The organism is Microbacterium sp. NPDC091676, from assembly GCF_044756645.1.
Taxonomy (GTDB): Bacteria; Actinomycetota; Actinomycetes; order Actinomycetales; family Microbacteriaceae; genus Microbacterium; species Microbacterium paraoxydans_D.
Window position 1 is genome coordinate 669682 of record NZ_JBIVTI010000001.1, and the last position, 110839, is coordinate 780520.

General features: G+C 70.8%; 108 protein-coding genes, 3 tRNA genes and 1 other RNA gene (2 of these 112 running past the window's edge). 46 read left to right on the forward strand and 66 right to left on the reverse strand.

Annotation, left to right across the window (positions count from 1 at the left end; all coding sequences use genetic code 11):
- Positions 1 to 1604, reverse strand: partial view of a chromosome segregation protein SMC gene (smc, locus tag ACIQID_RS03450; RefSeq protein ID WP_400282000.1) — the 5' portion only. 1942 nt of this gene lie to the left of the window's left edge; only the first 1604 of its 3546 coding nucleotides appear in the window; the start codon lies at positions 1602 to 1604; its stop codon lies beyond the left edge, outside the window.
- 522 nt (positions 1605 to 2126) lie between these two features.
- Between smc and ACIQID_RS03455 the strand changes: the two genes are divergently transcribed.
- The 4 genes from ACIQID_RS03455 to ACIQID_RS03470 all read left to right on the forward strand — a co-directional run bounded on the left by ACIQID_RS03455 (position 2127) and on the right by ACIQID_RS03470 (position 5710).
- A complete protein-coding gene (locus ACIQID_RS03455) occupies positions 2127 to 2411 on the forward strand; it encodes a hypothetical protein (RefSeq protein WP_312672683.1) in 285 nt (94 codons plus the stop codon).
- Between the two features lie 109 nt (positions 2412 to 2520).
- Complete coding sequence (locus tag ACIQID_RS03460) at positions 2521 to 3600, forward strand: GNAT family N-acetyltransferase (RefSeq protein WP_312672685.1); 1080 nt, start codon at positions 2521 to 2523, stop codon at positions 3598 to 3600.
- A 98-nt stretch (positions 3601 to 3698) separates the two neighbouring features.
- A complete protein-coding gene (locus ACIQID_RS03465) occupies positions 3699 to 4394 on the forward strand; it encodes an ABC transporter ATP-binding protein (RefSeq protein WP_312672686.1) in 696 nt (231 codons plus the stop codon).
- Positions 4391 to 5710, forward strand: a complete 1320-nt coding sequence (locus tag ACIQID_RS03470) for an FtsX-like permease family protein (protein WP_312672687.1) — start codon at positions 4391 to 4393, stop codon at positions 5708 to 5710. Before ACIQID_RS03465 ends, ACIQID_RS03470 begins: the two co-directional genes overlap by 4 nt.
- Positions 5711 to 5754: 44 nt before the next feature.
- On the opposite strand, the gene ACIQID_RS03475 is transcribed toward ACIQID_RS03470, so the two are convergent.
- Positions 5755 to 6798 (reverse strand): zinc-binding dehydrogenase, encoded by a 1044-nt coding sequence (locus ACIQID_RS03475; RefSeq protein ID WP_400282005.1) that lies wholly within the window; start codon positions 6796 to 6798, stop codon positions 5755 to 5757.
- A 131-nt stretch (positions 6799 to 6929) separates the two neighbouring features.
- Here ACIQID_RS03475 and ACIQID_RS03480 point away from each other — a divergent pair, with 131 nt between their 5' ends.
- The gene (locus ACIQID_RS03480; RefSeq protein WP_400282008.1) at positions 6930 to 7823 is read left to right on the forward strand and encodes a helix-turn-helix domain-containing protein; all 894 of its coding nucleotides are present in this window, start codon (positions 6930 to 6932) and stop codon (positions 7821 to 7823) included.
- A 4-nt stretch (positions 7824 to 7827) separates the two neighbouring features.
- Here the strand turns inward: ACIQID_RS03480 and mutM are convergent, their stop codons facing one another.
- The 6 genes from mutM to ACIQID_RS03510 form a co-directional block, all read right to left on the reverse strand.
- The gene (gene mutM, locus ACIQID_RS03485; RefSeq protein WP_312672690.1) at positions 7828 to 8691 is read right to left on the reverse strand and encodes a bifunctional DNA-formamidopyrimidine glycosylase/DNA-(apurinic or apyrimidinic site) lyase; all 864 of its coding nucleotides are present in this window, start codon (positions 8689 to 8691) and stop codon (positions 7828 to 7830) included.
- Positions 8684 to 9376 (reverse strand): ribonuclease III, encoded by a 693-nt coding sequence (gene rnc / locus ACIQID_RS03490; RefSeq protein ID WP_136052173.1) that lies wholly within the window; start codon positions 9374 to 9376, stop codon positions 8684 to 8686. The genes mutM and rnc overlap by 8 nt, the downstream gene beginning before the upstream one ends.
- 10 nt (positions 9377 to 9386) lie before the next feature.
- Positions 9387 to 9596, reverse strand: a complete 210-nt coding sequence (gene rpmF, locus ACIQID_RS03495) for a 50S ribosomal protein L32 (RefSeq protein ID WP_013586329.1) — start codon at positions 9594 to 9596, stop codon at positions 9387 to 9389.
- A gap of 2 nt (positions 9597 to 9598) precedes the next feature.
- Positions 9599 to 10093, reverse strand: coding sequence for a DUF177 domain-containing protein (locus tag ACIQID_RS03500; protein ID WP_025103319.1), 495 nt, complete (start codon positions 10091 to 10093; stop codon positions 9599 to 9601).
- Positions 10094 to 10229: 136 nt separating this feature from the next.
- A complete protein-coding gene (gene coaD, locus ACIQID_RS03505; RefSeq protein WP_400282017.1) occupies positions 10230 to 10727 on the reverse strand; it encodes a pantetheine-phosphate adenylyltransferase in 498 nt (165 codons plus the stop codon).
- A gap of 31 nt (positions 10728 to 10758) precedes the next feature.
- Entirely contained in the window at positions 10759 to 12933 is a 2175-nt protein-coding gene (locus tag ACIQID_RS03510) for an ATP-dependent DNA helicase RecG (protein WP_331202777.1), read from the reverse strand.
- A 60-nt stretch (positions 12934 to 12993) separates the two neighbouring features.
- Between ACIQID_RS03510 and rsmD the strand changes: the two genes are divergently transcribed.
- Positions 12994 to 13608 (forward strand): 16S rRNA (guanine(966)-N(2))-methyltransferase RsmD, encoded by a 615-nt coding sequence (rsmD, locus tag ACIQID_RS03515; protein ID WP_400282021.1) that lies wholly within the window; start codon positions 12994 to 12996, stop codon positions 13606 to 13608.
- On the opposite strand, the gene thiL is transcribed toward rsmD, so the two are convergent.
- On the reverse strand, positions 13578 to 14573 hold the full coding sequence (gene thiL, locus ACIQID_RS03520; RefSeq protein WP_400282024.1) for a thiamine-phosphate kinase: 996 nt from the start codon (positions 14571 to 14573) through the stop codon (positions 13578 to 13580). The two genes, rsmD and thiL, sit on opposite strands and share 31 nt — an antisense overlap.
- A gap of 23 nt (positions 14574 to 14596) precedes the next feature.
- Here thiL and ACIQID_RS03525 point away from each other — a divergent pair, with 23 nt between their 5' ends.
- Complete coding sequence (locus ACIQID_RS03525; RefSeq protein ID WP_312672696.1) at positions 14597 to 15079, forward strand: DUF3515 domain-containing protein; 483 nt, start codon at positions 14597 to 14599, stop codon at positions 15077 to 15079.
- A gap of 22 nt (positions 15080 to 15101) precedes the next feature.
- Here ACIQID_RS03525 and ACIQID_RS03530 read toward each other — a convergent pair whose 3' ends face one another.
- The 6 genes from ACIQID_RS03530 to leuC all read right to left on the reverse strand — a co-directional run bounded on the left by ACIQID_RS03530 (position 15102) and on the right by leuC (position 21462).
- Positions 15102 to 16184, reverse strand: a complete 1083-nt coding sequence (locus tag ACIQID_RS03530) for a D-alanine--D-alanine ligase family protein (RefSeq protein WP_312672697.1) — start codon at positions 16182 to 16184, stop codon at positions 15102 to 15104.
- Positions 16084 to 17223, reverse strand: a complete 1140-nt coding sequence (locus ACIQID_RS03535) for an NAD(P)H-dependent glycerol-3-phosphate dehydrogenase (RefSeq protein ID WP_136052179.1) — start codon at positions 17221 to 17223, stop codon at positions 16084 to 16086. The genes ACIQID_RS03530 and ACIQID_RS03535 overlap by 101 nt, the downstream gene beginning before the upstream one ends.
- Complete coding sequence (locus ACIQID_RS03540; RefSeq protein WP_312672700.1) at positions 17213 to 17968, reverse strand: lysophospholipid acyltransferase family protein; 756 nt, start codon at positions 17966 to 17968, stop codon at positions 17213 to 17215. The genes ACIQID_RS03535 and ACIQID_RS03540 overlap by 11 nt, the downstream gene beginning before the upstream one ends.
- A 5-nt stretch (positions 17969 to 17973) precedes the next feature.
- Positions 17974 to 19341, reverse strand: coding sequence for a UDP-N-acetylglucosamine 1-carboxyvinyltransferase (murA, locus tag ACIQID_RS03545; RefSeq protein WP_400282030.1), 1368 nt, complete (start codon positions 19339 to 19341; stop codon positions 17974 to 17976).
- Positions 19342 to 19402: 61 nt separating this feature from the next.
- Positions 19403 to 20023 carry a 3-isopropylmalate dehydratase small subunit gene (leuD, locus tag ACIQID_RS03550; protein ID WP_312672703.1) on the reverse strand — a complete coding sequence of 207 codons (621 nt, stop codon included), beginning with the start codon at positions 20021 to 20023 and terminating at the stop codon, positions 19403 to 19405.
- Between the two features lie 2 nt (positions 20024 to 20025).
- Complete coding sequence (gene leuC, locus ACIQID_RS03555; RefSeq protein WP_400282034.1) at positions 20026 to 21462, reverse strand: 3-isopropylmalate dehydratase large subunit; 1437 nt, start codon at positions 21460 to 21462, stop codon at positions 20026 to 20028.
- A 187-nt stretch (positions 21463 to 21649) separates the two neighbouring features.
- On the opposite strand from leuC, the gene ACIQID_RS03560 reads away from it, so the two are divergent.
- Together ACIQID_RS03560 and ACIQID_RS03565 are read left to right on the forward strand one after the other, a co-directional pair.
- Positions 21650 to 22945 carry an O-acetylhomoserine aminocarboxypropyltransferase/cysteine synthase family protein gene (locus tag ACIQID_RS03560; protein WP_400282037.1) on the forward strand — a complete coding sequence of 432 codons (1296 nt, stop codon included), beginning with the start codon at positions 21650 to 21652 and terminating at the stop codon, positions 22943 to 22945.
- Positions 22942 to 24255, forward strand: coding sequence for an LLM class flavin-dependent oxidoreductase (locus ACIQID_RS03565; RefSeq protein WP_400282040.1), 1314 nt, complete (start codon positions 22942 to 22944; stop codon positions 24253 to 24255). Before ACIQID_RS03560 ends, ACIQID_RS03565 begins: the two co-directional genes overlap by 4 nt.
- Before the next feature lie 16 nt (positions 24256 to 24271).
- Here the strand turns inward: ACIQID_RS03565 and ACIQID_RS03570 are convergent, their stop codons facing one another.
- Positions 24272 to 25279, reverse strand: coding sequence for a TerC/Alx family metal homeostasis membrane protein (locus tag ACIQID_RS03570; RefSeq protein ID WP_400282043.1), 1008 nt, complete (start codon positions 25277 to 25279; stop codon positions 24272 to 24274).
- A gap of 267 nt (positions 25280 to 25546) precedes the next feature.
- Here ACIQID_RS03570 and ACIQID_RS03575 point away from each other — a divergent pair, with 267 nt between their 5' ends.
- The 4 genes from ACIQID_RS03575 (at position 25547) to ACIQID_RS03590 (ending at position 29043) form a co-directional block, all read left to right on the forward strand.
- The gene (locus tag ACIQID_RS03575) at positions 25547 to 26104 is read left to right on the forward strand and encodes an RNA polymerase sigma factor (RefSeq protein WP_400282046.1); all 558 of its coding nucleotides are present in this window, start codon (positions 25547 to 25549) and stop codon (positions 26102 to 26104) included.
- A complete protein-coding gene (locus tag ACIQID_RS03580; RefSeq protein WP_400282049.1) occupies positions 26101 to 27189 on the forward strand; it encodes a DUF4349 domain-containing protein in 1089 nt (362 codons plus the stop codon). Before ACIQID_RS03575 ends, ACIQID_RS03580 begins: the two co-directional genes overlap by 4 nt.
- Before the next feature lie 64 nt (positions 27190 to 27253).
- Positions 27254 to 27802, forward strand: coding sequence for a helix-turn-helix domain-containing protein (locus ACIQID_RS03585; protein ID WP_400282052.1), 549 nt, complete (start codon positions 27254 to 27256; stop codon positions 27800 to 27802).
- A complete protein-coding gene (locus tag ACIQID_RS03590; RefSeq protein WP_400282055.1) occupies positions 27802 to 29043 on the forward strand; it encodes an MFS transporter in 1242 nt (413 codons plus the stop codon). The genes ACIQID_RS03585 and ACIQID_RS03590 overlap by 1 nt, the downstream gene beginning before the upstream one ends.
- 61 nt (positions 29044 to 29104) lie before the next feature.
- Here the strand turns inward: ACIQID_RS03590 and ACIQID_RS03595 are convergent.
- Positions 29105 to 29177 (reverse strand) — tRNA-Glu (locus ACIQID_RS03595).
- 151 nt (positions 29178 to 29328) lie between these two features.
- Between ACIQID_RS03595 and ACIQID_RS03600 the strand changes: the two genes are divergently transcribed.
- On the forward strand, positions 29329 to 29967 hold the full coding sequence (locus tag ACIQID_RS03600; protein WP_331202764.1) for an MBL fold metallo-hydrolase: 639 nt from the start codon (positions 29329 to 29331) through the stop codon (positions 29965 to 29967).
- Positions 29964 to 30494, forward strand: a complete 531-nt coding sequence (locus ACIQID_RS03605; protein ID WP_400282058.1) for a GNAT family N-acetyltransferase — start codon at positions 29964 to 29966, stop codon at positions 30492 to 30494. The genes ACIQID_RS03600 and ACIQID_RS03605 overlap by 4 nt, the downstream gene beginning before the upstream one ends.
- Here the strand turns inward: ACIQID_RS03605 and pepN are convergent.
- Positions 30491 to 32974 carry an aminopeptidase N gene (gene pepN, locus ACIQID_RS03610; RefSeq protein WP_400282061.1) on the reverse strand — a complete coding sequence of 828 codons (2484 nt, stop codon included), beginning with the start codon at positions 32972 to 32974 and terminating at the stop codon, positions 30491 to 30493. The genes ACIQID_RS03605 and pepN overlap by 4 nt on opposite strands.
- A 49-nt stretch (positions 32975 to 33023) precedes the next feature.
- Positions 33024 to 35465, reverse strand: coding sequence for a hypothetical protein (locus ACIQID_RS03615; protein WP_400282064.1), 2442 nt, complete (start codon positions 35463 to 35465; stop codon positions 33024 to 33026).
- A gap of 130 nt (positions 35466 to 35595) precedes the next feature.
- Here ACIQID_RS03615 and ACIQID_RS03620 point away from each other — a divergent pair, with 130 nt between their 5' ends.
- Together ACIQID_RS03620 and ACIQID_RS03625 are read left to right on the forward strand one after the other, a co-directional pair.
- Positions 35596 to 36093, forward strand: a complete 498-nt coding sequence (locus ACIQID_RS03620) for a hypothetical protein (protein ID WP_312672724.1) — start codon at positions 35596 to 35598, stop codon at positions 36091 to 36093.
- Positions 36094 to 36095: 2 nt separating this feature from the next.
- Entirely contained in the window at positions 36096 to 37100 is a 1005-nt protein-coding gene (locus ACIQID_RS03625) for a hypothetical protein (protein WP_400282067.1), read from the forward strand.
- On the opposite strand, the gene ACIQID_RS03630 is transcribed toward ACIQID_RS03625, so the two are convergent.
- The 3 genes from ACIQID_RS03630 to ACIQID_RS03640 all read right to left on the reverse strand — a co-directional run bounded on the left by ACIQID_RS03630 (position 37066) and on the right by ACIQID_RS03640 (position 40144).
- Positions 37066 to 38079: a DNA topoisomerase IB gene (locus tag ACIQID_RS03630; RefSeq protein WP_331202758.1), complete on the reverse strand. Its 1014-nt coding sequence runs from the start codon at positions 38077 to 38079 to the stop codon at positions 37066 to 37068. The two genes, ACIQID_RS03625 and ACIQID_RS03630, sit on opposite strands and share 35 nt — an antisense overlap.
- Positions 38080 to 38152: 73 nt before the next feature.
- On the reverse strand, positions 38153 to 38659 hold the full coding sequence (locus tag ACIQID_RS03635) for a hypothetical protein (RefSeq protein ID WP_331202757.1): 507 nt from the start codon (positions 38657 to 38659) through the stop codon (positions 38153 to 38155).
- A 9-nt stretch (positions 38660 to 38668) separates the two neighbouring features.
- Positions 38669 to 40144, reverse strand: coding sequence for an MFS transporter (locus ACIQID_RS03640; RefSeq protein ID WP_400285646.1), 1476 nt, complete (start codon positions 40142 to 40144; stop codon positions 38669 to 38671).
- Between ACIQID_RS03640 and ACIQID_RS03645 the strand changes: the two genes are divergently transcribed.
- Both ACIQID_RS03645 and ACIQID_RS03650 read left to right on the forward strand, forming a co-directional pair.
- Entirely contained in the window at positions 40031 to 40822 is a 792-nt protein-coding gene (locus ACIQID_RS03645; protein ID WP_400285767.1) for a hypothetical protein, read from the forward strand. The genes ACIQID_RS03640 and ACIQID_RS03645 overlap by 114 nt on opposite strands.
- 148 nt (positions 40823 to 40970) lie before the next feature.
- On the forward strand, positions 40971 to 41504 hold the full coding sequence (locus ACIQID_RS03650; protein WP_400282071.1) for a hypothetical protein: 534 nt from the start codon (positions 40971 to 40973) through the stop codon (positions 41502 to 41504).
- Between the two features lie 36 nt (positions 41505 to 41540).
- Here ACIQID_RS03650 and ACIQID_RS03655 read toward each other — a convergent pair whose 3' ends face one another.
- From ACIQID_RS03655 to ACIQID_RS03670, 4 genes are read right to left on the reverse strand one after another with little or no spacing between them, the layout of a single operon-like run.
- Positions 41541 to 43064, reverse strand: coding sequence for an MFS transporter (locus tag ACIQID_RS03655; protein WP_312672737.1), 1524 nt, complete (start codon positions 43062 to 43064; stop codon positions 41541 to 41543).
- 36 nt (positions 43065 to 43100) lie between these two features.
- The gene (locus tag ACIQID_RS03660) at positions 43101 to 44459 is read right to left on the reverse strand and encodes a dipeptidase (RefSeq protein WP_400282074.1); all 1359 of its coding nucleotides are present in this window, start codon (positions 44457 to 44459) and stop codon (positions 43101 to 43103) included.
- Between the two features lie 40 nt (positions 44460 to 44499).
- Positions 44500 to 44916, reverse strand: a complete 417-nt coding sequence (locus ACIQID_RS03665) for a hypothetical protein (RefSeq protein WP_400282077.1) — start codon at positions 44914 to 44916, stop codon at positions 44500 to 44502.
- Positions 44913 to 46382, reverse strand: a complete 1470-nt coding sequence (locus ACIQID_RS03670; protein ID WP_331202753.1) for an APC family permease — start codon at positions 46380 to 46382, stop codon at positions 44913 to 44915. The genes ACIQID_RS03665 and ACIQID_RS03670 overlap by 4 nt, the downstream gene beginning before the upstream one ends.
- A 196-nt stretch (positions 46383 to 46578) precedes the next feature.
- Here ACIQID_RS03670 and ACIQID_RS03675 point away from each other — a divergent pair, with 196 nt between their 5' ends.
- Positions 46579 to 46989 (forward strand): SHOCT domain-containing protein, encoded by a 411-nt coding sequence (locus ACIQID_RS03675; RefSeq protein ID WP_247640846.1) that lies wholly within the window; start codon positions 46579 to 46581, stop codon positions 46987 to 46989.
- A gap of 22 nt (positions 46990 to 47011) precedes the next feature.
- On the forward strand, positions 47012 to 48235 hold the full coding sequence (locus ACIQID_RS03680) for an AI-2E family transporter (protein ID WP_400282081.1): 1224 nt from the start codon (positions 47012 to 47014) through the stop codon (positions 48233 to 48235).
- Between the two features lie 3 nt (positions 48236 to 48238).
- Here ACIQID_RS03680 and ACIQID_RS03685 read toward each other — a convergent pair whose 3' ends face one another.
- Positions 48239 to 49651: an ATP-binding protein gene (locus tag ACIQID_RS03685; protein ID WP_400282084.1), complete on the reverse strand. Its 1413-nt coding sequence runs from the start codon at positions 49649 to 49651 to the stop codon at positions 48239 to 48241.
- Positions 49652 to 49899: 248 nt separating this feature from the next.
- Here ACIQID_RS03685 and ACIQID_RS03690 point away from each other — a divergent pair, with 248 nt between their 5' ends.
- Together ACIQID_RS03690 and ACIQID_RS03695 are read left to right on the forward strand one after the other, a co-directional pair.
- Positions 49900 to 50739 (forward strand): class II glutamine amidotransferase, encoded by an 840-nt coding sequence (locus ACIQID_RS03690; protein WP_400282087.1) that lies wholly within the window; start codon positions 49900 to 49902, stop codon positions 50737 to 50739.
- The gene (locus tag ACIQID_RS03695; protein WP_400282090.1) at positions 50714 to 51958 is read left to right on the forward strand and encodes a glutamate--cysteine ligase; all 1245 of its coding nucleotides are present in this window, start codon (positions 50714 to 50716) and stop codon (positions 51956 to 51958) included. Before ACIQID_RS03690 ends, ACIQID_RS03695 begins: the two co-directional genes overlap by 26 nt.
- On the opposite strand, the gene ACIQID_RS03700 is transcribed toward ACIQID_RS03695, so the two are convergent.
- The 3 genes from ACIQID_RS03700 to ACIQID_RS03710 form a co-directional block, all read right to left on the reverse strand.
- Positions 51955 to 52317: an SHOCT domain-containing protein gene (locus ACIQID_RS03700; protein WP_400282093.1), complete on the reverse strand. Its 363-nt coding sequence runs from the start codon at positions 52315 to 52317 to the stop codon at positions 51955 to 51957. The genes ACIQID_RS03695 and ACIQID_RS03700 overlap by 4 nt on opposite strands.
- Before the next feature lie 26 nt (positions 52318 to 52343).
- Complete coding sequence (locus ACIQID_RS03705) at positions 52344 to 52763, reverse strand: DUF6325 family protein (RefSeq protein ID WP_312672750.1); 420 nt, start codon at positions 52761 to 52763, stop codon at positions 52344 to 52346.
- Between the two features lie 77 nt (positions 52764 to 52840).
- On the reverse strand, positions 52841 to 55474 hold the full coding sequence (locus ACIQID_RS03710; protein ID WP_400282097.1) for a LuxR C-terminal-related transcriptional regulator: 2634 nt from the start codon (positions 55472 to 55474) through the stop codon (positions 52841 to 52843).
- Positions 55475 to 55724: 250 nt separating this feature from the next.
- On the opposite strand from ACIQID_RS03710, the gene ACIQID_RS03715 reads away from it, so the two are divergent.
- From ACIQID_RS03715 to ACIQID_RS03735, 5 genes are all read left to right on the forward strand, one after another.
- Positions 55725 to 56714 (forward strand): alpha/beta fold hydrolase, encoded by a 990-nt coding sequence (locus ACIQID_RS03715; RefSeq protein ID WP_400282100.1) that lies wholly within the window; start codon positions 55725 to 55727, stop codon positions 56712 to 56714.
- A gap of 106 nt (positions 56715 to 56820) precedes the next feature.
- Positions 56821 to 56949, forward strand: a complete 129-nt coding sequence (locus tag ACIQID_RS03720; protein WP_312672753.1) for a hypothetical protein — start codon at positions 56821 to 56823, stop codon at positions 56947 to 56949.
- Positions 56946 to 58790 (forward strand): glycoside hydrolase family 15 protein, encoded by a 1845-nt coding sequence (locus ACIQID_RS03725; RefSeq protein WP_400282104.1) that lies wholly within the window; start codon positions 56946 to 56948, stop codon positions 58788 to 58790. The genes ACIQID_RS03720 and ACIQID_RS03725 overlap by 4 nt, the downstream gene beginning before the upstream one ends.
- Before the next feature lie 4 nt (positions 58791 to 58794).
- On the forward strand, positions 58795 to 59493 hold the full coding sequence (locus tag ACIQID_RS03730) for an ion channel (RefSeq protein ID WP_400282107.1): 699 nt from the start codon (positions 58795 to 58797) through the stop codon (positions 59491 to 59493).
- Between the two features lie 112 nt (positions 59494 to 59605).
- Complete coding sequence (locus ACIQID_RS03735) at positions 59606 to 60145, forward strand: hypothetical protein (protein WP_144881004.1); 540 nt, start codon at positions 59606 to 59608, stop codon at positions 60143 to 60145.
- A 55-nt stretch (positions 60146 to 60200) separates the two neighbouring features.
- Here the strand turns inward: ACIQID_RS03735 and ACIQID_RS03740 are convergent.
- The 9 genes from ACIQID_RS03740 to ACIQID_RS03780 form a co-directional block, all read right to left on the reverse strand.
- Positions 60201 to 60272 (reverse strand) — tRNA-Gln (locus ACIQID_RS03740).
- A 100-nt stretch (positions 60273 to 60372) separates the two neighbouring features.
- The gene (gltX, locus tag ACIQID_RS03745) at positions 60373 to 61878 is read right to left on the reverse strand and encodes a glutamate--tRNA ligase (RefSeq protein ID WP_312672760.1); all 1506 of its coding nucleotides are present in this window, start codon (positions 61876 to 61878) and stop codon (positions 60373 to 60375) included.
- Between the two features lie 29 nt (positions 61879 to 61907).
- On the reverse strand, positions 61908 to 62672 hold the full coding sequence (locus ACIQID_RS03750) for a class I SAM-dependent methyltransferase (RefSeq protein WP_312672762.1): 765 nt from the start codon (positions 62670 to 62672) through the stop codon (positions 61908 to 61910).
- On the reverse strand, positions 62669 to 63928 hold the full coding sequence (locus ACIQID_RS03755; RefSeq protein WP_400282112.1) for an MFS transporter: 1260 nt from the start codon (positions 63926 to 63928) through the stop codon (positions 62669 to 62671). The genes ACIQID_RS03750 and ACIQID_RS03755 overlap by 4 nt, the downstream gene beginning before the upstream one ends.
- Positions 63925 to 64704, reverse strand: coding sequence for a fumarylacetoacetate hydrolase family protein (locus ACIQID_RS03760; protein ID WP_136052200.1), 780 nt, complete (start codon positions 64702 to 64704; stop codon positions 63925 to 63927). The genes ACIQID_RS03755 and ACIQID_RS03760 overlap by 4 nt, the downstream gene beginning before the upstream one ends.
- Positions 64705 to 64819: 115 nt before the next feature.
- Entirely contained in the window at positions 64820 to 65800 is a 981-nt protein-coding gene (locus ACIQID_RS03765) for a hypothetical protein (protein WP_400282114.1), read from the reverse strand.
- 189 nt (positions 65801 to 65989) lie between these two features.
- Entirely contained in the window at positions 65990 to 67090 is a 1101-nt protein-coding gene (locus ACIQID_RS03770; RefSeq protein ID WP_400282117.1) for a branched-chain amino acid aminotransferase, read from the reverse strand.
- A gap of 62 nt (positions 67091 to 67152) precedes the next feature.
- A complete protein-coding gene (locus ACIQID_RS03775; protein ID WP_400282120.1) occupies positions 67153 to 68196 on the reverse strand; it encodes a 3-isopropylmalate dehydrogenase in 1044 nt (347 codons plus the stop codon).
- Between the two features lie 82 nt (positions 68197 to 68278).
- Positions 68279 to 69814 carry an MFS transporter gene (locus tag ACIQID_RS03780; protein ID WP_331202737.1) on the reverse strand — a complete coding sequence of 512 codons (1536 nt, stop codon included), beginning with the start codon at positions 69812 to 69814 and terminating at the stop codon, positions 68279 to 68281.
- A gap of 96 nt (positions 69815 to 69910) precedes the next feature.
- Here ACIQID_RS03780 and ACIQID_RS03785 point away from each other — a divergent pair, with 96 nt between their 5' ends.
- A complete protein-coding gene (locus tag ACIQID_RS03785) occupies positions 69911 to 70453 on the forward strand; it encodes a TetR/AcrR family transcriptional regulator (protein ID WP_312672772.1) in 543 nt (180 codons plus the stop codon).
- Between the two features lie 73 nt (positions 70454 to 70526).
- Here ACIQID_RS03785 and serA read toward each other — a convergent pair whose 3' ends face one another.
- The 3 genes from serA to ACIQID_RS03800 form a co-directional block, all read right to left on the reverse strand.
- Positions 70527 to 72131, reverse strand: coding sequence for a phosphoglycerate dehydrogenase (serA, locus tag ACIQID_RS03790; RefSeq protein WP_105949735.1), 1605 nt, complete (start codon positions 72129 to 72131; stop codon positions 70527 to 70529).
- 131 nt (positions 72132 to 72262) lie between these two features.
- Positions 72263 to 72598, reverse strand: coding sequence for a hypothetical protein (locus ACIQID_RS03795; RefSeq protein ID WP_312672773.1), 336 nt, complete (start codon positions 72596 to 72598; stop codon positions 72263 to 72265).
- Positions 72595 to 73065, reverse strand: coding sequence for a hypothetical protein (locus ACIQID_RS03800; protein WP_400282125.1), 471 nt, complete (start codon positions 73063 to 73065; stop codon positions 72595 to 72597). Before ACIQID_RS03800 ends, ACIQID_RS03795 begins: the two co-directional genes overlap by 4 nt.
- 83 nt (positions 73066 to 73148) lie before the next feature.
- Between ACIQID_RS03800 and ACIQID_RS03805 the strand changes: the two genes are divergently transcribed.
- Entirely contained in the window at positions 73149 to 74099 is a 951-nt protein-coding gene (locus ACIQID_RS03805; protein ID WP_400282128.1) for a hypothetical protein, read from the forward strand.
- A 2-nt stretch (positions 74100 to 74101) separates the two neighbouring features.
- On the opposite strand, the gene ACIQID_RS03810 is transcribed toward ACIQID_RS03805, so the two are convergent.
- A complete protein-coding gene (locus tag ACIQID_RS03810) occupies positions 74102 to 74764 on the reverse strand; it encodes a GntR family transcriptional regulator (RefSeq protein WP_400282131.1) in 663 nt (220 codons plus the stop codon).
- Between the two features lie 74 nt (positions 74765 to 74838).
- Between ACIQID_RS03810 and ACIQID_RS03815 the strand changes: the two genes are divergently transcribed.
- Positions 74839 to 77673 carry an FAD-binding and (Fe-S)-binding domain-containing protein gene (locus ACIQID_RS03815; protein ID WP_400282133.1) on the forward strand — a complete coding sequence of 945 codons (2835 nt, stop codon included), beginning with the start codon at positions 74839 to 74841 and terminating at the stop codon, positions 77671 to 77673.
- A 56-nt stretch (positions 77674 to 77729) separates the two neighbouring features.
- Here ACIQID_RS03815 and ACIQID_RS03820 read toward each other — a convergent pair whose 3' ends face one another.
- From ACIQID_RS03820 to ACIQID_RS03845, 6 genes are all read right to left on the reverse strand, one after another.
- Positions 77730 to 79079 carry an alpha-L-fucosidase gene (locus ACIQID_RS03820; protein ID WP_331202735.1) on the reverse strand — a complete coding sequence of 450 codons (1350 nt, stop codon included), beginning with the start codon at positions 79077 to 79079 and terminating at the stop codon, positions 77730 to 77732.
- A complete protein-coding gene (locus tag ACIQID_RS03825) occupies positions 79076 to 80623 on the reverse strand; it encodes a M81 family metallopeptidase (RefSeq protein ID WP_400285649.1) in 1548 nt (515 codons plus the stop codon). The genes ACIQID_RS03820 and ACIQID_RS03825 overlap by 4 nt, the downstream gene beginning before the upstream one ends.
- Positions 80624 to 80688: 65 nt before the next feature.
- On the reverse strand, positions 80689 to 81663 hold the full coding sequence (locus tag ACIQID_RS03830) for an ROK family protein (protein ID WP_400282136.1): 975 nt from the start codon (positions 81661 to 81663) through the stop codon (positions 80689 to 80691).
- Positions 81660 to 82574: a carbohydrate ABC transporter permease gene (locus tag ACIQID_RS03835; protein ID WP_400282139.1), complete on the reverse strand. Its 915-nt coding sequence runs from the start codon at positions 82572 to 82574 to the stop codon at positions 81660 to 81662. The genes ACIQID_RS03830 and ACIQID_RS03835 overlap by 4 nt, the downstream gene beginning before the upstream one ends.
- Positions 82564 to 83469 carry a sugar ABC transporter permease gene (locus ACIQID_RS03840; protein ID WP_312672781.1) on the reverse strand — a complete coding sequence of 302 codons (906 nt, stop codon included), beginning with the start codon at positions 83467 to 83469 and terminating at the stop codon, positions 82564 to 82566. The genes ACIQID_RS03835 and ACIQID_RS03840 overlap by 11 nt, the downstream gene beginning before the upstream one ends.
- A gap of 43 nt (positions 83470 to 83512) precedes the next feature.
- Positions 83513 to 84772, reverse strand: a complete 1260-nt coding sequence (locus ACIQID_RS03845) for a sugar ABC transporter substrate-binding protein (protein ID WP_312672782.1) — start codon at positions 84770 to 84772, stop codon at positions 83513 to 83515.
- A gap of 199 nt (positions 84773 to 84971) precedes the next feature.
- Between ACIQID_RS03845 and ACIQID_RS03850 the strand changes: the two genes are divergently transcribed.
- The gene (locus ACIQID_RS03850) at positions 84972 to 86123 is read left to right on the forward strand and encodes an ROK family transcriptional regulator (RefSeq protein WP_312672783.1); all 1152 of its coding nucleotides are present in this window, start codon (positions 84972 to 84974) and stop codon (positions 86121 to 86123) included.
- A gap of 16 nt (positions 86124 to 86139) precedes the next feature.
- On the opposite strand, the gene ACIQID_RS03855 is transcribed toward ACIQID_RS03850, so the two are convergent.
- The 8 genes from ACIQID_RS03855 to ACIQID_RS03890 all read right to left on the reverse strand — a co-directional run bounded on the left by ACIQID_RS03855 (position 86140) and on the right by ACIQID_RS03890 (position 96277).
- Positions 86140 to 87405, reverse strand: a complete 1266-nt coding sequence (locus tag ACIQID_RS03855) for an alpha-L-fucosidase (protein ID WP_400282144.1) — start codon at positions 87403 to 87405, stop codon at positions 86140 to 86142.
- Positions 87406 to 87507: 102 nt separating this feature from the next.
- Positions 87508 to 88536 (reverse strand): ketol-acid reductoisomerase, encoded by a 1029-nt coding sequence (gene ilvC / locus ACIQID_RS03860; protein WP_025103269.1) that lies wholly within the window; start codon positions 88534 to 88536, stop codon positions 87508 to 87510.
- 59 nt (positions 88537 to 88595) lie between these two features.
- A complete protein-coding gene (ilvN, locus tag ACIQID_RS03865) occupies positions 88596 to 89105 on the reverse strand; it encodes an acetolactate synthase small subunit (RefSeq protein WP_025103268.1) in 510 nt (169 codons plus the stop codon).
- 3 nt (positions 89106 to 89108) lie between these two features.
- The gene (locus tag ACIQID_RS03870; protein ID WP_071328458.1) at positions 89109 to 90908 is read right to left on the reverse strand and encodes an acetolactate synthase large subunit; all 1800 of its coding nucleotides are present in this window, start codon (positions 90906 to 90908) and stop codon (positions 89109 to 89111) included.
- Positions 90909 to 90978: 70 nt separating this feature from the next.
- Positions 90979 to 92697, reverse strand: a complete 1719-nt coding sequence (gene ilvD / locus ACIQID_RS03875; protein ID WP_312672786.1) for a dihydroxy-acid dehydratase — start codon at positions 92695 to 92697, stop codon at positions 90979 to 90981.
- A gap of 9 nt (positions 92698 to 92706) precedes the next feature.
- Positions 92707 to 93504 carry a trehalose-phosphatase gene (otsB, locus tag ACIQID_RS03880; protein WP_400282151.1) on the reverse strand — a complete coding sequence of 266 codons (798 nt, stop codon included), beginning with the start codon at positions 93502 to 93504 and terminating at the stop codon, positions 92707 to 92709.
- A 44-nt stretch (positions 93505 to 93548) separates the two neighbouring features.
- On the reverse strand, positions 93549 to 94955 hold the full coding sequence (locus tag ACIQID_RS03885; RefSeq protein WP_312672787.1) for a trehalose-6-phosphate synthase: 1407 nt from the start codon (positions 94953 to 94955) through the stop codon (positions 93549 to 93551).
- 65 nt (positions 94956 to 95020) lie between these two features.
- On the reverse strand, positions 95021 to 96277 hold the full coding sequence (locus tag ACIQID_RS03890) for an MFS transporter (protein ID WP_331202730.1): 1257 nt from the start codon (positions 96275 to 96277) through the stop codon (positions 95021 to 95023).
- 207 nt (positions 96278 to 96484) lie between these two features.
- Here ACIQID_RS03890 and ACIQID_RS03895 point away from each other — a divergent pair, with 207 nt between their 5' ends.
- Positions 96485 to 96784: a hypothetical protein gene (locus ACIQID_RS03895; RefSeq protein WP_025103262.1), complete on the forward strand. Its 300-nt coding sequence runs from the start codon at positions 96485 to 96487 to the stop codon at positions 96782 to 96784.
- Positions 96785 to 96805: 21 nt separating this feature from the next.
- Here ACIQID_RS03895 and ACIQID_RS03900 read toward each other — a convergent pair whose 3' ends face one another.
- The 3 genes from ACIQID_RS03900 to ACIQID_RS03910 are packed head-to-tail and all read right to left on the reverse strand — an operon-like array spanning position 96806 to position 99426.
- The gene (locus ACIQID_RS03900; protein ID WP_400282156.1) at positions 96806 to 97990 is read right to left on the reverse strand and encodes an acetyl-CoA C-acetyltransferase; all 1185 of its coding nucleotides are present in this window, start codon (positions 97988 to 97990) and stop codon (positions 96806 to 96808) included.
- Positions 97983 to 98651, reverse strand: a complete 669-nt coding sequence (locus ACIQID_RS03905; RefSeq protein WP_331202728.1) for a CoA transferase subunit B — start codon at positions 98649 to 98651, stop codon at positions 97983 to 97985. The genes ACIQID_RS03900 and ACIQID_RS03905 overlap by 8 nt, the downstream gene beginning before the upstream one ends.
- A gap of 1 nt (position 98652) precedes the next feature.
- Complete coding sequence (locus tag ACIQID_RS03910) at positions 98653 to 99426, reverse strand: CoA transferase subunit A (protein ID WP_400282159.1); 774 nt, start codon at positions 99424 to 99426, stop codon at positions 98653 to 98655.
- Positions 99427 to 99541: 115 nt separating this feature from the next.
- Between ACIQID_RS03910 and ACIQID_RS03915 the strand changes: the two genes are divergently transcribed.
- From ACIQID_RS03915 to ACIQID_RS03950, 8 genes are all read left to right on the forward strand, one after another.
- Complete coding sequence (locus tag ACIQID_RS03915; protein WP_400285652.1) at positions 99542 to 100318, forward strand: IclR family transcriptional regulator; 777 nt, start codon at positions 99542 to 99544, stop codon at positions 100316 to 100318.
- A gap of 35 nt (positions 100319 to 100353) precedes the next feature.
- Complete coding sequence (locus ACIQID_RS03920; protein WP_331202725.1) at positions 100354 to 100791, forward strand: MarR family transcriptional regulator; 438 nt, start codon at positions 100354 to 100356, stop codon at positions 100789 to 100791.
- Positions 100788 to 102026 carry an MFS transporter gene (locus tag ACIQID_RS03925; RefSeq protein WP_312672796.1) on the forward strand — a complete coding sequence of 413 codons (1239 nt, stop codon included), beginning with the start codon at positions 100788 to 100790 and terminating at the stop codon, positions 102024 to 102026. The genes ACIQID_RS03920 and ACIQID_RS03925 overlap by 4 nt, the downstream gene beginning before the upstream one ends.
- Positions 102027 to 102048: 22 nt before the next feature.
- A complete protein-coding gene (locus ACIQID_RS03930) occupies positions 102049 to 102531 on the forward strand; it encodes a YbaK/EbsC family protein (RefSeq protein WP_400282164.1) in 483 nt (160 codons plus the stop codon).
- Positions 102532 to 102613: 82 nt separating this feature from the next.
- Positions 102614 to 103306 (forward strand): SOS response-associated peptidase, encoded by a 693-nt coding sequence (locus tag ACIQID_RS03935; protein ID WP_400282167.1) that lies wholly within the window; start codon positions 102614 to 102616, stop codon positions 103304 to 103306.
- 144 nt (positions 103307 to 103450) lie between these two features.
- A complete protein-coding gene (locus ACIQID_RS03940) occupies positions 103451 to 103792 on the forward strand; it encodes an ATP-dependent DNA ligase (RefSeq protein WP_187663908.1) in 342 nt (113 codons plus the stop codon).
- Positions 103793 to 103873: 81 nt separating this feature from the next.
- Positions 103874 to 104125 carry a hypothetical protein gene (locus ACIQID_RS03945; RefSeq protein WP_268776421.1) on the forward strand — a complete coding sequence of 84 codons (252 nt, stop codon included), beginning with the start codon at positions 103874 to 103876 and terminating at the stop codon, positions 104123 to 104125.
- 29 nt (positions 104126 to 104154) lie between these two features.
- Positions 104155 to 104430: a hypothetical protein gene (locus ACIQID_RS03950; protein WP_312672801.1), complete on the forward strand. Its 276-nt coding sequence runs from the start codon at positions 104155 to 104157 to the stop codon at positions 104428 to 104430.
- A gap of 192 nt (positions 104431 to 104622) precedes the next feature.
- Here the strand turns inward: ACIQID_RS03950 and ACIQID_RS03955 are convergent.
- A tRNA-Lys gene (locus ACIQID_RS03955) sits at positions 104623 to 104695 on the reverse strand.
- A gap of 155 nt (positions 104696 to 104850) precedes the next feature.
- Here ACIQID_RS03955 and ACIQID_RS03960 point away from each other — a divergent pair.
- The 3 genes from ACIQID_RS03960 (at position 104851) to ACIQID_RS03970 (ending at position 106482) form a co-directional block, all read left to right on the forward strand.
- Complete coding sequence (locus tag ACIQID_RS03960; protein ID WP_400282172.1) at positions 104851 to 105648, forward strand: inositol monophosphatase family protein; 798 nt, start codon at positions 104851 to 104853, stop codon at positions 105646 to 105648.
- 15 nt (positions 105649 to 105663) lie between these two features.
- Positions 105664 to 106215 (forward strand): hypothetical protein, encoded by a 552-nt coding sequence (locus ACIQID_RS03965; protein ID WP_400282175.1) that lies wholly within the window; start codon positions 105664 to 105666, stop codon positions 106213 to 106215.
- A 90-nt stretch (positions 106216 to 106305) separates the two neighbouring features.
- On the forward strand, positions 106306 to 106482 hold the full coding sequence (locus ACIQID_RS03970; protein WP_158698530.1) for a hypothetical protein: 177 nt from the start codon (positions 106306 to 106308) through the stop codon (positions 106480 to 106482).
- 57 nt (positions 106483 to 106539) lie between these two features.
- On the opposite strand, the gene ACIQID_RS03975 is transcribed toward ACIQID_RS03970, so the two are convergent.
- Both ACIQID_RS03975 and ACIQID_RS03980 read right to left on the reverse strand, forming a co-directional pair.
- Positions 106540 to 106854, reverse strand: coding sequence for a hypothetical protein (locus tag ACIQID_RS03975; protein WP_071328444.1), 315 nt, complete (start codon positions 106852 to 106854; stop codon positions 106540 to 106542).
- A 362-nt stretch (positions 106855 to 107216) separates the two neighbouring features.
- Positions 107217 to 107444 (reverse strand): DUF2188 domain-containing protein, encoded by a 228-nt coding sequence (locus tag ACIQID_RS03980; protein ID WP_312672813.1) that lies wholly within the window; start codon positions 107442 to 107444, stop codon positions 107217 to 107219.
- Positions 107445 to 107657: 213 nt separating this feature from the next.
- Here ACIQID_RS03980 and ACIQID_RS03985 point away from each other — a divergent pair, with 213 nt between their 5' ends.
- On the forward strand, positions 107658 to 108002 hold the full coding sequence (locus tag ACIQID_RS03985) for a hypothetical protein (RefSeq protein ID WP_312672815.1): 345 nt from the start codon (positions 107658 to 107660) through the stop codon (positions 108000 to 108002).
- Positions 108003 to 108029: 27 nt separating this feature from the next.
- Here ACIQID_RS03985 and ACIQID_RS03990 read toward each other — a convergent pair whose 3' ends face one another.
- Together ACIQID_RS03990 and ssrA are read right to left on the reverse strand one after the other, a co-directional pair.
- Positions 108030 to 108539, reverse strand: a complete 510-nt coding sequence (locus tag ACIQID_RS03990) for a hypothetical protein (protein ID WP_400282182.1) — start codon at positions 108537 to 108539, stop codon at positions 108030 to 108032.
- Between the two features lie 128 nt (positions 108540 to 108667).
- Positions 108668 to 109037, reverse strand: a transfer-messenger RNA (tmRNA) gene (gene ssrA / locus ACIQID_RS03995).
- Positions 109038 to 109176: 139 nt separating this feature from the next.
- On the opposite strand from ssrA, the gene ACIQID_RS04000 reads away from it, so the two are divergent.
- Positions 109177 to 109839 carry an SIMPL domain-containing protein gene (locus ACIQID_RS04000; protein ID WP_400282185.1) on the forward strand — a complete coding sequence of 221 codons (663 nt, stop codon included), beginning with the start codon at positions 109177 to 109179 and terminating at the stop codon, positions 109837 to 109839.
- 10 nt (positions 109840 to 109849) lie between these two features.
- Here the strand turns inward: ACIQID_RS04000 and hflX are convergent, their stop codons facing one another.
- Positions 109850 to 110839 carry the 3' portion of a GTPase HflX gene (gene hflX / locus ACIQID_RS04005; RefSeq protein WP_312672877.1) on the reverse strand. It continues 522 nt past the right edge of the window, so only the last 990 of its 1512 coding nucleotides appear in the window; its start codon lies off the right edge, out of view; its stop codon occupies positions 109850 to 109852.

Sequence of the window (110839 nt, forward strand, 5' to 3'; positions counted from 1 at the left end):
TCGGCCAGCGGCCCGAGGACGGCGGCGATGGCGGCTTCGTACCCCGCGCGCACCTGCACGGCATCGCCGACGAGGCCGCGGATCCCCGGACCGCCCTCCGCGACGATCTCGGCGGCGCCTCCCGACAGCGAGAGCGCGCTGCTCAGCGCGGCAGCCTTCGCCGTGAGAGCGTCGACTTCGCGCTCCGCGGCGTGCAGGCGCTCGCGCAGGCTCTCGCGTTCCGCCTCCGCCGCCGTCGCCGCACGCTGGGCGCTCTCGTAGGCGGCGGCGTACTCGACGGCCGTGCCCTCGGGAGCTTCCGCGTCGTCGATCGCCTCCAGGGCCTCCTCGGCGTCGCGCCGCCGGGCGTGCGCGGCCTCGAGCGCGTTCTCCTGACGCAGCACCGCGCCGCGGACCGCGGTCAACGCCGACGCGGCCGCATCGGCGTTCCCGCGGAGAGAGGAGAGCCGCATGTCATACGCGGAGACGAGGGCGCTCTGCTCCGCGATGTCCACGTCGAGCGTGTCGAGCTCGGCACGGGCGTTCACGACCTCGCGGCTGGCGGCGGCCGCGGCGTCCTGAGCGTCACCGAGGCCGGAGGAGATCGTCTCGATGTCCTCCTTCGCCTCGTCGATGGTCGCCTGCGTGACGGTCACCGCGGTCACGGCCGCGTCGTCCTCCTCGGAGCCGAGAAGCGCGAGGCGCTGGTTGGCGAGGGTGTAGAGCCCGCGCATCCGCTCCTGCACCTGTTCCAGTCCGAACGCGACGCTGCGCGCCTCGTCGACGGCGATCGAGTTCTGGTTCTTCTCCAGACGAGCGATCCCGGCGCGCACGGTCTCGGCCTGGTCGGACAGCACGAGACGCTCGGTGTGCCGCTCCTGCTCGGTCCGGGTGTGGTCTGCGAGAGCCGTGCGCAGCGCCACGACGTCGTCGGCGAACAGTCGTGCCTTGGCATCGCGCACGACGGCCGCGATGGTCTGCGCCTCGCGCGCGATCTCCGCCTGGCGTCCGAGGGGCTTGAGCTGGCGACGGATCTCCCCGGCGAGGTCGCTCAGACGGGTGAGGTTGGCCTCCATCGCGTCGAGCTTGCGCAGCGTCTTCTCCTTGCGCCGGCGGTGCTTCAGGATGCCGGCTGCCTCCTCGATGAAGCCGCGTCGATCCTCCGGCGAGGCCTGGAGCACGGTGTCGAGCCGCCCTTGACCCACGATGACGTGCATCTCCCGGCCCAGGCCGGAGTCGCTGAGCAGCTCCTGCACATCGAGCAGACGGCAGCTCTCGCCGTTGATGGCGTACTCGCTGGAGCCGTTGCGGAACAGGGTGCGGCTGATCGTCACCTCGGCGTACTCGATCGGGAGAGCGCCGTCGGCGTTGTCGATCGTGAGCTGCACCTCGGCGCGCCCGAGGGGCCCGCGGGTCGATGTGCCCGCGAAGATGACGTCCTCCATCTTCCCGCCGCGGAGCGTCTTCGCCCCCTGCTCCCCCATCACCCAGGCGAGGGCGTCGACGACGTTGGACTTGCCGGAGCCGTTCGGCCCGACGATGCACGTGACGCCGGGCTCGAACACGAAGGTCGTGGGCTGCGCGAACGACTTGAACCCCTTGAGCGTCAGGCTCTTCAGGTGCATGGGGCGACCGCTCGTCCGGGGAGATTCACGCCGCTACGCTACCGGAATCCCGCGGAACGGCCGGTATCCCGCGCGGTCATCGCGGACCCCGGTGCGACCGCGACACGCCGGTGCTACCACGAAATGCTTGACGATCTCCTGAGAGTTTCGCTACGGTGGCCTCCGGATCGCCACACGAAAGGAGGTTACCGATGATGATCACTCAGCACACCGCAGAGGTCTTTGGCCTCGCCGCGCCCGCGCACTTTGCGCCGCGCCACGCGGCATCGGTGACCGCCGGCGTCCGTCACGGCTCGCTCGGCTAGAACCGCAGCCTGGGAACGCAGGCCCGATCCGGGTCTTCTCCCGCCTGTTCTGTCGCGTCCCACCCTCTGATCCCCTCGGATCATGGATCCCCGCCGCCTCCGACCTCCGCATTCCGCGGCTCCGCAGGCGCTGCTCTCGTCCGCACCCGCCGCGGCCGACGACTCGGTCCTGACGTGGTGCTTCCGCACCCCATCCATCCCTTTCGAAGGAACCATCGTGAACATCACGCTGTCACGCAGCACCACCCATCCGCCCGATACCGAGGACCGCGAGGTCCTCCAGATCCCCCGCGACGACGAGCTGCGTCAGCTCGGCATCGCGGACCGCCTCTCGCTCCGGATCGGCCTCTGGCTGTTCCAGCGGGCGCAGCGGCCCCGACGTCCGCGCCGGTCGTGGACCGTCGATCCCGGAGACCTGTTCCTCGTCGGAGAACAGCGTCATCGTTCGGCCGCGGAATCGCACGCCCTCCTCATGCACGACATGCAGCGCGGAATGCGCTGACCGGGCGATGACGACCGCATCGACACCGACCCGGCGTCCGTCCGTGCACCTGCGGACGGACGCCGGGGCACCCGGCTCCTCCTCTTCCCTCCGACACGAAGGACCTGACATGACGACCGCCGCACTGACGATCACGCCGCTGATCGTCCCGGCCACCCTCACCGATGCGAACGCCGCGGACTTCCGCGCCTACGGTGCCCTCAACCGACAGATCTGCGACGAGCAGGTCGGTCTCCCCGACCTCGCGCCGGACGCCGCGCAGATGCTGCCGAACTGGCAGGACGACTCCGATGCGCTGGATCTCGGATTCGTCGCACGGGAGGGGGACGACATCATCGGCATGGTGACCATGTCCTTCGCACAGGAGGAGGACGCGCGCGCCGCGGAGATCGACCTCCTCGTTCCGGCCGCCCACAGCGGGCGCGGCGTCGAGGAGGCACTGCTCGACCGCGCCGAGAACGAGGCGAGGGAGCGCGGTCGGAGCGTCCTCCAGATCTGGACCCTGCACCGGCCCGAGGAGGCCGAGCGCATGCTCCAGCCCCGGACCGGCTGGGGACGGATCCCGGCGACCCCCCTGAGCGATGTCATCGGGGCTCACGGCTTCACCCTGGAGCAGGTCGAGCGCAACAGCGAGCTCGACCTGCGCGCCGATCCGGAGCCTCTGCACCGGGCGCTGGACGCCGCGCTCGCGGCCGCGGGACCGGACTATCGCGTGGTCGAGTGGCAGCTCCCCACCCCGCCCGAGTTCCGCGCGGGCTACGCCGACATCCTCGCCCGACTGTCGACCGACGCCCCCAGTGGAGACATGGACTTCGTCGCCGAGGTCTACGACGCGGAGCGGGTGGTCCGCCGCGATGCGCGTCTCACCGGAGCCGGGCAGACGGTCTCCGTGGTGGCGGTGGAGCACGTCCCCACCGGCACGCTGGTCGCGTACAACGAGCTGCTGATCAGCGCCGAGAAGACCGGGACCACCCACCAGTTCGGCACGCTGGTCGCGAAGGATCACCGCGGCCACCGCCTCGGCACGATCGTCAAGTGCGCGAACCTCCTCCGCTGGCGGGAGCTCGTCCCGGACTCCACCGTGGTCTCCACCTTCAACGCGGAGGAGAACCGGCCGATGCTCGACATCAACGAGGCGATCGGCTTCGTGCCCGTGTCGTACGCGGGGGCGTGGCAGAAGAAGATCTGACGACGAGCGACGGCCGTCATCCTCGCGGATGACGGCCGTCGCTCAGCTTCATCCGCCGGGCCGACGACACCCGCACGGCCCACAGCGAGGCTGGGAACATGAACACTCCCGTGATCGAAGCCCACGCCCTCGTGAAGACCTATGGCGTCACCCACGCCCTCGCCGGTGTCGACCTCGCTGTGCACCGCGGCGAGTCCGTCGCCATCATGGGCGCGTCGGGCTCGGGGAAGACGACGCTCCTGCACGTGCTGGCGGGCATCACCGCACCGGACTCCGGTCGCGTGGTCTTCCATCCCGCCACCGGCACGCCCATCGAGGTGACCGCGCTCGGGGAGGCAGCGCGCTCCCGGCTGCGTCGCGAGCGGTTCGGGTTCGTCTTCCAGCAGGGGCTGCTGATCCCGGAGCTGACCGCGGTGGAGAACGTCGCCCTCGCCTCGATGATCAACGGCGTCGCCAAGAAGGACGCCCTGCCGCACGCGGCTTCCTGGCTCGCGGCGCTGGGCCTCGGCGGCTTGGAGGAGCGACGCATCGGCGAGCTCTCCGGAGGCCAGGCGCAGCGCGTGGCCATCGCCAGAGCCCAGGCGACGGGTGCAGACCTCGTCTTCGCGGACGAGCCCACCGGCGCCCTGGACTCGCACACCTCCACCGAGGTCATGGACGCGCTCCTGTGGTCCACGACCGGGCAAGGCCGCACCCTCGTCGTCGTCACCCACGACGCCGACGTCGCCGCCCGCTGCACGCGCACCGTCGCCGTCCGGGACGGCCGCATCCTCGGCTCGGCGGTGAACGCGTGAACCTCTCCGTCCTCGGTCTGCTCCTGCGTCCGGCGCCCGGGCAGCGCAGCGTCCTCGCCCTGCCGATCGTCGCCTTCGGCGTGGTCACCACCCTCGTGCTCACCGTGATCGGCGGCGCGCAGGCCTTCTGGACCTGGACCGACGATGAAGCCGTGCTCTACCAGGCCCTCGCCGCCATCGCGCTCGTCCTCCTGGTCGTGCCGCTGACCTCCCTCGGCGGCGCCGCCGCCCGGTTGTCCGCCCGGCGCCGCGACGAACGGCTGTCCACGCTGCGGCTGCTCGGGGTGACCCCGGGTGGGGTGACGACGGCCACCGTCGTCGAGTCGGTCCTCGTCGCCGCCGCCGGTGCCGTGATCGGCATCGGCGGTCACCTGGCCCTGAGCCCGTTGATCGGTCTCATCCCGTTCCGGGGAGAACCGCTCGGCGCGCAGGCGGTCGTGCTTCCGCCGGCGATGATCGCCGCCGTCGTGGCCGGCGTCCTGCTGCTCGCCGCGGGAAGCGCCGTGGTGGGACTGCGTCGAGTGGTGATCTCGCCGCTCGGAGTCCGGACGCGCACGGCGCCCACGAACGTGCACGGGATCAGGGCCGTCATCGCGGTCGTGGGCATCGCCACCGCGTTCGTGCTCATCAAGGTCTTCCCCATGATCGGCGGGGTCGTGGCGACGATCGCCGTGCTCGCGGCGATGTTCGCCCTCGCGCTCACGGTGCTCAACCTGCTGGGCCCGTGGGTGCTGAAGGTGTCCGCCGGGCGACAGCTCCGCCGCGCCGAGCGACCGGAGCGGCTCCTGGCCGCGCGCCTCGTTCTCGACTCTCCGAAAGCGGCGTGGCGTCAGGTCGGCGGTATCGCGATGGCGAGCTTCATGGCCGTCTTCGCGGGGACCGGCGTCGCGCTCCTCGACACGTTGGGGGCCGGAGGGGATCCGTCCAGCATCGCGCTCGCGGAGGACATCCGGACCGGCCTCATCATCACCCTCGTCGGCTCCTTCCTCATGGTCGCCGCCTCCGTGGGAGTGAATCAGGCCTCGGACGTGCTCGACAAGAGCGACCTGCACGAGAGCCTGCATCACCTGGGCATGCCCGTCGAGACCGTGGACCGCGCGCGTCGTCGCGCGATCATGTCGCCGCTGCTGGTCACGGCGGTGGGGTCCGCGCTGTGCGCTGCGGTGCTCGTGTTCCCGCTGGTGGGCATCGCGCTGATCATCGCGCCCCTCTCGCTGATGACGATCGCGACGGTCGTCGCCGTCGGCATCGGCGTCGTGTGGGCGAGCACCTGGGCGACCCGCCCGCTGCTGGATCGCGCTTTCGCCCCGGCGTGAGACGGTGGCGGGCCGGGCGCATCCGGTCCGCCACGCGCGCTGCGTCACGGGCGGATGAGGACCTTCAGGCTCCGCCGCTCATCCATGTCCCGGTATCCGGCCGGTACGCCGTCGAGGTCGGTGACCGCATCGAACACCCGGCCGGGCTCGATCGTGCCGTCGAGGATGTCGGGCAGCAGCTCCTCGATGGAGGCACGGACAGGCGCCGGCCCTCCCGCGAGTCGGATGTTGTGCCGGAACAGACTGCCGAAGCCGATCGGAGCCTCCTCGTACTGGGGCACGCCGACGCGGCTGATCACCCCGCCCGGGCGGACGACGCCGAGCGCCTGGTGATAGGCGGGCATATGGCCGACCGCCTCGAGCACCGCGTGGGTGCCGAGTCCTCCGGTGAGGTCACGGACCCGGGCGATGCCCTCCTCCCCTCTCTCCGCGACCACGGCCGTGGCGCCGAAGTCGCGTCCGAGGTCCGTCCTGTCCTGATGACGACCCATGAGGATGATCTGCTCGGCGCCCAGGCGCTTCGCGGACAGCACCGCCATCAGGCCCACCGCACCGTCGCCGATCACGGTGACGGCCTGTCCCGGCCGGATCTCGGCCATCCGGGCGGCGTGATATCCCGTCCCCAGCACATCCGCCAGCGTGAGCAGCGAGGGCATCAGCGCCGAGTCCGCGGCCACGGGGAGCTTGACGAGCGTTCCATCGGCCAACGGCACGCGCACGGCTTCGGCCTGTCCGCCCTCGTCAGGGATCCCGTCCCAGAATGCCGCCTCGTGATGGAGGCATGACGTCTGGAGGCTCTCCCGGCAGAGGACGCAGACGTTGTCCGAGATGGCGAACGGCGAGACGACGAGGTCGCCCTTCCGAAGTGTGGCGACCTCTGCACCGACCTCCTCGACGACGCCGATGAGCTCGTGCCCCATACGGGCCGGGCCGTCGGCCGCGGACATCGAGTGATACGGGTGGAGGTCGGAGCCGCAGATGCACGCGGCCGTGATCCGGACGAGGGCGTCCGTCGGATGCCGGAGGGTCGAGTCCGGCACGGTCTCGACGCGGACGTCGCCCGCCTGGTACATGACAGTGGCACGCATGATGGTTCTCCTCGGATCGATGATGCGGGACGGATCCATTCCATCGCCGAAGCTGCAGCCGACGAAGGTCTCATCTCTCCGGGTACAAACTCCACCCCCTTCCGGTGCCGCACCGCTCGTAGGGTGGAGCCATGGACAACCGCGCCGACATCCGGGATTTCCTCGCCACCCGGCGGGCGAAGCTGACGCCGGCGCAGGTGGGCCTGCCGACCAGCGCCCGACGCCGTGTCCCGGGTCTCCGTCGGGAAGAGGTCGCCGTGCTCGCCGGAGTGAGCACGGAGTGGTACACCCGTCTGGAGAAGGGGCACATCGCCGGCGTCTCCTCCGATGTGCTCGACGCGGTCGCCGAGGCCCTCCGCCTGGACGACGACGAGCGCACCTACCTCCTCGACCTCGCTCAGGCCGCCAAGCCGGCGCACCGGCGGCCCGCCCGCCGTCGGGAGGCCCCTCTTCCCCCGCACGTCCTGTGGATGCTGGACTCCATCACCCTGTCCGCGGCGTTCGTACGCAACGGCCGCCTGGACGTGATCGGCTCGAACACGTTGGGGCGCGCGTTGCATGCGCCGATGTTCGAGAGCGCGACGTCCACGGACGGAGTGCCGAACTTCGCCCGTTTCCACTTCCTCGACGAGGCCTCGAGGGACTTCTACGTGGACTGGGAATCCGGGGCCGCCGCGACCGTCGCCCTGCTGCGCGCGGAGGCCGGACGAGACCCGCAGGACAAGGCTCTCCGGGAGCTCATCGGCGAGCTGTCCACAGCCAGTCCCGAGTTCAGCGGCTTCTGGGCCGCTCACGACATCCGCATCCGCCATGAGGGCACGAAGCGGCTGCAGCACCCGCAGGTGGGTCTGGTCGAACTGACCTATCAGTCCGTCTTCCTCCCGGCCGGCACGCGGACGCGCAACGACCTCTCCTTCTACACGGCCGAACCGGGCAGCGCCGATGAGGAGAGGATGCGGCTGCTCAGCAGCTGGGCGGCGTCCGCGCGCGAGGGCACGCCGCAGGAGCACTCCGACCGTTCCTGACGGGTCAGCGCCTCCGCTGGCAGCGCGGGCAGAAGTGCGAGGAGCGGTTCATGAATGCGGCACGGGTGATCGGCGTGCCGCAGCGCGGGCAGGGCTTCCCCCCGCGACCGTAGGCGTTCAGCGAGTGCGCGAAGTACCCGGCCTGCCCGTTGACGTTGACGTACTGGGCGTCGAAGCTCGTGCCGCCCTCGGCGAGAGCCTTCTGCAGCACCGATCGCACTTCGGCGAGCAGGCGATTCACCGCTCGGGTCGGCAGGGCGTCGGCCGGCGTCTCCGGATGGATGCGGGCCGCCCACAGCGACTCGTCGGCGTAGATGTTGCCGATGCCGCTCACGACACCCTGGTCTAGCAGCACCCGCTTGATCGCGCTGTGCCGCCGGGCGAGCGCGATCCGGAAGAGCGCGTCGTCGAAGAAGGGGTCGAGCGGGTCGCGCGCGATGTGCGCCACCTGCGTCGGGACCTGCGAGGGCCCATCGGCGACGAGAGCATCGACGGCGAGCGATCCGAACGTGCGCTGATCCGCGAACACGATCGCGAGCTCCCCGTGTCGCGGGTGCTCGATGCCCAGACGGATGCGCTCGTGGCGCTCGGACGGCGCGTCCGGTGCGCGGAGCAGCATCTGACCGCTCATTCCCAGATGCGCGATCAGCGCGGAGTCATCGGAATCGAGAGGCAGCCAGAGGAACTTGCCGCGCCGTGCCGCCGCCGTGAAACGGCGACCCTCCAAGCGCTGCACGAAGTCCGCGGCTCCGGCGGTGTGCCGGGTGAGGGCGCGTTCGTCGAAGACGCTGACGCCCGTGATGACCGCGTCGATCGCGGCAGGGGCGAGGCCAGAGCGGACGACCTCGACCTCGGGAAGCTCAGGCACGCTCGCTGAGCGTGCGCCAGGCGCTGAGCGCGGCCGCCATCTCCGCGGTCTTCTTGCTGCTGCCGGTGCCCGTCATCCGGACATCGCCGACCGCCACGGTCGCCGTGAAGCGCCGGTCGTGGTCGGGACCGCTGGCCTCGACCGCGTACTGCGGCGGCGTGGCCCCGAGGCGTGCCGCAAGCTCCTGCAGGCTCGTCTTCGGGTCCATCGCCGCGCCGTACCGCTCGGGGTCGGCCAGCAGCGGCTCGGTCAGACGCAGGACGAGCGCCGTGGCGGCGTCGGGTCCCGCGGACAGATAGGTGGCGCCGATGACGGCCTCCATGGTGTCCGCGAGGATCGAGTCCTTGTCCCGACCACCGGTCTGCTCCTCACCGCGTCCGAGCAGCAGATGACTGCCGAGGTCGATGCCCCGGGCGACCTCCGCCAGCGCGACCGTCGACACGACGCTCGCACGACGCTTCGCCAGCTCCCCCTCGTCGAGCTCGGGGTGCCGCGTGAACAGCATGACGGTCACGGCCTGACCCAGCACCGAGTCGCCGAGGAACTCGAGACGCTCGTTGTGCGGGATGCCGCCGTGCTCGTACGCGTAGGAGCGGTGGGTGAGGGCCAACTCCAGAAGCTCCGCGTCGATATCGACGCGGAGCTTGTCTGGGAGAGGCCTCGTCCCCCCGGGGACCTCCGTCACGGTTCGCGACTCAGACGTCGGCGACCTTGCGGCCCTTGTACTCGAGGAAGAGCTCGGTGCCCTGCGAGTCGGTGACGACCTTCGCCTGGTGCGGACGGCTGTAGACGACCTTGCCGTTCTCGATGGTCTTGACGAGCGCGGGGGCCTCCGCCTTCCACTGCGCGCGGCGCGAGCGGGTGTTCGAACGGGAGACCTTGCGCTTCGGGGGGTTACCAGCCATGACTAGCTCTCTTCTTTCTCGGCGGCACCGCGTTCTGCCGTGCCGTCCTGGTCTGTGATCTGCTGGAGCGCGCTCCACCGAGGATCGATGGGAGCGGCCTGCTCCGTTCCGGTGCTCTCGGTCAGCCTCTCGCCTGTGACCGGGTCGAGCCCGAGGCAATCCGGCTGACACACCGGCTGAAAAGGAAGGGCCAGTACGGCCGCATCCCTGACGAGAGTTTCAAGATCCACGTGGTCGTCTTGAACCTCGAAGTCAGTTTCTTCCTCACCAGGATACGCGAAAAGCTCCTGGAACTCGACTTCGACGGGCCGAGCGATGTCGGTGAGGCATCGACCGCACACGCCGACGTACTCGCCCTCCGCCTCTCCGGTGACGAGGATGCCTTCGTGGACGGACTCCAGCCGCACGTCGAGATCGAGTTCCGACCCCGCCTCGAAGGAGACGATGCCCTCCCCCCACTGCTCCGTCAGGGGCACCGAGAAGGAGTGCTCGCGCATCTCCCCCGGGCGCCGGACGATGTCACGGACGGGGAGGACGAAAGGGCTGTTGAGTCGGGAACGCACCCCGCCATGCTACCCGGGTCACCGGAGAGGAGGGCCGGGAGACCGCCGGGAACGGGACAGCGATCGCCGATCAGATCCCGCGCGCGCCGGTGTCGAGGAACGAGGCCACGGCCGGCGGGACGAACGGCGAGACATCGCCTCCGAGACCGGCGACCTGGCGCACCAGCGAGCTGGAGACCATCGCGTGCGCGGGGTCGGGCAGCAGGAAGACGGTCTCGATGTCGGCCAGGTGACGGTTGACGATCGCCATCGGCGATTCGTAGGCCACGTCGACCTGCGAGCGGATGCCCTTCACGAGCACGCCGGCGTTCACATCCCTCGCATAGTCGACGAGCAGTCCCATGCTCCAGGAGCCGATGACGATGTTGCCGGACATGCCGTCCTCGACGATCGAACGCTCCAGGAGGGCGAGCCGCTGCGCGATCGGCAGCATCGCCTCTTTGCCCGGGTTGTGCACGACGAGCACGTGCAGCTCGTCGTAGAGGGCGGCCGCGCGCCGGATCACGTCGAGGTGACCCAGGGTCGGCGGATCGAAGGAACCCGGGACGACGGCGATCCGGCTGCTCATGGAATCCAGCCTAGGGCACCCGGAACGGCGATCAGTTCTTCGCCAGCGCCGCGCGATCCTCGTCGGTGACGCGCCGTCCGATGGCCTCCCGGAGCCCGGGGTGCGCCGTCAGCTCGGGGTCGGCGGCGAGGATGTCCTCCGCGAGCTCACGGGCCCGGGTGATGAGAGCGGCATCCTTGACGACGCGCAGCAGCTTGAGGGACGACCGCACACCGGCCTGTGCCGCGCCGAGCACGTCGCCCTCGCCGCGCAGTTCGAGGTCGACCTCGGCCAGCGCGAAGCCGTCGAGGGTGGCGGCGACCGCATCGACGCGTTCGCGGGCCACCGATCCGGCCTCGGCCTCGGTCACGAGCAGGCAGAGTCCCGGGACGCCGCCTCGCCCCACCCGACCGCGGAGCTGGTGCAGCTGGGAGACGCCGAAGCGGTCGGCGTCCAGCACGATCATCGTCGAGGCGTTGGGGACGTCCACGCCCACCTCGATCACGGTCGTCGCGAGGAGGAGGTCGATCTCCCCGCGGGCGAAGGCCTGCATGACGGCGTCCTTCTCCTCGGAGGGCATCTTCCCGTGGAGGACCGCCCGCCGGAGTCCGCCGAGGACGGGATGGGTGGCCAGGGCCTCGTCGAGCTGGACGACGCCCCAGCGGGGGCCCTTGCCGCCCTCCGGGGCGAGCAGCGCCTGCTCCCCCGCCTCGGCCGTCTTCGCCGCGGTGTCGATGGCCGCGCAGACGGCGAACACCTGCCGGCCCTGCGCGATCTCCTCCGCCGCCCGCTCCCACACCCGGTTGAACCAGCCCGGGTGCTCGGCCAACGGCGCGACGTACGACTCGATGCCGGCACGACCGGCGGGCATCGTGCGGATGACCGAGGTGTCGAGGTCGCCGAAGACCGTCATCGCGACCGTCCGCGGGATCGGCGTCGCGGTGAGGACGAGCGCGTGCGGGCTGGATCCCTTCGCCCGCAGCGCCTCCCGCTGCTCGACCCCGAAGCGGTGCTGCTCGTCGACCACGACCAGACCGAGATCGGCGAACGTGGTCTTCTCCCCGAGGAGCGCGTGGGTGCCAACCACGATCAGCGCCTGACCGGAGGCGACGCGCAGCGCCGCCTTGCGGCGATCCGCCGCCGGCATCTGCCCGGTGAGCAGCGTCGGCATCAGCAGCGGGGCGAGCTGCGGGCCGAGCATCTTCGTGATCGAACGCAGATGCTGCCCCGCGAGGACCTCCGTCGGGGCGATCAGGGCCGCCTGTCCGCCGCTCTCGGCGACCTGCAGCATCGCCCGCAGCGCGACCAGGGTCTTGCCCGAACCGACCTCGCCCTGCACGAGCCGGTTCATCGGCCAGGAGCCGACGAGGTCGTCTGCGATCTGGGCGCCGACCGTCTCCTGGTCCGGCGTGAGCGTGTAGGGCAGAGCAGCGTCGAAGCGCTCCAGGAGCCCGCCGGGTGCGGCCGGCCGCGAGGTGGCGGCCAGGGCACGCACGGCGTCGCGCTGCTGGAGCAGGGCCGTCTGCAGCGTCAGCGCCTCGTGCATGCGCAATGTGCGGACGGCGGGGTCGATGTCGTTGCGGGAGCGCGGGCGGTGGATCGCCTCCAGCGCCTCCCGCGCCGTCAGCAGCTCCTCGCGGGTGCGGATCTCCGATGTCAGCGGGTCGGGGACCGATGAGAGGTCGTCGAGGACGCGCCCGACGAGCCGGGCGATCTGCCACGTCTGGATCGCGGAGGTGGCCGGGTAGATCGGGATCGGCACCGCCGCCCTGGCGTCGGCACGCCGGCGTGCCGCGTCCTCGTCGTCGAACAGCTCGTATTCCGGGTGCGCGAACTGCGTCATCCCGTTGAACTCGCCGACCTTGCCGGAGAACACCCCTCGGCGCCCGACGGCCAGATCCTTGGAGCGCCACTCCGCCGCGCCGACGTTCTTCGCGAAGAAGGTCAGCGACATGCGACCGACGCCGTCGCCGATGACGACGTCGACCATGGCCCCCGGACGGTTGCGCATCCGGCGGAAGCTCGAGGAGAGGACCTCGGCGACGATCGTGACGGTCTCCCCGATCGGGAGGTCGCGGATGGGGGTGAGCTCCCCCGGGTCGGCGTACCGGCGCGGATAGTGCGCGAGCAGGTCGCCGACGGTCTTCATGCCGAAGGCCCGGTCGAGCGTCTTGGCCGACGCCGCGCCGAGGGCCTCCTCCAGCGAGGATTCGAGCGTGAGCGACATGCTCCGAGTCTAGGGAACCGCACGGACACGGCCGTCCGCGGCCTGTCGTATCGTGAACGGGTGACGAGGATCATCGCCGGAACGGCACGCGGCACCCGGCTCGACGTCCCCGGCGCCGGGACCAGGCCCACGAGCGACCGCGTGCGCGAGTCGCTGTTCGGCGCTCTGGAGTCGCTCGACGCGATCGCGGACGCCCGGGTGCTCGACCTCTACGCGGGCTCGGGGGCACTCGGGCTCGAAGCCCTGAGCCGCGGGGCCCGGAGCGCCGACCTCGTCGAGCGCGGGCGGCAGGCCGCCGCCGTCGTGCGGCGCAACGTCGCGGCCGTCGCGAAGGCCTCCGGCACCGCGACCGCACGGGTGCAGGAGGCGACCGTGCGGGCGTTCCTCGGGCGGACGACCGGCCCGTACGACCTCGTGTTCACCGATCCGCCGTACGACATCGATGATGAGGCGATGGACGGCGACCTCGCCGCGCTCGCCCCGCTGCTCAGCGACGACGCCGTCGTGGTCGTCGAGCGCGCCCGGCGTTCGTCCACACCCGCCTTCGCCGCGGCCGGGCTCCGCGTGTTCCGGGAGAAGACCTACGGCGACACCACTCTCTGGTGGGCGGAGCCCGACCGCGAGGACACCGCCTCCGCGACCGCTCAGCCGGCGACGGAGTCCCAGTCCCGGTAGGGATCCCAGCCGCTGACGTCCACGGGAAGCTCGTCGCAGAGCAGATCGTCCTCTCCGCGCGAGCGCACGACACCGATCACGCGGAAGCCGGGGGGCAGCACGCCGTCCGGGAACGTGGCGAGCAGGGCGTGGTCCTCTCCGCCTGCGAGTGCGCGCTGCGGGTTCGCGCCGAGCGCGGCGCCGCCGAGCGCGAGGGTGACGCCGGAGGCCTCGGCGAGGCGACGCGCGTCGAGGGCGAGCCCGTCCGAGACGTCCATCATCGCGGTCGCCCCGGCCGCCGCCGCGACCACGCCGAGGCCGATGGGCGGCGAGGGCCGCAGCTGCGCGGCGACCGCGGCACTCTCTCCGGGTGCGAGAGCCGCGGGATCGACCGGCACCGGCGTCTCGCCGTCCCGGAAGCGCCCGAAGAGCACCGCCAGTCCGTGCGCGGCGTGACCCAGCTCTCCGGCGACGGCGACGACGTCGCCCGGCCGCGCCCCCGCCCTGGTCACCGGCGGGCGCCCTGCGAGGTCGCCGAGCGCCGTCACGGCCACCGTGAGCACCTCGGACACCGTGAGGTCACCCCCGACCACCGCGCACCCGGGGGCCAGCGCCGCGCAGGCCTCGCGGAAGCCGTCGGCCAGGCGCTCCACGAAGGACAGCCGGAGGTCGCGCGGGACGGCCAGAGCCACGAGCAGCGCGGTCGGGCGTGCGCCCATCGCGGCGATGTCGGCGAGATTGACCGCCGCCGCCTTCCAGCCGAGGTCGTAGCCGCTCGTCCAGGCGAGCCGGAAGTCCGGTCCGTGCACCAGCGTGTCCGTCGTCGCGACGACCGATGCCGAGGGTGCGGCGACCACGGCGGCATCGTCGCCGGGACCGAGAAGCGTGTGTGCGCCGGGCGCGGTGCGCTGGAGGATGGCGCGGAGGATGCGGCCCTCCGAGAGGTCTCCCAGGCGCGGATCGTCGGAGTCGGGTCGGGAGGGCATGTCGTCAAAGGTAGCCTGGATGCATGCTTCGTTCCCGCCGCCTCGCTGCCGTCGCGGGGGCGATCGCCCTCGCCGCCGCACTCGCCGGATGCTCCACGACCGTGCACCTCGAGCCGGCGGCCGATGCGAACGATCCGGCCTGCGCGAACGTCTCCGTGCTCCTGCCGGACACCGTCGGCGGCTACGAGCGCGTGTGGACCGACGCGCAGGCGACGGGCGCCTGGGGAGACCCCACGGTCGTCCTGCGCTGCGGTGTGGAGCCGCCCGCCCCGTCCGACCTCGTCTGCACCACCCTCGGCGGCGTCGACTGGCTGGTCCTGGAGCAGGAGGAGGAGCGCCAGCGCCTCGTGACCTACGGTCGGGAGCCAGCCATCGAGGTCATCATCCGACGAGGAGAGCAGGTCGACTTCCAGACCATCGTGGACAGCCTCTCGTCGAACATCCAGTCCGGGCTCGCCCCGGCCACCGCGCAGTGCACGGACCGGGTGGAGTTCCCCGCGAGCTGAAGGCCCGCGGGGAACCACGGCGTCAGCGGCGCAGACCCGCCTCGACGAGCTCGGTGATGAGTTCGCCGTAGCTCAGTCCGGAGGCGACCCAGCACTTCGGGAACATCGAGATGGGCGTGAACCCGGGCATGGTGTTGAGCTCGTTGACGATCAGCTCGCCGTCCGGGGTGAGGAACATGTCGACCCGGGCGAGGCCGCGGCCGTCCACCGCGTCGAAGGCCCGGAGACCGGCGTCCTGGATGGCGGCCACCTCCGCGTCGGTCAGCTCCGCGGGGCACACCACGTCGACGCCGTCGCCGCCGAGGTACTTGCCCTCGAAGTCGTAGAAGCCCCGCTCGGTCAGCACGATCTCACCGGGGAGGGAGGCGCGGACGCCCTCGGCCGTCTCCAGGACGGCGACCTCGATCTCCCGACCGGTGACGCCGGCCTCGATGAGCACCTTGTCGTCCTCGGCGAACGCGATGGCGAGGGCGGCGTCGAGCTCCTCCGGCACCGTCACCTTCGAGACGCCGACGCTCGATCCGGCGCGCGCCGGCTTGACGAAGACCGGCAGGCCGAGGCCAGCAGCGTCACGGCGGACGGCCGCGGGATCGGTGTCCCAGTCGCGGCGGCGCACGGTCACGCCCGGTGCCACCGAGATCCCGGCGGCTCGCAGGGCGATCTTCATGAAGTGCTTGTCCATGCACAGCGCCGAGTCGAGCACGCCTCCCCCGGCGTACGGCACCTCGAGCGTGTCGAAGTAGCCCTGGATCGTGCCGTCCTCGCCGTGCGGTCCGTGCAGGATCGGCAGGACCACGTCGATCTCGCCCAGCCCCTCGGTCTCGCCGCCCGGGTGCACGACCCGCAGAGTGCGGTCTCCGCCCGGCTCCGGCCAGAGCACCCGGGTGCCGTTGTCGACCACCTCGGGCAGGTGCGCGGCGTCCAGCGGGAACTTCGCCGGATCGTCGTCCTCGAGGACGAAGGCGCCCTCGCGGGTGATCCCTACCGGGATCACGGCATACCGGTCACGATCGATCGCGCCCAGCACTCCCCCCGCCGTTGCGGAACTGATCGAATGCTCGCTGGAGCGCCCTCCGAAGAGCACCACCACCGTCTGCTTGTCCATGGTTGGTCCTCTCCCCCTGCGGGGTGTCGTCGTCCGTCGTGAGATGCGGGGCGATGTCCCGGGGATCCATCTTGCCGTCGAGCACCATCTTCACCTGCTCCACGATCGGCATGTGCACATCGGCCTCGCGAGCGAGCTGCAGCACCGGCGCGACCGAGGCGAGCCCCTCGGCCGTCTGCTGCATCTGCTTCACGACGTCCTGGAAGCTGTAGCCCTGCCCGAGCAGCCGCCCGGCGGTGTTGTTGCGGCTCAGCGGCGACTGACACGTCGCGATGAGGTCGCCGAGGCCCGCCAGCCCCTGCAGGGTCTCCGGCTGGGCACCGTTCGCGACCGCGAAGTCGGTCATCTCGACGAGGCCGCGGGTGATGATCGACGCCTTCGTGTTCTCGCCGTAGCCGACGCCGTCGACGATCCCGATGGCGACGGCGATGAGGTTCTTGAGCACCCCGCCGAACTCCGTGCCGATGACGTCCGTGTTCACGAAGGTCCGGAAATAGGAGTTGCGCGCGGCCCGGGCCACGACGTCGGCCGTCTCCTGGCTGCGCGAAGAGATCACGGCCGCGGTCGGCTGCTCCCGCGCGATCTCCAGCGCGAGGTTCGGGCCGGAGGCCACGGCGATCCGGTCCGGATCGCACTGGAGCTCCTGCTGGATGACCTGGCTCATGCGCAGGCCGGTGCCCCGCTCGACGCCCTTCATGAGGCTGACGATCTTCGCGTCGCCCGAAGCGATCAGCGGCCGCAGCGCCTTGAGGTTCTCCCGCAGCGACTGGCTCGGCACGGACAGATACACCTGGTCGACGCCGTCGAGCGCCGTCGCCAGCTCGTGCGTGGCCGCCATCGTCCGGGGCAGGTTGATGCCCGGCAGGTAGCGCGAGTTGCGCTTCGCCTCGTCGATCTCGTGCGCCAGCTCCGCACGGCGCGCCCACATCGTGACCTGGGCGCCGCCGTCGGCGAGGATCTTGCCGAACGTCGTTCCCCAGCTGCCGGCGCCGATCACGGCGACGCGGGGTCCGGCCGGCGCGGTTCTCTTAGGGGTCAAGGCGTCCGGTCTCCTTCTGGCCGTGGCTCGCCGGGTTCCAGCGCTCCGCGGGGGCCTTCTCGCCGCGCACCTGCTCCAGCAGCGCGGTGATCGCGTTCATGAGTCGGTTGGTGGCCTCCGTGAGAGCCGCCGGCTCGCCGGCGCGACCGCGGAGGTCGGAGACGTCGACGGGGTCGCCGACGATCACGGTGACGGGCTTGCGGAGCGGCCAGAGGCTCAGCCCCTTCTGGTAGCGGCCCATGATCGCCTGGGTGCCCCACTGCGCCATGGGGATGAGCGGGATGCCGTCGGCGAGGGCGAGCCGCACCGCGCCCGACTTGCCGCGCATCGGCCACATGTCGGGGTCTCGGGTGAGCGTGCCCTCCGGGTACACGATGACACCGCGGCCGTGCTCCACGAGGGCTGCCGACTGGGCCATCGTCTGCTTCGCGGACGACGCCGACGAGGTGCGTGCGACCGGGATCATCCCCGTCTTGCGCAGGAACCACCCGAGCACGGGCACGCGGAAGAGGCTCTCCTTGGCCATGAACCGCGGAGCGCGGCCGATCCGCCAGACCGCCAAGGCGACGATCAGCGGATCGAACTCCGAGTAGTGGTTCGGCGCGAGGACGAACGCGCCCTCCCGCGGGAGCTTGTCCGCACCGATGATGCGGACCTTCGCGATCAGCGACACCAGCGGGACGACGATCGCCGCGAGCGGCCAGAACACGCTCGGCCGCGTCTTCTCCGGAGACCGGGAAGCCATGGGGCTCACCGGATGACGTCGAAGTCGGCGCCGAGCGCGTCGAGCTTGGCGAGGAACTTCTCGTATCCGCGGCTCAGGATGTCGACCCCGGAGACCGTCGACTCGCCGGTGGCCGTCAGCGCCGCGATCACGTGGCTGTAGCCGCCGCGCAGGTCGGGGACGACGATCTCGGCACCGTGGAGCGGTGTCGGGCCGGTGATGACGGCGGCCTGCTCCAGGTCACGACGCGGCACGCGCCGGGGTCCGTCCTGCAGACCGCGCGGGTGGACGACGATGTCGGCGCCCATCTTGACCAGCGCCTCGGTGAAGCCCATCCGGTTCTCGTACACGGTCTCGTGCACGACGGAGCGGCCGTGCGCCTGGGTGAGCGCGACCACGAGCGGCTGCTGCCAGTCGGTCATGAAACCGGGGTGCACGTCGGTCTCGATCACGACGGGCTTGATATCGCCGTCGCGACGGAAGAGGATGCCGTCCTCCTGGATGTCGAACCAGCCGCCGGCCTTCCGGAAGACGTTGAGGAAGGTGAGCATCTCCTGCTGCTTCGCACCGCCGACGAAGATCTCGCCGTCCGTGGCCAGAGCGGCGGAAGCCCACGAGGCCGCCTCGTTGCGGTCGAAGATCGACCGGTGGTCGTAACCACGGAGCTTCTCGACGCCCTCGATGAGGATGACGCGGTTCGGCTCGTAGGAGATGATCGCGCCCATCTTCTGCAGGACGGCGATCAGGTCCATGATCTCGGGCTCGATCGCCGCGTTGCGCAGCTCGGTGACGCCTTCGGCGCGGACCGCGGTCAGCAGCACCTGCTCGGTCGCGCCGACGCTCGGGTACGGGAGGTGGATGTTCGCGCCGTGCAGGCGGGTTCCTCCCGTCGAGAGGCGGATGCCGCTGGGCAGCTTCTCGACGATCGCACCGAACTTGCGGAGAGCGTCCAGGTGGAAGTCGATCGGACGGTCGCCGATGCGGCAGCCGCCGAGGTCGGGGATGAACGCCTGACCGAGGCGGTGCAGGAGCGGACCGCAGAACAGGATCGGGATCCGGGAGGCACCCGCGTGGGCGTCGATCTCCTCGAAGTGGGCCGACTCGACGTCGCTGGGGTCGAACACCAGCGAGCCGGGCTCATCGCCCTCGGACACGCGCACGCCGTGCACCTCGAGCAGCGAGCGCACCACGGCGACGTCGCTGATGGCCGGCACGTCGCGCAGGACGCTCGTGGTCTCCCCGAGAAGGGAGGCGACCATCGCCTTGGTGGCGAGGTTCTTCGCGCCCTTGACGTCGACGCGTCCGCGCAGCGGACGACCTCCGCGGATGGCGAGGACGTCTCCGGTCAGCGCGGGGACGTCGTCGGAGAGAGCATCGCGCACGGGTGTCGTCATTCGGGGCCTCACTTCATTCATCGGGGGCGGGGTTACCCCTGGCTCCCCCGCCCCCTCCGTCTCACTGGACGGGGAGGGTCCGCGGCCGCCACGACTCGCGACGGGCCTCGAACTGCGCGATCTTGTCTTCGTTGCGCAGCGTGAGCCCGATGTCATCGAGCCCTTCGAGGAGCCGCCATCTAGTGTAATCGTCGATCCCGATGTCGGCCTGGAAGCCGGCCTCCGCGCCTCCGGTGGGGTCGCCGATGGCGGCGGTGCGCGCCTCCAGGTCGACCGTCATGCGCGCGCCGGGATCGGCGTCCATGATCGCCCAGAACCGCTCCAGATCCGCCTCGGAGATGGTCGCCGCGAGGAGCCCCTGCTTGCCCGCGTTGCCGCGGAAGATGTCGGCGAAGCGCGGGCTCAGCACGACCTTGAAGCCGAAGTCGCGAAGCGCCCAGACGGCGTGCTCACGGCTGGAACCGGTTCCGAAATCGGGCCCGGCGACGAGGACGGAGGCCCCCTGATACGGCGCCTGGTTGAGCACGAACTCGGGGTCCTGCCGCCAGCCGTGGAACAGCGCGTCCTCGAAGCCCGTCTTCGTGACGCGCTTGAGGAACACCGCAGGGATGATCTGGTCGGTGTCGACGTTCGACCGCTTCAGCGGCGCGGCGATGCCCGTGTGGGTGGTGAACTTCTCCATGGTCAGGCCTCCAGATCGCTCGGGCTGGACAGGGTGCCGCGGATGGCGGTCGCCGCCGCGACGAGCGGCGACACGAGGTGCGTGCGGCCCCCCTTGCCCTGGCGCCCTTCGAAGTTGCGGTTCGAGGTGGAGGCGCAGCGCTCCCCCGGGGCGAGCTGGTCGGGGTTCATGCCCAGGCACATCGAGCACCCGGCGAAGCGCCACTCCGCCCCGAAGTCCTTGATGACCTGATCCAGGCCCTCGGCCTCGGCCTCCAGTCGCACGCGGGCGGAGCCGGGGACGACCATCACCCGGACGCCGTCGGCTTTCTTCTTGCCCTGGATGATGGAGGCGAAGGCCCGGAGGTCCTCGATGCGGCTGTTCGTGCACGAGCCCATGAACACCGCGTCGACCGGTACCTCCTTGAGGGGCGTGCCCGGCGTCAGGTCCATGTACTCCAGCGCCCGCTCGGCGGCGGCCCGCTCGTTCGGGTCGACGATCTCCGCGGGGTTCGGCACCGCGGCGGAGAGCGAGCTGCCCTGGCCGGGGTTCGTCCCCCACGTCACGAACGGCTCCAGCTCGTCGGCGTCGATGAAGACCTCGGCGTCGAACGTGGCGCCCTCGTCGGTCGGCAGCGTGCGCCAGTAGGCGACCGCGTCGTCCCAGTCCTGCCCCTTCGGCGCGTGCGGACGCCCCTCGAGGTAGGCGAACGTCGTCTCGTCCGGAGCCACCATGCCGGCGCGCGCACCCGCCTCGATCGACATGTTGCAGATCGTCATGCGGCCCTCCATGGAGAGCGCGCGGATCGCGCTGCCGCGGTACTCGAGCACGTAGCCCTGTCCGCCGCCGGTGCCGATCTTGGCGATCACGGCGAGGATGATGTCCTTCGCGGTGACGCCGGGACGCAGCGTGCCCTCGACGGTGATCGCCATCGTCTTGAACGGCTTCAGCGGCAGGGTCTGGGTCGCCATGACGTGCTCGACCTCGCTGGTGCCGATGCCGAACGCCATGGCGCCGAACGCGCCGTGCGTCGAGGTGTGCGAGTCGCCGCAGACCACGGTGATCCCGGGCATCGTCAGGCCGAGCTGCGGACCGACGACGTGCACGATCCCCTGCTCCGCATCCCCCAGCGAGTGCAGGCGCACACCGAACTCGGCGGCGTTGCGGCGCAGCGTCTCGATCTGCGTGCGGCTGGTCAGGTCGGCGATGGGCTTGTCGATCTCCCACGTGGGCGTGTTGTGGTCTTCCGTGGCGATCGTCAGGTCGAGCCGGCGGAGCGGGCGCCCCTCGCTGCGGAGGCCGTCGAAGGCCTGCGGGCTGGTGACCTCGTGCACGAGGTGCAGGTCGATGTAGATGAGGTCGGGCTGGCCGTCCTCGCCCTTGACGACGAGGTGGTCGTCCCAGACCTTCTCGGCGAGGGTCCTGGGGCGTGCGGAATCCGCACCGGCGGTGGTGGTCATGACGTGTCTCCTGTGGATGGCGGTTCGGCCCACGATGGACTCCGCGACGAGGAGGGGCTCAGATCGAGGTCTCGCCGCGGCCGCTAAGAAGGAGCACGGTCCGCATGACGTCAGGTTACCACCGCTGGGACACGCCGAGACACGCCGTGACACTCTGTTGCTCACCCGACCGACCGAGAGGCCCCGCATGACCGCCGACACCGCCCGTTTCGCCACCCGCGCCGTGCACGCCGCGAGAGGCCGGGCCGCTGCCGCCTCCCGCGTGACCCCGATCTACCTGACGGCGGGCTTCGAGTTCGACGACTTCGATCACGCCGCCGACCACTTCGGCACCGGCACCGGATTCGGCTACACACGCATCGGCAACCCCACGGTGCACGCGGTGGAGCGGCAGCTCGCGAACCTGGAGTCCGGTGCCGACGCCGTGCTGGTGGCCAGCGGTCAGGCCGCGGTGACCACCGCTCTGCTCTCGGTCGTGGGGGCGGGCGACCACATCGTCTCCTCGACCCACATCTACGAGGGCACGCGCGGGCTGTTCCTGGACAACCTCGCCCGACTCGGCATCGAGACGACGTTCGTGGACGACATCGCGGACCCGGATGCCTGGCGTGAGGCTGTACGCCCGACGACGAGGGCGCTGTTCGCGGAGTCGCTCGCCAACGCCCGCAACGACGTGCTCGACGTGGCGGCGGTCAGCGCCGTGGCCGACGAGATCGCCGTCCCCCTGATCGTCGACAACACCCTGGCCACGCCCGCCCTCCTCCGACCGCTGGAGCACGGCGCGGCCATCGTGGTGCACTCCGCGTCGAAGTTCCTCGCGGGCCAGGGCGCGGTGCTCGGCGGCGTGGTGATCGACGACGGCCGGTTCGATGCGGAGCGCGCCGGGCACAACGCCCCGCACCTCGTGCTGCCGGGACGCGGTGGCACGCCGAGCGTCTACGCCCGGCACGGCGGTCGCGCGCGCATCGGGTACGCCAGGGAGGCGGTGGCGCCGCGGTTCGGCGCATCGCCCTCGCCTCTCAACGCCTTCCTCATCGGCCAAGGCACCGAGACGCTCGGTCTCCGCGTGGAGCGGCAGTCCCAGAACGCTCTCGCGGTGGCACGCTGGCTCGCCGCGCACGACGCCGTGGAGAGCGTGGACTACGTCGGCCTCCCCTCGCATCCTCACCACGAGACCGCGCTGCGCTACCTCGAGGGCGGATTCGGCTCCATCTTCACCTTCACGCTGCGCGGCGGTCTTCGCGCGGCGCGTCGCTTCGTGGAGGAGGTGTCCGTCTTCACCCACATGACACACATCGGCGACGTGCGGTCGCTCGTGCTGCACCCCGGGACGACCAGCCACGCGCAGCGCACGGACGAGGAACGCCGGATCCTCGGTGTCGGCCCCGGCACCCTGCGGCTGTCGATCGGCATCGAGGACGTCGACGATCTGATCGGCGACCTCGCGCAGGTGCTCGAGGGCGTCCGGGAGACGGTGGCATGAGCCGCCTCCAGCACTTCGGGTGGTTCCTCGCCCGGGGCTTCGGTCCGCAGGGGTGGGGGTACCCGTCCCTGGACTGGGACTACGACTGGACACGCCCGGAGATCTACCAGGAGGCCGCCCGCACCCTGGAGCAGGCCGGTTTCGACCTCGTGATCATCGAGGACAGCCCCTCGCTCGGATCGGCGGACACGATCGACCTGCGCGTGCGTCATGCGTTCGGCGGCCCGAAGCACGACCCCCTGCTGCTCGCACCGTACCTCTTCCAGGCGACCCGTCACCTCGGGGTGGTGCCCACCGTGAACCCGGCGGCCTCGCTGCCCTACACGTCGGCCCGTCAGTTCGCGACCCTGCAGCACCTGAGCGGGCACCGGCTCGGCATCAACGTGGTGACCGACACCGGCAGCGCCCGGCACTTCTCTGCCGCCCCGCAGCTCGGCCACGACGAGGCCTACGACCGTGCCGAGGAATGGCTCGCCGGCATCCGCGCGCTCTGGCGGAGCTGGGACGACGGCGCGCTGGTCGCCGATCCCGAATCGGGGGTCTACGCGGACGGGACGCGCATGCGTCCGGTGCAGCACCGCGGGACCCACTACGACTTCGACGGCCCTCTGAACGCCCTGCCCTTCACGGACGGCGAGCCGGCCATCGTCTCCCCCGGCGGCTCCGGACGCGGCCTGGCGTTCGCGGGGGCGAACTCGGACGTCCAGCTCGCGCTCGCCCCGTTGCACGAGAAGGCGGTGCGGGAGTATCGCCAGCGGGTGCACGACGCGGCTCTCGCCCGCGGACGCCGGGCCGAGGACGTCAAGGTCCTCTTCGCCATCCAGCCCGTGATCACGGCGTCCGCCGAGGAGGCCGACCGGATCGTGGCCGCCTCCGCACACCCGGACGACGCCGCGCTCGCCCAGATCGCCCGGAAGCAGTCGAGCGACCTGGAGACCGACCTCACGGCCCTCGATCTGGACCGCCCGCTCGACCCCTCGATCTTCGGAGCTCACGTCTCCCGCGGGAGCATCCAGCGGCTGATCGGGGATCGTGGGGAGGAGGCCCCGCTCCGCGCGCACCTGACCGCACTGGCCAGGACCGGGCGTCTGCGTGATCGCAGCGGCTTCGTGGGCACCGCGGAGGAGTTCGCCGATCTCGTCGAGGAGCTCGGCGAGTGGGGCAACGACGGCGTGCTCCTCTGGGGCGACTTCCATCCGGTGACGCTGCACCGGACCCTCGACGAGCTCGTGCCGATTCTCCGCCGCCGCGGGCTCCTCCGCCGCGAGTACGCGGACGGCGGCCTGCAGGCCAACCTGCAGGCGTTCTGAACCGCGCCCCGTCGGATCAGTCCCGGATCGCAGCCGTGCGCCTCTCGGTGCGCTTCTCGCGGGACGAGGCGATCAGGCTCGCGACCGTCGCCACCGTCATCGAGACGAGGATCACGGCGAGCGACACCATGTTGTCGATGTCCGGCACCCACTCCACGTGCTCGCCGCCGTTGATGAACGGGAGCTCGTTGACGTGCAGCGCATGCAGGATCAGCTTGATGCCGATGAACCCGAGGATCACGGCGATGCCGTAGTGCAGGTAGCGGAGGCGGTCCAGGAGGTCGCCGAGGAGGAAGTAGAGCTGGCGCAGCCCCATGAGCGCGAAGATGTTGGCGGCGAAGACGAGGAAGCCGTTGGTCGTGATCTCGAAGATCGCCGGGATCGAGTCGATCGCGAAGATGAGGTCGGTGACCCCGATCGTGATGAACACGATGATCATCGGCGTCCACATCCGCTTCCCGTCGACGGTCGTGCGGATCTTCGAGCCGTCGTAGGTCTCGCTGATGTCGATCCGACGGCGGAGCAGCCGGACGATGAAGTTCTCGCGCTTGACGTCGTCCTCGTGCTCGCCTTCCGGCATCGCCTGACGGATGGCGGTGTAGACGAGGAAGGCGCCGAACAGGTAGAAGATCGGCGAGAAGTTCTCGATGATCGTCACGCCGACGAGGATGAACAGTCCGCGCAGGATCAGCGCGATGATGATCCCGACCATCAGCACCTGCTGCTGCAGACGTCGCGGCACCGCGAACTGCGCCATGATCAGCACGAAGACGAACAGGTTGTCGACGGAGAGGCTGTACTCCAGCGCCCACCCGGTGATGAAGTCCCCGGCGTTCTGCCATCCGCCCACGTTCCCCAGCAGCACCGCGAAGAGCAGCGCGAGGCCCACGTAGAACACGACCCACAGGGTCGACTCCTTGGTGGAGGGGATGTGCGGGCGCAGCCGGATGAGGAGCAGGTCGCCGATCAGGATGATCGTGAGGACGACCATCGACGTGATCTCGAACCAGACGGGGATGTCCACGGGCGCTGTGCACCTTTCGCGAGGGGTCGGGAATGAGTCGAAAGTCTCTCCCCCGCAGATGTGCGGCGCGCGCCCGGAGCAGCGATGTCGGTGCTCGTGATGACGTTACGCGCGGATTCGGGATACTCCCTCTCGCCCGGGCCATGCTACCGGAGGTGGGGGTCGTCGGGACGAGGAAGTCGACACACGACTGCGGATCCGGATCCGTGCTGAGACGATGGGACATCCGCCGACACTCTCGAGGGAGAGACACCGAACGGAACCAGGATGCCCGCACAGACGAGTGACCAGCGCTGGGCCGCCCAAGCGGCGGCCGGCGATCAGAGCGCGTTCCGCGCGCTGTACCGTGCCCACGTGCGCCCCGTGTACTGGATCGCCCACGGCATCCTGGGCGCCGCCGCCGACGCGGAGGACGTGACGCAGGAGACCTTCGTGGTCGCCTGGCGCAAGCTTCCGGGCCTGGAGCTGCAGGGAGAGTCGATCCTCCCCTGGCTCGCGACGATCTGCCGCTTCCAGGCGGCGAACCGGCTGCGCCAGCGGCGTCGCGACCAGGCGCACACGACGGACGCGGCCGACGACCAGCTCCCCGACGTCGTCAGCGTCGAGGACCAGGTGATCACGGCAGCGCTCGCCGCCCGGATCGCCGCGGAGGTGGGCACGCTGAGCGCGCTCGACCGGGAGATCTTCCGGCTCTGCGCGTCCGAGGGCTACGCCTACCAGGCCGCCGCCGACGAGCTCGGCGTGACGCACGCCGTCGTCCGGAACCGTCTCTCGCGCGTGCGCACCCAGCTGCGCGGCGCCGTCAAGGAAGTGAGGGACGCATGAACGACCAGACCCCGCAGCAGAGCCTCCCGCCCGTGTCCGACGCGACCGTCGCGCGGATCGAGGAGGCCGTCTTCACCGAGATCAAGGACGAGCGGTCGCCGGTTTCGCCGCGCGCAGAGCGCGCCAGGAGACGTCGACGCCGGTGGCTCACGGCCAGCGGGATCGCGGCGGCCTTCGTCGTCGGGGTCCTGGTGACGCCGCCGATCCTCGGTGCCGTGGGAGGGGGCGGATCGTCCGTGTCCACAGCGGACGGCGTCGTGGGCTGGTCGACCGACGAGGCGGGGTCGGCCGTGGCGGACCGCGCTGTCGAAGGGGCGACCCTGCCCGGTGCCGTCGGATCGGACGCGGCGGCATCCGCCGAGGACGCCAGGGAGATCGTCGCCTCGGCCCAGGCCTCGGTGCAGGTGGAGGACATCGCCGATGCCGCCGCCGCCATCGGCGACCTCGCCGTCGAGCACGGCGGCTACGTCGAGAGCACGGAGGTCGGCAAGGCGGTCGCGACGGATGCCCCCGCCGAGCGGATCCCGGCGGAATCCGGGTACGGCTGGATCACGGTCCGCGTCCCCGCCGACGACCTGACCACGGTGATCGCCGCCCTCGGCGACACCGGCGAGGTGCTGTCGTCCTCCGTCACGAAGCAGGACGTCACCGCCACCGCGATCGATCTCCGTGCCCGCGTGGAGTCGACCCGCGCCTCGGTGCAGCGGCTGACCGAGCTCATGAGCCAGTCGGGCACGGTCGCCGACCTCATCGAGGCCGAGGTCGCGCTCACCGATCGCCAGGCGCAGCTGGAGTCGTACGAACAGCAGCTCGCAGCGCTCGATGATCAGGTCGCCCTGTCGTCCCTCACTGTGGAGCTGTCGCGGGCGGACGCACCGGCCGCGGCGGACCCCGCGGGCTTCGGAGACGGGCTGCGGGCCGGATGGAACGGTCTGGTGGTCTCGCTCAACGCCCTGGTGATCGCGTTCGGCTTCCTCCTCCCCTGGCTCGCGGTGGCCGCTGTCGTCGTCCTGGTCGTGTGGCTCATCCGCCGCGGCCGACGGCGCCGGGCGGCGGCGGACGCTTCCCTCCGCACGGAGGAGTAGCCCGCCGTTCCGCGGTATACAAGAAGTCTTGTGCGTCTCCGCACCGCTGCATAGCCTTCGGGGCGTGGAAGACATCTCCGTGATCACCGCCGTGCACCATCCGCTGCGACGCCGCATCTACGACTACCTCCTGCTGTACGGCACCTCGCAGGTGACGGCGATCGCCCGCGCGCTCGGGAGTCAGGTCGGCAGCATCAGCCATCACCTCCGGATGCTCGAGCGTGCCGGCATCGTCGAACGCGCCGCCGACCCGACCGGCGACCGGCGCACGAGCTGGTGGACGGTCGCACGGCGGGGCCTGACCTGGTCGGTGGAGGACTTCGCCGATTCCCCCGGCGATGCGCTCCTCGCCAGGGAGGCACAGCGGCAGGGCATCCGCATGCAGATCGACCGTCTGCAGCGCTGGCACCGCCGACGAGGGGATCCCGCCGTCGCGGACTACGACGCCTCCAACACGGAGACCACCGCGTGGGCGACCCCGGAGGAGCTGCGCGACCTCTCCGCGCGCGTGCTGGGCGTGGTGCGGGACTGGCAGGCCTCGATCGACGAAGACGACGGCCAGGCGCGCACGCCGGTGTTCTTCTCCGCCCACGCCTTCCCCACGGAACCGTGATGACCGCGCTCACCCCGCCCGTCGAGCTCTCCAGTCCTCCTCCGTTCCGGCGTGACCGGATGGTGCACGCGTGGATCGGCGTGAAGGCTCTGTCCGACGCCGGCGACGCCGTGTGGACGATCGCGTTGGCGTGGACGGCCGTGCAGATCGCCTCCCCCGCCGTCGCCGGACTCATCGTCGCCGCCGGCACGATTCCGCGCGCCCTGGTCTTGCTCTTCGGCGGAGTCATCGCGGATCGCGCCGACGCCCGCCGGGTGATGATCGTCTGCAATGCGGTGCGTGTGGGGGTGCTCGTCGCCGCCGCCGTGTGGACGGTCTCGCATGCGCCCACCGTGCCCGTCCTGCTCGCCGCCGCCGTGGCGTTCGGGGTGTGCGACGCGTTCTACGAACCCTCCGCCGGCACCATCGGGCGGCAGCTGGTACGCACCGACGATCTCCCCTCCTACGCGGCCGTCATCCAGACGGCGTCGCGCCTCGGCACGATGGGTGGCGCCGCACTGGGCGGCCTGCTCGTCGCCCAGGCCGGTCTCGCGGGGAGCGCATCGGCGAACGCGGTGACCTTCGCCCTGGTCGTCGGGTTCCTGGCGATCACCCTCCGCCCGCGGTTCCGGCTCGCCCGGGCCCCGCGCACGTCGTCCCTGCGCGCGATCGGCGCGGCGTTCGCCCATCTCGGAGCGGACCCCACGACGCGAACGCTGGTCATCGCTCTCTCCGGCCTCAACCTCGCGGTCGGCCCGGCGGTCGGCATCGGCCTGGCTCTGCGGGCGCACGCCGAAGGATGGGGAGCTCCCGCGGTCGGCCTCTTCGAGGGACTCCTCGGTCTCGGCGCCGCCGTGGGGGCTGCGACGGTCGCGAGATGGCGGCCGCGCCACGAGGCGCGGAGCGGGTTCGGCGCGCTCCTCGTCCAGGGAGCGGGCATCGTCGCGCTCGGGTTCGGCCCCGCTTGGACGGTGGCCGTCGCCGCCACCGTCGTCGGCGCCACTGCGGGCTACGCCTCCGTGCTGCTGAGCGCGACCTTCGCCGCGACGGTGGACACCGCCTTCCTCGGTCGGATGGGCTCCCTCACCCGGCTCGGCGACGACTGCCTGATGCCGCTCGCGATGGCGGGCTTCGGCGCGCTCGCGACCGTCACCGCCGTCTGGGTGCCGTTCGTCGTGGCCGGTGGCGCGATGATGGCGCTCATGCTCGTGCCGCTCCGCGCTCGCGCGTTCCGGACCCTGTCGCTGCGCGCGGACGACTGACGCGCACGCTCGGGAACGGCGAAAGCCCCCCGGATAACCGGAGGGCTTTCGTCGTGTTGTGTGACCCCAGCGGGATTCGAACCCGCGTTACCGCCGTGAGAGGGCGGCGTACTAGGCCGCTATACGATGGGGCCGTCTTGCGGAACTTTTCCGTTCCGCGACAACCGTTCAAGTATGCCACGGCGATTCTCACTGCGCCAAATCGAGGCCACCCCACCCGAGATCCCGGGCGTGGCGCGCCAGTTCCCGTTTGCCGCAGACCCCGGGAAGGAGTTGACTCGTCTCATGCGCGTCACCAAGTTCGAACATGCCACCCTTCGCCTGGACCAGAACGACGACACCCTCCTGATCGATCCGGGATCCTTCACCGCCCCGCTGCACGACCTCAGCGGACTGGTCGCCATCGTGCTCACGCACGAGCACCCCGACCACTGGACGCCGGAGCACCTCGACCGGATCCTCCGCGCGGCCCCCGGGACCCCGATCTTCGGGCCGGAGGGCGTGGCGAAGGCGGCAGAGGGCTATGAGGTCACCATCGTGTCCCCCGGCGACACCGTGGAGGTCGGCGCCTTCACCCTGCGCTTCTTCGGCGGTACGCACGCGGTGATCCACTCGTCGATCCCGACGATCGACAACGTGGGCGTGCTCGTCAACGACACGTTCTACTACCCGGGCGACTCCTATGCGGTGCCCGAGGGCGTCGAGGTCGGCACCCTCGCCGCGCCGCTCGGAGCCCCGTGGCTCAAGATCGGGGAGGCCATCGACTACGTCCTCGCCGTGAAGCCCCGCCGGGCGTTCGGCACGCACGACATGACCCTGTCCGTGATCGGCAAGAACATGCACCGCCAGCGGCTGCAGTGGGCGACCGAGCAGGGCGGCGGCGAGTTCCTCGTGCTCGAGCCCGGCGACGCCGTGGATCTGTGACCGCACCGCGACGCCTCCTGCCCTCCCCGACGCCGCGGCTCGCCTTCCGGGAGATGACCGCCGACGACCTCGACCAGATGGCGGCGCTCCTCGGGGATCCGGAGGTCATGGCCTACTACCCGGCGCCGAAGTCGCGAACGGAAGCCGCCGCGTGGATCGCGCGCATGCAGCAGCGCTACCGCGAGGACGGCCACGGTCTCTGGATCATCGAGACGCACGACGGGGAGTTCCTCGGCGACTGCGGTCTCACCTGGCAGTCGGTGAACGACTCCCCCGTGCTCGAGGTCGGCTATCACGTCCGCACCGACCGCCAGCGACGCGGCTATGCGACCGAGGCCGCGCGCGCCTGCGTCGACCTCGTCGCGCAGACCTTCGCACCGACACTCCTCACCGCCATCATCCACCCCGAGAACCAGGCGTCACGAGGCGTGGCGGAGAAGCTCGGGATGACCCACATCGCCGATGACCATGCCCATCCGTGGATCGTGCGGACGGTGATGGGGATGACCGTGGAGGCCGCGACCTAGCCCTGAGCGCCGCGCACCCGCAGGTCGCGGGCGAGGTGGTCGCGCTGCTCGACGAGGAGTCGCCGTAGCGCCGCCGGGGCCTCGGGGCTGGCCGAGAGCCAGGCATCGACGAGGTCCAGCGACGACCGGGCGGGGAACAGCCCGATCACCAGTCGACGAGCGATCTCGATGCTCCGGTCCGTCCACGCGGTCCCGATCCGGTCGAAGTACTCCTCGTCGTACGCCTCGATGTGGTCGCGGCGGCCGCCGGCGCGGAACCCGCCGATCTCGGCATCGAGGTGGTCGTTGGTCAGCGACCGGTCGTCCCACGCGGCCGTCCAGGCGGCGGCACGCACCGCCGCGTCAGGAACGGAGGCGCGGGCGCGGCGCGCCGCGGTGCGCCCGTCGCCGGTGTCGTCCCGCTGCTCCTCGGCCGCGATGTCCGCGAGGTCGGCATGACCCGTCGTGACGAGGGCCGTGAGGAGCTGCCACCGGAGGTCGGGATCGACGACGAGACCTTCCGGCACGTCGCCGTCGAGCAGGCTGCGGATCTCAGCGTGGTGGACGTCGTCGTACGCCGAGGCAGCCGCCAGTGCGCGCGCCCAGGAGAGCTGGGCATCGCTGCCGGCCTCCGCCTCCTGCAGAGCCGACCAGGTGCCTTCCGTCCAGGCGCGCTGCTCCGCGGCGCGTCGGTCGTCGGGGACGAAGTGCCGCAGCGCGAAAGCGGCGTCGAGGAGCGCCGCGGCCAGCAGGCCGCCGTTGGACTCCCGCGGGGCGTGCGCACGCACGATGGCGACGAAGCGGGCCGCCTCGAGCTCACCGTCACGGGTCGCATTCCACAGCGACGACCACACCAGCGCACGGGCGAGCGGATCCTCGATGTCGGACAGCGACTCCTCGACGGTACGGAGGGACCGCTCGTCGAGGCGCGCCTTCGCATAAGTGAGGTCGTCGTCGTTGAGCAGCACGAGATCGGCCTCCGGGAGCTCGATCCCGACGCGCTCCCCGATCAGGTCCAGCTCCCGCTGCTCCCGCCGCACGATCCGCCCGTCGACCCGGTCGTACAGGCCGACCCGCAGGCGGTGCGGACGCACATCGTCCTGCACGAGGTGGTGTCCTCCGTCGGCGTCGCCCTCCGTCCAGATCGTCGAGACGCCCGTGGTCTGCAGCCAGGCGGCAGCCCAGTCGGTCATGTCCCGGCCGGACACCGCGCTGAGCTCGACGAGGAAGTCGTCGAGGGTGGTGTTGCCGAACGCGTTGGCTGCGAAGTACCGCCGGGCGCCCTCGAAGAACGCCTCGTCGCCCACGAAGGCGACGAGCTGCTTCAGCACCGAGGCACCCTTGGCGTAGGTGATGCCGTCGAAGTTCAGCTTCGCGGCTTCGAGGTCGGGGATGTCGGCGACGATGGGGTGCGTCGTCGGCAGCTGGTCCTGCTGATAGGCCCAGGCCTTGCGCCGCATGGCGAACGTCACCCAGGCGTCGTGGAACCGGGTGGCCACCGCCGAGGCGTGCGATCCCATGTAGTCGGCGAAGGACTCCTTGAGCCAGAGGTCGTCCCACCACGTCATCGTGACGAGGTCGCCGAACCACATGTGCGCCATCTCGTGGAGGATCGTGTTGGCCCGGCTCGCCCGCTGCGCCTCGGTGGCGGCACCGCGTGAGAGATAGCCCTCCGTGAAGGTGACCAGACCGGGGTTCTCCATCGCGCCGAGGTTGTACTCGGGGACGAAGATCTGGTCGTACTTGCCCCACGGGTAGGGATAGGCGAAGGCGTCGGTGAAGAAGTCGAGCCCCTGCCGGGTGACCTCGAGGATCTCGTCGGCCTCGAGGTGCTCGACGAGCGAACGGCGGACGAGCACGCCGAGGGCCACCCGCTGCTCGTCTCTGGTCCACTCCCCGTCGACACGGGCGTACGGGCCGGCCGCGACGGCCGTGATGTAGCTGGAGATCGGCAGCGTGGGGGCGAACTGCACCCGCTGCACGCCGACGCCGAGGTCCACGTGTGCCGGCGACTGGTTCGAGAGCACCTCCCACCCGGACGGTGCGTCGACGACGAAGGTGTACTCCGCCTTCATGTCGGGCTGCTCGAAGCAGGCCATCACCCGACGGGAGTCCGCGGGCTCGTACTGGGTGTACAGGTAGGTGCGGTCGTCTGCCGGGTCGTGGAACCGGTGCAGGCCCTCCCCCGACCGGCTGTAGGCACCGACCGCCTCGACCAGGACGACATTGGAGGCCGCGAGGCCGTCGATCGTGAGGCGCGCCCCGTCGTAGACGACGTCCCGCTCCTGCCCGTTCACCTCGACGCGCCGGACCTCCTCGCCGATGAAGTCCAGCCACGTGCTCTGGACGGTCGCATCCAACTCCAGGACGGTCGTGGTGGGGAAGCCCGTGCGCGCCCGCTCCGGGGCTCCGGTCAGGTCCAGCTCGACGCGGATGCGGTGCAGGGTGATCGCAGCGGATCGCGCCGCGGTCTCCTCACGGGTCAGGTTCGCGGTGTGCATCCCCCCATCCTGGCATCTTCCCGGCGACGACCGGGGAGCGTCTGCGCGCTCACACGGCCGCGAGCCGATGTCCGATCGCCGCATAGAGACGGTGCGAGGCGGCTCTTCGCGCCGCGGCCTCGGCCTCGTCTCCCCGGGCAGCCGCAGCGCGCGCGAGGATCGCGTCGCTGCGTGCCACCTCGGCCCGATCGCCCGTCGCCTCCGCGACGCTGCGCGCCTCGCGCGCATGACGGTCCGCATGCGCCCAGCGGGTGGCGTCCGCAGCGGCGCCCTGCACGAGGATCTCGGCGAGCGAGTTCGCCGCCTCCGTCGCGATGAGCGGCGACCCGGCCTGCTCGGCCGCCGCGAGCACCCGTTCGGCGTCGGCCGCCGCCGTGGCCGTCTCTCCTCGGCGACCCCGGATGCGCGCGGAGAGCAGGTCGAGGTCGGCGGAGGTGCCGAATTCGGCTGCCACCCGCAGCGTCTCCGCGGCATCGGCGCAGCGGAGCTCGGCGAGCCCGTCGTCACCGCGCGCCTCCGCCACGAGTGCCAGCGTCCGACGAACGAACGGGAGGGACGCCACGCTCGACGCGGCGAGAAGCTCCTGCAGCTCCGCCTCGGCTTCGTCCAGGCGCCCGACCGCCAGCAGGAGCAAGGGGCGATTCCCGCGCACGACGGCGATGTTGAGGTCGTCCCCCTCGGCGACGGCCATGCGCAGCGCCGTGGCGTACCCCTCCTCCGCCTCCGGGTAGCGGGCGAGGATGCGAAGCGTGTCCGCGTGATTCCCCGTGGCGCGTCCCTCGACCACCCGGTCGCCCGCCTCCCGGGCGATGTCGACGGCCCGGCGATAGGACGCGAGGGCGTCTTCCAGATGGCTCATCCACCGCTGGACGTTGCCGATCTGGTTCCAGGTACGCGCCAGCGCCGCGCCCTCGGCGATCCGGCGCACGCGATGCAGGGTGATGAGGGCTTCGTCCAGCCGGCCCAGCTTCTCGGCACCGTGCGCGACCCCGAGGGCGATCTCGGGCACGAGCTCCAGCCCGCGACCACGGGCGGCGAGGTCGTGCAGCTCGAGGGACTCGCTCCACAGGGACCACCGCGCCAGGCCCGGGTGCGCGTCCAGCGCCAGACGCTCCACCGCGCCGTCCAGCTCGTGTTCGCGCGCGGCGGCGGCCACCGCGAGCACCGTGTTCACCTCCCGAGCGGCATAGTCGGGGTCGTCCGCGATCCGGTCGAGCACCGCCTGCGCCGCCCGCTGCACGAACCTCCGCCGCGTCGAGGACGGCCGCAGCGCGCGCGACCGCTCCGCCGCGAAGGCGAACACGGTGTCGTGCATGCTCACCCGCCCCGCATGCCGTTCGAGCAGGTGCCGGGCCTGCAGACGCCCCAGCGCTTCCTCCGCCTCCCGCCCCACGGCAGCGCGCAGCACGTCCTCGTCGATGTCGCGATCCAGCAGGGCGGCATCCGCGAGGGCCTCGGCGTCCGCGGACGGCAGGGACCGCGTGGCGGCTTCGAGGACAGGACGGATGCGCGCATCCCGCGGCTCGTTCTCGAAGCGGGAGGCGAGATCGTCGAAGGACCACCCCGGGTGCTCCCTCACGATGCCGGCGAGCATCGCGAGGTCCAGCGGGAGGCCGCCGCCGACGGCGACGATCCGTCCGAGCGCCTCGCCGTCGATGCCGTCTCCCCGGACGGGAGTGACGGCACCGTCGTCGTCGAGCAGGGCCGTCAACAGGCGGCGCGCATCCGCGTCCTCCATCGGCGGCACCACGACGTGCGTCACTCCGACGCCGCCGCCCGGGATCCGTCTGTCGAGGTCGCGCAGGTCGCGGCGCGTCGTGACGAGGAAGCGGACGCCGGGGACGAGCAGAGCCGCCAGCCGGTGGGCGTCGCCGGCGTCCTCGATCACGACCGTCGTCCGACTCGCGAGGCGGGAGAGCTGCGCACGCAGCCGTGCGAGCTCATAGGGCAGCGAACGGGCACCGAGTGCCGCCAGCATGCGGCGCAGGATGTCCACGGGGTCGGGAAGCGGACGATCGGACAGCGACTCGCGGAGCTCGACCGTGAGCACCGGCCCCGGCCCCGCCACCGCAGACGCGAGCGTCGTCTTGCCCACGCCGGGAAGCCCCGACAGGACGACGACCCCGGTGTCCGGGATCGACGCGATCAGCGTCTCCCGACCGATCGCGGTGCCGGAACTCTCGCGCGGCCCGAGAGCCACCTCCACATGCACCCCCGAGCGTTCGCCGTTCAGAGTGCGCGCCGCGGTGCGCCACCGCTCCGCCTCCGCGCGCTCGCCGCCGAGCGCGCGCACGATATCGCCGACGAGGCGATCGTCGACGCGTCGGCGCCCCGGTCGGAAACAGTCGTAGACCGTCACCTTGGCCGGCTCCTCCCCACCGCGGAGGTCTCCGATCCGCCGTGCGATCTCCGCATAGGAGGGGGTGTCCGCCGCCGCCCGCAGACGCCCGAGCCCCGTACTGAGCTCATCGAGCGTGCGAGGGGCGGGCATGATCCCGAGCCTAGGGCAGCCGTCCGGCGGGCGGTCGTTCGGAGTCGTTCGGGCTTCCCCGCCGGTCCGGCAGCCCTCCCTACTCTCGGTTCCGGAGCGAGCCCCGCCCCGGACCAAGGAGAGACAGGCCATGACCACACGCGCATCGATCGCCGCGAAGCTCGACGACTTCGCCTTCCAGAAGGTGAACTTCGGCGGCTTCCTGATGAACAAGCGCGCCAAGAACTCCCATGCCCTCTGGACCCGCGCCTCCGACAAGGGCGTGACGGAGCTCTCGATCCTCACCTCGCGCGACTTCGGCGAGGGCAACGTGTACGACGTCGCCGCGTTCACGCTCGACGGCAACGTGCCGGAGCAGACGCTCGCCGAGATGCGGACGCAGGCCGACCGCCTCGCCGACAGCATCAATCTGCGCGAGCACGGCTACGTGTACACGTGCCTGGAGCCGTGGGACGGCGGCGGTTCGATCTGGATCTCGAAGAAGCCCGAGTTCCGCGCGCTGAGCCGGGTCGAGGACGGCATCCACGTCATCCCGATCCAGCGCCTGAGCGGTCTGGGCGAGCCGCGCTGGCTGGCGTGGGCCCGCGATGCCGGACAGCTCCACATCGCGATCGTCTACAAGCCCTGACGGTGGCGCCGCAGCACCACACCGGATCGGCGGGCGCATCGGGGGGCGCGCCCGCCGTCCTCCTCCTCGCGGGGCTTTCCCTCGCCTACCTGGGCATCGCCGCGGTCGTCGCCCTGTACCTCCTCCCGGTCGGATTCGGCCTGCACGGGACAGTGCTGCTCGCCGCCCAGCTCGCGGTGATCCTGGGCGGCGCCCTGCTCGTCGGCACCACCGCTACCCGCATCCGCCGCCATCAGCGGCAGCGTGCGGCACTGATCGAGCTCGCCGGGGCCTCCGGTTGGCGTTATCGACCCGACGTCGGCGATCGTCTGTGGGGAGGTTCGATCGACGAGCAGATCGACCGCGGGAATCGCACGGCCACGGATCTCCTCGATGCGCGCGACGCCGAGATCCCGTTCGACTCCGTCGAGCGCACGTTCGTCACCGGTGACGGCGAGGGATCGACCATGCACACGGTCCGCGCGGTGCGGATCCCGTTGCCAAGCGAGGTGCCGCGCATCGCCTTGCGGTCGCGCCGTGGCGCGGGAGCCCTGAGTCTCCTGCCGCGTCGTCCCCGCGGACGGACGGAGCTGCGCCTGGAGGGGAACTTCAGCGACGTGTTCGAGGTGTCCGTGCCTGCGGGCTCCGAGACCGCGGCGCTCTACGTGCTGACCCCCGACCTGATGGCCGTGCTCCTCGACGCCAGCGCCGACCTCGATCTCGAACTCGTCGACAGCACCCTGCACGTGTACTTCCCCGCGCTCGATCTCACCCGTCCCGCGGAGCTCAGCCGGTTCCTCACGGCGATCGCGGTGCTGCACGAACGGTTCGGACGGCGCACGCTGCTCTACCGCGACGAGGCCGCCGAACCCCTGGATCCGGAGGCGGTGCGCCGGGCCGGCGACACATTGGCACCCCGGGCCCGACACCTCGAGACCCGGACCCGCGGGGTGCCGGTGCTCGCCGCGGTCCTCACGCCGCTCGTGCCCCTCGTCATCGCCGCCGTGTGGCTGTTCCTCGCCGGTTGACCTTGCGCGACGTCTCCGGTCCGCCCAGCAGCCGCCGGATCGCCGTCTCCGGAGTCACGTCGAGATCGAGCGTCCGCCCCCGGCCGTACTGCCGGAACACGCGGGGATCGATGTAGCTGTTGCGGGCGACCGCGGTCGTGTTGCCGAGGGCGGTCGCCGCCGCCTGCACCGCGAGGCGTTCGGCCTGGTTGCGCTGACCGCGGCGGTCGAGGGCTCCGATGCGGGCGAGGGCATCCGCAGCGATGATCGTGCCGTGCAGCGTCCGGAAGTCCTTGGCGGAGAAGCTGGCACCCAGCACGTCCTTGAGGTACGTGTTGACCTCGGCAGGCGTGATCTTCACCCGCCGCCGACCCTTCCGGTACGCCAGGAGGAAGGCGGTCGAGGCACCGCTCGCGAAGTCGGTGAGGGCTTCGGCGAGGGATTCGTCGGTGATCTCGATCGCGGCGGTCTGTCCGCTCTTCGCCGGGAAGGAGAGGGCGACGTCGCCGCCGTCGATGCGGACGTCGCGGCGGCGGAGCGTGGTCAGGCCCCGGCTGCCGTGGCGCGCCAGGTAGCGTTCCGAACCGATCCGCAGCGCGGCGTCGTCGAGGAGGCGGAAGGCGATCGCGAGGGCGCGCTCCTTCGTCTGCCCGTCCTCCTTGAGAGCCTTCGTGACCTGCGCCCGGGCGCTGGGCAGGGCCGCGGCGAGGTCCAGCGCACGGACGAACTTGCGACGGTCGCGGGAGACCCGCCAGAGCGGGTGGTAGAGGTACTGCTTGCGCCCGGCGGTGTCGATCCCCACGGCCTGGATGTGCGCGAGCGGGTCGGCCGCGATCCACACGTCCTGCCACGCCGGAGGGATCACCAGGTCGCTGATGCGTTCGCGATCCGCCTCGGGCGCCGGCTCCCCCGTCGGATCGACGTACCGGAATCCCGAGCTCGTCCGCTTCCGTGTGAAACCCGGGTCCTGACCGGGTACCACTCGCACCAGTCGCGCCATGCGTCTCTCCTCCCGCCGTGCAGCTCCTCCGAGTGTGGAGCGACCGCGACCTCGGCGGGAAGGGAGTGGCGTCTCACCCCGCCGGCGTGCTATCCACGTCGGCGTCCTTCGCGAAGACCGCTCGCATGTGGTCGCTGGTGAGGAAGTCCGCGATGCCGATCATGATCAGGCTGAAGACGATCTGCTCGGTGACCATCCAGACGGGATAGAGGCCGGGGATCGCCGCCATGACGAGCGTGATGACCGGGAAGATCTGCGCGAACAGCCGCAGCCGGAGGTAGGCCCAGCGCCATCCGCGACGCGCGCGCCACGCGAAGTAGAACAACGTCGCCGTCATCGCCAGCACCACGAGAGTGCGCATCCACACGGCGAAGGGCACGCTGTCGCCGTCGGCGGCGAGCACCAGGGCGACCACCACGGCGCCCACCCCGAGCACCAGCTCGGCGACGAGCAGCCAGAGGATCCAGGCGAAGGCGCGGACGGTCCGCGGATGGGTGCGACCGGCGTCGCTGATCAGCACGCCGGCCTGCCGCCCACCCGCGATCCGGTCGAGGCGGAGGAAGAGCGGTTCGAGGGCCATGCTCGGAGCCTAGACCGGCGGCGTCCGTTCGACCTCGTCCGTTCGATGGACCTCGGCGCTGCGGCCGTTGGCCGCTGCCGGGAGCACCCGCTCCAGCACCACCGCGAGCACGCCGACGGCGAGGCTGCCCGCGACCATGACCGCGATGAACCAGCCGCTGACGCCGACGCCGAGGAGCACCCCCGCGACGAGCGGGCCGAGGATGGCACCGCCCTGGAAGGCCGCGGAGTTGAGGGCGTTGTAGCGCCCGCGGGTGCGGTCCGTCGCGAGATCGTTGTAGATGGCCGGGATCGTCGGCTGCATCATCGTCTCCCCGAAGGCGAACACGCCCATGAACGCGATGACCGCGATCGCGGCCGTGACCGAGTCGGGGAGCACGCCGGCGGCCCCGAGCATGACCCAGGAGACGGCCCAGATGAGCGCCATGACCTGCATGACCCTGGTGCGCCGGCGCCCGGTGATGAGCCGGAGGACAGCGAACTGCAGCAGCACGATGACGGCCGTGTTCACCGCGAAGGAGATGCCGACGACGGCCGTCGAGACCTGGGCGACCTGACGGGCGTAGGCGGGGAAGCCGGCCTCGATCTGGCCGTAGCCGATGAAGACGGAGAAGAAGGTCAGCAGCGTCATCCACAGCACCGCCGGTCGGCGGAGGATCTCCCGGTAGCCGCCCTCGGTGGTGGCCGACGGGTCGGGGTCCGGCTGCGTGCGCACGTGCCGGAGCGGGCCGAGGAGCAGAGCGAGCGGGATGAGGCTCGTGGCCGCGTCGATGAGGAAGATCGTGGTGAAGGTCGACGGCTCTGTCACGTCGACGAAGAACCCGCCGATGATGCCGCCCACGCCGATGCCGAGGTTGACGAGGGCGAAGTTCACGCCGAAGTACTGCTGACGGACCTCGCCGTCCACCACCGAGGCGATGAGCGCGTTGAAGCCGGGCCAGGAGACCCCGAAGTTCACCCCGATGAGCACGACCGCGACGGTCGCGACGGCGGGATGCGTGGCATAGGCGAGGAGCGTGCACCCCGCGATCATCGCGAGCAGTCCCACGATCAGCACGCGCCGGGCGCCGAAGCGATCGATGAGCGTGCCCCCGGGACCGGTGACGACGAGCCCCGTGATCGCGATGAGGCTCATCAGCGCTCCGGAGAACCCGAGGTCGAAGCCGCGGACCTCGTGGAGGTAGATGATCGTGAACGGCAGCGTCATGCCGCGCCCGAGGGTCTGGATCGCCACGGTCGACAGCAACCAGCGCCCCTCGGTGGGCAACGCGTTCCAGAAGGACTTCATACCGATCACCTCGTCATTGTTCCAGGAGCCGGGGACATCGGATGACCGCCGGGGCCTCGGGGAGGAAGCCGATATTCTGCGAGCATGCCCGTGTCGTTCGAAGACTTCCGCTGCGCCCTCCCCCAGGCACCGGCCCGTGACGCGTGGGGCCTCGTGCTCACCGACGCCGAGGCGCAGCAGGTCGCCGCGGACGAGCAGGCGAGCCGGGCCTGGTACGACTACTGGCTCGCGACCACGGCGTCGGCGGCGCCCGCCCCTGCGGTGGCACCGCTCGGGGGACACGAGCTTCCCGTCGCCTCCGCGCCGGGATTCGCCGCGGCACCCCCTCCGGCACCCGCAGCCGCCCCGTGGAACCCTGCGCCCGCGGAGAGCCCGGAGCGGAAGAGCCGGGTCGGACTCTGGGTGACGCTGGGCATCGTGGGCGCGCTGCTCCTGATCGCCGCGATCGTGACGGTGTTCGCCTTCACGACCGCGCGCCACTGGACCAAGATCGACGTGCCGGAGAAGCCCGAGACCTTCCACAGCGAGGAGTACGAGACCGGCAAGTACCTCGTCGCCGACGACGGCGTGAGCCCGTGCGCGGTGGACCAGGACTGGACGGACTGCATCGGCCTCATGGAGGCCGAGTACGCGGGCGCGTGCGCCGGGGTCGACCTCGTCCCGGCCGCCGCGGACCTGTGCGCGCAGCACCGCGCCGAGATCGACCGGATGATCGCGGAGGACACCGAGGGCATGTACGTGGCCTCGCTCGGCGACTTCGGGCACCTCACCCGGACACCGGAGACGGCCACGCGCCAGGTCTCGAACGACGATGCCGAGCCGGCCGTCACGCACGAGGCCGTGTGCTACCTCGGGTTCCTCGGGGAGTGCGAGTAGCCGCAGCGCCCCGCTCCGTCGGAAGCGGCCGGACGTCACCTCATCCGGATGATGTCGGGCACTCCCCCGCGGTCCTAGGCTTCGCGTGACCAGCGCGTCGATGACCGCCCGGTCGGGGGAGATCAGTGCTGACGAGAAGGAGTGACGCATGTCCGACGAGACCTATGTCGCGGTCGCGGCGCAGTACGCCGACCAGGAACACGCCGTCGAGGACTTCGACGCGATCCACGCGCATTATCACGAGGACGACAGGCACGAGCACGGCCCGCTCGACGCGGCCGTGATCGCCCGCGCGATGGACGGCAGGCTCACGATCGTCAAGCGCGATGACGGCGGCAGGAGCCACGGAGCCCGCAAGGGCCTGGCCATCGGGCTCGCGAGCGGGCTCGCGCTCGCGCTGTTCCCCGCCGTCGCCGTGGGGACGGCCGTCGTGGCCGCCGGAGGGGCCGGCGCCGGCATCGGAGCCGTCGCCGGACACATCGGCCGCAAGACGCCCTCCCGGGACCTCGAGGCCATCAGCGAGACTCTGGACGCGGGAAGCGCGGGCATCGTGTTCGTCGTTGACCCCGACGACGCGGCCGAGGTCGAGGAGCTGCTGGTCCACGCGACCCGGGTGACGCGGCGCGAGCTCTCCGTCGATCAGGACGAGCTCGACAGCGACGTCGACGGCGCGTACGAGTGACGCGGACGGCTCGCCGGATCCCGGCCCGGCGAGCCGTCAGCGTCCCCGGCCCGCCGGTCCCCCGGCTCGTTCCCCGTCGCCGGACGCCGTCGCCGAGGTCGGCAAGGTGATGCTGATCGCCGCGGCCGCGGCGGCGGCATCCGCGATCGTGCCCTCCGCCGGACGGTGCCGCCCCATGACGACGGCCATCAGCACGCCCGCGAGGCTGAATCCCGCCATCACCCACGAGGTCGCGGCGAGTCCGTCCGCCAGCGCGTCGGACGCGTCGACGCCGCCCGCGGTCCGCGACGCGATCACCGAGCCGTAGATCGACGCCGCGAGCGCCGTGGCCACGGCGGCGCCGATGTACCGCGCCATGTTCGAGACCCCGGACGCCTCGCCGACCTGATTCGCGGGCACCGCCGCCGTCGCCGCCGAGGACGCGGGACCGTTCGAGAGCCCCATGCCGACCGCGACGGCGATCAGCGGGAGGACGAAGACGGCGTAGGTCCAGGAGGCACCGGTGAAGCCGATGACCGCGAAGCCCGCCGCGGAGATGGCGAACCCGGCGCCGACGACCTGTCTGCCGCCCAGACGCGCGGCGAGGCGGGGCACGAGGGGCGCGACCAGGACGAGGCCCACCGTGGCGGGCAACGTGGCCAGACCCGCCTGGAGCGGACTGAATCCGAGGCTCGCCGGGTCTTGGAAGTACAGGCTCAGGAGGTACATCAGGGCGTTCACGGTGCCGGCGCCGATCAGGATCGCGACCGTGGAGCCGACCAGGACCCGGTTTCGCAGCAGGGCGAGATCCAGCAGCGGGACCTTCACCCGACGCTCGACGAGCACGAACGCGATACCGGCGACCACGCCGAGGGCGAGGGACCCGAGAGTCGCCGGCGATCCCCAGCCCCACTCGGCCCCCTTGCTCATGGCGAGGATGATCGGAGCGAGGGTGAGGGCGACCAGTGCGGTGCCGGCGTAGTCGATCGAGTGCGAGCGGTTCTCGTCCCGCGACTCGGACACCGTGGCGGCGGTGATGACGATGCACACGACGCCGACGACGGCATCCACCCAGAACAGGCCCTGCCAGCCGGTGATCCCGACCAGCAGGCCGCCCAGGAGCGGTCCCGCCGCCGCACCGACCGCTGCCGCCGCCCCCCACAGCGAGACGGCGCGCAGCTGGGCCTGGCCGCTGTTCGCCACCGACAGCAGGCTCATGCCGCAGGCGAGGATCGTCGCACCCGCCGCCCCCTGGATCATCCGGCCCGCGATCACCATCCCCCCGTTCGGCGACAGCGCGATGAGGACGCAGGAGGCGACGAAGAGGAGCAGACCCAGCTGGAAGACGCGTCGGCGCCCGAACACGTCGCCGAGCGAGCCGGACGTGATGATGACGGCCGCTCCGACGAGGGAGTACCCGGTGACCGCCCACTGCAGGTCGGTCACCGACATGCCGGTGTCCTCGCTGATCGCCGGAAGCAGGATGCTGACGGCGGACGTGTTGGCGTTGACCACGAGGGTCGACAGGCAGGTCGCCGCGAGAACCCCTCCGGTCCGCGCGGCGGTCGGTGTGCTGCTCATCGCCACTCCCTTCTGCGTCCGCTCGGACCGGTGCGCTCAGGCATCGCCCGCGACCGCCGCCGCGTACCGTTCGAGGAAGAGCGCCTCGACGAGTGCCATGTTCTCGATCTCGGTGGGATCGACGCTCTCGTTCGGCGCGTGGATGAGGCACAGCGGTTCCTCGACCCCCATCAGCATGATCTCCGCGTCGGGGAACGTCTCGGCGAACACGGCGCACAGCGGGATCGATCCTCCCTGACCCTGCGTGATGAGCTCGCGACCGTACGCGTCGTACATCGCCGCCCGCATCGTCTCGAAGCCCGGGCCGGCGAGCGTCGACTGGAACGGCGCCCCCTCCGCCTCCGGCTCGATCTCGACCTCCACGTTCCACGGTGCCGCGGCGGTGAGGTGCGCGATCAGGGCCTCCTGCGCCTCGGCGGGGTCGGTGCCCGGCGGGATCCTGAGCTCGATCCGCGCACGGGCCGAGCCCTGGATCGCGGCGGAGGAGCCGACGACGTCGGGACAGTCGATCCCGAGGACCGTCGCGGTCGGGCGCGCCCACACCATGTCGGCGACGGCGTCGCCGAGCAGGTCCACCCCGTCGATGACGTTCGCATCCGCACGGAACCGCTCGGCGTCGTACCGGGCGCCGTCCCACCGCTGCGAGGCGTCCACCCCGGTCACGGTCGTGTTCCCCCGTTCGTCACGCAGAGTGGCGAGGATGGCGATGAGCGCGGCGAGCGCGTCCGGCGCGGCGCCTCCGAACATGCCGGAGTGCATGGGACTGGTGAGGGCGCGGACGGTGAGGACGACCTTGGTCATGCCCCGCAGGCTGGTGGTGAGGCTCGGCACTCCGACCGCGAAGTTGCCGGTGTCGCAGACCAGGATCGCGTCGGCCCGCAGCAGATCGGCGTTCTCGGGGACGAACGCCTCCAGGCCTCCCGTGCCCTGCTCCTCCGAGCCCTCCCCGACGATCTTGACGGTGACCGGCAGATCGTCGCCGAGCGCGCGCAACGCGGTGAGGTGCATCGCGATGTTCCCCTTGCAGTCCGCCGCTCCCCGTCCGAACCATCTGCCGTTCCGCTCCGTCAGCTCCCACACCGGACTGTCCCATGCCGCGTCGTCGAGCGGTGGCTGCACGTCGTGGTGGAAGTACAGCAGCACGGTCGGCGCGCCCGGCGGACCCGGTCTGTGCCCGCAGACCGCCTGGCTGCCGTCGGGCGTCTCGTATCCCCGGACGTCCTGGAAGCCCAGGTCGCGGAAGGCGTCGACGAGGAAGTCGATCATCCCCTGGCATTCCTCGGGCGGGAACTGCTCCGCATCGTGCACCGACCGGAAGGCCACCATGGATGCGAGGTCGCGCTGCGCCTGCGGCATGAGGTCGTGGATGGTCGATCGCAGCTTCTCTTCGGACATCAGGTCTTCTCTCTCGTCGGGTTCCGCACCGGCCTCGGACTCAGCGGCGGATCGTGTCGCTGAGATTCAGGCCGTCGATGAAGTCCTCGGCGTCCGGGATGCTGTCGGGACAGTAGGTCTGCACGATGGCCAGCAGGCCGGTGGCCAGGGTGCGGTCGGCGATGACGGCGCGGGTGAAGAATGCGCCCCCGACCGACATGTTCAGCTTCGCGAGTCCGCGTCCCACCCCCGGCTCCACCGCGTCGCACACCGACCCGCCGTCGGTGCCGAGCACCCTGGCGACCTCGACCGGGTCCCGCAGCTCCGGCAGTCCGGCCTCCTGGAAGGCGACGTTGAGCTCCTGCGCCTTGTCGAGGGCCTCCTCGGTCGATCGGTTGTAGTTGAAGGTGATCAGCATCGTCACCAGGAGCAGAGCCATCACGGCGCCGACGCTCCCGTAGATGATTCGATGGGTCATGATGGTGCCTCCTCGGACGTGGTCGCCGGGGCGACCTGCCAGCTCGGACGCCGCAGCTTCACGAGCAGGAACGGGATGACGAAGCCGAGCAGGAGGATTCCGCCGCCGACGATGGCGACGAAGATCAGGGGGTTCCCGTCGCCGAACTGGGACGGCGGCACGAAGCTGATCAGGATCGCGGCGAGCGAGGCGGTGAAACCCACCACGCAGAGCAGGTTGAGGAACGGCGCGCGGTAGCCCCGGGGGTGATCCGGCTGGCGCCGGCGCAGGTTCATCGCGGCGATGAAGAGCCAGAGGTACATGAGCAGGTAGACCGAGGTCGTGATGGTCATGAACATCCAGTACGCGTCGGACACCGCCGGGACGAAGGCGAACAGCAGGGCCAGGATGGTCGTCACGATGCCCTGGGCCGCGAGGATGTTGATCTGCACGCCCTCGGCGTTCGTCTTCTGGAACCACGGCGGCATGTACCCTCCCCCGCGCGAGGCCAGCAGCAGGCTCTTGGACGGACCGGACAGCCAGGTGAGGAACCCGGCGAGCGACGCGGAGACGATGGCCAGACCGACGATCGGCGTGAGCCATTGGATGCCGAAGTGCGCGAAGACCGCGTCGAACGCCTGCATCACCCCCGCCGTCAGACTCAGCTCCTCCGCGGGGATGAACCAGCTGATCACCAGCGGCGGCAGAGTCAGCACCAGCAACACCAGGATCATCGCGACGAACATGGCCTTCGGGAACTGCTTCCCCGGATCCTTGAGGCGGTTGACGTGCACGGCGTTCATCTCCATCCCGGAGTAGGCGCCGAAGTTGCTGACGATGAGGACGATGCTGGCGATGCCGGTCCAGGCGGGCAGCAGGTGGTCCGGGGTCATCGGGGCCGCCGACGCGTTCCCCTGCCCCAGGTAGATCACCCCGAGGACGACCAGGAGGAAGCCGGGGATGAGGGTGCCGACCATCACGCCGCTGGAGGCGAGCTTGGCGATGACGCCGATGCCGCCGCGCAGCGCGATGATCACGCCCAGCCAGTAGACCGAGATGATGACCACGGCCGTCCACACGCCGCTCGACGCCCAGGGCGGGTAGATCACGTAGGCGAGGGTGCTGGCCACGAACGAGAGCAGCGTCGGATAGTAGAAGATCGTCATCGCGTACTGGTGCCAGGCGGCCACGAAACCCATGTTCGGCGAGATGCCCTCGCCGACCCATCGGGCGACGCCTCCGGACCATCCGGAGGCCAGTTCCGCGGAGACCAGTGCCGTCGGGATCAGGAAGATGATCGCCGGCAGGACGTAGAGGAAGACGGCGGCGAGTCCGTAGATCGCCATGGTCGGGGCGGGACGCAGACTGGCGACCGAGGAGACGGTCATCAGGGCGAGCGCCGCCCAGCTGATGTAGTTGGGCCGTCCGGCCACCCGGCCGGTGGGCGCGGACGGCGTCCCTCCGGCCTGCGAGTCGACAGTTGACATGTTCGCTCCTCGTCGTCCTGAGCCGCTGCTCCGGACGCTCGTCGACACGGCCCTGAGAGGCCCGGAATGGTGAGATCAGGGTGGCGTTCCGCGCGCAGCCGCCGCCTCACCCGCCCGGGGTGATATCCCGGTGCGCCGAATCACCCCGCCCGGATGATGCCCGCGGATGACCGCCCGGCCACGCTGGGTTCGTCACATGACGAAAGGGCGGATCATGAACTTCTGGTACTCCTTCTGGGACATCCTCTGGCTGTTCTTCTGGGGCTTCGTCTTCGTCGCCTACCTCATGGCGCTGTTCACCGTGATCGGCGACATCTTTCGCGATCCCGACCTGAACGGCTGGCTGAAGGCGCTGTGGATGATCTTCCTGATCTTCGTGCCCTTCCTCACCCTGTTCGTGTATCTCATCGCCCGGGGGCGCTCCATGGCCGAACGCAGCACCCGGGAGGCGATCGAGACCCGACAGGCCACGGACGACTACATCCGGGGCGTCGCGGGCTCCAGCTCCGTCGACGAGATCGCGAAGGCGAAGTCGCTCTTCGATGCCGGAGCGATCACCGCCGAGGAGTTCGCGGATCTGAAGCGCAGAGCGCTCCAGGCGGGATGAGCACCGCGCCAGGGGTCGGACCATGAACCTCCGCTTCTGGCGGCGTCGGGCGGGCGCTGCTCCGGACCGGGGCGCTGCTCCGGACCGGAGCGCAGCCCCGTCGGTGGCTGCCGACCCCCTCCCCACCGCATCGGGCCCGCCCCGGGTGGCGTTCATCCTCATGGGCTGCGGTGGAGCGGCAGCCGCCGCGTTCGGTCTCTGGGCCGTGCGCGGGATCGCGGCACCGGTCCTCCTCGCTCTCGTCCTCACGATCTGCGCTCACCCGATCCGCGCCGTCCTGGAGCGGATCCGCGTCCCCCGCGGCGCGGCGACGGTCACGGCCATGCTCCTCGTCTTCGCCCTGCTGGCGGCGTTCGCCGCGGCGCTGGTCATCGCGCTCGCCCAGTTCACGACGCTGATCCCCGAGTACACGCCGCAGCTCGAGCAGATCGGCGCGAGCATCGGCGCGTGGCTGTCCGGCTTCGGGATCGACGCGGCGTCCGCGGAGACGATCGTGTCGGGCCTCGAGCCGTCGAACCTCCTGGACTTCGCCGCCGGGCTCCTCGGCGGCGTGACGGGGATCGTGTTCGGACTCGTCGTGATCCTGACCCTCGTGATGCTGATGGCCATGGACGGGGCCTACCTGCCCGCACTCCTGGACCAGATGCGTCCGCGCCGCCCCGACCTCGTGGGGGCCTTCGCCGGCTTCGCCACGAGCGTGCGCCGCTACATGATCGCCGCCACGGGACTCGGCGTCCTGCAGAGCACCCTGAACTGGATCGCGCTGGCGGTGCTCCAGGTGCCCGCCGCCTTCCTCTGGGCGCTGCTGTCCTTCATCTGCAGCTTCATCCCCAACGTCGGCTACTTCATCGCCATCATCCCGCCGGCCGTCTTCGGGTTCCTCGCGGGCGGCTGGCCCACCGGCATCGCGGTCATCGTCGTCTACGGCATCATCAACGTGATCGTCCAGTCCATCGTGCAACCCCTCCTGGTGGCCAACGTCGTGGCACTGAACCAGACGCTCACCTTCGTGTCCGTGCTGTTCTGGGCCGTCATCCTCGGCCCCGTCGGCGCTCTGCTCGCCGTCCCGCTGACGCTGCTGGTGCGGACCATCCTCATCGATGCCGATCCGCGCGCCCGCCTGTGGCGCCCGCTGACCGGGGACATCGACGAGGCCAAGGAGCTGATCGAGGCCAGAGACGCCGACCGGAAGGCGACGCGGGTGGCGCGCAAGGAGGAACGGCAGCGCCGCGCGAAGCCGCTGTGAACCTCAGCCGCCCCGCACCGGCACCGGGACGTCGGCACCGCCCTCACGGGTGAGGCGTGCCCCCACCCGCACCACCGACGGCGCCGGCGCGAACCCCCCGGCGAAGAGGGCCTCGCCCTGGCGGAACCCCGTCGCGCGGGCGAGGATGCCGGCGGGGACGAAGCCGAACGTCCTGGCGAGGTCGTCGAGGTCGACCGCCGAGGTCATCTTCATGAGCGCGAGGTTGTCGCACTGCGACAGGATGCTCGGATCGATCCGTGAGGGCCGCTGCGTGGAGAGCAGGAGCCAGAGGCCGAACTTGCGACCCTCGGCGGCGATCTGCACGATGCGCTCCCGGACGAGGGCGCGCAACGGGCTCCCTCCGTCGGGCGCGCAGAGGTTGTGCGCCTCGTCGATGACGATCAGGATCGGCCGCCGTCGCTCGCGCTGCGCCCACAGGTCGTCCAGCACCGCCAGGGCCACGACCAGAGGCTCATCGGGGGCGGTGAACCCTCCGAGGTCCAGCACGGTCGCATCCGGACGCGCATCGATCACCGCGGTCACGGGCTCCGACCCCCGCGCCCAGACGTTCCAGTCGATCAGACCGAGGTTCTGGATGCGGGCGGCGAGGTCCAGGGCCGCCGGAGTCCGCCGTTCGAGCAGTCGCGGCACCACCGCGTGCGAGTCCAGCGTGCCGACCGTCTCCTCCAGCCGCACCAGCTCGTTGTACTCGGCCCGATCGTCCAGCGGATGCAGACGGAGCACCGCGGCCCTGGACTGAATCGGAAGGTCGACGAACCGCACGCGCAGCGCATCCGCGCCGTCGGCGGTGGGCCGGAGGATACGGATGTCGCGCTCCGCCAGCAGGTGCCGGGCCGCGGACGGCGCGCTCCCCCCATCGGACTCGCGCATGCGGACGAAGTCGGCGTTCGGGTCGAAGATCACCATCGGAAGGGAGGTCCGCAGGAGGATCTGCTCGAGGAGCACGCCGAGGGCATACGTCTTGCCCGAGCCGCTCTGACCGCACCAGAACGTGTGCCGGTTCAGGCGGCGCGGCAGCAGGTGCGCGGGGACGTCGCCGTCGACGAGATGCGACCCGATGTCGAGCGACGCCGCGACGCCGTCGTACAGCGCCGCGATCATGGAGGCCGCGGCCGGGCGCATGTCGGCCATCGGGAACGGGACGGACAGCCGGCTGTCGGGGGCGCCGCCCTCCCCGGGGATCGCCCCCAGGATCCGTCCCCCACCGTGCACGTCGCCGCCGATCGTGAACGCGACGTCCTCGACCTGGCCGAGCTGGAGCGCTCCGGTGGCCGGGCGCAGCGTCACGAACCCTCCCGGCTCGAAGCCCGGCTCCAACGGCCCGGCGAACTGGAAGCGCCGTCCGTCCAGCGAGACCACCCGCGCCTCGGCGGTGAGGGTGCCGTCATCGATCATCGCCCGCTCCTTCGACCCCGCCGCTCCGGCGCTCAGCGGCAGAGTAGCCAGGTCGGACGCGGAAGCGGAAGGCCTCCCGCCGGCTCCCGACGGATCTCATCCTCGCCGGGTGAGGAGATCGCGCCCCCGCCCGCGGCGCGGGACGGCCAGCATCACCCGCGGCGGATGACGACCGGGCGGCCGACCGATCGTATCGTCGGGCCAGGACCCGACCGGGTCAGGGATGAGGTGTCGACATGTGTCGGTGGTTGGCGTACGCAGGAGAACCGCTGCACCCCTCGGAGGTGATCCTCGACTCGCGGCACTCCCTGGTGGCGCAGTCGCTGGACTCGCCGCTCGGCGCGGAGACCGTGAACGGAGACGGCTTCGGTCTCGGCTGGTATCCCGTGCCGGGTCCGGACGATGCCGGGCAGCCTCCGAAGCCCACCCTGTTCCGCAGCATGGAGCCGGCCTGGAACGATCAGAACCTGCGCGAGATCTCCCGCACGGTCCGGAGCCCGCTGTTCCTCAGCCACGTCAGAGCGGCGGCCGGCCCCCCGGTCCAGCAGACCAACTGCCACCCGTTCCGGCACGCGAACTGGCTCTTCATGCACAACGGCGGCCTGGCGGACTTCCTGACGATCAAGCGCGACCTCACTCTCGCCGTCGACCCCTCCCTGTACCCGGAGATCCAGGGCACCACCGATTCCGAGGTGCTCTTCTACCTCGCGCTGACCCTCGGCCTGCAGGACGATCCGATCGCGGGGATGCGGGCCGCGATCCGAGAGACCGAGCGGATCGGGCATGAGCACGATATCCGCTTCCCGGTGCAGGGGACCTTCGCCGTGTCCGACGGCACCACCCTGTGGGCCTTCCGCTACTCCAGCGTCGGCCGCTCGCGCTCGCTCTACCATTCGACCGACATCGAGACCCTTCGCCAGATGTACCCCGAGGCCGAGCGGCTGCGGGCGTTCGGCCGGCACGCCCACGTCATCGTCTCCGAACCGCTGAACGACCTGCCGGGGGTGTTCCAGGAGGTTCCCGAATCGACGGTCTCGATCCTCGACGACACGGGCTATCGCCATGAGCCCTTCCTCGAAGCGGCGTGAGGACTCCCGTCGCTCGGGTACCCCCGCTCCCCCGCCCCGGACCGTCGGCATCGAGGAGGAGCTGCTCCTCGTCGACGCCCGGACCCTGGTCCCGGTGCCCGTCGCCGGTCGGATCGTCCGCGTGCCGGCCGCGGAGGACGACGACCTGCCCGTCCCTGCGCTCGAGTTCGAGGTGAAGGAGGAGCAGATCGAGGTCGTCAGTCCGCCCCTGACCACGGTCGAGGAACTCGTCTCGACCGTGCGTCTCGGGCGCGAGACCGCCGACGCCGCCGCGCGCACGGTCGGTGCCCGCGCGGTCGCCCTGGGCACCGGCACCGTGCCGTTCGACTCGCATCTCGCACCCGTACCGCGCTACCGCCGCATGCAGGAGCGCTTCGGCCTCACCATGACGGAGCAGCTCACCTGCGGACTGCACGTCCACGTCGCCGTCGAATCCGACGAGGAGGGCGTGGGTGTGCTGGACCGCATCCGCCCCTGGCTCCCGGTGCTCCTCGCGATCAGCACGAACTCCCCGCTCTTCCAGGGGATCGACACGGGATTCGCCAGCTATCGGTACCAGGCCTGGGGGCGCTGGCCCTCGGCCGGCGCCTACGAGGTCTTCGGCTCGGCGGCGGCGTATGACGCGGCGGCCGCGGCGATGCTCAGGACGGGGGTCTCCCTCGACGCCGGGATGATCTACTCCGATGCCCGCCTGTCGCGGCACGCCCCGACCGTGGAGACGCGGATCATGGACGTCTGCCTCCGCGCGGAGGAGTCCGCCGCCCTCGCCGTGATCACGCGTGCGCTCGTCGACACGGCCGCCGACCAGTGGCGAGCCGGGGAGCCCGCCGATCCGGTCCCCGCCGCCCTGCTGCGCCTGGCATCCTGGCGGGCCAGCAAATCGGGCCTCGACGACGTCCTCCTGCATCCGCGGACCCTGCTCCCCGTCCCGGCGGCCGCCGCCGTGCACGGTCTGCTGGACCACGTCCGCGCCCACTTCGTCGACGACGCGGAGGAGCGCTTCGCCGTCGGCGTGGTGCAGGAGGTCCTCGCCAGGGGCACCGGTGCCGCCCGGCAGCGGGCCGTGCTGGCCGCGGGAGGCTCACGCGAGGACGTGATCGCCGCCGCCGCGCGCGAGACGACGGCCGCCCCGCCTCCGATGCCGGGACGCCGGTGGCCGCGCCCCCGTGGCGCGCCGCGCTCGCCCGGCCGCGTCGTGGACCTCCCCACGAGCGGCTAGATCAGCAGGCGCGCCTTGCCGGCGATGAACTCGTCCTCCGACAGGAGTCCGCGTTCATGGAGATCGGCCAGCGCCTGGATCTGCGCGACGAGCTCGTTCCCCGCCCTGCTCGCCGGGGCGGGTTCTGGTGGCGGGGTCCCCCACCGCTGCCGTTGCGCGCTCACGGCCTGCTGCGCCGTCAGATCGATCTGCGCCTGCTGCCGCTGCTGGGCGTACGCCTCGTCGAGGTCGTCCGGCGGCACCCTGACGTCCTGTCGGGCACGAACGCCACCGGTGACCGCCGGGGCCGTCCCCGAGACCACGGTCGTGGCCGCGGCTGCGCGGATCAGCCCTCCGCGACCCGCTCTGCGACCGAACATCCCCCCTCCTCTCCTGTGCACGGCCGTCAGGTGACGGCGACCAGCTCGTTGACGACCGCGGCGGGGATCTCCTGCGTCTGGAGCACGCGCCCGCCCGCTTCGAACAGCGCCTGGGCGAACCGCCGTGCCCAGACGTGCTCGACGACGAGGATCGCCGCCGAGGTGCCGGGATCGATGGCCGCGCCGAGCTGGCGGATGTCCTCCTCGCCCGTCAGGCCGAGTTCGAGGATCTCGAGACTCGCGAGGCCGTGATCGTCGATGACCTCCTCGAGCTCCCGCACGGTCATCGTCCCGCCCCACTGCCGGGACACGAACAGCAGGTCGAGCACGCGCACCGTGCCGGCCTCGACGAGGTCGATGATCGAGGCGGCGACCTCCCTGCCCGGGCGGTCGCCGTCGAATCCGATCAGGTAGATCTCGACGGGTCCGTACGGGAAATCTGTCATCGTGCCGCTCCCTTCCCGATCGAGGGTAGGTCGCGGGGCCGACGAGGGACATCACCCGCGGAGAATGAGGCGGGAGATCAGTAGTCGCGGTCGACGAGCGACAGGGCCGGGGTGCTGCGCGTGCTCAGCAGACCCAGCTGCGTGGCTCGTGCGATGGCCTCGCTCCGTGTGGAGACGCCCAGCTTCCCGTAGATGTGGGCGGTGTGCGTCTTGATCGTGTTGACCGAGACGTAGAACCTCTCGGCGAGCTCGACGTTGGTGAAGCGCGTGGGGAGAAGGGCGAGCAGCTCCCGCTCGCGCTCCGTGAGGTGCACGGGCGGCCCGTCGGCGCGCTGGCCCTCGGTCCCGTACGGCGCGACCGCCCGCACCGCTTCGGCGATCGGTGCCGGGTGCCCCTCGGTCATCTCGACCACTCTCCGCAGCGTCGAAGGACCGGCGTGGACGAACACCGTCACCAGCACCTCCGCCTCGGCGAGCTGCAGGGCCTCCTGCAGAAGCGCGCGGGCACGACCGCCCATCGCGCCCTCCGCGGCGCACCACGACGCGAGGAGCAGACCGCGGATGCGGCCGAGCGGGCCGCGCGCATCGGGGACCGTCGTGAACTCCCGGAGCAGCGCCTGCGCCTTCGGGAGCTGTCCGAGCGTCAGCTCGGCCGCGACCTTCTCGAACATCACGGCGGTCGTGAGCTCCGGGGTGGCGCTCAGCAGACGACGTGCGCCCTCCGGAGAACCGTTCAGCCGCATCGCCCTGGCGCGGCGGGCCAGCAGTGCCTCGGCGACGAGCGGGGGCGGTGAGCCGAGCGGCGTCGTGCGGATCTGGTCGCTGCCGCGCAGGTCATCGAGAGTGGAGAACGCGGCGAACGCCACCCAGCTCAGCGACGCGCGGCAGTCCGTGCTCGCCAGTCGGGCTCCCGCGCGCAGCGCGGTCTCGGCGCGGTCGAGGCGCCCCTTGGCGAGGGCGACCAGCGCCGTCGCCAGATGCGCCTCCGCCGTGGCGGGGTGATCCTCCTGGCCGCGCTCCCGGGCCAGGGCCTGCGCCTCCGCCGCGAAGTCGCTCGCCTCCCTGGTGCGCCCGCACCACGCGTGCACGAGCGCGAGGGAGCCCAGGGCACCGATCCTCAGCACCGAGTAGCCGGCGCCCTCCGACCGGAGCGCCTCCTCGAGGGACTGCTGCGCCGGGAGGAAGTCCCCGACGAAGAGGTACGCGCGTCCTCTGGACATCAGTGCGATCGTGCGGAGGATCGCCGGCGAGAGGAAGGAGGCCGGCAGCTCCGGGGCGACGAGGGAGTCGATCCCCTCCAGGGCCCGCTCGGCGAACTCGATCGAGACGTCGGGCCGGGACCTCCAGTGCACGAGGCTCGCCAGGAATGTCTGGGCGTAGGCCGTCTCCCCCGCCGTGATGCCCGGCGTCGCCAGGATCGCGCGGAGGCGGTCCTCGGCGAGCGCGGTGGCACCGGTCGTCGCGGTCAGGACCGCCCGCAGCAGCTGCACGTCGATGTGGCCGGACAGGGCGGAGTCGGGGATCTCGTTGAGCTGGCGCGCCACCGCGACGGTGTCGATCTGCTCGAACAGATCGACGTTGCAGGCGAGGATCGCATCGATCGCGCGGTCCCAGGCGTGTGCCCGGAGGAGGTACTCGATCGCGGTGCCGGGCTCTCCGCGATCGAGGTGCCAGGTGGCCGCACGCAGCAGCACTCGTGTCTCCGCGGCCGCGTCCGCCGCGCGCAGCTGATGCTGCAGGAGCTCGCGCAGGAGCGGATGCAGCCGGAACCATTCCCGGGAGTCGTCGAGTGCGGTCGCGAACAACGCCCCCTGCTCCAGCCGGCGGACGAGATCCCACGTGGACTGCGGGTGGCCGAGCGCAGCGACCAGGTCGACGTCGAAGCGGTCCAGCACCGACAGCTCCTGGAGTGCGCGGCGGGCCACGGGCGACAGGGGGTCCAGCACCTCCCTCGTCAGGTAGCCCGCGACCAGGCGATCCGCCCCGTGGAACTCGGCGACGAATCGGGCCGTGTCGGAGCGCTGGCGCAGTTCCGACGCCGCGAGCTGCAGGCCGGTCACCCACCCCTCGGTGCGCTCCAGCAGCACCCCCACCTCCTCGGCGTCCAGACGACGGCCCGCGAGCGTGGCGAGGAGCGTGGCGGCCTCGTCGAGGTCGAGCGCGAAGCTGGACTGCCCGATCTCCCCCACCTCACCGCGAAGCCTGTTCTCGTTCCACACCTCCGGGGTGTCGATCCGGCTGGAGACGACCAGGTGCACCGTCGGCGGGAGGAGAGCGGCCACCGTGCTCAGCTCCGCGACGATCGACCTGTTGTGCACGGCGTGCAGGTTCTCCAGCACGATCCCGGTGTCCCCGACGGCGCCGAGACGCGCCGCGAGGCCCCGCAGCAGGAGGGGGTCTTCGCCCGAGGCGCCCCCGCGGCGATCGGGCTCCGGAACGGATCCCATCTCCGGGGCGATCCGCCGCACGGTGTCGATGAGGTGCTTCACGAAGAGGTGCGGATCGTTGTCGTCGTCGCTGAGGTCCACCCAGGCGAACCGGCGCTCGGGGTGCGCACGGACCCACTGGCTGAGGAGCACGGACTTGCCCGCGCCGGCGGACGCGGTGACCAGGGTGAGCGGCCGCAGGAGTGCACCGTCGAGCTCACCGCGCGCCGCCGGCCTGTCGACGGCGTAGGAGGGGATGAACTGACCGCTTACGACCTTCAGCACATTCAGCGACGCTTCCTCTGAGGTCCCGTGAGAGGGGGACAGCGAAGTTCCCGTGGCGATGGAGCCTACTGAGGGTGACACCACCCCGGGAGATGCGGATCACCCGATCAGGGTGACTTTCCCGGAGTGGTCCGGTCCGCCATCATCATCCGCGACGGATGACGTCGTCCGCGCGTCCCGTGAGTACCCTCAACGCACGCGAGGTGCTGCGCGACCCGTCATCCGGCTCGGGAGGAGGTGAGGCATCGCCATGAGCCACCGTCGACGCCGGGGACACCCGTGGAACACGAGCCCCGAGAACGAACCGGACGATCCTTACGACGACTACCGGCGGTGGCTGGCCGCGCGCCCGGCGCCTCCTCCGGCGGCCGCCGCGCCCCGTACGCGGCGCCTGCCACGCCACCGCGCCTCCGCACTCGACGAACGCTGGACCACGATCGACGGGGTGGACGTGTTCTATCGCGAGTCCCCCGCGCCTCCGGTCGCCCGCCCGATGATGCACATCCACGGCTTCGGTCTGTCCGGCCGGTACCTGCTCCCGACCGCCGAGATGCTCCGCGACGACTTCCACACCTTCGTGCCCGACCTGCCGGGTTCCGGTCGGAGCGGCCGGCCCCGCACCCCTCTGGACGTCCCGGGACTCGCCGACGCCGTCGCCCGCTTCCTCGACGACCGTCAGGTCGAGCGCGCGACGCTCGTCGGCAACTCGATGGGCTGTCCCGTCATCTGCGAGTTCGCGCGTCATCATCCCGACCGCATCGACCGGGCGGTCCTGGTGTCGCCCGCGGGCGGAGTGCACAACCAACCCGTGCAGCGCGCCATGCTGCAGCTCGCCAGGGACGGCGTGCGCGAGCCGCCGGGCCTGATGCGGATCGCCGGCCCCGACTACCTCCGCTTCGGGGTATCGAGCACCGCGCGCCTGTTCCGGGCCCTCACCCACTACCCGTCGCTGGAGAGGCTGCTGGCCCTGGATATCCCCACCCTGGTCGTCATCGGCGACCGCGACCCGCTGATGCCGGGACCGGAGCGGCTGCAGGCGGTCGCATCGCGCACGGACAACCACGTGCTCGCGGTGGTCATCGAAGGAGCCGCGCACGCCATCAACTACAGCAACCCCCGCGAGCTCGCGAACGTCATCCGCCTGTTCATGGCGGATCGGCCCATCGTCGACGATCCCGAGGCGCCGGGGGTCACGCGCACCTACGAGATCCACCGCGGCTCGCTGCCGTCGGGCACCTGACACGTCCGTCTCCCCACTATCACCCCTTCGGAGTGATCCGGCGCCGTACGCCCCGGACGTACGGTGGCGCCGTGCGTCCGCAGGGGGCGCCGAAGAGGGAGTCGCCATGCGCACGATGGATCCCACCGCGACGGACACGCAACCGATCGACATCTCCGCGCTCCTGCGCCAGGAGATGGACGGGGCCGCACCGCCACCCGCGGAGGCTCGACACGAGCAGGGACGGCAGCGGTGAGCACCGCGGCTCCCGGTGCGCCGGCGTCCATCGCCGAGCACGGGCTCATCGGCGACCTGCAGACGGCCGCCCTCGTCGCGACCGACGGCACCATCGACTGGTTCTGCAGCCCGCGGTTCGACTCGCCCAGCATCTTCGGTGCTCTGCTGGACGAGGACGGCGGGAGATTCCGCATCCGCCCGGAGACAGACTCCTTCACGAGGAAGCAGCTCTACCTCCCCGACACCGCGATCCTCATCACCCGCTTCCTCACCGACGACGGCGTCGCCGAACTCGTCGACTTCATGCCGACGGCAGGGGACTCCGCCCGCGAAGGACACAGCCTGATCCGTCTCCTCCGCTGCGTCCGCGGAACCGTGACGTTCGCCGTCGAGATGGCCCCGCGGTTCGACTACGGCCGGCGGGCGCACACGCTCGAGGTGAGCGATGTCGGAGCCCTCTTCGTCGCCGAGGACGCGCGTCTCGCGGTCAGCGTGGTGCGCCACCCCACCGCCCCCCGGTCGACGGGTGCGCTCACGGACGACGACGGAGACCTGAGCCTCACGGTGACGCTCCACACGGGTGACGTCCGCGGGGTGGTCCTGGAGACGAGTCCGGACGCCGTCCCGAGGGAGATCAGCCCCGAGGAGATCCAGCAGCTCCACGACGACACCGCGCGCTTCTGGCAGGACTGGGTGGGACAGTCGCCGTACTCGGGCCGCTGGCGCGAACTCCTGCATCGCTCCGCGATCACCCTGAAGCTGATGACCTACGCGCCGAGCGGCGGCCTCGTCGCCGCTCCCACCGCGGCACTGCCGGAGCAGATCGGCGGCGAACGCAACTGGGACTACCGGTACACCTGGGTGCGGGACTCCTCCTTCTCGGTCCACGCGCTGCTGCGGATGGGGTTCCACGACGAGGCGGTGACGCTCGGCGGCTGGCTGAAGGACCGGGTCGCGGAACGCGCGCCGGATGCCGCCGGCCCCCTCGCCATCATGTACCGGGTGGACGGGTCCCCCGACCTCCGCGAGGAGACCCTCGACCACTGGAGCGGCTATCGCGGCTCCTCCCCCGTGCACATCGGCAACGGCGCGGCCGACCAGCTGCAGCTCGACATCTACGGGGAGGCCCTGGACGCCATCTGGTACCTCGATCAGCACGGCGCGCCCATCGGTCATCCGGGCTGGGTCACCATCTGCGAACTCCTCGACTGGCTCGTCGACAACTGGGATCAGCCGGAGGAGGGCATCTGGGAGACCCGCGGCGGCCGCAAGGACTTCACCTACGGACGGCTGATGTGCTGGGTGGCCTTCGACCGCGGCATCCGTCTCGCGACGATCCACGGTCGGCCGGCGCCGGTCGACCGGTGGATCCGCGAGCGGGACGCCGTGTACGAGCAGATCATGGCGCACGGCTGGAACCCCGAGCGGCAGGCGTTCGTGCAGCACTACGGCGACACGGTGCTCGACTCCTCGCTGCTGAAGATGGCGCAGGTGGGCTTCATCGCGCCGAGGGATCCGATGTGGCTGTCCACGCTGGACGCCATGGGCGACGAGCTGCTCTCGGACAGCCTCGTCTACCGATACGACCCGGCGGCGTCCCCCGACGGCCTCGCCGGTTCGGAGGGCACCTTCTCCCTCTGCACCTTCCTCTACGTGGAGGCGCTCGCCGGCGCGGGGCGGGTCGCCGAGGCACGGCTCGTCTTCGAGAAGATGCTCACGTACGCCAATCACGTCGGGCTGTTCTCGGAGGAGATCTCGCCGACCGGGGAGCAGATCGGGAACTTCCCGCAGGCCTTCACGCATCTCGCGCTCATCGACGCGGCGCTGTCGCTGAACGACCAGCTCGATCGAGCGCGCTGAGCCCATGGGCGCGCGATCGGCCTGGCGGCATCTGCGCGGCTACCCGCTGGTCCTGGCCTCGATCGTCGTCTCCTACGGCTTCACGGCGGCGCAGGCGTCGGCGAGCCCGAGCCTGGTCGCGCTCGCCGCGCAGCTGCTCACCGTCGCGGCGGCGCTGCACGCCGCAGGGGTGCGGCGGAGGACGGAAGCGGTGGGCGACGCCGCGCTCGGGATCGTCCTGCTCGTCACCATCGCCGCCTTCGCGATGGGACAGCCCGGCACCGTGCTCGCCGTCGGGCTGAGCGTCGCCGCGGCCGCCGCCTACCTCTTCGCCTTGGTGGTGATCATCGCCTCCGAGCTGCGCGGGCGGCGCATCGACGCCCGGACCCTCTGGGCGGCGGTCTGCGCCTATCTCCTGATCGGCATGTTCTTCACCTACGTCTTCAGCGCGATCGCGCTCACCGGCGGTCCGCTTTTCGGAGGACGCGAGCCCGACGCCATCACCGACGTGCTCTTCTTCTCGTTCACGACGATGACGACGACGGGCTACGGCAACGTCGTCCCCGTCGAGCCCGGCGCCCAGAGCGTGGCGATCTGCGAGGCCGTCGTCGGGCAGCTCTTCCTCGTCACCGTCGTCGCGCGCGTCGTGACGGGCTGGGAGCGGCACCCGCGGGTGCGGGAGGACGCCGTCGACGACGATCCCGGCCGCGCGGCGGCGAGCTGAGTCGTCACACTCCCGGGGTGATGTGCCCCGACCGGTTCCCCGCTACGGTTCGACGCGTCGGCGTGCGCGCCGCACGGCCACGGCCGACGACGCGAGGAGGGAGGTGACGGCGATGAGCGACCCGGCTCCTCGACCCGACCCCGCCAGCGCCGCCCTGCTGAACGCCAGCCGCACCCTGCGCCCCGGTTTCGGCACCGAGTCCGCCGTGTACGGCACCATCCTGGTGAGCGGTCTGGTCGCGCTGTCCTCCTCCCATGGCGAGACGTCGGCGTCGGTGCTCTTCACGGTCATCGCGACGGTGCTGGTCTTCTGGGGTGCCCACGTGTACGCCGGCACGGTGGCCCGCCACGGCGAGGTCGACGGCCACGTGATCGGCATCGGAGCGGCCCTCCGCCACTCCCTCGCCGACTCCCTGGGGATGCTCGGCGCCGCGGCCATACCGTGCCTCATCCTCACAGCCGGGACGACGCGGCTCATCCCCGACGACCTCGCCAACGACGCCGCCCTCTGGTCCGGCGTCGTGATCCTGGCGCTGCTCGGCTACATCGCCTTCCTCGGACGCGGCAGCGTCTGGTGGGTACGGCTGCTCGGCGCCGCGGGCACCGCGGCGTTCGGCATGGTCTTCATCGTGCTGAAGGTCTTCGTGCACTGAGGCCACGGTGCAGGAGAACGACAAAACCCCCGCCGGAGCGGGGGTTTTCGAAGTGCTGGGGTACCTGGACTCGAACCAAGAACAACTGAACCAGAATCAGCCGTGTTGCCAATTACACCATACCCCAAGGGCGAAACCGGAGCCTCGCACCGAGAGTCAAGCTTACCCGAGCGGCGACCGATCACCAAAACCACCGGTGCCGTGTCGCCGCTCGGGCGCGTCGCGGATCAGTTCGCGAGGAACGCCGAGAGCGCGCGCAGGCGGCGCAGCGACTCGTCCTTGCCCAGCAGCTCCATCGACTCGAACAGCGGCGGGGAGACGCGGCGTCCGGTGATGGCCACACGCGGCGGCCCGTAGGCCACGCGCGGCTTGAGCTCGAGGTTCTCCACGAGCGCCGTCGACAGCGCCTCCTGGATCTTCTCCGGGGTGAAGTCGGTGACCGGCTCCAGCGCGGTGACGCAGGCGTCGAGCACCTCGGCGGCGTTGGCCGGCAGCCCCTTGAGCGCATCCGCGTCGTACGACACCTCATCGCGGAACAGGAAGCCGAGCATGCCCGGCACCTCGCCCAGCAGCTGCACGCGCTCCTGCACCAGCGGCGCCGCGCGGAAGGCGAGGACGAGCTGCTCGTGGGTCGGCTCGTCGAACAGGCCGGCCGCAGCGAGGTACGGCACCGTGCGCTCGGCGAAGTCCTTCACGTCGAGCATGCGGATGTGGTCGCCGTTGATCGACTCGGCCTTCTTCTGGTCGAAGCGGGCCGGGTTGGGGTTCACGTTCTCGATGTCGAACGCGGCGATGAACTCGTCGAGCGAGAAGACGTCGCGGTCCGGGCCGATCGACCAGCCCAGCAGCGCGAGGTAGTTCAGGAGGCCCTCGTGGATGAAGCCGCGCTCCCGGTGCAGGAACAGATCGGCCTGCGGGTCGCGCTTGGAGAGCTTCTTGTTGCCGGTCTCCCCCAGCACGAGCGGCATGTGGGCGAACCGCGGCACGAACGTCGTCACACCCGCGTCGATGAGAGCGGCGTAGAGCGAGAGCTGGCGCGCGGTGGACGGCATGAGGTCTTCGCCGCGGAGGACGTGGGTGATGCCCATCAGCGCGTCGTCGACGGGGTTCACGAAGGTGTACAGCGGCACACCGTTGGGGCGCACGACGACGAAGTCCGGGAAGGAGCCGGCGGGGAAGGTGACCTCGCCGCGGATGAGGTCGACGTACGTGAGGTCCTCGTCCGGCACCCGCAGGCGGAGGGCGGGCTGCCGGCCCTCGGCGCGGAAGGCGGCCTTCTGCTCATCGGTGAGGTCACGGTCGAAGTTGTCGTAGCCGAGCTGCTTCGCGCGGCCGTTGGCCTCGTTGCGGGCGTCGATCTCCTCGGCCGTCGAGTAGCTCTCGTAGAGCGCGCCCGTCGCGAGGAGCTTGTCGATGACCTCGCGGTAGATGTCGTGCCGCTCGGACTGGCGGTACGGGGCGTGCGGGCCGCCGACCTCGACGCCCTCGTCCCAGTCGATCTTCAGCCACGTGAGCGCGTCGACGAGCTGGCGGAAGCTCTCCTCGCTGTCGCGGGCGGCGTCGGTGTCCTCGATGCGGAACACCATCTTCCCGCCGTTGTGACGGGCATACGCCCAGTTGTACAGAGCCGTGCGGACCATGCCGACGTGCGGCAGCCCCGTCGGAGAGGGGCAGAAGCGGACGCGGACGTCGGCGCCGGCGGCGGTCGTGGTGAGGGGGTGCGGAGTAGCCATAGCCCTTCGATTCTACGGGTGCGGGTCGGTCAACCCCGGCGCGAGACCGCCACGGCCGCGCGGTGCTCCAGGGGCAGCACCGTACCCACCCGATGCGCGGCGACGGTCTCCTCGAACCCCGCGCGGAATCGGGATCGCTCAGCGGAGGAGAGCCCGGCGTACTGCGCCCCGGCGCCGGCCACGCCGCCCGCGACCGAGACCCACAGGGCGTCCGGGTCGGCGTGCCAGGTCCAGGTGTGCTCGCTGACCGACACTTCCGGGAGCCCGGCCTCGATGAGCAGGGCCGCGAAGCCGTCCGCGGTGCGTGCGAAGTCCTCCTCGGCCGGAAGCCTCTCCCCCGCATACGGCGGCAGCCCCGCGCGTTCGACGACCTCGGTCCAGAACCACGACGGGGAACGGGTCCAGGTCGTCGCGGCGACCGCTTCCCGTGCGACCCGCCCCAGCTCACGGGCGGCGGTCCGCGGGGAGGAGACGTGGTTCAGCACGAAGTTCGCCACGACGGCGTCGACGGAGCGATCGGCGAACGGCAGTGCCGGCAGGCCGCCGTCGACGATGCGCAGCGCCGGGTGCATCCGGTGGGCGACGGCGCGCATGGTCGGCTCGGGCTCGCAGGCCGTCACCTCCCACCCTCGGTGTGCGAAGCCGGACGCGAGACCGCCCTCCCCCGCCCCGACGTCGAGGAGGCTGCGCCCCTCCGCCGGCCCGAGGGCGGCGGCGAGGACATCGGCCGTGCCCGCGCACAGGGCGGCGTACGACGCGGCATAGGCCTCCCCGACGCCGTCCCAGGCCTTCACCGCGCGCTGCTCCGGGCGAACGGCGACAGCGCGACGATCGCGAGGACGAGCACCGAGGCCGCGATGCCGAGCCCGGCGTACTGGAAGTTCGACAGCACGACGCCGGCGAGGACCGACCCGGCGGCGGCCGACAGGCTCATCAGCGAGTCGCTGCGTCCCTGCCGCCGCGTGCGGACGTCGGGTGCCGAGGCCTCGGTGAGCAGGGCGGCGCCGGCGACCGTGGCGGCGCTCCACCCGAGGCCGAGGAGGATGAGCGCCACCATGACGCCCCACGCCTCGGTGCCCGCGAAGACGGCGAAGGCCAGGGCGCCGCCGAGCAGAGCCTGCCCGAGCAGCACCACGCGCAGCCGCCCCCAGCGGTCGGCCAGCACGCCGAACACCGGCGAGAGCGCGTACATGCCCCCGACGTGCAGTGCGATGGTGATGCCGACGAGGGCCGAGACGTCGGCCGGGGTCGCCGCCGCACCGTGGGCGCCGTGCGCCATGTGGGACAGATGCACGGGGGTCATCGCCATGACCGATGCCATCACCACGTGCGACCCCGCGATCGCGAAGATCGCATAGCGCGCCACGCGCGGGCGATCCGCCACGACGGCGCTCGTCGTGGCGGCCGCCGCCTGCGCGAGTCGCTGCGCGGCGAGCAGCGGATCCGGGCGGAGGGCGACGAGGTAGAGCACGAGCGCCGCACACTGCGCCACGAAGGAGAAGACGTAGGAACCCGTCTGCGGGGGCATGCCGATCGCCTGCCCGACGACCTCCCCCGGGCCGAGCAGCAGCGGCCCCGCCACGCCGCCGATCGTCGTGGACCACACGACGATCGAGAGGTCGCGCCCACGATGCTGCGGCGCCGCGAGATCCGTCGCTGCGAACCGGGACTGCAGGTTGCCCGCGTTCCCCGCACCGATCAGCAGGATGCCGACGAGCAGGAGCGGGAAGACGCGCACGGATGCCGCGAGGATCACCACGGCGATGCCGATGAGGGCGAAGAGGTTGCCGAGGGTGAGGGCACGACGCCGTCCGAGCCGCGCGGCCATCCGGGCGAGCGGGATCGCGCAGACCGCGGCCCCGAGGGTCACCGACGCCGTCGCGAGTCCGGAGAGCGCGTCGCTGCCGGAGATGTCCGCGGCGAGCAGCGCACCGAGCGACACGGTGGCTCCGAACGCGATGCCGCCGAGCACCTGCCCCAGCGACAGCACGAGCACGGTGCGGCGCTGGACCGCCTGCTGCTGCGTCGCCGTGAGGGCGACCTCGGTCATGATGCGGGAGCGGCGTCGCGCGCGGTGTTGCGGAGGATGCCGAGTCCGGAGATCTCGACCTCGACCGTGTCGCCCGCCTCGAACGTGCCCACGCCGGCGGGAGTCCCCGTCATGATGACGTCGCCCGGAAGGAGCGTGAACACCGCGGAGGCGTACTCGATGATCGCGGCGACCGAGTGGATCATGTCGGTGAGCGGCGCATGCTGGCGGACCTCGCCGTTCACCCGCGTCTCGATCGTGGCCTGCGCGGGGTCGAAGTCCGTCTCGATCACGGGGCCGAGCGGGCAGAACGTGTCGAAGCCCTTCGCCCGCGACCATTGCCCGTCCTTGCGCTGCAGGTCGCGCGCCGTGACGTCGTTGCCGATGGTGTAGCCGAGCACGTGGTCGAGGGCGTTCTCCGCCTTCACGTTCTTGGCGATCCGCCCGATCACGACCACGAGCTCGCCCTCGTACTCCGTCCGCTCGGAGAGCGCGACGGGACGCACGATCGCGTCGTCCGGGCCGATCACGGCGGTGTTCGGCTTGAGGAACAGCAGCGGCTCCTCGGGGGCCACTCCCCCCATCTCGGCGGCGTGGTCGTGGTAGTTCTTCCCGACGCAGACGACCTTGGAGCGCGGGATCACGGGCGCGAGCAGTGTGACCTCGGTCAGCGGGACGCGGGCACCGGTGGTCTCGTACCCGGAGAACATCGGGTCCCCGGCCAGGACCACGAGCTCGCGGTCGTCGATGATCCCGTACATGATGGCGTCGTCGTGGCTGAACCGGGCGATCTTCATCCCTCCACCCTAGATCCCCTGCTCCCCTGTCGAGACCCCACTTTCTCGTCGACACCCCGGCTCTCGTGCGCAGGCGAGGCGGGGTCTCGACACGACCCCGGGGGCTCGACAGACCTCAGCCGGGAGGACGGACGCCGAACGCGGCGAGCCGTCGTCCGAGGTCCTCGGGGGTGCGGATGTGCCGGGAGCCCCAGCGCACCACCCGCCATCCCGTGACCCCGCGGATCTCGTCCTCGCGGTGCTTCTCCGCCATCACCGCATCGGCCACCGTGGACGTCGTCCGCAGCTCCGCATCCCGGTACTTGTCCTCACCGTCGAACTCCCCGAAGACCCGCGACCGCGGGAACCCGAAGTCGGCGAAGTACCGAGCACCGTCGGAGCCCACGACGGGAACCTGCAGATCGATGTCCCGGAAGCCGAGTCGGTGGAGCTGGAGGCGACTCACGCTCTCGCCCGGGAGCTGCGCCCGTCCATCCGCGAAGGCTCCGATCCATCGCGCGCGCCGCACGCCCCGGAGCCCGGGCGCGCACAGCCGGTCGACCTCGGCGCGCCACGCGGCGACGGCCTCCTGGTCCACCTCGTGCCCGTCGACCGAGACCAGCCGCAGTGCCGCATCCCCCGCGGCGATGACGGCCTCCGGTCGCAGCAGCCGGGCGAGGTCGAACACGGTGCGGGCCAGCGACGTGCACCGGAGCCCGTGCCGCCGGACGACATCGCCCTCGTCGAGCATCATCTGGTGCCGGACGACTCCGGCCTCGGTCCTGGTGTGCCGACGGCTGCGGATCGCGGTGTGCACGTCGTCCCGGATCGGCCCCACGAGCGGCAGCCCCCAGAGCGCGGCGGCGGAGAGGTGCGAGAAAACCGGGCCTCCACCGGGGCTGGCTCTGCGGACGGCGCACACCCGCACGAGCTGCCGCCCCTCCGGCCAGAGCTCGTCCCAGACCTCCGCGTCGACGTACACCCCGCGGTGCACGCGCCGCAACCTGCCGTGCGCGATCGCCGCCCCCAGCTCCCGCTCGGTGCACCCCGCGTCCAGAACCTCCCCCCGCGGCCGCACGAGATCCCAGGCTTCAGAGAACGAGAGGCGCCGCGACATCCCCTCACTCTCCCCCGCAGACTCCCTTCTCCCCTCGTTCTCCACACCCCCCACCCCTCGTCCCCCACCCGCCCCGCCTTGTGCAGGAACCGTCCCAGCGCGCGAGCCCCCGGGTACACGCCGAGACCCCGCCTTCCCTGCGTCGACACGGCGGGGTGTCGGCGGGAAGACGGGGTCTCGGGAATCGAATCAGGCGTCGAGGCGGAGCAGCCAGCCGTGCTTGTCCTCGCGGCGCCCGTACTGGATGTCGGTGAGCTCCTCGCGGAGGGACAGCGCGAGCTCGCCCAGCGGCTGCGGCTCGTCGAAGCCCTCGCCCACGAGCGCGCCGATCGGGGTCACGACCGCGGCGGTGCCACAGGCGAACACCTCGACGATGTCGCCGGACGCCACGCCCTCACGCCACTCGTCGATCGAGATCGGACGCTTCTCGACCGTGTAGCCGCGGTCCTCGGCGAGCTGCAGCAGCGAGTCCCGCGTGACGCCCTCGAGGATGCTGTCGGACTCGGGGGTCACGACACGACCGTCCTTGAAGACGAACACGACGTTCATGCCGCCGAGCTCCTCCACGTCGCGGTTCTCGTTGAGGAACACGACCTGGTCGCAGCCCTTCGCGCTGGCCTCGGCCTGCGGCAGGAGACTGGAGGCGTAGTTGCCCCCCGTCTTCGCCTTGCCGGTGCCACCGCGGCCGGCACGCGCGTAATCCTCGGAGAGCCAGATGCGCACGGGCTTCACGCCTCCACTGAAGTAGGCGCCGGCGGGGCTGGCGATCACGTAGTAGGCGACCTTCTGCGCCGCGCGCACGCCGAGGAAGGCCTCCTTGGCGAACATGAACGGTCGCAGGTACAAGCTCTGGTCGGCACCGGAGGGCACCCACCGGCCGTCGACGGCGATGAGCTCGCGCAGCGACTGGATGAAGTACTCGGTCGGCAGCTCCGGCAGCGCGAGGCGGCGGGCGCTGGCCTGCAGACGCGCGGCGTTGCGGTCGGGACGGAAGGTGTGGATCGAGCCGTCGGCGTGCCGGTAGGCCTTGATGCCTTCGAAGATCTCCTGCGCGTAGTGCAGCACGGAGGCGGCGGGGTCGAGCGGGATGGGGCCGTAGGGCTGCACGCGCGGACGGTGCCAGCCGCCCTTGGCCGACCAGCAGATGTCGACCATGTGGTCTGTGAAGACGACCCCGAACCCGGGGTTCTCCAGCACTTCGGCGACGCGTGCCGGCGAGGCCGCGTTCAGGTTCTTCGTCACGGCGAACTCCAGGGGAGCCACGCTCGTCTCGGCGTCGATCGTCGTCATGTCGTCATCCAATCCTCGTGGGGTGGGCGCATCCTCGCGCCCTGTCAGCCTACGCCCGCCGTTCAGAGACGGGCAGTGATCGCGGAGCCGATCTCCGCGGTGGTGCGGGCATCGCTGCGGGCGGCGATGTCCGCCTCGACCGCGGCGCTCACACGCGCCGACTCGGCCGTCAGGCCGAGGTGGTCGAGCAGCAGCGCGATGGAGAGGATCGCGGCGGTCGGGTCGGCCTTCTGCTGACCCGCGATGTCCGGAGCCGAGCCGTGCACGGGCTCGAACATCGACGGGAAGGCGCCATCGGGGTTGATGTTCCCCGAGGCGGCGAGGCCGATGCCGCCCGTGACGGCGCCGGCGAGGTCGGTGAGGATGTCACCGAAGAGATTGTCCGTCACGATCACGTCGAAGCGCGAGGGATCGGTGACCAGGAAGATGGTGGCGGCGTCGACGTGCAGGTAGTCGACGGCGACGTCGGGGTGCTCGGCGGCGACCTCGTTCACGACGCGCTGCCAGATGGCACCCGCGTGCACGAGCACGTTGGTCTTGTGCACGAGCGTGAGCTTCTGACGGCGGCGCTCGGCGAGCGCGAAGGCGTAGCGGACGACCCGCTCGACACCGAAGGCCGTGTTCACGGAGGTCTCGTTCGCGACCTCGTGCGGCGTCCCCTTCCGGATCGCGCCGCCGTTGCCGACGTAGGGCCCCTCCGTCCCTTCACGGACCACGACGAAGTCGACCTCGCCCGGGTTCGACAGCGGGCCGGGAGCTCCGGCGAAGAGCTTCGAGGGGCGCAGGTTCACATAGTGGTCGAGGGTGAACCGGAGCTTCAGCAGCAGTCCGCGTTCGATGTTCGCGTCCTTCAGCCGCGGGTCGCCCGGCGTCCCGCCGACGGCGCCGAGGAGGATCGCGTCGTGTGCGGAGATCGCGGCGAGGTCGTCGTCGGTGAGCGTGTCGCCGGTCGCGAGGTACCGGTCGGCACCGAGCGAGAAGCGGGTCTTGTCGAACGTCACGTCGCTGTCGGCGGTGACGGCGTCGAGCACCTTCTCCGCCTCGGCGATGACCTCGGGACCGATGCCGTCACCCGGGATGACGGCCAGCTTCACGACACGCGACATGAGACTCCTTGCGCACTGCACGGGGGTGGACCGGCCGCGGCGCGACCGCGGGTCGAACGGGCCGGTCCCCCCAGCGTAGTGGTCAGTGCGTGGGTGCCTTGCGCAGTGTGACGGCCGCGATGACCGCGGCGACGACGACGAGGCCCGCCCCGATGAGCGAGGTCACGGTGACGCCGGAGCCGAACGCGTCGGCCGCCGCCTGCCACAAGGCGTCGCCGAGCGCGGCCGGGAGCTCATGGGCGGCGGTGTAGGCGCCGGCCAGCGTCTCCTGTGCAGCGCGGGCCACCTCGGCCGGAAGCCCCTCGGGCAGCACCAGCGCGCCGCGGTAGAACGCGGTGATGATGCCGCCGAGGACCGCGGTCCCGAGCACGGCACCGAGCTCGTACGCCGTCTCCGACACCGCGCTGGCGGCACCGGCCTTCGCCGCGGGGGCGCTGGACAGGATGAGCTCGTTCGAGATGGTCTCGGCCGCGCCGATGCCGATGCCGAGGACGGCGAAGGCGAGGATCAGCGGAGCCACGCCGTGCTCGTGCGTCGTGAACGCGACGATGAGGTACCCCGCGACCGAGAACACCAGCGCCGCCGGGATGAGCACGTGCGGCGGCACCCGCCGCGAGATCGGCACCACCGTGAGTCCGGCGACGATCATCGCCGCCATCCCCGGTACGAGCGCGAGGCCCGCGACCATCGGCGAGAGCCCCAGCACGAGCTGCAGGTGCTGCGACACGAAGTACAGGAACCCGACGAGGGCCACCACGCTGAGCAGGTTCACCAGGATCGCGCCCGAGAACGACCCGCGGCGGAACAGGGCCATGTCGAGCATCGGGGTGTCGGCGCGGAGCTGACGGCGCACGAACAGCGTCCCCATCACGAGGCCGAGCAGCGCCCATCCCCCGGCGTACAGCGACGGACCGTCGACCGCGAACGACTTGATCGCGTAGACGACCGGGATCATCGCGGCCATGGAGAGCACGATGCTGAGCGGATCGATGCGGCCGGGGTTCGGGTCACGGCTCTCCGGCACGAGCAGCGGCGCGGCGATGAGCAGCGGGATGAGAACCGGCACGGCGATGAGGAACACCGAGCCCCACGCGAAGTGCTCGAGGAGGAAGCCGCCGACGATGGGACCGAGCGCGGATCCGGCGGAGAACGCGGACGCCCAGACCGCGATGGCCATGCGGCGCTGGTCGCGGTTCTGGAAGATCGACCGCAGCAGCGACAGCGTCGACGGCATCAGCATGGCGCCGAAGAAGCCGAGCAGAGCGCGGGCGGCGATCAGCAGGCCCGCGGTCGGCGCGAAGGCGGCCAGCGCGGAGACCACGGCGAATCCGGTGGCGCCGATGAGGAGCAGGCGGCGACGCCCGAAGCGGTCGCCGAGTGTCCCCATGGTCACCAGGAGTCCGGCGAGCACGAGCGGATAGACGTCGATGATCCAGAGCTGCTCGGCCCCGCTCGGCGCGAGCGAGATCGAGATCTCGGGCAGCGCGAAGCTCAGCACCGTGTTGTCCACCGACACCAGCAGCACCGGGAGCATGAGGACGACGAGCGCCGCCCACCCCCGAGCCCCGACGCGGGGAGCTTCCGTCTCTGTCGTCGGGATCGACGCAGTACGGGTCATGGAACACCTTTCCTTCCTGCGGACCGCTCGTTACTAAACCGTCCGGCTGGTATAGTAACAGATGCCGCCCTCCCGATCCCGCTCAGAGGATGACCGATGCCCCGCCCTCCCCTCGCCCGTGAGAAGGTCCTCGACGCCTTCGAGGCGATCCTCATCGACGACGGCGAACGCGCCGCGACGCTCGAGGCCACGGCGAAGGCCGCAGGGGTGTCGAAGGGCGGCCTGCTCTATCACTTCCGCTCCAAGGACGACCTGGAGACCGGACTCCTGGAGCGCCTCGACCAACTGACCACCCTCGATCTGGAGCGCATGCGCACCGCCGACGAGGGCCCCGTCGCGTACTACGTCCGGACCTCGGTGATGGAGGACGACGCCCTCGATCGGGCGCTCATCGCCACGACTCGGCTGGCCCAGGGCGGCTCGACCGCCGCGTCCGACATGCTCCGCGAGACCCGGCGTCGCTGGGCGGAGACGATCCGTCCGCACGTCCGCGACACCGCCAGCCTCGACCTCGTGATGCTCGTGAGCGACGGCCTCTACTTCAACAACTCGCTCGACGTGCACGGGCCGGAGCGCCTGGTCCCGCGCAGCGACGAGCTCGCCGATCTCATCGCCCTCGTGCTGCGCGCCACCGCCTGACGCGGGATGAGGCCGCAGTTACGGAGAAGGGCGGGAGCCTCGCGCTCACGCCCTTCTCCCCCGCTCTGCGGTGTCAGACCTCGGTGATCTCGATCTGGCGGAAGAGGTCGGCGTCGATGGCGCCGCGCACGTCGTCCAGCAGCTCCTCGGACACGGGCGAGTCGAGCGTCAGCACGCTGAGCGCCTGGTCGCCCGCCGCGAGCCGGGAGATCTGCATACCGGCGATGTTGATGCCGGCCTCGCCGAACTTCTGCCCGTAGACGGCCACGATGCCGGGGCGGTCGGTGTAGAGCATCACGACGTGGTGCTTCTCGATCGGCAGCTCGAGGGCGTGGTCGTTGATGCCGACGAGCTTCTCGGCCTGCTTCGGTCCGGTCAGCGTGCCCGACACCGAGAGCTGCGATCCGTCGGACAGCGCCCCCGTGAGGGTGATGACGTTCCGGTACTCCTCGCTCACGTCATCCTTGAGCAGGCGCACCGCGATGCCGCGCTGCTCCGCCAGGAGGGGCGCGTTCACGTACGACACGGTCTCGCTCACGATGTTGGTGAAGACGCCCTTGAGGGCGGCGAGCTTGAGCACGCTCACGTCGTAGTCGTTGAGCTCGCCGTGCACCTCGACGTCGAGGCTCGTGAGCGGCGACGTGGCCAGCGCGGCGAAGATCTGGCCGAGCTTCTCCACGAGCGAGATGCCGGGACGCACGTACGGGTCGATGACGCCGCCCGCGACGTTGACCGCATCCGGCACGAGGTCGCCGCCGAGCGCGAGCCGCACCGAGCGCGCGACCGAGACGCCGGCCTTCTCCTGCGCCTCTTCCGTGCTCGCACCGAGGTGCGGGGTCACGACGACGTTCGGGAGGTCGAGCAGAGCACGGGCGCTGCCGCCCTCCGCCGGGGGCTCGGAGGTGAAGACGTCCAGGCCGGCCCCGGCGATCTCGCCGGCGACGAGCGCCTCGTGCAGCGCCTCCTCGTCGATGAGTCCACCGCGGGCGACGTTGACGACGAAGGCGGTCGGCTTCATGGCGGCGAACTGCTCGGCGCCGATCATGCCCGTCGTCTCCGGGGTCTTGGGCATGTGGATCGTGAGGAAGTCGGCCTCGGCGACGAGCTCGTCGAGCGAGAGGAGCTGCACGCCGAGCTGCTGGGCGCGCGCCGAGGTGACGTAGGGGTCGTACGCGACGACCCGCATGTCGAAGGCGGCGAGGCGAGCGGCGACGAGAGCGCCGATCCGACCCAGTCCGACGATGCCGACGGTCTTCTCGAAGAGCTCGGCACCGGTGAAGGAGCTGCGCTTCCACTGGCCGGCGGACAGCGAGGCGTGCGCGGCCGGGATCCGGCGGGCGAGGCTGAGGATGTGGCCGACCGTGAGCTCGGCGGCGGAGACGATGTTCGACGTCGGGGCGTTGACGACCATGACGCCGGCCGCGGTCGCGGCCTTGATGTCGACGTTGTCGAGGCCGACACCGGCCCGCGCGACGACCTTGAGCTTCGGCGCGTGCGACAGCGCCTCCTCGTCGATGCGGGTCGCGGAGCGGATGAGCACCGCGTCCGACTCCGCGAGGGCGGCGAAGAGCGCCTCGCGATCGGTGCCGTCGACGTGGCGGACGTCGAAGTCGGGGCCGAGCGCCTCGATCGTGGCGGGAGAGAGTACTTCGGCGATGAGCACGACAGGCTTCGGCACAGTGGATCCTTCGGGGCAGCGCGACAGGCGGTAGGGGCCGATGCGCCGCACACCGTCGGGGGCGCGATCGCGACAACTCTACCGGAGCGCCGGGACCGCTCCGTGCCGTGTGACGGCGTGACGGATCCTACTCAGGCGCTGGGCAGCGTCAGACTCAGCGCGAGCAGGCTCATCCAGAACACCGCGACGATCCCGAGTCCGGCGAGGAACGTCAGGGCGAGTTCGCCCACTCGCCGCCGCCGGCCGATCGCGAAGGCGAACCCGAACACGATGACGGGGAACACCACGCCGAACAGGAGCGTCGCCCATCCGGTGCCGGTGAGGCCGGTCTGGGCCATGGTGATGAGGTGCGCGACCGCGTTCCACACCGCGTAGGCGTAGAAGAGCCCGGCGAGGGCGATGACGGTCCACACGAGCCAGCGCGGCGAGCCGGTCGCCACGGCGGTCGGTGACTTCGGAGCGGTCATGAACCGATCACCCCCACGGTCACGAACGGCCACGGCACGAGCAGCACGACGCCCGCCAGGAGCACGGCGGCGCGGATCCAGGAGGCCCGGCCCCGCGTCAGCAGCCATGTCGCGAGGAACCACAGCGCGGGGGCGGCGATCGCCAGCACGGACCAGGGCAGGAACATGAAATCCGCGACGAGGAACGAGGCGAGCGGCTGCAGGCGGAGACCGCCCGCGATCCACCCCAGGGTGTAGAGCAGGTAGACGCCCCCGACGACCCCGACGAGGACCAGCATCGCGTTGCTGAGACCGGAGGGCGCCGCGGTCGTCTCGTCCACCGACGCGGGTGCGGGCGCCGCGGGCGCGACGGCCTCGACCGGCGTCGGTTCCGGAGCGGGTGTGGAGCGCCGTGCGGCGTCCCGAGGGCGTCGCTCCGCGCTGTCGTCGCCCTCCCAGCTCAGGGCGTCGTCCGAATCGGATGTCATCTCTCCAGCGTAGGACACCGCGGCCACTAGGCTCGGGGATGCCTCGGCGGGGTCGCCGGGCACTTTCGGGGGAAAGGACAACCATGGCCGAGAACGAGCAGACGTCTTCCGCCGCGCCGCGTCGTCCCGCGACCGGCGCCACGACCGGCGAACCGCCCGCGGGCTGGACGCCGAGCCCGGAGGCCAAGGCCTCCGCGACGCGCTTCCGCATCATCGCCGCGGTCCTCTGGGCGCTCGCGATCGCGGGCGAGGCCGTGGGCATCTTCTGGCTCCTGCGCCAGCGCGAGTTCGTCGACGAGGGCGGCGCGCTCGTCCGCGATCCGGACACCGGCCTCCTGGAAGAGCAGGGAGCGACGGCGCAGTTCCCGCAGTGGGCGTTCATCGCCCTGCTCGTCCTGCTGGTCGTGATCGCCGCGCTGTCGATCATCGGCTCGATCCTGTGGAAGAAGGCCAACACCCTCGACCCGGCGCGGCGCGCGGACAAGACGCGGTTCTTCGTCCAGAACCAGCTCGGCGCGATCATCGCGGTCGTCGCCTTCCTCCCCCTCGTCGTCCTCATCTTCCTGAACAAGGACATGGACAAGGGGCAGAAGGCGACCGCCGGCATCGTCGGCATCGTCCTGGCCGTCCTCGCCGCGATCGTCGGGACGAGCTTCGCCCCACCGTCCGTCGAGCAATACACCGCGGACCAGTCGGCCGTGATCCAGCTCCTCGGGGCCGATGAGGTCGTGTGGGTCGACGGCGGCAAGGTCTACCACGTCTGCGATGAGGTGCCCGCGATCCAGACCGGCAGCGAGATCCGCACCGGCACCACCTCCGAGGCCATCGAGGCGGGGAAGATCAGGCTCACCCTGCAGTTCGCGTCCGAGCTGCGCACCTGCGGCCTGGCGGTGCCCGAGAACGCCGACGAGATCACCGAAGCCCTCCGCGCAATCCAGGCCGGCCAGGTCGACACACCTCTGCCTGCCCCGGTCTGGGCCGACCCGACGGACGCACCCATCGAGATCCAGGACGCCCCCGCCGACGAAGGCTGACGTCAGGAGGCGCTCAGGGCCTCGACGAGACGATCCTCCGCCGAGGCGAGGTGCGCACGCAGCACCGCGGCCGCGCGCTCCGCGTCGCCGGCGGCGACGGCCTCGAGCATCTCCGCGTGCTGCGCGGCGATGAGTTCCGCGTCGAGGAGACGCCGCCCCTGCACCTGCGCCATACACAGCCGCACCTCGTCCAGCACGCTCCGGTACATGCGACTGGTGCGCTCGCTGCCCAGGCCGTCGATGAGCGCCGTGTGGAAACGGAGGTCGGGATCGACCGTCGCGGGATCGGGGCCCGGTGCCATCGCCTGCAGCTCGGCGTTCGCCGCCACGGCGGCCGCCGGGACCACAGCGCTCTCCGCCAGCTCGCGCAGCGCCGCGCTCTCCAGCCGGATCCGCGTGCGGTAGACGTCGCGGACGGTCTCCGCCTCGATGCCGACCACGCGCGCCGTGCGATGCGCCGTCCGCACGAGCAGCCCGCTGGCCACGAGCTGCTCGATGGCCGCTTTGGCGCTGGGCCGGGCGACGCCGTAGGCCTGGGAGACGGCCGCCTCGGTCAGCGGCTCCCCCGAGCGGATCTCGCCGGAGAGGATCCGGCTGCGCAGCTGTCCGGTCACGGCGTCGACCACGCCGACCACGCCCAGGGGGCGCTCCGCGATCGAGGTCATGCGGAACAGTCTAGCGAGGCGGCCGTCGTTCAGTACACTTGTCAGACAATCTTCGAGCGGAGCAGAGGAGCACCGTGCCCACCACCCTCGACCACCCCCTCGATCCCGCACTGCTGGGGACCGAGACGCAGGTCCACGCCCGATCCATCGACCGGTTCGCCCGCGCCCACGACGCCTCGCATTACCTGCTCGTCCCGGACGCGGTGCTGTCCCCCGCGGACGCGGAGGGCGTCGCCCGCGCGTTCTCGGCGGTCCGGGCGGCCGGGCGCACGCTCACGTTCCGCTCCGGCGGCACCAGCCTCTCCGGACAGGGCATCAGCGGCGACATCCTCGTCGACACGCGCAGCCACTTCCGCGACATCCACATCGAGGACGACGGCGCCGCGGTCCGGGTCGGCCCCGGGGCCACCGTCCGGCAGGTGAACACGCGGCTGGCCCGGTACCGCCGCAAGCTCGGACCGGATCCGGCCAGCGAGATCGCCTGCACCATCGGCGGCGTCGTCGCCAACAACTCCAGCGGCATGGCCTGCGGCATCACCGAGAACTCGTACCAGACGATCACCTCGATGGTCGTCGTGCTGCCCAGCGGCACCGTCCTGGACACCGGACGCGCGGACGCCGCGGACGTGCTCCGCGACGCGGAACCCGCCCTGTTCGCCGGGCTGTCGTCGCTCCGGGAGCGGCTGCTCGCCGCGCCAGAGAACGTCGCCTTCCTCCGACAGCAGTTCTCGATGAAGAACACCATGGGCTACGGACTGAACGCCCTGCTCGACTTCGACGACCCGGTGCGGATCCTCGAACACCTCCTCATCGGATCGGAAGGGACCCTCGGCTTCGTCGCGGAGGCTCGTTTCCGCACCATCGAGGTGCGCCCCGCGATCGCCACCGGTCTGCTCGTCTTCGAGACGCTGTCGGCGGCGATGACCGCACTCCCCGCTCTCACGGAGCTCGGACTCGCGACGATCGAGCTCCTGGACGCCGCCTCCCTGCGCGTCGCCCAGGGCCTGAGCGACGTCCCCGCCGCGATCTCCGAGATCGACGTCCAGGGCCACGCCGCCCTCCTCGTCGAGGTGCACGCCGCCGACGACGAGGGCCTCGCCGTCGCGAGCGCGACCGCCCAGGCGCACTTCGACGCCCTTCCTCTGGCCGTCGCTCCGCGCCTGACCACGGATGCGGGAGAGCGCGCCGCGCTGTGGCACGTCCGCAAGGGCCTCTACACGGCGGTCGCCGGAGCACGGCCGTCCGGCACGACCGCCCTCCTCGAAGACATCGTCGTCCCCGTCCCCCGTCTGCTGGCCACCTGCGAACGCCTGATCGAGCTGTTCGCCGAACACGGCTACGAGGGGTCCGTCATCTTCGGGCACGCGAAGGACGGCAACGTCCACTTCCTGCTGAACGAGCGCTTCGACGACCCCGACAGCGTGGCGCGGTACCGCCGCTTCACGGACGACCTCGTCGAGCTCGTCCTCGCGCAGGAGGGATCCCTCAAGGCCGAGCACGGCACCGGCCGCATCATGGCACCGTTCGTGCGGCGGCAGTACGGCGACGAGCTCACCGACATGATGTGGGAGATCAAGCGGCTGTTCGATCCGGACGGCATCCTCAACCCCGGCGTCGTGCTCTCCGACGACCCGGACTCCTATCTGCAGGACCTGAAGCGCGTGCCCACGGTCGAGCGCGAGGTGGACCGCTGCGTCGAGTGCGGCTACTGCGAACCCACGTGCCCGAGCAAGAGCATCACGCTCACACCGCGGCAGCGCATCGTGCTGCGCCGGGACATGGCCTGGGCCGAGGAGCAGGGCGACACGGCGCTGCTGCGCGACCTGCGCGCGGACTACGACTACGACGGCGTGCAGACCTGCGCGGTCGACGGCATGTGCGGCGTCGCGTGTCCGGTGGACATCAACACCGGCGACCTCGTCCGCCGCCTCCGCGCCGAGCAGGAGAACGCCGTGGAGGGGGCCGCGTGGGGAGCGGCGGCGAAGCACTGGAGCACCGTCACGCGCGCCGGGGGCGTCGCCCTCACGGTCGCCGACGCTCTCCCCGTCCCGCTCGTGCGCGGCGCGACGCGGGTCGGACGCGCGGTGCTCGGCGCCGATACCGTGCCCCTCTACGACGGCGGACTCCCCCGCGGCGGCACCGCGCCGCCCCGACCGGTCTCACCGCCCGATGCCCAGGCCGTCTTCTTCGGCGCCTGCATCGGCACGATGTTCGGCCCGGAGGACGAGGGTCCCGGTTCCCGCGACGCCCTGCGCGCCCTGCTCGACCGCGCCGGGATCCCCGTCGTGGTCCCGGAGGAGAACGGCGGGCTCTGCTGCGGGACGCCGTGGAAGTCCAAGGGACACCTCGACGGCTATCGCCTCATGTCCGACCGGGTGCTGGCCTCGCTCTGGGACGCCAGCCGCCACGGGGAGCTCCCGGTGGTCTGCGATGCGGCCTCCTGCACCGAGGGCCTCGACGTGATGCTCACCCAGGCCGTCGCCGCGCACCCGGAGTACGCGGGACTGCGCATCGAGGACGCCACCACGTTCGTCGCGCGGGAGGTGCTGCCGCGCCTCTCCGTCGATGCGAAGCTCCCCTCGATCGCCGTGCACCCGACCTGCTCGACGACCGCGCTCGGCGCGACCGGGGCACTGACGGCGATCGCTGCCGCCGTCGCCGACGAGGTCTTCGTACCCGACGGCTGGGGATGCTGCGCGTTCGCCGGCGACCGCGGCATGCTGCACCCCGAGCTCACCGCGAGCGCGACGGCGCAGGAATCGGCCGAAGTGTCCGCGGCCGATGCGGCCCGCGGCGGCTTCGACGCCTTCGTGTCGGCCAACCGCACGTGCGAGATCGGCATGACCCGCGCCACCGGCCGCCCGTACCGCCACGTGATCGAGGTTCTCGAGGAGCGCACGCGCCCCTAGCCCAGCGACGAAGGGCCCCGTCGGATCACCGACGGGGCCCTTCTGCGGAGCCTGTGTCAGGCGCCGTGCGCGGTGAGCACGGCCACCGGAGCCTCGCGGAGACCGGCCGGGATCACGATGCGGGTCGCACCGCCGTCCACGGTCGCCTGGGCCGGGGTCCCGTCGGCCCACGACAGCGCAGCGGCCGCGAGCTCGGACGGCAGCTCGAACTCGCCGTCCGCCGGATCGAGCGCATGCACGTGCACCGCGTCAGTGGAGGTGGTGTAGCGGCGAGGAGCCCCCGTCCGCTCCCCCATCCGCGTCCAGGGCCGCGTGCCGTAGATCGCCGCGCCGTTCACGGCCAGCCAGCCGCCGAGCTCCTGCATCGCCTTCCGCTGCAGCGCCGGAATGGATCCGTCCGCCGCGGGACCCACGTTGATGAGCAGGTTGCCGTTCTTCGCGACGACGTCGACGAGGAGCCGGACCAGGGCCGCCCCGGAAAGCGAGTGCCGCTCGTCCTCCGCCTGGTTGAACCCGAACGAGTAGCCGAGCCCGCGGGTCGACTCCCACGGCTCGGGGATGATGTCCGGGATGTCCGTGTATTCGCGGGTGAGGAAGCCGTGGTACGGCACGCCCCACCGGTCGTTGACGACACCGTCCGGAACCGCGTCGAAGTAACGCCGCAGCAGTGCGGCCACGGCGTAGTCCTCCGTGCCCTTGCCGCCGTCCGGCCACTCGATGTCGTTCCAGAGCACGTCGGGCGCGAACCGCTCCACGAGCTCCTCGAGCTGCGCGGCGGCGTACCGGGAGAAGTGGGCGTCGTTGCGACGGAACCGGAACAGGTCGGTGTCCGACTCGATCGGCGGGAAGTCGCTCACGTGCCAGTCGAGCGCTCCGGAGTAGTACACGCCGAACTTGGCTCCGGCCCGCCGCGTGGCGTCGTGGAACTCGGAGATGAGGTCGCGGCGAGGGCCGCGCGCGACGGCGTTGAATCCCGTCGTGGCGGTGTCCCACAGACAGAACCCCTCGTGGTGCTTGGTCGTGGGCACGACGTAACGCGCCCCCGCCGACACGAGCTCACCCACGAAGGCGTCGGCATCGAAGGCGTCGGCGTCCCACTGGTCGGCGAGGTCCTCGTACGAGGTCCCGGGACCGTAGGTGCGCTGGTGGCGCTCCCACGTCGGGCTGCCCGGGATGCGCACCGTGTTGCCGTACCACTCCGCGTACTGGTGCCACGCATAGGCGTCCTCGGTGGGGATGTTCACGCCCTCCCCGTGCTGCACGGCCCACGCCGGCACGGAGTACAGGCCCCAGTGCACGAAGAAGCCGAGCTTGGCGTCGCGGTACCAGTCCGGCACGCCGTTCGCGGGGTAGACCGGGGCCGCCGCACCGAAGTCGGGGCCGGTGCGCTTCTCGAAGTTCATCATGATGCCGTGTCCTCCTCGTCGGCGCCGCGGCGCACGACCACCGCGGTCAGATCGGGGTCGCCTGTCGTGTCGAACGGGAACACCCCGGGGCGCAGGCGATGGTGTCCGAGGCGGAGCAGGTCCTGGTCCACCCCGCCCGGAGTGAGCGCCAGCGTCCATCCCGCCGCCAGCTCGTACAGCTCCGGCTCCAGGTAGCCGATCTTCACGACCACGACGTCGGCCGTCGTCGGCTCGAGCCCCAGCATCCGGAAGTCGGAGAGATGGTGGAAGGGCTTGCGGCGCGCGGTCACGATGGCGTGCAGCCCGCCGACAGCGATCACCACCTGGGTGCCGGCGTCCGGGTCGCCGTCGGTGACCGAGAACACCGTGCCGGTGATCTCGACCGGTCCGTGCGGCCCGGAGTCGACCGCGGCTCCGGCGGACAGCGTGACCGTCGCACCGACGCCCGCCTCCACGGCTTCGGCAACGGCCCGCGGATCGAAGATCGAGGCGACCAGCGTCGTGTGCGTCCCGTCGGTGAGCTCGGGTCGCTGGAGCAGCTGGGCGAGGGTCCAAGTCACATCGCCCGCTCCCCCGGCCGTCGGGTTGTCCCCGGAGTCGGAGATCACATACGGACGCGGGGCTCCGGACGCCAGAGCCTCCTCCAGCGCCTCGTCGAGGCTTCCGGTCTTCGCGACGAAGACGAAGTCCTCCCGCGCCTCCCAGAACATCCGGGCCACGCGCTCCGCCTCCCGGGCGATGACCTCACGGTCGTCCCCGGTGACCACGACGTAGGCCTGGCAGCGCGGCTCGTCCGCCCACGCGTAGCCGATCCACACCGAGGCGTCGACGACACCGGGCAGCGCCTCGATCTCGGGGAGCTCGGCATAGATGCTCTGCGCGGGCTCCAGCCGCGTACTCGTCTTCTCCCCCGGCAGCAGCACCGGAACGGGTACCCAGGCGGTGAAGGGTCGCCGCGCCTGCACGTCGCCGCCGCGCGGGCCACGGAGACGGTCGAGCAGGTTCCACACCGCCCGCTCCTTCGTGTTCAGCCAGTCCTCGTGCGGGGCCATGCGGTAGCAGGTGAGCAGGTCCACCGCGTCGCGCAGCGTCTCCGAGACGTTGCCGTGCAGGTCCATCGACGTGGAGACGAGCGTGTCCGGGCCGAGAGCCTCCCGCACCGCGAGAGCCAGATCCCCCTCGGCATCGTCCATCCCGACGACGCTCATCGCGCCGTGGATGTCGAAGAAGAAGCCGTCGAACGGCCCCTGTGCGCGGATCCCCTCGACGAGCGCGTCCTTCATCCGTCGATAGGTGTCCGGATCCACCGCGCCGCCGGGCAGCGACCGCCCGTGGGTGAGCGGGACCCACTCCGCGGCCTCGGCGAGCTCACGCCCGGCATCCAGGAACGGGTAGTACGCCCGCAGGGCATCGCCGGTCCGGATCGTGAAGGCCTCGTCCCCGGAGATGTGCGGGGAGAACGTGCTCGACTCGATGGAGATGCCGCCGATGCCGATCCGGGGCCGCGCGAGCCCGCCCTCGGCGAGCGGCGGCAGCGGACCCATCCAGATCTCGTGGGCTTCCGGGCGTGCGGTCACGGTGCTGTTCTCCTCTGCGGTCGCAGTCGTGGTCAGGAAACGGGGGCGAGGGCGCGCCGGGCGCTCTCGATGGCGCCGAGCGCGACGGCGTCGGCGCCGAGGACGGCGGGGACGATGCGCAGCGCGATGCCGGACACCGGGGCGTCGGTGCGCAGGGTCTGCTCGATCGATGGCGACAGGAGGTCCCAGGCCGCCGTGACCCCGCCGCCGACGATGGCGGTCGGCAGGTCGAGGAGCGTCGCGGCGCTCGCGCAGGCGAGAGCGAGCGCGCGCCCGGCGTCGTCGAACACCGCGCGGGCGTCGGCGTCGCCGGCCCTGGCGGCCTCCGCGACCTCCCTGGCATCGTTCACCGGACGCCCGGTGCGCTCCGCGAAGCGCCGGGCGATCGACGTCCCGGAGGCCAGGGTCTCCAGATGACCGGTCTGCCCGCAGGTGCAGACGAGGTCGCTGTAACCGGGCGTGTGCCCGATCTCCCCGGCCGCGCCGTGCGGGCCGTGGTGCAGCTCCCCGCCGATGACCAGCGCGCCGCCGACGCCCGTGCCGAGCATCACCCCGAGCACATCGGGCACGCCCGGACCCGCCACGGCGGCTTCTCCGAGGAGGAAGGCGTTCACGTCGTTCTCCACCCGCACCGGGACGCCGAGGCGCTGCGCCAGCTCCGGGCCGAGCGGGAAACCGGCCCAGTCCGCGAACAGGGCGGACGCGGCGCGGATGGTGCCGCTCTCGTGGTCGATGACCCCCGCGGCGCCCACCCCCACCGCGGCGACCGCGACATCGGCCTCGACCGCCAGCCGCGCGACGAGAGCGGCCGCCGCATCCGCCATCGCCGAGCCGCCGACGCTCGCAGGCGCCGGCACGCTTCCGCGTGCGAGGACGTCTCCGAAGGCGTCCACGACGAGGGCCGCGATCTTCGTGCCCCCGATGTCCACCCCCGCCAGCGCCAGGTCGGACCCGAGGCCCGTGGTCGTTCGTCGAGGGTCGTCCGTCTGCTGCCCGACCGCGCTCATCGTCCGCCCAGCCCGGCCATCGCGATGCCCTTGACCAGATGCTTCTGCAGCACGATCACGAGCAGGGTGGTGGGGATCATCGAGATGATCGCGGCGGCCATCTGCAGGTCCCAGCGGGTGCCGGTGAGGCCGGCGAAGCTCGCCAGGCCGACGGGCAGCGTGCCGTGCGCGTTGTAGTCGACGGTGACGATGAGGGGCCAGAGGTAGCTGTTCCAGAACGAGAGGAAAGTGAACACCGCGAGCACCGCGACCGCGGACTTCGACAGCGGCAGGATGATCTGCAGGAACGACCGGACGGGGCCGGCGCCGTCGACTCGGGCCGCCTCCTCCAGCTCGTAGGGGATGCCGCGGAAGAACTGCCGCATCAGGAACGTGCCGAAGGCGCCGAACGCGAAGGGCAGGATGAGCGCCTGATACGTGTCGACCCAGTTGAACCACTGCATGACCTGGAACATGGGGATGACGAGCACCTCGGCGGGCACCATCAGGGTGGCGAGGAAGAGGACGAAGACCGCGTCCCTGCCCTTCCACCGCAGGCGCCCGAACGCGTATCCGGCCGTGGTGGACACCACGAGCACGACCAGGGTGCCGCCGATCGCCACGATGAACGAGTTCATGATGTACGTCAGGAACGGTCCGTAGGCGAAGACGTCGACGAAGTTGCTCCAGCGGATCTCGGAGCCCACCAGGGTCGGCGGCATCGAGAACATCTCGGAGTTCGGCTTGAGGGCCGAGAAGAACGCGTAGACGAGGGGCGCGATGAAGATGACCGCCGCGATGTAGATGGTGACGTGCGCGAGGATCAGCCGGGCACGCGCGCCGGGCGTGGTCGCCGCACCGCGCGCCTTCTCCCGCTCGCGCTGACGCCGCGGGGCGGTGCCGGTGGGCCGGACGAGGGTCTCAGTGCTCATAGTGCACCCACTTCTTCTGTGCGGCGAACTGGATGCCCGTGATCGCGATGATGATCGCGAAGAGGATCCATGCGGCGGCGGCGGCGAGTCCGAGGTCGCCGAAGGTGAAGCCCTGCTCCCAGATGTACATCACGAGCGGCTTGGTGGCGTTGCCGGGGCCGCCTCCGGTGAGCATCTGCGGCTGGACGAAGACCTGGAGCGAGGTGATCATCGTCATGATCGTCGCGAAGAAGATGGACGGCGAGATCATCGGGATGATGATGCTCCAGACCCGCCGGAAGCCCTGCGCGCCGTCGATGCTCGCGGCCTCCAGCACGCTCTCCGGGAGCTGCTCCAGGGCCGCGGAGAAGATCAGCATGTTGTAGCCGAGACCCTGCCAGACGCTCATCACGACGACCATGATCATCGCCCAGTTGGGGTCGGCCAGGAAGTTCGGCAGCTCGACGCCGAACCAGGTGACCGAGAGGCCGTTGAAGAGCCCCTGCGGCTGCAGCATCATCTTCCACACCAGGACGTTCGCGACCATCGGGGTCACGACCGGGATGAAGAAGAGGACGCGCAGGGCGCCGCGACCGCGGATGCGGGGGCCGAGGCCGAGGGCGAGCACGAGCGAGAGAGCGACGCTCAACGGCACGTACAGCAGCGTGTACACGGCCGAGTTTCGCAGCGCGGGCCAGAAGTCCGGGCTGCTGGTGAACAGCTTGACGTAGTTGTCCACCCCGTTGAAGGTGCGTTCGCCGAAGGTCGGCCAGTCGAAGACGCTCATCACGATCGACAGCCCCACGGGCACGATCGTGAACAGGGCGAGGCCCACCAGGGCCGGGCTTGCGAAACCCAGCGCCTGGCGGCCCTCGACCTTGGCGAGCGATCCTCGACGTCTCGTCGTGATCGTCATCTCGTTGTCTTTCTCTGTTACTGCTGTGCGGGCCGGATCCGGCTCACTCGCCGAACTGCGCCTGGGCGTTCGACAGCAGCTCCTCCATCGTCATCTGGCCGTTGTAGACGCTGACGAGGTTGGGCTGGATGTAGCTGTCGAGCTTCTGCCAGTTCTTGGTCATGTAGAGCGGCACCGTGTCGCCGAACGCGGCCTCGAACACCGACTGGACCTGGTCCCGGTACTGCTCGTCGATCGACTCGAAGTACAGCGGCTGCGACGAGATACGGGCAGGGTACGAGCGGCCGGACGAGGCGATGTAGTCCTGCGCGTCCTCGCCGACGAGGGAGCCGAGCACCTTCAGCGCGGCCTCCGGGTTCTTGCAGTTCTCCGCGATGCCGTACCCGGAGCCGAGGATGGGACCGGGGTTGCCGTCCACGCCGGCGGGCAGCGGCACCATGCCGGCGGCGAAGCCGGACTCGTTGTTGAGGTAGCTGACCGCGTTCCAGGTGCCGTCGACGGCCATGGCCGCGTTACCGCCCGTGTACTGGTTCTCGCCCCAGCCGGTGTCGGACGCGGAGGCGACCGGAGCCGCGACCTTCTTGTCCGTGACGAGTCCGGCGTACCAGGAGGCCGCGTCGACGAAGTCCTCGTCGTCGATGTGCAGCGTGCCGTCCTCGGAGGCGGGCTGCGTGGCGGAGTAGGCGATCGGCATCGACATCCACTGGTAGCCGCCCATGCCCATGCCGAAGCCGTACTTGCCGTCCTTCGTGGCGTCGGCCGCGATCGTGGCGAAGTCGTCGAACGTCCAGCCGATCTCCGGAGTCGCGGCGCCGGCGGCGCTCAGCATGTCCTGGTTGTAGTAGACGAGCATGGTGGCCACGTCGAACGGCACGCCGTAGACCTTGCCCTCGAAGCTGAGGATGCCGTCGGCGCTCGGGTTGAACTCCGACCAGTCGATGCCCGCGGTCTCGAGGTCCTCGTCGCTGAGCTGACGGAAGCCCGCCGTGTAGCCGCCGAGCTGCGCGCCGCTCATGCCGGTGATGCAGGCCATGTTGCCGCTGGCCATGTTGGTGGTGAGCTTCGTGAAGAAGTCGCTCCACGGCGAGGTCTGCAGCTTGATCTTGATGTCCGGGTTCTGCTTCTGCGCGAACTCGATCTGCGCCTCCAGCGCGTCGACGTCCGACTCGCTGCCGGCCCACATGTCCACGACGATGGTGTCGCCGTCGGCCGAGCCTCCGGATCCCCCGCTGCTCGCACAGCCGGTCATCGCCACGGCCACGCCCGCGACAGCGGCGACAGCCCCCACACGCAACTTCTTCATTGAATGCCTCCTGAGAAGGGATAGGTTATTTCGAGACTCGAACTAACCAATTAGGATTTCGTATGAAGTTACGCTGTCATAGTTCGCAAGGTGCCGCAAGCTGAACATCCGATGTTTATAGGCTGGTGATAATTCGTCACTCCCCCGAAACATGCGACACCCCCGCTACGCTGACGATGCTCCGAGACGAAGGGCCTCCATGACGAACCCCGCCGACACCCCCGTCGACGATCCGCACACACGGCGCATCCTCGACTTCGTCGCGCGCGGGCAGGCCCGCTCCCGCTCCGAGCTCGCCTCCGCTCTCGGGGTGGCCGCCTCCACCGTCGGCCTGCGCGTGCAGGCGCTTCTCGATGCCGGTGTACTGGAGGAGGCCGGGGCCGGCACCTCCCGCGGCGGACGACGGCCGCGCGTGCTCCGGATCGCCGGCGACGGGATCGTGCTGTCCGCCGATCTCGGCGGGCGTCATGCCCGCATCGGCCGTCACGACCTCAGCGGCGGCCTGCTCCACTCAGAGACCATCGCGATCGATGTCGCGGACGGCCCGGAGGCGACGCTGGACCGGGTGTCCGCGGTGTTCGAGAGACTCCTCGCCGAGACGCGGGTCCACGCCATCGGCGTGAGCCTGCCGGGCCCCGTCGACGTCGCCACCGGTGCCGTTGACCAGCCCTCGCGGATGCCGGGGTGGCCCGGCTTCCGCGTCGGCGAGCACCTCGCGGAGCGCCACGGCGTCCCCGTCGTCGTCGACAACGACGCCAATCTCGCCGCCCTCGGCGAGCACCGACGCCAGCTCGGGCACACCCAGCACAGCATCACCGTCAAGGCGGGCACGGCGATCGGCAGCGGGATCATCGTGGACGGGCACATCCATCGGGGAGCGACCGCCGCAGCCGGCGACATCACGCACACGCGCATCGACGGCAGCGGGGACATCCCCTGCTCCTGCGGCAACACCGGCTGCCTGGAGACCGTGGCCAGCGGCGCGAGCCTCGTCCGCCAGATGCGCGAGCGCGGCAACACCGAGGTCCGCACCACGGCCGACGTCCTGACACTCGCGCGGGACGCCGACCCGCTGGCCACGACGCTCGTCCGCACTGCCGGGACCCATCTGGGTCAGGCGTTGTCCGGGGTCGTGAACTTCTTCAACCCGCACGCCCTCTTCCTGACCGGGAGCATGAGCGCCTCCGAGCCGTTCATCGCCGCGGTGCGCAGCCGGGTCTACGAGGCCTGCCACCCGCTCGCCACCCAGCGGCTGCGGATCGAGGCCGCAGCCACCGGCGCGGACGCGATCCTGCACGGCGCGGCGCGCCTCGCCCTGGAGGGCATGGACATCCCGGTGGCGACGGCCTGAGCCGCCACCTCCCGCCTCACTCCCCCGTGAGGCGCAGCTCGATGACCGGCATCAGCACGTCGGGACGCCGCACCGGCAGATGCACCGTGAGCGTCCCCTCGGCCTCGCCCGCCGGAGTCATCAGGTCGGCCTGCTGGTCCGGGTCGCTGACGCTCGTGCGCAGCCAGGACCCGTCGTTCAGCAGGCGCGCATACGAGACCCTGCCCGCGAGTCCCGGCAGGTGCACGAAGCCCAGCGGCCAGCTGAACAGGCTCAGGTAGAGCCGGTCGCCGCGGAGCGTGTACACGCCCTCGCGGGGTGGCGTGAACGGCGCATGACCGGCCCCGATCACGGCGCGGTCGTGCAGGCGCATCCACTCCCCGATCTCGGCGAGGGTCGCCGCGTCCCGGGGGGCGATCGCCCCGCGGCCGTCCGGACCGATGTTGAGCAGCATGTTGCCGCCCATCGACACCGAGTCGACGAGCATCTGCACGAGCAGCACGGGCGACTTCTGGTCGGTGTTGTCCCGGTGGTAACCCCAGGACCCGTTGAGCGTCTGGCACGCCTCCCACACGAGGGGCACGCCGTCGCGGACGATCGGAGCCGTCGGCTGGTACTGCTCGGGCGTCACGAAGTCCGCGGGGATGCCGAGACGGTCGTTGACGAGCATCTCCGGCTGCAGCTCCCGGCACAGCGCGAGCAGCGCCTCGGCGTCCCAGTCCTGCGGCCCCTTCCCCTCCCAGCCGTCCTTGGACTCCGGGTAGGTGAAGTCGAAGAACAGGTAGTCGATGTCGCCGTACCCGGTGAGCAGCTCGCGGACCTGACCGTGCAGGTACTCGCGGTAGCGGGCCATGTCGCGCCCCTCGTTCAGGGCGTGCGCGTTCTCGTCGTCGCGTCGGGGGTGGTTCCAGTCCACCGTGAAGTCGGGGTGATGCCAGTCGATGACCGAGTGGTAGAGACCGACGCGGATCCCCTCGGCACGGAGGGCGTCGACGTACTCGCGCACGAGGTCCCGTCCGACCGCCGTCACGGAGGTGAAGTCGGTCAGCTTCGAGTCCCAGAGGCAGAAGCCGTCGTGGTGCTTCGTCGTGAGCACGACGTAGCCCATCCCCGTCTCCTTGGCGGTCTTCGCCAGGGCTGCGGCGTCGAAGAGGTCGGGATCGAAGTTGTCGAAGTAGGGGCGGTACTCCTCGTCGGTGAGGCGTTCGTAGTTCTGCACCCACTCGTGCCGCGCGGCCCCGCTGTAGAGGCCGAAGTGGACGAACATGCCGAAGCGGGCGTCATCAAACCATTCCTGTCGCATGCGTCCATCCTGGCACAGACATCCGATGTCTGCGCCGATGAATGGCACGCGAAACGCCGAACGGGCGCCCCCGGAGGGACGCCCGTTCTTTCGCGAGTCGAATCAGCGCGCGGCGCTGCCGTCGACGTAGTCTTCGTCCTGCTGCTTCCATGCGAAGAGCGAACGCAGCTCCTTGCCGGTCGCCTCGATCGGGTGCTGCTCCTCCTTGGCGCGGAGGGCGAGGAACTCCTCGGCCCCGTTGTCCTGGTCCTCGATGAAGCGCTTCGCGAACGCGCCGGACTGGATGTCGGACAGGACGCCCTTCATGCTCTCCTTGACGCGCTCGTCGATCACGCGCGGACCGGAGACGTAGTCGCCGAACTCGGCGGTGTCGGAGATCGACCAGCGCTGCTTGGCGATGCCGCCCTCCCACATGAGGTCGACGATGAGCTTGAGCTCGTGCAGCACCTCGAAGTAGGCGATCTGCGGCTGGTAGCCCGCCTCGACGAGGGTCTCGAAGCCTGCCTGCACCAGGTGGCTCATGCCGCCGCAGAGCACGGCCTGCTCGCCGAACAGGTCGGTCTCGGTCTCCTCGGTGAAGGTCGTCTTGATGACGCCGGCGCGGGTGCCGCCGATTGCCTTCGCGTACGACAGCGCGAGGTCCCAGGCCTGGCCGGACGCGTCGCGCTCGACGGCGATGATGTCCGGGATACCACGACCGGCGACGAACTCGCGGCGCACGGTGTGGCCGGGAGCCTTCGGCGCGACGAGGATCACGTCGACGCCCTCGGGAGCGTCGATGTAGCCGAAGCGGATGTTGAAGCCGTGCGCGAAGGCCAGGGTCTTGCCCGCCGTCAGGTTCGGGGCGATGGACTCGCTGTAGATCGTGCGCTGGTGCTGGTCCGGCGCGAGGATCATGATGACGTCGGCCCACTCGGTCGCCTCGGCGACGGTCTTCACGGGGAAGCCGGCCTCCTCGGCCTTCGCGGCGGACTTCGAGCCCTCCTTGAGGGCGATCGCGACCTCGACACCCGAGTCGCGCAGGTTCTGGGCGTGGGCGTGGCCCTGCGAGCCGTAGCCGACGATCGCGACCTTCTTGCCCTGGATCAGGGACAGGTCGGCGTCGTCGTCGTAGAAGATCTCGGTGCTCACTGGTTTCTCTCCTTGGTTGTGGTTGTGCGGGACGCGCGGTCCCAGAGTCTGTCGAAGGGTCAGCCGCGCAGGACGCGCTCGGTGATGCTCTTGCCGCCGCGGCCGATCGCGAGGAGGCCGGACTGGGCGATCTCCTTGATGCCGAAGGGCTCCAGAGCGCGCAGCAGCGCCTCGACCTTGCCCTTGTCTCCGGTGACCTCGATGACGAGGGCATCGGCGGCGTAGTCGACGACCGAGGCGCGGAAGAGGTTGACGACCTCGATCACGTTCGAGCGGCTGGCGTTGTCCGTGCGCACCTTCACGAGCATGTGCTCGCGCTGCACGGACGACGCCGGGTCGAGCTCGACGATCTTGATGACGTTGATCAGCTTGTTGAGCTGCTTGGTCACCTGCTCGAGCGGCAGCTCCTCCACATCGACGACGACCGTGATGCGGGAGATGCCCGGCACCTCGGTCACGCCGACGGCGAGGGAGTCGATGTTGAAGCCCCGGCGCGCGAACAGGCCGGCGACGCGGGTCAGAAGGCCGGGGGTGTTCTCCACCAGCAGGCTCAGGACGTGGGTCGACATGGCTCAGTCCTCCTCGTCGAACGCGGGCGCGTGGTCGCGCGCGTACTGGACATAGCTGTTGCTGACCCCCTGCGGCACCATCGGCCACACCATGGAGTCGGCGCTCACGACGAAGTCGATCACCACGGGGCGGTCGTTCGTCTCCAGCGCGAGCTGGATGGCGGCGTCGACCTCCTCCTCCTTCTCCACGCGGATCGCGAGGCAGCCGTACGCCTCCGCGAGCTTCACGAAGTCGGGGATGCGGATCGTGCCGTGCCCGGTGTTCAGGTCGGTGTTGGAATGACGGCCGTCGTAGAAGAGCGTCTGCCACTGCCGGACCATGCCCAGCGACGAGTTGTTGATGATCGCGACCTTGATCGGGATGTTGTTGATCGCGCAGGTGGCGAGCTCCTGATTGGTCATCTGGAAGCAGCCGTCGCCGTCGATCGCCCAGACCTGGCGTTCCGGCTCCGCGACCTTGGCGCCCATGGCCGCCGGCACCGAGTAGCCCATCGTGCCCGCACCGCCGGAGTTCAGCCAGGCGTTCGGGCGCTCGTACTTGATGAACTGCGCGGCCCACATCTGGTGCTGCCCCACACCGGAGGCGAAGATGCCCTCCGGCCCGGTGAGCTCGCCGATGCGCTGGATCACGTACTGCGGCGCGAGCAGACCGTCGGTCGTCGGCGCGTACCCGAGCGGGAACTCGTTCCGGAGCCCGTCGAGGTACGACCACCACTCCTCGATGTCGGGCTTCGCGTCGGCCGTCGCTCCGCGGAAGGCGGCGTCGAGGTCGGTGAGCACGTCGCGCACGTCGCCCACGATCGGCACATCGGCCGTGCGGATCTTGGAGATCTCCGCCGGGTCGATGTCCACGTGCACGACCTTCGCGTTCGGCGCGAACAGGGCGGCCTTGCCGGTGACCCGGTCGTCGAACCGCGCGCCGAGCGAGACGAGGAGGTCGGCCTCCTGCAGCGCCAGCACGGCGGGAACGGTACCGTGCATGCCGGGCATGCCCAGGTGCTGCGGGTGCGAGTCGGGGAAGGCTCCGCGCGCCATCAGCGTCGTGACGACGGGCGCACCGGTCGACTCGGCGAGTTCGAGCAGCTCGGCCGCGGCGCGGCCGCGGACGACACCGCCGCCCACGTACAGCACCGGCTTCTTCGCCTCCGCGAGGAGGGCGGCGGCCGCCTGGATCTGCTTGCCGTGCGCCTTGGTCACCGGGCGGTACCCCGGGAGGTCGATCTTCGGCGGCCACACGAAGGGCGCCGTCGCCTGCTGCGCATCCTTGGTGATGTCGACGAGCACGGGACCGGGGCGACCGGTGCCGGCGATCTCGTAGGCCGCGGCGATGGCGCCGGGGATGTCGGCGGCGTCCTTCACCAGGAACGAGTGCTTCGTGATCGGCATCGTGATCCCCACGATGTCGGCCTCCTGGAACGCATCCGTCCCCATCAGCGTCGAGAACACCTGACCGGTGATCGCGAGCAGCGGTACCGAGTCCATGTAGGCGTCGGCGATCGCCGTGACGAGGTTGGTCGCTCCGGGGCCGGAGGTGGCGATGCACACCCCGACCTTGCCGGACGCGGAGGCATAGCCCTCGGCCGCGTGGCCCGCGCCCTGCTCGTGCCGCACGAGGATGTGGCGGAGCTGCGAGGCGTCCATGAGCGGGTCGTAGACCGGGAGGATCGCCCCGCCGGGAAGACCGAAGACGTCCGTGACCCCGAGCAGCTCGAGCGAGCGGACGACGGCCTCCGCACCGGTGATCTCCGGAGCGGATGGACGGGCGGGCGGCCTCGGCACGGCCGAGACGGAGTCAGCAGTCATGACTTTCCTTCTGATGAACTGTGCGGGACACCGGCGCTCCGATCGAGCGGTTGCTGAGCCGGTCGATGGATCAGCCGGTCGTCGCTCCCTCGGCGGCGGACCGCACGAGGCGCGAGTACTTGGCAAGAACGCCTCGGGTGTAGCGCGGGGGAAGCGGCTCCCAGCCAGAGCGGCGGGAGGCGAGCTCTGCCTCGTCGACGAGTAGATCGAGAGAGCGAGCTGCGATATCGACCCGTATCAGATCACCATCGCGCACGAAGGCGATGGGACCTGCGTCCACCGCTTCGGGTGCTATGTGGCCGATGCACAGGCCGGTTGTGCCGCCTGAGAATCGTCCGTCCGTCAAGAGTAGTACATCTTTTCCGAGCCCCGCGCCCTTGATGGCCGCGGTGATGGCGAGCATCTCGCGCATACCCGGTCCGCCCTTGGGGCCCTCGTACCGGATGACGATGACCGTCCCCGGCTCGATGGTGCCCTCGGCGACCGCGTCCATCGCCGCGCGCTCGCGCTCGAACACGCGGGCCGGGCCCTCGAATACGGCCGCGTCGAAGCCGGCGGTCTTGACCACGGCGCCCTCCGGCGCGAGCGAGCCGTGCAGGATCGTCAGGCCGCCGGTGGCGTGGATCGGGTTGTCGAAGGTGTGGATGACCTCGCCGTCGATCGGCTGCGGGTCGAGGTCCGCGAGGTTCTCGGCGAGCGTCTTGCCGGTGACCGTGAGCGCGTCGCCGTGCAGGAGGCCCTCGTCGAGCATGGCCTTCATGATGACGGGGATGCCGCCGTGCCGGTCGACGTCGTTCATGACGTACTTGCCGAACGGCTTCATGTCGGCCACGTGCGGGACCTTGTCGCCGATGCGGTTGAAGTCGTGCAGGCTCAGCTCGACCTCGGCCTCGCGGGCGATCGCGAGCAGGTGGAGGACGACGTTGGTCGAGCCGCCGAGGGCCATCGCGAGGGCGATCGCGTTCTCGAACGCCTCCTTGGTCAGGATGTCGCGTGTGGTGATCCCCTGGCGGAGCAGGTTCACGACCGCCTCGCCCGAGCGGTGCGCGAAGTAGTCGCGACGGCGGTCGGCGGCGGGCGGCGCGGCGGAGCCCGGCAGGCTGAGCCCGAGCGCCTCGGCGACGGAGGCCATGGTGTTGGCGGTGTACATGCCGCCGCACGCGCCCTCACCGGGCGCGATGGCGCACTCGATGCGCTTGAGGTCTTCCTCGCTCATGAGGCCGGCACGGCAGGCGCCGACCGCCTCGAACGAGTCGATGATCGTGACGTCCTTCTCGGTGCCGTCGGAGAGCTTGACCCAGCCCGGCGCGATCGACCCGGCGTAGAGGAAGACGCTCGACAGGTCGAGACGGGCGCTGGCCATGAGCATGCCGGGGATCGACTTGTCGCAGCCTGCGAGCAGGACGGAGCCGTCCAGGCGCTCGGCCATCATCACGGTCTCGACCGAGTCGGCGATGACCTCGCGGGAGACGAGCGAGAAGTGCATCCCCTCGTGACCCATCGAGATGCCGTCGGAGACGGAGATGGTCCCGAACTGCAGCGGGTACCCGCCGCCGGAGTGCACGCCCTCCTTCGCCCCCTGAGCAAGTCGGTCGAGGCTCAGGTTGCAGGGCGTGATCTCGTTCCAGCTGGACGCGATGCCGATCTGCGGCTTGTCCCAGTCGGCGTCACCCATGCCGACGGCGCGGAGCATGCCGCGGGAGGTCGTGGCCTCGATGCCGTCGGTGACGACGCGACTGCGGGGCTTGATGTCGATGGGCGCGCTGGCGGAGGGATCATGCGAGGACATGACGAGAGTCTATTCCTGCGCGACGGCCCTCTCGTTCGCGAGCGTCTCCAGAAGCGCGGCGATCTGTTGTGGAGAGTCCACACGGAGGGTCGCGGCGCTCTCCCCCGGTCCGACACGCACGCCGAGGTCGCCTTCCTGCAGCACGCGCATCGCGTCCTCGTCGGTCACGTCGTCGCCGGCGAAGAGGATCCCGGTGGCGTCGAAGCGCTCCCGGAGGGCGATCATCGCGGCGTCCTTGCCCTCGTTCCGCGACGAGAACTCCAGCACCCGGTGGCCGGCACGCCGCCGCCACTGCGGGAAGCGCTGGGCGACGAGGGCATCGATCTCGGCGAAGACCTTCTCCTCGGTGTCCCGGTCCGCGCGGCGGGTGTGCACGCCCATGCCGAACGTCTTGGGCTCCAGCTCCGCCCCCTCGTAGCGGTCGATGATCGGCTGCGCAGCGGCCCACAGCTCCTCCCGCGCCCCGGTCTCGGTCGCATCGCCCGGGGCGTCGGCGGCCCCCTCGCCGGGGAACCAGTACTGCGCACCGTGGGAGCCGGCGAGCACGACGACGGAATCATCGGTGTGCTCGGTGATCTCCCGGAGGTCGTGCATGCTGCGCCCGGAGACGTAGGCGACGACCGTGTCCGGCATCGCGGCGAGGCGGTCCATCTGCGCGGCGACCTCCGGCAGCGCGCGCGCGGCCATGGGGTCCACCACGAGCGGAGAGGCGGTGCCGTCGAAGTCGAGGGCGACCACCAGGCGCGGCGTCGTCGCGAGGGCGGTGAGGTCGGCGTCGGCGGTTCCGGGGATCCAGGGGCGCGTCACGGTGTCTCCGATCGGGGAAGAGGAAGGGTGTGCAGGGAGGGCGCTCAGCGGTTGCGGACGTCCGCCAGAGCCTGGAGGAAGGACGACGACCAGGCGTTCACGTCGTTGTCCAGCACCCGTCGCCGCAGGGATCGCATCCGGCGTCCCTGCTCGGCGGGCGACATCTCCACCGCCTCCATGATGGCGTCCTTGAGGCCGGCGATGTCGTGCGGGTTGACGCGCACCGCCTGACGGAGCTCGTCCGCCGCGCCGGTGAACTCGCTGAGCACCAGCACACCGCGGTTGTCGGTCCGGGTGGCGATGTACTCCTTTGCGACGAGGTTCATGCCGTCGCGCAGCGCCGTGACGAGCATGACGTCCGCCGCGAGGTACAGCGCGACCATCTCCTCGCGCGGGTACCCCTGATGCAGGTAGCGGATCGCGGAGTGGCCGACCGTGTCGTGGTCGCCGTTGATGCGGGCCACCGCGAGCTCGATCTCGTCCCGGAGGTGCGCGTAGGCGTCCACCCGCTCCCGGCTCGGGCTGGCCACCTGGATGAGGGTGACGTCCTCCACGTCCAGGCGGCCGTCTTCGAGGAGCTCGCCGTACGCCTTGATCCGGTGCCCGATGCCCTTGGTGTAGTCCAGGCGGTCGACGCCCAGGAGGATGCGCTTGGGGTTGCCGAGACTCGCGCGGATCTCCGCGGCTCGCGCCCGGACGTCCTCCCTGGCGGCCAGTTCGAGGTACGGGGCGGTGTCGATGGAGATCGGGAACGCCTTCGCGATGGCGGTCCGCGAGCCGCCCTGATCGGGGACCGTGATGCTGGACCCCTTCACCTCGTACCGCAGCCGCCGCCGTACGGCGGTGAGGAAGTAGGTCGCATCCTGTGCCCGCTGGAAGCCGATGACGTCGGCGCCGAGCAGCCCACGGAGCACCTGGTCACGCCACGGGAGCTGCGCGTACAGGCCGTGCGCCGGGAAGGGGATGTGGTGGAAGTAGCCGATCGTGACGTCGGGGCGCAGCTCGCGGACCATCTGCGGCACGAGCTGGAGCTGATAGTCGTGGACCCAGACGGTACCGTCCTGGGCGGCGGCGGCCGCGGCGGCCTCCGCGAAGCGACGGTTGACCCGTACGTACGCGTCCCACCACTCGCGGTGGTACTGCGGCGGCGCGATGACGTCGTGGTAGAGCGGCCAGATGGTGTCGTTGGCGAAGCCCTCGTAGTAGTCCGCGACGTCCTCGGAGCTCAACGCCACCGGGATGAGATGGATGCCGTCGGCGTCGAAGGCCTCGAGCTCCACGTCCGGCTGACCGGGCCAGCCGACCCAGGCGCCGTGCACGCGGCGCATCATGGGCTCGAGGGCGGCGACGAGGCCGCCGGGCGACGTCCGCCACGTCTCCTCGCCGTCGGGGCCCACGACCCGGTCCACCGGGAGGCGGTTGGCGACGACGACGAAATCAGCAGCGGTCACAGGGGCACTCCTCGGTCCAGTAGCTTCCAACCTATCGAGGATGCGCGCCGACCGCCGGTCCTCCCTCAGGCCTTGACAGCGGAGGTCGCGCGGTGCACACCGCTGAGGGCCCAGTTCCCGAGGCCCGCCGCGAACGCGATGCCGGCCGCGATCATCGGGAGGACCAGGGCGGCGGAGGTGCCGAGGCTCTCCGCGATCTCCCCCGCCACCGCGGCGCCGATCGACTGGCCGACGATCACGCCGGAGCCGAGCATCGTCATCACCGTCGCCGACCGGCCACGGGGGCTTCGAGCGGCGCCGAAGCTGTACTGGGTGACGAGCGTCGGCCCGATGCCGATGCCCATGATCGCCAGGGCCAGCACCATGCCCGCCGGGGAGTCGACGACGCCCAGGAGCAGCGATCCGGCGAGCAGCACTCCGGAGAAGACCAGCCAGCGGGCACGCAGCGAGAACCGGGCGGGGAGCCAGGCGACGCCGAGGGCCAGCAGCGCGGATCCGACGCCCATCACTCCGTACAGCAGGCCTGCCTGCTCCGGGGCGCCGCGATCGGCCATGAAGGACGTGAGCGAGGTGAGCATCGTGCCGAAGAAGATGCCGACGCCGAGGATGCCGAGGACGACGATGAGGAGCTGCGGCCGGAACAGCTCGGACACGGCCGACGGCGCCCGACCGTCGTCGGTGCGGTCCGGGGAGACGTGTCGCCCACTCGGGTGCAGCGCGAAGGCCCCGACGAACACCAGGGTCAGCGCGGCGGCGCCGACCAGCGGTGCCCACGGTGCGAGCGCCGAGGCGAGCACGCCCACGAGGAAGGGCCCGAAGACGAAGACGGTCTCGTCGGCGGCGGACTCGTACGCCATCGTGCCGGAGACGGTGCGGGCGCGGCGCTCCGCCGGCATCCGCTCGCCGATGATCGTCACCAGGCGGGAGCGCGAGAGCGGCGCCACCTGCGGCGCCGTCGCCCCGATGCCGATCGCGGCGAGGAGCACGAACCCGTCGGCGGCCGGGCCGTAGACGACCGCCGTGAACAGCAGGAGCATCGCGGTGTTGCCCACGGCGAGCGCGAGGAGGACCGTGCGCTGCCCGAAGCGGTCGGCGGCGGCGCCCAGCAGCGGGCCGAAGCAGGCGGTGCCGAGCCCGACGGCGGCGGAGGTGAGCCCGCCGAGCGAGAGCGACCCGCGGGCCGAGACGACGACGGTCAGCACGCCGACGACCATCATGGCGAAGGGCAGTCGCGCGATGAACGCGATGAGGAAGTAGGGCAGGCCGGCGAGGCGGAAGAGGCTCGGCTCGGCGGTATCGGGAGTGGTGCTGGCGTGTGTCATGGCTCTCGCGCGTCGACGACGCGATGTCGGGTGCCGCCGCTGTCCGCCGGAGACGCCGACGGCCGGTAGATACACGGTTTCTGCGGCCGCGGGCGAACCGCGACCCTCCCATGATATCCGGTGCCCCTGGGCGGGCGCCCTGCCAGCCTCTCCCCCGGCTTGTCAAGGCTCCGGCCCGCGCACCCCGGCTGCGGGTACCGTAGGGGCATGCGCTACCTCTTCAGCACCGGACTCGTCGCCGCGATCTCGGCTGGGATCTCGCTGCTGCGCGGCACCCGCAACGAACCCATCACCTGGCGCTCGCTCCTGTCGTGGGTGAGCTGGGGCATCACGATGGCGCTCGCGGTCGGCGCGGTCGTCGACATGCGCCGCGAACGCCACGGCGTGCCCGTGGACGCCGACTCCCCGCAGTCGGTGAAGAAGTCCAAGAAGGCGCAGCGTCTGCAGTTCCGGTCGCAGAAGGCCCTCGCCGACGCGCAGGGGCACGCCCAGGACAAGCGGTCCTGACGCACCCCCGCGCCTCCCGCGTCAGCGCGTGAGGATGAGTGCCTCGCCCTGACCGCCGCCGCCGCACAGGCCGACCGCCGCGGTTCCGCCACCTCGGCGGGCCAACTCCTGCGCGACGTGCACCACGAGACGGTTGCCGGAGGCACCGATCGGATGACCGATCGCGATGCCGCCGCCGTGCACGTTGACGATGTCGCCGTCCAGCCCGAGCTCGGTCTGCGAGCGGGCGACCACCGCCCCGAACGCCTCGTTGATCTCCACGAGATCGAGGTCCTGCGGGGTGATCCCCTGTTTCCGGCACGCCTGCTCGATCGCTCGGGCGGGCTGCGCCTGGAGCGAGTTGTCCGGACCGGCGGTCTGGCCACTCGCGCCGACGGTCACGAGCACCGGCCAGCCCTTGGCCTCGGCGGTCGCCCGCGTCGTGACGACCACAGCGGAGGCGCCGTCCGAGATCTGGGACGAGTTGCCCGCCGTGATCGAGCCGCCCTCGGCGAAGGCGGCTCGCAGTCCCGCCAAGGTCTCCACGGTGGTCTCGGGGCGCACCCCTTCGTCCCTGGTCACCCGCACGGGTTCGCCCCGGCGCTGCGGCACCTCGACGGCGACGATCTCCGCGTCCAGCACACCGCTCTCCTGCGCGGCGGCGGCCCGCTGATGCGAGAGAGCCGCGACCCGGTCCTGCATCTCTCTGGTGAGCTCGTACCGCGCGTTGTGGCGCTCCGTCGACGCGCCCATGCTCTCCCGGTCGTAGGCATCCGTCAGCCCGTCGTAGGCCATATGGTCGAGGACCTCGACGGTGCCGTAGGTCCAGCCATCGCGCGATCCCATGAGCAGGTGGGGTGCGCGGGTCATGGACTCCATGCCGGCGGCGACGACGACCTCCGCGTCCCCGGTCCGGATCATGCGCGCCGCATCGATCACGGCGGTGAGCCCGGACAGACACACCTTGTTCACGGAGTGGGCAGGGACGTCCCAGCCGATCCCGGCGCCGATGGCCGCCTGACGGGCGGCGTTCTGACCGGATCCGGCGGCGAGCACCTGTCCCACGATGACCGCGTCGACGTCCTCCGGGTCCACTCCGCCCTGCTCCAGGGCACCGCGGATCGCGAACGACCCCAGCTGCGGTGCCGTGAACGCGGCGAGCTGCCCCTTCAGCCGTCCCTGCGGCGTGCGTGCCGCGGCGACGATGACGACATCGTTCTCACTCATTGCTCTCGGTCCTTCCGTTGTCCAGTTCCGGGGCGAGGCGGAGGGGCGGCTCCGTGGCCTGCCGCACCTGCTCCACCGTGACGTCGGGGGCGAGCTCGACCAGGACCAGCCCGTCCGGCGTCACGTCGATCACCGCGAGGTCCGTGATGATCCGGTCCACGACGCCGCGTCCGGTCAACGGCAGCGTGCAGGCGTCGACGATCTTCGCCGAGCCGTCCTTCGCGACGTGCTCCATCAGCACGATCACCCGTCCGGCGCCGTGCACGAGGTCCATCGCGCCCCCTGGACCCTTGACCATCTTGCCGGGGATCATCCAGTTCGCGAGATCGCCCGTGGCGGAGACCTGCATCGCCCCGAGGATCGCGGCATCGATCTTCCCGCCACGGATCATGCCGAAGCTGAGGGCGGAGTCGAAGAACGCCGCTCCGGGGAGCGTGGTCACCGTCTCCTTCCCCGCGTTGATGAGATCCGGATCGACCTCGTCCTCCCGGGGGTACGGCCCGACCCCGAGGATGCCGTTCTCCGACTGCAGCACCACGGTCACGTCGGACGGGACGTGGTTGGGGACGAGCGTGGGCAGGCCGATGCCCAGGTTCACGTACGCGCCGTCGGGCAGCTCGACCGCCGCGCGCGCGGCCATCTGATCTCTCGTGAGCGCCATGTCAGGCTCCTTCCGCGGCGACGGTGCGCCGCTCGATGCGCTTGGGGATGTCCGCACCCACCTCGACGATCCGGTGCACGAAGACCCCGGGGAGGTGGATCGTGTCCGGGTCGAGCTCGCCGGGCTCGACGAGCCGCTCGACCTGCGCGATGCACACGCGGCCGGCCATCGCGGCGAGGGGGTTGAAGTTCCGCGCGGCCTTCGTGAACACCAGGTTGCCGTGCCGGTCGCCGCGGGCCGCGTGCACCAGGGCGAAGTCGGTGGTGATCGCCTCCTCCAGCACGAACTCGCGGGGCTGACCGTGCACGGCGAACGTGCGCACGTCCTTGGGCGGCGAGGCCACCGCGATCGAGCCATCGGAGTGGTACCGGCGAGGAAGACCCCCCTCGGCGACCTGGGTGCCGACGCCCGTCTGGGTGAAGAACGCGGCGATTCCGGATCCTCCCGCCCGCAGCTTCTCGGCGAGGGTGCCCTGAGGCGTGAGCTCCAGCTCGAGCTCCCCGGACAGGAACTGCCGCTCGAACTCCTTGTTCTCCCCGACGTACGACGAGGTCATCTTCCGGATGCGCTGGGCGGCGAGCAGGATGCCGAGTCCCCAGTCGTCCACTCCGCAGTTGTTGCTGACGACGCTCAGGTCGGTCGTGCCCTGCACGAGGAGCGCTTCGATGAGCGCGATCGGGTTCCCGGAGAGTCCGAAGCCTCCGACGGCGAGCGAAGCGCCGTCCGGGATGTCGGCCACAGCGGCCTCCGCGGATTCCCATTGCTTGTCGATCACGTCTGCTCCTTCGGTTCCGTGTCCCCTCCAGCCTCCCGCCCCGGCGGCGTCACGGCCAGCGCCCTCTTGCGATGTGGACGCCCGCACTACTAGCGTCCACGATGTGGACACTGCGATGAACCCCGTCCCCGGCACTCAGGCCGTCGCGCGGGCTGCGCGTCTCCTGCGGCTGGTGACGGCCGCCGGCACCGACGGGGCCACCCTGCAGGAGCTCGCGGCACGCGCCGGGCTGTCCCGGCCCACCACGCATCGCCTGCTCAGCGCCCTGCGCGCGGAGGGGCTCGTCGACCGCGACGCGGACAGCAGCCGCTGGATGCCGGGCCCCGAGCTCTTCCTCATGGGGTCGGTGGCTGCCGCCCGTTACGACGTGACAGCCCTGGCCAGGGACATCGTGCGGTCGCTCGCCGTGAAGACTGAGGAGAGCGCATTCTTCTCCGTCCGGCGCGCGGACGAGACGGTCTGCCTGCTGCGGGAAGAGGGTTCGTTCCCCATCCGCTCGTTCGTGCTGAGCGAGGGGGTGCGCTTCCCGCTCGGCGTGGCGAGCGCCGGCCTCGCGATCCTCGCCTTCCTCCCCGACCACGATGTGGATGCCTATCTGGAGCGCCATCCGGAACTCGTCGAGAACTGGGGACGCGCTCATGGCGAGCGCCCGCTGCGGAAGCGCCTCGCCGAGACGAAGGAACGCGGGTTCGCCGTCAACCCCGGCCTGATCGTCGAGGGGAGCTGGGGCCTCGGCGCGGCGGTGTTCGACCGCGCCGGACGCCCGGAGTGGGCGCTCAGCCTCACCGGTGTCGCCTTCCGCTTCGGCCCGGAGCGTCAGGCCGAGCTCGGCCGGATCCTCCTCGCGCACGCCCACCAGCTCTCGGCGAGGATCGCGCACGCTCGACGGTGACCCCGATACATACCAGCCGGTATATACTTTCTGGTATGAATCGCTCCGAGGTCATCCCGTCGCTCGTCCTCTCGGGCTACGCGCTGGGTCGCATCGCCGCCCAGGACGCGGGGAACGAGGCGCCCGCCGCGCAATGGCGGGTGCTCAGCCTGCTCGACCAGTCGGGTCCCCGTCGCGTCGGCGAGCTCGCCGCGGCGGCCCGCACGACGCAGCCCGGGATGACCCGGCTGCTCGGCACCCTCGAACGCGAGGGCCTCGTCCGCCGCTCCCCCGACCCCGACGATTCCCGTGCCACCGTCGTCGCCGCGACTCCCGACGGCACGGCGGCCCTGGCCGCCTGGCGCTCCGAGTTCCGGGAGACGATCGCACCGCGGTTCGCCGACCTCGACGACGACGACTGGCAGGCCCTCACCCGTGCGGCCGAGATCCTCGCCGCCCGCACCTCCGCAGATCGGACAGGAGACATCCGTTGAACACCGCCCCCGCAACACCCGCCCCCTCGGTCTGGAGGCAGCCCGCCCAGGTGTGGGCCGTCGCCTTCGCGTGCGTCGTCGCCTTCATGGGGATCGGGCTCGTCGACCCGATCCTCCCGGCGATCGCGGAGTCGCTCGAGGCCACGCCGGTCGAGACGGAACTGCTGTTCACCAGCTACCTCCTGGTCACCGGCCTCGCGATGCTCGTCACGAGCTGGATCTCCAGCCGGATCGGCGCCAAGGCCACCCTCCTCGTCGGTCTCGGCCTGATCGTCGTGTTCGCCTTCCTCTGCGCGATCAGCGGCAGCGTCGACGCGGTCATCGGGTTCCGTGCCGGCTGGGGGCTGGGCAACGCGCTGTTCATCTCGACCGCGCTGGCCACGATCGTCGGCGCCGCATCCGGCGGCAGCAGCGCGGCCATCGTGCTGTACGAGGCGGCTCTCGGCCTCGGCATCGCCGTGGGTCCGCTGCTCGGCGGCATCCTCGGCGAGCAGAGCTGGCGAGGACCGTTCTTCGGCGTCGTGGCCCTGATGGCCATCGCCTTCATCGCCGTGCTCGTGCTGCTGCGGGGTCCGGGCGAGAAGCGCACGCCGGTGAAGTTCTCCGCGCCTTTCACGGCCCTGCGCCGTCCCGCGCTCGCGATCCTCGCCGTGGCCGCCCTGTTCTACAACATCGGCTTCTTCGTGCTGCTCGCGTTCTCGCCCTTCCCCCTGGGCTTCGGAGCGATGGGCATCGGCCTGACGTTCTTCGGCTGGGGCGTCGCCCTCGCGATCACCAGCGTGTGGGTCGCGCCGGTGCTGATGCGCCGGATGCCGAGGACGCACGTGATCCTCACCGTGCTGCCCCTGCTCGCCGTCGACCTCGTGGTCGCGGGACTCGTCGTCGCCGAGCCGGCTGCCCTCGTGGTGTGCATCATCGTGGGCGGCCTGCTCCTCGGTGTGATGAACACCGTGCTGACCGAGGCCGTCATGGAGGCGACCGACCTCCCCCGCTCGGTGGCCTCCTCGGCCTACTCCGCGGTCCGCTTCCTCGGCGGCGCGATGGCCCCGCCGATCGCGGCGCTGCTGTGGCACCTGTTCAGCGCCACCGTGCCGTACCTCTTCGCCGCCGCCGCCGTCCTGCTGGCCGCGCTGACGATCCTTCTCGGCCGGAAGGTCCTCGCGCACATCGACGACGAGCCGGCCGATGCGACCGCCGAGGACGCGGCGGCGATCCTCGTCGGTGACGCCGGCTGACCCCCTCGGCTACCGTGGGGACATGACCGACGCTCCTCCCCTCCCCGAGCGCAGCCGACGGGTGCAGGACCACCTCCACGCGGCCGGCGTGGAGACGGATATCCGGGTCCTTCCCGACTCCGCACGCACCGCCGCGGAGGCCGCCTCCGCCATCGGCTGCGACGTCGCCGCGATCGCCAACAGCCTCGTCTTCCTCGCCGACGGTCGGCCCGTCCTCGTCATGACCAGTGGCGGGCACCGGGCGGACCTCGCCGTCCTGGCGCGAAGCGTGGGGGCGAGCGAGGTCGTCATGGCACCGCCTGCCACCGTGCGCGACGCCACCGGGCAGGCGATCGGCGGGGTGGCGCCCGTCGGCCACCCCGCGCCGCTCCCCACCTTCATCGACAGCGCGCTGCAGGCGTACGACGTGGTCTGGGCGGCGGCGGGCCACCCGCACACCGTCATGCCGCTGACCTTCGCCCAGCTGTCGGATCTGACCGCCGGCACCGTGATCGACGTCGTCTGACGCCCCGGATGTCGGCGCCGTGCCTCATGATGGAGGCGATGCGGGCCGCGGCGCGAGCGACCGGCGAGACGGAGGCGATGACATGTGCGGACGATTCGCGAACGATGCGACGACGGACGAGCTGATCCGGGAGTTCGTCGCCGAGGGCGGCCGACCGGAGGACTGGTGGAAGTCCTGGCACGGCGCGTACTCGATCGCCCCCACCGAAAGCGCCCCCATCGTCCGCGACCGCGGCGAGGGCCGCATCCTCGAACTCGTGAGGTGGGACTGGCAGAGTCCCCCCAACCGCCCGCAGCGCGCTCCGCTGATCAATGCCCGGATGGAGAAGCTCGCCGCCGGCTTCTGGGCACCGGCGTTCTCCGCGGCGCGCTGCCTTGTACCGATGCGCGGGTACTTCGAATGGACGGGAGAGAAGGGGCACAAGACGCCGCATTTCCTCCACGGGGACGGCCTGCTCGCCGCTGCCGGGCTCACATGGTCGATGGAGCACGAGGGTGAGAAGGTGCGCTGCTTCGTCGTCGTCACCCGGGAGGCGCGAGACGCCGGCGGCGAGGTGCACAACCGGATGCCCGCGTTCCTGACCCCCGACACCTGGGACGCCTGGCTCACACCGGAGAAGCTCACCGGGCAGACCAAGCTCGACACGCTGGCGATGCTCGATCACACCTCCGCCGATGTCGCCGCGACGCTGCACGGCTACGTCGTGGACCGCAAGGTGAGCAACACCCGCACCGTGGACCCCTCCGATCCCACGCTTCTCGATCCGGTGGCCTGAAACGGGGAGACACGCGACGACGCACGACACCCGGTCGGGTAGGAGATAGGGCAGAAGTGTGAAACGCTGAGCACACCCCACACCAGCGGTCATCTCGTCCGCGCCTCTTGGCACAGGTTCCCGTGGCGAGAAGGGAATCTTGCAATGGGCAAATTCATCTACGAGAACAGCGTCAAGGTCGACATCGAAGACCGCGCTCTCACTCACATCCAGCTGGTCATGACCGCGAAGCTCCGCCGTGGCGAGCCCTTCGGCTTCACGTGGAAGGACGACGTCAGCATGGGCGGCGGCCGGACGACGGTCTGGATCCATGCCGGCAGCTCGCTCGTGTACAAGTACCACGGCAGCCGGCAGCCCAGCGTGAACCGCGCCTGGATCGAGGCTCTCGCATTCACGGCGAACGCCCCGAGCGGGCTGTATCTCGTCCCTGAGCCTGCAGAGCAGCAGCAGCCGGACGAGCGCGAGAGCGCTCTCACGCGCTCCTAACACGCCGACAGAGCGGGTTCAACCCCCCTTCGCATCGGTCCTGTCCCTTCGTACCGTGGAGCCATGGGGAACCATACGGGAATGACGACGACGCACATCGAGATCGATGGGCACGACTTCCTCCTGCCTCGCAGCACGGACGTCGCGGACCTCATGTCTCGGATCGAAGCGGCTGCCCGCTCGCAACCTACCTTCGTCGACCTGGCGACGGGCGATGCGCTGACGAGCGTGCTCATCACCGCCCAATCCCGGGTGGTCGTCTACCTGATCCGCGAGGACACGGGGCAGGATGCCCCCATCGACGTCCGTTCGACGCTCGACTGGGATCTCTGAGGAGCACGGCCCGCTCGTAGACTGGACGGATGCTCGTCGCTCTCATCCGCCCCCGGGGATCCATGACCGTCGACGTCTCCGGCACATCCCTCGAAGACGTCCGCACCCAGCTCGATGCTCACCGCGAGCCGGGTTACGCGCTGACGTCCGCCCCGGTGCGCATGCTCAAGGGCGAGGCGAAGATGGAGGCGACGGGAACGTTCCAGCGCGTCGACGGCGTCGAGCAGATCGAGGCCGACGACATGGCGGGCATCGAGGCGAAGGTCCCTGAGGGCTGGCAGCTGCTCTCGGTACGCCGCGCCTGACCCGCGACCCCGCCCGCCGGCCACGCGTTCCCGATCTCGCATCGCGCACCGTCGCGTCCGTTCCGCTGCGGGTGCGAAACTGTGCCTTCCCTGGCCGCCCGGGGCACGATTTCGATCCCGCCCGGGCGAGCCGGCACCGGAACGGGCAGAGAAAAAGCCCCGGAGATGGCGAGATCTCCGAGGCTTGTTCCGTGCACCCCCAGGGACTTGAACCCTGAACCCACTGATTAAGAGTCAGTTGCTCTGCCGATTGAGCTAGAGGTGCGTGGCCCGGGATAACCCCGACCGAGGAATTACATTACCAGCGGTTGGCGCCGACACGAAATCCGCCGCGGCCCGGGCGTGGCCCGGGCGTTTCGCCCGCCGATCCTGGCCGATGGTCTCTGCGGGGGCGGTCGGGGCGACGACTATCCTGAGAGCGTGACCGCCACTCCCGACGCCGCCGACCTGCGCGCCGACCTCCAGCTCGCCCTTCGCCTCGCCGATGCTGCGGACGCCCAGTCCCTCCCCCGCTTCGACGCCGCCGATCTGGAGATCTCCACCAAGGCGGACCGCTCGCACGTGACCGACGCCGACCTGGCCACGGAGCGCGCGATCCGCCGCATCCTGGAGGAGGAGCGCCCCGACGACGGCATCTTCGGCGAAGAGTTCGGGGCTCAGGGCGGCACCGCGCGGCAGTGGATCATCGACCCGATCGACGGCACCGCGAACTTCCTCCGCGGTGTCCCGCTGTGGGGGACGATGATCGCCCTGGCGATCGATGGCGTGCCCCGTGTCGGCGTGGTCAGCATGCCCGCCCTCGGGCGGCGCTGGTGGGCCGCCGCAGGACACGGCGCGTGGACGGTGAGCGACCGCACCGAGCGACGTCTCGCCACCTCGACCGTCTCCTCGCTGGACGATGCCAGCGTGAGTTTCCAGAGCATCGCGCAGTGGCGCGACGCCGGACAGCTGGATGCCCTGCTGCGCCTGAGCGAGCGTGTCTGGCGCGATCGGGCGTACGGCGACGTCTACGCCTACATGCTCCTCGCCGAGGGACGGCTGGAGGCGGTCGCCGAATTCGATGTGAAGGAATACGACATCGCGGCGGCCGTGGCGATCGTCCAGGAGGCGGGCGGACGCATGACCGCGTTCGACGGCTCCGAGACGATCTCCGCGCGCTCGACGCTCGCTACCAACGGCACCCTTCACGACGACTTCCTCCGTCTCCTGCACGACTGACTCTCCGAGGCCACGATGACCACCCGACGACTCGCGATCCTGACCGGTCTCGTGCTCGCGGGGACGATCCTCACCGCGTGCACCGGCGGAGGCGCGCCCGGTCCGTCATCGTCACAGGGCTCCGTGACGCCCACCGCAGACGCCGGCGCGACCACGGCGCCGGGCGGCGACGAGCTGACGTGCGAGTCCATGATCTCCGAAGGCACCGTCGCGGCCCTCACCGACGCCGGGTGGACGGCCGAGCCACGGGAGTTCCGCGTCGGAGGCGTCGAGCTGTCACAGGGACTCCTCTGCTTCTGGGCCGACTTCAGCGTCCCCTCGGACCATGGTCAGATGTACGGCTGGTCCCTCGTCTCCACCGCCGATGCGGAGCGCGCACAGGCGGGCCTCGAGGACGAGGGGTGGCGGAGCGAGGAAGACGCGCAGGGCGTGTACGTCACCGAAGACCCGCAGTTCGCCATGAGCACGGACGAAGACGGGTACGGCATGACCTACCTCTTCGGCGATGGCTGGGTGAAGGTCGCCGACACGAAGCAGGGGCTCCTCCTCATCGAGGGACAGAGCTGACGGCGCACACCATCCGGCCCGCGGTGTCAAGCGGCTGGGCCTGCGGCCGAGGATCGACGAGGCTGGGGGTATCCGAGGAAAGGAACGCCCATGGGTAACGACAGCGACCGCAACGACATCAGCACCGAGCCCTCCCCCGGCCCCGAGGAGAACGACAACCTCGGCGCCGAGGACAACAAGGGCGAGCCGCGCACCGTTCCGCCCACGGACGGATCGGATGACGACGGCGACGACGTGCTCGCCGAGGACCCCGACCGCTCGCACTGAGCCCGCTGTCCGCGATGACAGGAGCCCCGCCTCGCACGAGGTGGGGCTCCTGCGCTGTCACTCCGTCGTCGAGCTCTGGACGATCTCGTCGACGAGCGTGATGCCTCCGGTCGAGTTCGCCGACTGCATGAGGTCGTCGATCCACTTCGGATTCAGCTTCGGCGGCTCCCGCCCTTCGAAGGTGAAGCGCAGCGGGATCGACGGGTGCAGCCAGATGGTGGAGCGTCCGTATGCGTCGCCCTCGGGGTGGGTCCACGACACCGTGAAGCTCTCGTTGCGCCGGAGCTTCGTCGCGATCACGACCTTGAGGTGCGCGAGCGCGCGGTCCTCGATGTGGAGCTGGCTCGTGCTGTCGTACATGATGAACCCCATGTGCGAATGGTAGGCCTCGCGCGCGACGAGGACCAGCGGTATCGGTGCTGCAGCGCCGGTCGGCGAACGCGACGCCCACCCCGCAATCGTTCCGTCAAGGGGTCAGGGCGGGCGGGATGTCGAGCCTACCCTCGGGCCATGAAGCACGTGACGTAGGGAGAGAAGTCGATCCTCAGGGGTGACGATGCGGCAGACGACGAACAGTGCCCTCGAAGCCCCCGATAACGAGGAGGAGGTGGCGGAGGTGCGCAGGCGAATCGATGCCATCCTGCGCCCCGCGCCCGCCGAGCCCGGTGAACCGTGGACGACCGGGGATCACGAGCTCCCGGCGAGCACCGGGGACGAGTGACGAGCGCCTGGTCTCAGCCGCGAACGTCGCGCGGGTCGTTGCCGTAGCTGTTCCGCTCCCCGATCGTGCCGTCCTCCCGTCGGATGAGGTGCTCGACCTGACGCGCCCGAGCCGTCTCACGCCCGACGGCGACCGCCTCGTCCTTCGTGCCGTGCGGCCCGCTGAACGTGTTCACCTCGCCCTGGACGCGGTTGAACCAGCCACCCTCCTGGTGGAACGTGTCGACATCGCCCTTCGGCATGGCGTCTCCCTTCGTCGTGAACCCCCTTGGTACCGCGCGATCGCCGTCGCCTCCGACCCCCTTGCGCGCGCGCCGGTTCGGTCGTACGCGCACCGCGCAGCGGTCGCGTCCCCCGAAGAGGGGACAGACATCCGGTCCCTCCGCCTGCGATTATCGCGGTGAGGGAGTCGAACGGGCGGGCGCTGTCCCGCCGATCGGGGAAGGAGACTTCAGATGACGACCGACATCATCGCGGGGCCGTTTCTGACGGCTGTCCGTCAGGCCTGGGATCGCGCACGCGGAACGCTCATCGTCCCTCAGGGGTTCACGCTGACGGATCTGGCTGCCGGAGCGGGGTCGTTGAGCGCAGAGGTCACCGACTCGACAGGGACCCGGTTCGGCTTCCGCGCTCCCCTTCCGGCCTCCGCCCGGTGGGAAGGGAAGGCGCAAGGCGGCGAAGGCACTCCGGAGCACTGGGCGCTGTGGAGCGTCATCGTCCCGCTCATGGAGGAGCTGGAGGCGGACGGCGGACGCCGCTTCGCCCCCGATGCCGACGGCGTCCGCTGGGTGACCGCGTAGAGGATCGCGGTCACAGCGCCGCGGAGCCTATCGCAGACCGTCTTCGCAGTTGCTTCCCTGGCGGGCTTCCCACCACAGCGCGTACTCGGGCCCGTCCTGGGTCTCGACCGTCCACGGCGGGAAGGTGATGTAGCGGTCGAGTGCGAGGGCCCACGAGCTGTCCGCTCTGGTCGATCCGGGGTCGTCCGCGGGAAGCTCGTCCTCTGTGGTCCAGGATTCGGCCGGATGGGTCTTCGCCCATTCGTAGATGAGCTGGCCCGTCTGGGACCAGTCGCGGCCGTTCATCTCTTCCGCGATCTCGGGGGGCATCGGCGCGCGGTGCGGGGTCCTGTAGTCGTACGTGCACGAGTACGTCCGCCCGTCGTCGCCGACGTAACTCAGCGCGATGGTCACGTTGGTGGCGAGGTCCCCCCGCCGGCCCAGCACCCACGCTGCGGCGAGGAGGAGCACCCCTGCCACCACCACCGCGATCGCCGCGATGAGCCAGCCGGTGCGGCGCCGCCGAGTCCGCGCAGAGGGGTTGAGTGCGGACGACATCCTCCCATCGTAGCCAGCTCGATGAACCGACCCCGCGGGGTCTCGGCCGCCCCTTCCCCGGATACGAACGAGGCCCGCCTCCCTGGTGATCACCGGGGAGGCGGGCCTCGTTCTGTGTGACAGCGACCTGGTGGAGCTGGGGGGAATCGAACCCCCGTCCAACGCTGAGTCTCCACGCCTTCTCCGGGCGCAGTCTGTGGAAGCGTTCTGCTCGGCTCCGACCTTTGTCACAGACACCTAAGTCGACGAGCCCAGCCTGGGAAGAGTCCCACGTGACGTCCAGACGCCGTCACGCAGCAAGATTCCTAGATGACGCCAGGATCCGTATCGGAATCACATACGGTCTGACGGACTATCGGGCTCGCTTAGGCAGCGAGGGCGAAGTCGTTGCGCTTGGTTTCGGCAACTATTGTTTTGCAGAGAGCGTTTACGAGATAACTCTGCATCCTCGGCCCGCTTCTCGTGGATTCACAGGCGCTGTCGAAACCGATCAGCCCCGTGGTCCTTCTCTCGAAGGAGCCGCTGTCACGCTGTGGAATTGTCAGACTCGGACGACGAGCGCCCGAGCATCACAGACTACAACGTCTGCGCCTCCGCCGCCATTCCCGCCGCCGTGCCCGTCGCGTAGAGTCGCCCCATGAGCGATGTGACAGTCACCGTCCGCGGCGAACACGAAGCCCGACTGGCGCCGGAGCGGGCCACCGTGCATGTCACGGTGCGTGCCGAGGGCCCGGAACGAGCGACCGTCGTCGATCACGTCATGCGCCTGGCCGAGCCGGTCCGCAGCAGCATCGTGGGACGCGTGGACGCCGGCACCGCCCTCGACTGGAGCAGCACGCGCCTCTCGGTGCGTGCCGAGCGCCCGTGGAACGCCGAGGGCAAGCGTCTCGCCCCGGTGTACTACGCGAGCATCGACGTGACCGCGACCTTCACGGAGGCCTCGGAACTCTCGCTCTGGATCTCCGACGTCTCCGCGTGGGACGGTGTCGAGATCGGCGGGGTCGATTGGCACCTCACCCCCGAGACCCGCGTCCGGGTGGAGCGCGAGGTCGCTGCACAGGCGGTCGGCGTCGCGGTGACGAGAGCAGAGGCGTACGCCACCGCGCTCGGCCTCGCCGAGGTGACGCCCCTGGAGATCGCCGACATGGGCCTGCTCTCCGCTGCGCCGTCGTCCGGCACGCCGCTGGGCAAGGCGCGGGGTGCCGTCGCCTTCGCGGCCGACACCGCGCCGGCCATGGAGTACGAGCCGCAGGACATCGTCCTCACGGCGACCGTCGAGGCGCGCTTCCTCGCTCGCTGAGCCTTCGCCGTCAGTCGCTGACGACGAAGTCCGCGAGATCGGCGGCGAGGCGCTCGGACACGTGCGCGTGGACGGCGGTACCCGCCTCCCGATGCTCGACCGACAACAGCATCCCGGTCTCGTGGATCGCCGCGACGAGGTCGCCGCGGTCATACGGGATCACGGCGTGGAGCTCCACGGCCGGCTTCGGCAGGGCCTCTTCGATCGCCGCGCGGAGTTCGACGATGCCCTCTCCGGAGCGCGACGACACGAAGTGTGCCCGGGGCTCCAGGCCGCGCAGCACGAGCCGCTCGTCCTCCGGGATGAGGTCGGCCTTGTTGAAGACGACGATCTCGGGCATGTCGCGCACGCCGACATCGCCCATCACGTCACGGACCGTCTGCAGCTGGCCCGCCGGGTCGGGGTGCGACCCGTCGACCACGTGCAGGACGACGTCGGCGTCGCCGACCTCCTCCAGCGTGGAGCGGAAGGCTTCGACGAGCTGATGCGGCAGGTTGCGCACGAATCCGACCGTGTCGGTCAGCGTGTACACGCGGCCGTCTTCTGTCTCCGACCGACGGACGGTCGCATCGAGGGTCGCGAACAGCGCGTTCTCCACGAGCACACCCGCACTCGTCAGAGCGTTGAGCAGACTCGACTTCCCGGCGTTCGTGTACCCGGCGATCGCGACGGAGGGGATGGTGTTCCGCTTGCGTTCGGCCCGCTTCGCCTCGCGCGCGGGGGCGAAGTCGCGGATCTGCTTGCGCAGGAGGGCCATCTTCGTCCGGATCCGTCGGCGGTCGAGTTCGATCTTGGTCTCACCGGGACCGCGCGAGCCCATGCCCGCGCCACCGGCGCCGACCTGTCCACCGGCCTGACGGCTCATCGACTCACCCCAACCGCGCAGGCGCGGCAGCAGGTACTCGAGCTGCGCGAGCTCGACCTGGGCCTTGCCCTCGCGGCTCTTGGCGTGCTGGCTGAAGATGTCGAGGATCACGGTGGTCCGGTCGATGACCTTCAC

Excerpts from the sequence above, each read along its gene's own strand:
- thiL (WP_400282024.1), bottom strand. The coding sequence starts at position 14,573 with ATGCCCTCCCGACCCGACTCCGACGATCCGCGCCTGGGAGACCTCTCG.
- ACIQID_RS03705 (WP_312672750.1), bottom strand. The coding sequence starts at position 52,763 with ATGACAGATTTCCCGTACGGACCCGTCGAGATCTACCTGATCGGATTC.
- ACIQID_RS03850 (WP_312672783.1), top strand. The coding sequence starts at position 84,972 with ATGACGAACCCCGCCGACACCCCCGTCGACGATCCGCACACACGGCGC.
- ACIQID_RS03615 (WP_400282064.1), bottom strand. The coding sequence starts at position 35,465 with ATGCCCGCCCCTCGCACGCTCGATGAGCTCAGTACGGGGCTCGGGCGT.
- ACIQID_RS03530 (WP_312672697.1), bottom strand. The coding sequence starts at position 16,184 with ATGGACAAGCAGACGGTGGTGGTGCTCTTCGGAGGGCGCTCCAGCGAG.
- ACIQID_RS03560 (WP_400282037.1), top strand. The coding sequence starts at position 21,650 with ATGACCGCCGACACCGCCCGTTTCGCCACCCGCGCCGTGCACGCCGCG.
- ACIQID_RS03970 (WP_158698530.1), top strand. The coding sequence starts at position 106,306 with ATGGGTAACGACAGCGACCGCAACGACATCAGCACCGAGCCCTCCCCC.
- ACIQID_RS03540 (WP_312672700.1), bottom strand. The coding sequence starts at position 17,968 with ATGGCTTCCCGGTCTCCGGAGAAGACGCGGCCGAGCGTGTTCTGGCCG.
- ACIQID_RS03590 (WP_400282055.1), top strand. The coding sequence starts at position 27,802 with ATGACCGCGCTCACCCCGCCCGTCGAGCTCTCCAGTCCTCCTCCGTTC.
- ACIQID_RS03965 (WP_400282175.1), top strand. The coding sequence starts at position 105,664 with ATGACCACCCGACGACTCGCGATCCTGACCGGTCTCGTGCTCGCGGGG.
- ACIQID_RS03980 (WP_312672813.1), bottom strand. The coding sequence starts at position 107,444 with ATGCCGAAGGGCGATGTCGACACGTTCCACCAGGAGGGTGGCTGGTTC.
- ACIQID_RS03465 (WP_312672686.1), top strand. The coding sequence starts at position 3,699 with ATGAACACTCCCGTGATCGAAGCCCACGCCCTCGTGAAGACCTATGGC.
- ACIQID_RS03985 (WP_312672815.1), top strand. The coding sequence starts at position 107,658 with ATGACGACCGACATCATCGCGGGGCCGTTTCTGACGGCTGTCCGTCAG.
- ACIQID_RS03835 (WP_400282139.1), bottom strand. The coding sequence starts at position 82,574 with ATGAGCACTGAGACCCTCGTCCGGCCCACCGGCACCGCCCCGCGGCGT.
- ACIQID_RS03645 (WP_400285767.1), top strand. The coding sequence starts at position 40,031 with ATGCCCGTGTCGTTCGAAGACTTCCGCTGCGCCCTCCCCCAGGCACCG.
- ACIQID_RS03735 (WP_144881004.1), top strand. The coding sequence starts at position 59,606 with ATGAGCGACCCGGCTCCTCGACCCGACCCCGCCAGCGCCGCCCTGCTG.
- rpmF (WP_013586329.1), bottom strand. The coding sequence starts at position 9,596 with ATGGCTGGTAACCCCCCGAAGCGCAAGGTCTCCCGTTCGAACACCCGC.
- ACIQID_RS03825 (WP_400285649.1), bottom strand. The coding sequence starts at position 80,623 with ATGGGTCCGCTGCCGCCGCTCGCCGAGGGCGGGCTCGCGCGGCCCCGG.
- leuD (WP_312672703.1), bottom strand. The coding sequence starts at position 20,023 with ATGGAGAAGTTCACCACCCACACGGGCATCGCCGCGCCGCTGAAGCGG.
- pepN (WP_400282061.1), bottom strand. The coding sequence starts at position 32,974 with ATGCACACCGCGAACCTGACCCGTGAGGAGACCGCGGCGCGATCCGCT.
- ACIQID_RS04000 (WP_400282185.1), top strand. The coding sequence starts at position 109,177 with ATGAGCGATGTGACAGTCACCGTCCGCGGCGAACACGAAGCCCGACTG.
- ACIQID_RS03915 (WP_400285652.1), top strand. The coding sequence starts at position 99,542 with ATGAACCCCGTCCCCGGCACTCAGGCCGTCGCGCGGGCTGCGCGTCTC.
- ACIQID_RS03665 (WP_400282077.1), bottom strand. The coding sequence starts at position 44,916 with ATGACCCATCGAATCATCTACGGGAGCGTCGGCGCCGTGATGGCTCTG.
- coaD (WP_400282017.1), bottom strand. The coding sequence starts at position 10,727 with ATGAGCAGCCGGATCGCCGTCGTCCCGGGTTCCTTCGATCCGCCGACC.
- ACIQID_RS03845 (WP_312672782.1), bottom strand. The coding sequence starts at position 84,772 with ATGAAGAAGTTGCGTGTGGGGGCTGTCGCCGCTGTCGCGGGCGTGGCC.
- murA (WP_400282030.1), bottom strand. The coding sequence starts at position 19,341 with ATGACGACACCCGTGCGCGATGCTCTCTCCGACGACGTCCCCGCGCTG.
- ACIQID_RS03990 (WP_400282182.1), bottom strand. The coding sequence starts at position 108,539 with ATGTCGTCCGCACTCAACCCCTCTGCGCGGACTCGGCGGCGCCGCACC.
- ACIQID_RS03510 (WP_331202777.1), bottom strand. The coding sequence starts at position 12,933 with ATGTCGCTCACGCTCGAATCCTCGCTGGAGGAGGCCCTCGGCGCGGCG.
- ACIQID_RS03840 (WP_312672781.1), bottom strand. The coding sequence starts at position 83,469 with ATGACGATCACGACGAGACGTCGAGGATCGCTCGCCAAGGTCGAGGGC.
- ACIQID_RS03795 (WP_312672773.1), bottom strand. The coding sequence starts at position 72,598 with ATGACCGCTCCGAAGTCACCGACCGCCGTGGCGACCGGCTCGCCGCGC.
- ACIQID_RS03670 (WP_331202753.1), bottom strand. The coding sequence starts at position 46,382 with ATGTCAACTGTCGACTCGCAGGCCGGAGGGACGCCGTCCGCGCCCACC.
- ACIQID_RS03935 (WP_400282167.1), top strand. The coding sequence starts at position 102,614 with ATGTGCGGACGATTCGCGAACGATGCGACGACGGACGAGCTGATCCGG.
- ACIQID_RS03600 (WP_331202764.1), top strand. The coding sequence starts at position 29,329 with ATGCGCGTCACCAAGTTCGAACATGCCACCCTTCGCCTGGACCAGAAC.
- ACIQID_RS03940 (WP_187663908.1), top strand. The coding sequence starts at position 103,451 with ATGGGCAAATTCATCTACGAGAACAGCGTCAAGGTCGACATCGAAGAC.
- ACIQID_RS03655 (WP_312672737.1), bottom strand. The coding sequence starts at position 43,064 with ATGAGCAGCACACCGACCGCCGCGCGGACCGGAGGGGTTCTCGCGGCG.
- ACIQID_RS03905 (WP_331202728.1), bottom strand. The coding sequence starts at position 98,651 with ATGGCGCTCACGAGAGATCAGATGGCCGCGCGCGCGGCGGTCGAGCTG.
- ACIQID_RS03765 (WP_400282114.1), bottom strand. The coding sequence starts at position 65,800 with ATGTCGCGGCGCCTCTCGTTCTCTGAAGCCTGGGATCTCGTGCGGCCG.
- ACIQID_RS03930 (WP_400282164.1), top strand. The coding sequence starts at position 102,049 with ATGACCGACGCTCCTCCCCTCCCCGAGCGCAGCCGACGGGTGCAGGAC.
- ACIQID_RS03660 (WP_400282074.1), bottom strand. The coding sequence starts at position 44,459 with ATGTCCGAAGAGAAGCTGCGATCGACCATCCACGACCTCATGCCGCAG.
- ACIQID_RS03810 (WP_400282131.1), bottom strand. The coding sequence starts at position 74,764 with ATGACCTCGATCGCGGAGCGCCCCCTGGGCGTGGTCGGCGTGGTCGAC.
- ACIQID_RS03565 (WP_400282040.1), top strand. The coding sequence starts at position 22,942 with ATGAGCCGCCTCCAGCACTTCGGGTGGTTCCTCGCCCGGGGCTTCGGT.
- ACIQID_RS03820 (WP_331202735.1), bottom strand. The coding sequence starts at position 79,079 with ATGATGAACTTCGAGAAGCGCACCGGCCCCGACTTCGGTGCGGCGGCC.
- ACIQID_RS03680 (WP_400282081.1), top strand. The coding sequence starts at position 47,012 with ATGAACCTCCGCTTCTGGCGGCGTCGGGCGGGCGCTGCTCCGGACCGG.
- gltX (WP_312672760.1), bottom strand. The coding sequence starts at position 61,878 with ATGGCTACTCCGCACCCCCTCACCACGACCGCCGCCGGCGCCGACGTC.
- ACIQID_RS03720 (WP_312672753.1), top strand. The coding sequence starts at position 56,821 with ATGCGCACGATGGATCCCACCGCGACGGACACGCAACCGATCGACATC.
- ACIQID_RS03855 (WP_400282144.1), bottom strand. The coding sequence starts at position 87,405 with ATGCGACAGGAATGGTTTGATGACGCCCGCTTCGGCATGTTCGTCCAC.
- ACIQID_RS03780 (WP_331202737.1), bottom strand. The coding sequence starts at position 69,814 with ATGACCCGTACTGCGTCGATCCCGACGACAGAGACGGAAGCTCCCCGC.
- ACIQID_RS03730 (WP_400282107.1), top strand. The coding sequence starts at position 58,795 with ATGGGCGCGCGATCGGCCTGGCGGCATCTGCGCGGCTACCCGCTGGTC.
- ACIQID_RS03575 (WP_400282046.1), top strand. The coding sequence starts at position 25,547 with ATGCCCGCACAGACGAGTGACCAGCGCTGGGCCGCCCAAGCGGCGGCC.
- ACIQID_RS03900 (WP_400282156.1), bottom strand. The coding sequence starts at position 97,990 with ATGAGTGAGAACGATGTCGTCATCGTCGCCGCGGCACGCACGCCGCAG.
- ACIQID_RS03830 (WP_400282136.1), bottom strand. The coding sequence starts at position 81,663 with ATGAGCGCGGTCGGGCAGCAGACGGACGACCCTCGACGAACGACCACG.
- ACIQID_RS03945 (WP_268776421.1), top strand. The coding sequence starts at position 103,874 with ATGACGACGACGCACATCGAGATCGATGGGCACGACTTCCTCCTGCCT.
- ACIQID_RS03580 (WP_400282049.1), top strand. The coding sequence starts at position 26,101 with ATGAACGACCAGACCCCGCAGCAGAGCCTCCCGCCCGTGTCCGACGCG.
- ACIQID_RS03760 (WP_136052200.1), bottom strand. The coding sequence starts at position 64,704 with ATGAAGATCGCCCGGTTCAGCCACGACGACGCCATCATGTACGGGATC.
- ACIQID_RS03770 (WP_400282117.1), bottom strand. The coding sequence starts at position 67,090 with ATGACGACGATCGACGCCGAGACGAGCGTGGCTCCCCTGGAGTTCGCC.
- ACIQID_RS03895 (WP_025103262.1), top strand. The coding sequence starts at position 96,485 with ATGCGCTACCTCTTCAGCACCGGACTCGTCGCCGCGATCTCGGCTGGG.
- ACIQID_RS03480 (WP_400282008.1), top strand. The coding sequence starts at position 6,930 with ATGGACAACCGCGCCGACATCCGGGATTTCCTCGCCACCCGGCGGGCG.
- ACIQID_RS03475 (WP_400282005.1), bottom strand. The coding sequence starts at position 6,798 with ATGCGTGCCACTGTCATGTACCAGGCGGGCGACGTCCGCGTCGAGACC.
- ACIQID_RS03685 (WP_400282084.1), bottom strand. The coding sequence starts at position 49,651 with ATGATCGATGACGGCACCCTCACCGCCGAGGCGCGGGTGGTCTCGCTG.
- ACIQID_RS03695 (WP_400282090.1), top strand. The coding sequence starts at position 50,714 with ATGAGCCCTTCCTCGAAGCGGCGTGAGGACTCCCGTCGCTCGGGTACC.
- ACIQID_RS03650 (WP_400282071.1), top strand. The coding sequence starts at position 40,971 with ATGTCCGACGAGACCTATGTCGCGGTCGCGGCGCAGTACGCCGACCAG.
- ACIQID_RS03800 (WP_400282125.1), bottom strand. The coding sequence starts at position 73,065 with ATGACATCCGATTCGGACGACGCCCTGAGCTGGGAGGGCGACGACAGC.
- ACIQID_RS03635 (WP_331202757.1), bottom strand. The coding sequence starts at position 38,659 with ATGGCCCTCGAACCGCTCTTCCTCCGCCTCGACCGGATCGCGGGTGGG.
- ACIQID_RS03700 (WP_400282093.1), bottom strand. The coding sequence starts at position 52,317 with ATGTTCGGTCGCAGAGCGGGTCGCGGAGGGCTGATCCGCGCAGCCGCG.
- ACIQID_RS03755 (WP_400282112.1), bottom strand. The coding sequence starts at position 63,928 with ATGACCGAGGTCGCCCTCACGGCGACGCAGCAGCAGGCGGTCCAGCGC.
- ilvN (WP_025103268.1), bottom strand. The coding sequence starts at position 89,105 with ATGTCGACCCACGTCCTGAGCCTGCTGGTGGAGAACACCCCCGGCCTT.
- ACIQID_RS03920 (WP_331202725.1), top strand. The coding sequence starts at position 100,354 with ATGAATCGCTCCGAGGTCATCCCGTCGCTCGTCCTCTCGGGCTACGCG.
- ACIQID_RS03950 (WP_312672801.1), top strand. The coding sequence starts at position 104,155 with ATGCTCGTCGCTCTCATCCGCCCCCGGGGATCCATGACCGTCGACGTC.
- leuC (WP_400282034.1), bottom strand. The coding sequence starts at position 21,462 with ATGACCACCACCGCCGGTGCGGATTCCGCACGCCCCAGGACCCTCGCC.
- ACIQID_RS03785 (WP_312672772.1), top strand. The coding sequence starts at position 69,911 with ATGCCCCGCCCTCCCCTCGCCCGTGAGAAGGTCCTCGACGCCTTCGAG.
- ACIQID_RS03675 (WP_247640846.1), top strand. The coding sequence starts at position 46,579 with ATGACGAAAGGGCGGATCATGAACTTCTGGTACTCCTTCTGGGACATC.
- ACIQID_RS03620 (WP_312672724.1), top strand. The coding sequence starts at position 35,596 with ATGACCACACGCGCATCGATCGCCGCGAAGCTCGACGACTTCGCCTTC.
- ACIQID_RS03775 (WP_400282120.1), bottom strand. The coding sequence starts at position 68,196 with ATGTCGCGTGTCGTGAAGCTGGCCGTCATCCCGGGTGACGGCATCGGT.
- ACIQID_RS03805 (WP_400282128.1), top strand. The coding sequence starts at position 73,149 with ATGGCCGAGAACGAGCAGACGTCTTCCGCCGCGCCGCGTCGTCCCGCG.
- ACIQID_RS03870 (WP_071328458.1), bottom strand. The coding sequence starts at position 90,908 with ATGACTGCTGACTCCGTCTCGGCCGTGCCGAGGCCGCCCGCCCGTCCA.
- ACIQID_RS03715 (WP_400282100.1), top strand. The coding sequence starts at position 55,725 with ATGAGCCACCGTCGACGCCGGGGACACCCGTGGAACACGAGCCCCGAG.
- ilvD (WP_312672786.1), bottom strand. The coding sequence starts at position 92,697 with ATGTCCTCGCATGATCCCTCCGCCAGCGCGCCCATCGACATCAAGCCC.
- ACIQID_RS03460 (WP_312672685.1), top strand. The coding sequence starts at position 2,521 with ATGACGACCGCCGCACTGACGATCACGCCGCTGATCGTCCCGGCCACC.
- ACIQID_RS03890 (WP_331202730.1), bottom strand. The coding sequence starts at position 96,277 with ATGACACACGCCAGCACCACTCCCGATACCGCCGAGCCGAGCCTCTTC.
- ACIQID_RS03500 (WP_025103319.1), bottom strand. The coding sequence starts at position 10,093 with ATGCGCGAGCACTCCTTCTCGGTGCCCCTGACGGAGCAGTGGGGGGAG.
- ACIQID_RS03630 (WP_331202758.1), bottom strand. The coding sequence starts at position 38,079 with ATGGCGCGACTGGTGCGAGTGGTACCCGGTCAGGACCCGGGTTTCACA.
- ACIQID_RS03525 (WP_312672696.1), top strand. The coding sequence starts at position 14,597 with ATGCTTCGTTCCCGCCGCCTCGCTGCCGTCGCGGGGGCGATCGCCCTC.
- ACIQID_RS03975 (WP_071328444.1), bottom strand. The coding sequence starts at position 106,854 with ATGGGGTTCATCATGTACGACAGCACGAGCCAGCTCCACATCGAGGAC.